The sequence below is a fragment of the Halobacillus sp. A1-3 genome, from assembly GCF_050971765.1.
GTDB lineage: Bacteria > Bacillota > Bacilli > Bacillales > Halobacillaceae > Halobacillus > Halobacillus mangrovi_B.
The window spans coordinates 57,672-165,446 of record NZ_JBPCEO010000011.1; the positions used below are offsets into that span (position 1 = coordinate 57,672).

The following is a 107,775-nucleotide window of genomic DNA, read 5'->3' on the forward strand; positions in this document are numbered from 1 at the left end:
ACATCATCCGACGTATAAGCTAATACAGTAAACCCTTCTTCTAAAAGTTGTTCGCAGGCTTTCATTGTTTCGAATGGATCTGGGAGTAAGGTTTGATCGCATCCAATGACTTCAACCTTAATCATGTCACAAATATCGGAGGCTTGAGCTAGTCTTGCTATCCGCACTGCCTCATCTGCCGTTTTTGCTCCTGCCGTATTGGGAAGCAAGGAATAGTTCTCAAAATCAAGGTTTTCAAGCATGCTTGGCTCATCAGCATTTGAAAGGTCCATTCGTCTTACAGCAAACGTCAAAATCTCTGTTTCTGATGCTTTCACTGCATCCCTTTGGATATCGAAGCTTGGGTATTTTCCCGTCCCTAACATCAAACGTGAATGAAATTCTTTATCTGCAATTTTTAACATGGATTATCCTCCTCCTACAAAATGAACAATTTCTACCTTGTCTCCATCCGCAAGCCTTGTGTTCTCATAGCTGTCTTTTTTTAAGACCTCCCGGTTGTGCTCGACAATGGAAAACCTTTTTCTAATGTTAAAACGCTCAAGCAAATCGGCGACTGACGTTTCGTTCTCGGACAAATCTACCGTTCTTCCATTTACAATAACGTTCATAACGTGATCCTCCTTTCATGAGTTGCAAATCGCTCAGGCGATAGCATTTCTTTACTAGGGTAGGGAACTTCGTTTTCTACTATTAAATCTCTGAGCATCTGTCCAGTTACTGGAGCAAGCAAGATTCCATTGCGGTAATGCCCTGTAGCAAAATAGAAACCTGGAAGATTCGGATGTTCACCTATGATCGGCGAGCCATCTACGGAACCAGGTCTGATGCCTGACCAGCATCCTAGAAAAGGTTCATTTTGAAGATCAGGGAGAACAGAAAATACTTCATTCATTAAGCTGGCTAATCCACCGCCGGTTGTTGTGGTGCTACTGTCTCCGGAAATCGAAGTGGCTCCTATGAGGTAACGACCATCCAGTTTAGGCACAAGGTAAAAATTACGGAAGAACAATGTTTCTTTGAAATACTGCCTGGCAGGAAACAAAGAAAAACATTCTCCTTTCGTAGGGACCATCGGATTTTCGAGCCCAGTCGATTCAAACCAGCGTCCGCTGTCAGCTCCTGAAGCCACAACTATTCTCTCAGCTATAAGAGTTCCTGTTTCCAGCTGTACTTGATAACCTTCCTTCACCTTTTCTATCCCAAGTACAGTATTGTTTTCTATTAATCTACCTCCATAGAAAAAAGCAGCTCTCTTGAACGCCTCACAACTTTTAGCAGGCTCAACATGACCATCTTCTCTCATTAACAGTGCCCCGCGACTATTGATAAGAGAGGGAATACGATCCTTTACTTCATTGGCCGTTATCCACTCTAAGTCAGGGAATTCTTCCTTTTTTGCAGCTAGTTCTTTTTCATGTTCTGAGTCAACAGCAATTTCTAGCATTCCATATTCAGAAAGACCAATATCAATTGATGTGAGGTTTCGCAGCTCTTTCGATAATTCCTTATATAAATTCCGACTTGACTCGCAAAGTTTATGAAATTCACTTGCCTTTTTATTTTCCGTATGAACACCGAGCATACCCGCCGCAGCTCTTGTCGCTTTACTTCCACTGGATGACTTTTCAACGACTAATGTTGATACGCCACTTTTATTCAAATAATAGGATATCGAATGACCAATAATTCCTCCCCCGATGATGAGAGTATCAACGTGATCGATCATAAATAAAAGCCTCCTTTTTATATTTTTTCACAGCTTGAAGTGGGTCTTTTTCACCGAAGATACCTGACATCACTGCTGCACCTGATGCGCCGGCCTCCGCTAACTCTTTCATCTGGTGGCTATGAATGCCCCCAATCGCTATGACAGGAATTCTAAGTGAAGAAGTCATCCTTTGAAGCAGTTCCAGTCCTCGTGGAGCCACACCTTTTTTACTATTGGTGGAATAGATATGTCCAAATATTACGTAATCAGCCCCTTCCTTCTCAGCTTGATGAGCAGACTCCAGAGAATGAACGGAAACCCCGACAGTTTCATGTGGAAAATTACTCCTAACTTCTCTGAGCGAATAGCCTTTTTCCGGCAAGTGAAGGTTTCGAATCCCTGTGTCTTTCATGAAAGAATAATGCCTATGAACATACAGCTTTTCTTTTGGAAGCCCACTCTCTATCAAACGATTCACGAGAGAGAGGTAGTCTGGCAGCGCTCTTTGTTTTTCTCTCAGAATGATTCCATCTACATATGGTGAGATAAGCAGAATCGTAGATAACAGTTGAATATCTCCCATTTTTCCATCGGTTACGGTTATTAGTTGCAACTCCAACACTTCCTTTATTTTTGAGCACAAAAAATGCCACTCTCCCGGAGGAAAGTGGCATTACTTATAGAATACACGTTACGTGTCTAAAGCCTATCTTCGTCACTTTCCTCCGCTGGTTTAAACCAGTTCAGGTTCAAAGAGTCTCAAAGTTCTACTTTGATCTCAGCCCTTAACAAGGGCACCCCTAGTGAATGAACTATTCAGTTGGCGTTTGACTTTACTCTACAATAATTTTAATATTTCGTCCACACAATTTCTGGAAATGTTTAGAATTAGGACCAATAGACTACAATTTATCCAGTATCGCGATGATATAAGAAGACCACCTCAAATATTCCAAATTATGGATGACCTGAGGTGGTAATTAATGGGTCTAATCTGTTTGTTTATTTGGTAAAAATCGCATTTGAGAACAGGCGGAATAAGTAATCAGTATGGTCTCGGAACCCTGCTTCAAGTCCGATTAATGTTACGTCTTGATCTTTTTCATTTACGATTACAGGCTTACCTTGTGCACCCTCACGGTTTTCCCAGTGTCCAGCCACAAAGAAATCATCCGTGTTGAATGAGGCGTGAACATTTACCGATTCAACGTCTGTATACCATACGGGTTGATAGACAAACCCATAATCAGTGGACTCATATCCAGAGGTTAGTGGAGACGAACTATAGTCAACTCTTACGATTCCATTGCTGTTAGAATAGCCTTCATTTACGGTCACATCTGTTAAGCCAAGCTGTTTCGTTGCTTCAGAGGCACCAGTTCCTACAGCAATATATTTGCCGCCTTCTTCTACAAAGGACTGGATGTTTTGTTTAAATGCTTTATATTCGTTCTCATCTTCAAGTCCAAATTCATCGTTTGCAGGGATATTGTTATATGAAATCATGCGGGACGTTCCGCTGAAAAAGAAAACGTCTGTATCCCGGAGCCCTTCTGCTGCAAGCTGCTGTGGTGTTATCTCTTCAACATCAAACCCTAACCGTTGTAAAGCCGCCAAGGTACCTGCGTGCGATTGTGATTTGTAGATGCCACCATCTTTGAGGATGGTCACTTTTTGAGCATTCAGCGATTCACCGTTCGCCACATCCTCTGTCTTCACAGTAATGCCCGATTTCTCGACCAGTTTTCTTAATTCAGGTGTTTCCTTCGCATTCACGTAAAAATTCTCTTTTTCCTTTTTTACATCAAAACCATGATTTATGAGTGTATTGACGAGATTGACGGCTTTCACAGAAGAGTTTGGAATTACATAAGGGCCATCACCGACCAATTCACCGTCCGCAGTTACTTTTTTCACATCGTGTACTTTCACGTTAAACGAGCTTTTGGCATCGACTTTGACCGCTTCAAATCCCCATAGCTCAGGTAAGTTCCATGCGGAGATGTCGTACATAGCCGGTGTAATATCAGTAATATCTTCACCATCCCATAGCATCGTGTTCGCAAGCCCTGCTTTTGCCTGACTCATATCCACGATATAAGTTCCAGCAGGATAGTTCACCCCATCATAAGTGAATTCTTTTTTAGACTCAGAGACTTGAATATCATTGAACTCAAGGTGTTCTACCGCTTTTTCCGTTGCTGTTGGATCTTCTTTATCTGCAGGTAGAATATAGGCTTTAGGAAAGAAACCTTCTGTATGATACGGATGGTCAAATTGAATGCCTCGTTTAAATACCTCAATCTGATCTTTGATCATTTCTTCTTTGTTTTGGTTAGAAAATTCAAGTGCTCCCATTACAGCATCATAATGCCATTTCACGCCATCCCAATCATTGGTTGGCGCTTCAAGCGTATAACCGTAAGCACCGTGGTACATCGCATACATCGGCGTAAAAATTGGCGGGTAATCATCCCAGCCAGCTGTATCATCACGCTGAGGGATATAAGTACCTTCCATGGATTGATAGTCCACATTTGACGTATTGTCGTACTCACTGCGGTGATCAACAATATTTCCTTCCATGGCCTCCGCTTGGTCCATCGCCCATTTCGAAAATAGATCATATTCATAGTTAGGATTATGCGGGGGTGTACATGGTTCAATTAAGCCGGGGTTGTCAGGTCCCCCAAAAGATTTGATATAACCATGTAGGTCAAGGAACACCATTGGATTCCATTCTTTAATTAATTCAACTGTATGCTTCGTCTCCACTTGGGATTGTGTAATAAAATCACGGTTTAAATCAAAGCCATTGCTGTTAAACCGGGTTGCATCGATGCGGCCGTCAGGATTGGCCACCACATTGAAAATTAAGATATGATTTTCAAGTAATTCTTTTGTTTTCTCATCTTCTGCTGTCGCGAATCTTTCAATCAGTTGTAGCGCAGCGTCAGAGCCTACAAATTCTGTACCATGGATCGATGCGTTTATCATTACAGGAACTTTGAAATCCGGATGTTTCTCGATAAATTTCTCAGCCTTTTCAGGGTTCTTAAACATTTTCTTTCTTAATGATTTTTGATAGCCATACTTCCCTTTTTCTGTGGGATCAGAAATCGTAACCACATAAAGATCGTTTCCTGCAGAAGATTTCGCAGGTGTTTCCACTGTGATTCGGTTACTTCTTTCATCAATCTCTCTAAGCTTGTCATCCACTTTCGAATACTTCACAAAATCATAGTTTTCACTATTAAATAGACTCCCATCTTCCTCCTCCAACGTTTCATTTACATTTACGTTATGCCATTTCGGCGAGTCTGCTGAAGCCGTTATGGGCACAGCAAACATCCCAAGGGCAGCGACCCCAGCAATAAGTTGCTTCTTCATTATGTACCTCCTATATTCTATTAGACTTAATTACTAGTTTATACCAATTGTTACAATTGTTGTATACTTAGATCATCCTGATTTACGTCAGTTCTTATGTACCAGGAGTTCCGTCATTCACTTTAGATTATAGACTTTAATAAAAGTAAAAAAATCAGAACATTAAGCCTGTAAGTACCACAAATTAAATAAGAAAGCGCGATTGCCAATTCAGGCAATCGCGCTTTCTTATTTAATTTAATACACTGTCAATTTTTGCTTTTATTCTACTATAGCTTACTGGATGACAAAATTTATTAATCGTTGAAAGAGAAATAGTCTTTTGTTCTGTAAAATGTTCATTAAGATAAGAAGTTGGAACAACATAAAAGTCCCAGCGGTTCACATCAAGAAGATCGTAATTCGATTTATCTTGATCTGTATAAACGCAAAAAACATAACAATCCGAATTTCGTTTCGATTCAGAGCTCATTATTCCTGTGGCAGTATCCCATGCTCTTGCTTTGGGTATGTTAAAAACAATTTTAGACGGTTGCCTTTGCTTCCATGATTGAATATAAGCAGATGACTTAACCTCTATAAGATTGTCATTATATACAAAGTCAGCCTTATCCCATTCAATTCGAGGCTTACTTGTTAATCCTAAGGCATATCCAACCAAAAACTCAGCTAAAATACCTCGATTTGTATTACTTAATAAATCTGAATATGCCCAGCGCCAAAATTCCTCCACTGTAGTTTCCGTGCCCTTTATTTGTACTCCTTTAGATATCTTCGAATTCAAACTATCACTCCCATTTTTATTCCGTTTAATTTTGATTAGCTGTTCCTAAACACTACCTACTAAAGCTATTGTTTTAATATGTAAATAACCTTTTTCACTAGTTCAAAACAGGGAGACCGCTTACTAGCAGCCCCCCTGTTTTGAACTTAAAACTTCTTCCAATTCACTTGTTTCGCTTTTTTGTAACGGTCCTCAACAGCGTTCCAGTTGACCACATTCCACCAGTTATCCACGTATTTCCCTCTATCATTCTCATACTGCAAATAGTACGCATGCTCCCAAACATCGAGCGGCAGCAATGGAATCACATCCCATTGACTTAAGTTTTGATGCTTCTCTGCCTGTAAAGTTTCCAGACGGTGAGATCGAGGAGCCCATACCAATATCGTCCAGCCAACACCTTCAACTTTTTTCGCTGCCGCAGAAAAATGTTCTTTAAACTTTGGAAAACTCCCAAAGCTTCTTTCGATCTCTTTTAAAAGTTCCCCCTTAGGTTTTCCTCCTCCCTTAGAACTCATGATTTCCCAGAAAATCGTATGCAAATAATGACCTGCTCCATTGAATGCAGCTTCTCTTTCCCAATGCTTAATCAGGTCATAATTATTATTTCTTCTTGCTCTCTGCATTTCTTTTTCTGCTTGATTTAAGCCATCCACGTAACTTTTATGGTGTTTGTCATGATGCAGTCGCATAATTTTCCTGCTTATATATGGCTCCAATGCTTCGTATGCGTAAGGAAGCGGAGGTAAGGTATGCCCTCCTATCGGTACTGGCTCATCTTGTCTTTCGCTATCAGAACTTCCATTTACTTTTGCTGCAAGTCTCTCTAATTCATACGCTTTTTCCAGATCAAATGAAGCAGTATCCCGGTTCCACTCTTCAATTTGGGCTAACAAACCATTTAGTTCCTTTTGGTAGGTATCGTCTTCAGAATCTTGCCTGGATGCATCACCCTTCGCCAAGTCGTTTGCCCATACTTCCATGTCACGAAGATACTTTACCAGCGCCTGATTATCGCTCAATCTGGTCCCTCCTTTAATCCACTGTATAACTATATGCAGTTACCATGATGATTAAGAAGGAAGAGGTCCACCTTCTTATCATATAAAAAAGATCTCCGTTTGAACGGAGATCAGTTGTGAGTTTTATTATTTAGAAGTACTCGTCTTGTTCATAAACTTAAGCAAATCCGTTAGCAGTGTACTAAACGTCGATAAGTGCTCCTGCACCCGTCCAGGATATTCTTCCTCAATAAACTCTAGCGTATCATTCTCAGTATGCCATATACCTCCATGCTCCACTGTTTGTTGATAGCCGTCCAGATCACCTATCTCCCAATTCGTGGCTTCTAAATAACCATAAGGAATGCCTTTCGCTTTGAATGGAGCATGGTCACTCCAATCTCCTGTCGTACCAGCTGGATAATGAGGATTCAAACCTGGGTTAGTTTCAACATCTAATCTCTTCTTATCGGCAATAGCTAACGCTTGGTCGCGAATGAATCCATCCTCTCCTGCATTTCCATACACATACATTTGATCTCCAACAGCCAGGCTGTCTAAGTTAATCATGCCTATCGTGTTTTCAATCTCTTGTTCTGACATATGATTCGCATAGTATTTAGAACCTTGTAACCCTACTTCTTCTGCACCAAATGCAATAAATACAATGGAATATGGGGTCTTTATATTATTCAATACTTCCGCCGTTTCTAGAAGGACCCCTACGCCTGAGGCATTATCGTCTACTCCGAGTCCGGCCGAAACGGAATCATAGTGAGCCCCTACAATAATCTGTTTACTAGATTTGCCTTCTTTGTAAGCAACTACATTGGATGAAGATTTTGTAGAGTTATAATCAAATTCTTGAACTTCTGTTTCCAAACCGATTCGTTCAAACTGGCCCACGATATACTCGGCTGCTTCTCTCTCATTTTCTGACCCGGCGATTCTTGAGCCAATGTCATAAGCTAAATACTCCATATGCTTATAAGCCATGGCTCCGTCTTTATGAGCAAGTGAAGGATGATATGTAACAGGGTTCGCGGAAGCACTCCCGATGATTGTAACCATTCCAAACATTAGCAAGAATAGCATAATTGAAATTTTTTTCATTCTTTTTTCCCCTTTCAAAATTTGGTTTTATTTGTAATATTTTAATAGATTATGTAAGTAAAAGGAACGGATTCGACAAAATGCATAAAAATAAGTGGAAAATAGAGAGAGAAATAGCCTCTAATTGACTTGAGAGGCATTTAATCTTTACTAAAAGATTTTAGAAAAAATGTTTCACTCATACATTAAATGGAAATATGTACCGTGAAAATTATTTTAGGAGGGAGCACCATATGGATATTCGAGAATTGCTAGACGAGAAAAGAGCCGTATTTGAGTTGGAAAATGGTATTCAGCGTAACACCCAGGAAGTATTTGACCTCATCAAAGATCTCACCAACCAACTGTGTTCTGGCCAGCAAGACGCCATCCTCAACATGGAAGGGAACACCATCTCAGTCGCTGCCTACAATAGTATGCTAGGAGTAACAAAATTAGAGGACGTGTCCATCCTGCGCGATCCTGAGCTAATCAAAGAATCAGGAGTAGAAGCTTTGAAAGAAACGACAAACTGGAAGAAAGTTGCGCTCCAAGAAGAAAGGAACAAATATATCACTGGACTTATTGTCTTCCAATCTAAGCATGAATCACTTGGAATCGAACAAGAAATCGGTCGTCTTTACGTAAACAAGGACAAAACAGTCACGTTTAAAGGACTAGTCGGCGGCAATCGGATCGAAATTATCGAGTCGAATGAAATCGATTCCCGCTTACCAGAGATCCTGCAATCTACTATGGAAGATGCATTCTTTGAAGGTTGCACGTACTGGGAATAAAAACTACCTTCTAAACAGCAAATCATCGACTCCGTTGGTACACTAGATAAAAAGAAATAGAGCCCCTTTTCCAATAGGATGAGGGGCTTCTTTTATGATTAATTTTATTCTCTTTTTTTCCAAAAAACCAAGATAAAATTTAATTCCATAGTTACATTCCTATAACCTGAGGGTAAAATCCTTTATACCAGGTTTAATTGTAAAAAAAGGAGATGGATGATTATGGCTGACAATAATAAATTAAGAGGAAAAGTAGCCTTAGTGACTGGAGGCGGCTCAGGGATGGGTAAAGCATCAGCCATTCAGCTTGCTACAGAAGGAGCAAAGGTTGCAGTTATAGATATTAAAGAAGAAGACGCCCAGGAAACCAGGAAAGAAATCGAGGCTATTGGCGGAGAGTCATTTATTCTAAAAGCTGACGTCTCAAAAGAGAGTGATATCCAGCATTCATACAAGCAGATCATTGACCACTTCGGAAGATTAGATATCATTTTTGCTAATGCCGGCATTAATGGAAAGATCACACCAATAGAAGATATGGCTGTAGAAGATTGGGACAACACATTGGAAACAAATTTAAGAAGTACTTTTTTGACTGTTAAACATGCGATTCCTTATATGAAAGAAGAAGGTGGAAGCATCATTATCACTAGCTCCGTTAACGGAAACCGCGACTTCTCCAACTTCGGCTTTACGGCCTACAGTTCATCAAAAGCCGGTCAGATGGCTTTTGGTAAAATGGCTGCTTTAGAATTAGCACGCTACCAGATCCGAGTAAATATTATCTGTCCTGGTGCCATTCAAACAAATATCGATAAAAACACCCATCCAGAGGAAGAAACGCTTAAAAAAATTAAAATTCCTGTAGAGTATCCCGAGGGGAACCAGCCTTTGCAAAACCGTCCAGGACATCCAGAAGAAGTGGCTGACCTTATTGTATTCCTGGCTTCTGATTCTTCAAGGCACATTACAGGAACCGAATTGTACATTGATGGAGCCGGCTCTTTGCTTTAAACAAACCTAAAGCCCCTTTCCTATTGGAAAAGGGCTTTATTATTTACCTTCTTTGTTTAAATGCAAAGATGACTGTAAGGATAAGCAGCATTGCTGCCAAAGTATAAGAAGCGTACACAACTAGTGGTACATCAGCATCCTGATTTTTAACCCCTATTCCAACAAACGCCCACACAAACACGAGCGGGTACACCCAATCCTTCTGAGTATTCATAAAAGTAAGGGCCAGCAAGGTTGCAACGATTAAGAGCAGCAATGTCCAGATTGAATCGGAAATCCCGAATCCATCCCAGCCAATGTAGGTTAAATAGTAGCTGATGTTTGCAATCGTAGCGACGCTGATCCAGCCGAGATAAACGGAAAATGGCAGAATATCGAAAAATGAAGCATCTGCGACTTTCAATGTTACATATAGACGAATAAGAGTGAGGAGCAAGAGAAGCATTACAATGACTGAAAGACCAAAGAATTCATAATGCCACATGAAGATCCAAAGGCTGTTCAAGATAGAGCTTAAAACAAACAGCCCGCTGGTTTTTTGATAAACAGGCAGATTCCTGCGGCTTGCAGGGAATTGACGAATGATCCACAAACCTAAAAGAATATAAATGAATCCCCAAATACTAAATACATACCCAGCTGGTGTGAACAGTACGTTCAGCCTGTTTGAAATCTCACCGGTGGTCTGGCCATTTAAGGGTAACGCGTTAGCGAGTCCATTCACAGTTATCACGAGAAGATAAGCGATCAGGTTCATGATGAATTTGCCCATTCAAACCCTTCCCTTCAATTAAGGCTATGATACATAGTATTCCTTCTTCCCCTTGAATAAAACGTCATTCTATACCTTTGAGCAGAGCACATAAATAACCCTCTCCATTGTTTTGGTTAAAATAGGAGAGGGCCTGAATCTTTTAAGAGCTCCAGGAATTATATTCTAAACGATACAGAGAGAGGGGTTTCCCTTAAGGACTTTTGTCACTTCTTTAGTTACTAATATGGAGGTTCTTATCTGAGATTCTTTTGTGAGTCCTGCAATGTGCGGAGTAATAACCACATTCGAATACGAGAGTAAAGGGTGATCACGAATTACGGGTTCCGATTCAAGTACATCGAGATAAGCTCCCGCTATGTGTTGCTTATATAAAGCCTCTACTAAATCCGATTCATTGATGATACCTCCGCGTGAGGTATTAATAATATAAGCATTTGATTTCATAGCTTTAAACTCCTCTAAACCCATCAAATTTTTCGTTGATGGGTTTAATGGGACATGCACAGAGACAAAATCAGATAATTCCAGCATTTCCTCAAGTGTTGATTTTGCTTCCACCCCTGTTTCTGCAATCACATGATCATAATCCGTAATGAATGGATCATACCCTACTACATTCATTCCGAATGCATGAGCTCTTTTAGCTACTCTATGAGCAATTTCTCCTAGTCCTACAAGGCCTATTGTTTTTCCATATACCTCCCCTCCTGTATGCATTGTTCTATCCCATCTTCCTTTATGTACATCCCCATCTGCATCACTTATGGATCGATTCGAGCTGAGGACAGCGTTCATCACATATTCAGCGACGGAAGTGGCATTAGCATTTTTGGCATATACAACTTGCACACCTTTTTGCTTGGCAGCTTCTACCTTAATATTGTCGAGCCCAACACCAAGACGACCAATGACTTTTAGTTTGGAACTGGCTTGTAAAAGTTCTTCGTCAACCTGGGTTTGATTACGTATAATTAAAGCGTCCACGTCTTTTACCTTTTCCAAGAGTTTGCCTCGATCTTGTGCCAGCTGTTCGTCATATTCTACTTCATAACCTTGCCGTTCTAGTTCGTCCACTCCTTCTTGCCAAATGACTTCACTTATTAATATCTTCATATCTTCCTCCCCTTTACTCTTAGTATGACTTCCTTACCTATTCTCAATTTCTTTCATTAAAACATCTTTCCTTAAAAGTTAAAATAAAGAGAAAGAATCACTAGAACTATGTAGAAAGGCACCTCTTAAAGATATAGGTACCTTTACGGACTCTAATTTTTACTGATTTTAGTGGCCCCTACCGCCTTTTCGGCATCCAAATAACCTGCTCCTTGAATATTTGCCGGCAGCCCCATATCAACCGCTCCACTGATTAGCTTTTGCTTAACTTGATCGGGTGTATATTCCGGGTGCGCTTGAAGAATTAAAGCAGCGACACCAGCACAGATCGGCGTAGCCATCGAAGTACCAGATAAACTAAAGTAATTGTTTTCTACGCGGTTAGCTTTTGTGGTTTTATCGAGGAAAGATCCTGGGGACCTCAAAGAAATAACATTCACTCCTGGAGTAACTAAATCCGGTTTAACCACCCCTCCACATGCTGGTCCTCGGCTTGAAAATGAGGCGATCTCTTCATCGCTTCGATCAACCGTATCGCGATCATCCAGTGCGCCGACAGTCACAACCTTTGGACTGATTCCAGGTGTAGCAATCGTTCGTTCATCAGGCCCTGAATTACCTGCTGCTACACACACAAAAATCCCGCTATCCCATGCTTGCTCAACAATTTGCACTAGAGGGTCATTGCAGTCCGATTCATCTGCCGCTCCACCTAAAGACAAAGAGATTACGTCAATATGATGTTCTTCTTTGTGATCCATACACCATTGAATTCCTGCCATAATCGTAGATATAGACCCTGAGCCTGCTTTGTTCAATACTTTTACTCCAATCACACCTGCTTCTGGAGCCGGGCCGCGATATTGAAAGTCGGAGGAAAATCCGTTTCCAGCGGCGTCGCCAGCACAGTGGGTGCCATGTCCATTATCGTCATAAGGTTCTTCACGGTCATTAACGACATCCTTAAAAGCAATGATTCGATTATTTGGCTGCGTAAAATCCTCATGCGGATACAGTCCAGTATCAACAACAGCAATATTTACGCCTTTTCCAGTCAGCCCAAGCTTATTCAATTCACGAGCACGAACGGATGGAGAAGCAACATCTAACAGGGCTGTCACTTCACGATCATAATAGATCTTTCTTATGTGACATTCATTTGTTAGTAACTTTTCGATTCCAGATGCCGTTAGCATCCCAGAACAGCACCCTGCCGCCGGGAATTGATGTTGAACCTTGCATTTCCTTTCCTTATCAAGCAAAGATTCGACCTTATTCAAGCCGGAATAAATCTCTTCACCTTTAAATTCGATAATGACTGGAAACTTTTTATTTTTCACCAAAAACTTTTCCAATGAACTGTGCAAGAAACAAGGGGTCCGACGCATTGGTTTGTATAAATGGACTAGCCTTGTCCGCAGTTCTTTATCCAGCCTATCACTATGCTCTTTCGTAAGCTGGATCATAGAGAATCCTAACATTCTATCACCTCTTAATTTGTAATAGTCTATTCTATGAATAGAGGTTTAAGAGATGTCGGCGCTTGTGCGACAAGGTAGAAGAATAGGCTTTATAGAGCAGCAAACATAGTAAAAAACCTCTCACTTGCTTAATAGGCAGGTGAGAGGTTTTAGCAGTCTATTTTATTAATCGCTTCCCGTAATCTGCAAATCATCCCTCATGATCGTTAACGCTGAAAACGGCGTAACAGCCTGACCAGGGGCGACTTCCATAGAAACGATATCTCCACTGATACCAACCGATACTTCAATCTCTTTTTTATCTTGGGTCTCAATTAAAAGCAGCGTCTCCCATTCATACACATAAGCCGAGGGTTGTACGTACACTTCTTTAATGCTTCCGTAACAAGGACTGTAAATGGTTTGAAAAACTTCCTTCATCCTTTTTTCTCCTCCTTGATTATGGTTACAACATAACAACTATTGACTGGATCTAGAGAGCTCTCTTCTAAAAATAAGCTCCAATAGCTCCATGCTTGTTTATTAGTTTTATGCTGCCTCATTTTTTAATAGACCTGCTTTTCCCAATCTTTACACTCAACCTATAAAACGCTGGGACTCATGCTTGCTTCACACTTGCTAATACTTTCGTTATCTTCTCGATCGCCCAATCAAGATCCTCTTCACTAATTACTAGCGGAGGAGCAAAACGAATGACAGTTTCGTGGGTTTCTTTGCAAAGCAGTCCCTCATCTTTCAGCTTTTCACAATAAGGGCGGGCCGGTTCATTCAATTCGACTCCTACGAACAATCCTTTTCCTCGTACTTCCTTAATCTCCGGATTATCAATTTCTTTTAACCGATCTTGAAAATACTGCCCGAGTTTCAATGATCGCTCTGCTAATTTTTCCTCTTCAATGACTTCTAATGAAGCAATGGAGACAGCGCACGCTAATGGATTTCCGCCAAATGTCGAACCATGAGAACCTGGGGTGAACACACCCAGTACATCTTCGTTGGCAGCAACACAAGAAATTGGCATCACACCTCCACCTAATGCTTTACCAAGGATATACATATCAGGCAATACATCCTCCCAATCGCAGGCAAACATTTTTCCAGATCGTCCAAGACCTGACTGAATCTCATCGGCTACAAAAAGAACATTCTCTTTCTTACACACATCGTAAGCTTTCTTTAAGAATCCTTCCGGCGGAATGACGATCCCTGCTTCTCCCTGAATTGGCTCGAGCAAGAACCCTGCTGTATTTGGTGTGATGGCTTGTTTTAAAGCTTCCAGATCTCCATAAGGAATCAATTTAATCCCAGGCAATCCCGGCCCGAAGTTGCGTTTGTTCTCTTCATCCGATGAGAGGGACACCGCCGCCATCGTTCTCCCGTGAAAATTCCCTTCACATGCGATGATTTCCGCTTTCCCCTCTGGGATACCCTTTTTGTCATAGGCCCAGCGTCTAATAGTCTTTATCGCTGTTTCGACCGCTTCCGCTCCGGTATTCATTGGAAGTACCCTATCTTTTCCGGTCAATTCAGAAACCTTTTTATAAAAAGGAGCCAGCTGGTCATTGTGGAAGGCACGTGATGTTAACGTCACCCGGTCCGCCTGATTTTTTAAAGCTTCAATAAGCTTCGGGTGTCTATGTCCCTGATTGACTGCCGAGTAGGCACTAAGCATATCCATATATCGATTGCCCTCAGGATCCTTGACCCAGACGCCCTCTGCCTCTGAGATGACAATCGGGAGCGGATGGTAATTTTTCGCTCCATATCTTTCGGTCTGATCCATAATGCTTTTGGAATTCACAGTGGTGGTGTTCATCTATATTCCTCCTAGTCATAGAGCGGGGCTGCTAAACCCACTCCTGTTCTTCACCTTTCTATATTGCAAATTCCGTGCCAACTTTTTAAATATTGGTATGGAGGGATTCCTTTTTAAAAAGAGCTGATAACTGCAAAATAAATTGTCACTCCTCACCACAAATGTGCCAAATAATTTTGCGTCATTACTATTTCTTCTATAAAATAAAGATACTTACGTTGAACGGGGTGGATCTTGTGAAGAAAACTGAGGATATTCAGACACTCATCAAACGGAACGAACTTTATGAAAGGATCCTGAATGAATTAGACCTGGGAATTCATGTGATTGATGAGAACGGAAAAACGATCATCTATAACAAAAAAATGATGGAGATCGAGTCGATGACAGGTGAAGAAGTACTCGACAAAGACTTGCTGGAGGTCTTTCAATTCGAAAAAAACCAACGGAGCACTCTCGTCCAGGCTTTAAGGAAAGGGCAAACGTCTAAGAACATCAAGCAAACCTATTTCAATAATAAAGGAAAAGAAATTACGACCATTAATGACTCGTATCCAATTTTGGAAAATGGAAAAGTAACAGGTGCTATTGAAATCACAAAAGACGTCACAAGGCTTGAGCAAGTCATTAAAGAGAACGTGTTGAAAAAGAAGAACACGAAGTTTACGTTTGATCAGATCATTGGGAAGAGTGCGCTGATTGAGACTGTTATAGAAGAAGCGAAAAAAGCGACACGCACATCCTCATCTGTGCTGATCGTCGGTGAAACAGGAACAGGGAAAGAATTGTTTGCACAAAGCATTCATAATGGAAGCTCACGGTCATCATCCCCGTTTATTTCTCAAAACTGTGCCGCGATTCCAGACAGCTTAATGGAAAGCTTATTATTTGGTACAAAAAAAGGCGCCTTTACAGGTGCTATCGACAGACCAGGGTTGTTTGAACAGGCTGAGGGCGGTACATTATTACTCGATGAAATTAACTCTTTAGACCCAGCACTTCAAGCGAAACTTCTACGAGTCATCCAGGAACGAACCATTCGCAGGGTTGGGGATACGAAGGATAAAAAAGTGGACGTGCGTATCATTGCGACGATTAACGAGGACCCGATAGACGCTGTTGCCGAGCAGCATTTAAGAAAAGATTTGTATTACCGTCTAAGCGTTGTCACGTTATTTATTCCTCCCCTCCGTGATCGCATGGAGGATCTCTTTTCTCTAGCTCAAAGCTTTATCGCGAAGTATAATGATCTATTCCAGATGAATGTAAAAACCATCCACGAGGACGCGATTCATCTGCTTCATCAACATACGTGGCCAGGAAACGTGAGAGAGCTGGAACATACGATAGAGGGAACAATGAATCTGATTACCACTGAAGAAGTGATTGCGATCGACAGCCTTCCTGCTCGACTCCGAAAGATGTATCCAGATCATAAGCCACTGCAAAAGCAGAAGCCGGTCGAAAACAGTGCAGCACGAACATTAAAAGAAAAAATGAAAGAAACAGAAATGCTATATATCCAGCAAACCCTTAAAGAGAACAATCACAACATATCCCATACTGCAAAAATTCTTGGCATCAGCAGGCAGAGTCTGCAATATAGACTACGAAAATATGGGATATGAAAATTAATGGCCCCGTTCTTTATTTAATGAACGGGGCCAATCTATGTATCCTTATATTTTAATTGTTGCCTTTGCTCATGAATCCCATAATACCCCGTCCAATATCAGCGATGGCTCTTCTTCCTGCTTCCTCATCGTTTAACTCACTTAGTAAAACGGCTGCATATACCGTCTCATCTTTATATTTAAAAATCCCCACATCATGTTGTACTCCTGGCAGCATACCAGGTTTATTTGCGGTCAATACATCTTCATCCTTATTGTAAGCAGGGAGACCTGATGTAAACTGCTGCTCCCTCAGGATGTTATAAATGCTCTGACGGGATCTTTCACTCAAAAATTTTCCATGCTCCATTTCTGAAAGGAATTCCACCATATCCCATGCAGAGGTCGTATTGTCTACCCCTGAATCCCGTGCTTCAAAATCCATAAAGTAGCGGTTCAGTCGAGTATTCGTGCATCCCAACTGCTCGCATAGATGATTGACATTGGAAAAACCAAATCTAGTGACCAATAGGTTTGAAGCCGTATTATCAGACACAACAATCATCAGTTTCATTAGATCCAAAATTGATAAAGATAGGTTGTTCTCAAGAAGCTTAAGAACTCCATCTCCTCCTGTCTTTAGATCAGAGGCAAGCTGCACTTTCTCCCTCAAGTCAAGATCTCCATTTTCCGCTTGTCTAAATGCCTCCATAATAATCGGAATCTTGATTGTACTTGCTGCTGACGTTCGTTCAGAACCGTTAATAGCTATACCAGCTTTCTTATTCTTAATTACAACGCTCGCTCTCCCCTCTACACTTGACAGTATGTGTTCGACTTCCCTTTTTAAAGCGTCCATCCCAGCCGCCCCTTTCTTTTCTTATTTCTATTATAAAGGACTTCAGGAACACTGAAGTCCGCTTACCCTATAACTTTTGTTGCAAGGCTAGAGTAATCCAATTATCTAGTGCACATAATACTAAGAACGCATAAAGGGTGTGAATGAGATGAAGGAAACCAACTATCCCCTTGTTGATAACCTGGTAAAAATGATTGAGGGGAACGACAAGGTGACAGTGAAATCTGTCACGGTACAGAACAAGCCTATCTACATCATTTATATCAAAACAATTGCGGACGTTGACCACATTCGGGAATTCATTATAAAGCCTCTGATCGACATGAAATCGAAGTCCAAACAATCGATCGTGGAAAATCTTCCATTAAATGATTTGGCGAAGATTGAGCAATCAGATCAAATCATGAAAAAAATCTTTAATGGCTTCACCTTAATCATAGAAGATGCTGATATTTACGCGGTGAACACGTCTAAGTTCTCCCTCCGTTCTGTTCAAGAACCTGTCACGGAGGTTACTTTGCGAGGGGCACGAGATGGTTTCATTGAGTCCTTGGAAAAAAACACCTCTCTGCTTCGTATGCATTTGCGTACGAATGACCTCACCTTTCAGGAATTTACCATTGGGCAAAAAGCATTCACTAATGTATCGGTTGCCTATTTAAAGGGTGCCGCTAACCCTGAGCTTTTAAAAGAAGTGGTTAAACGCGTCGGTAAAATCGATACAGATTACTTACCCGATGGTGGCATAGTCGAACAGCTAATCGAGAAGAACAGCAATTCTCTTTTTCCTGAAGTGCATGAAACAGAGCGTCCGACAAAAGTATCAAATGCGTTGATTGAAGGCCGTGTCGCCATTTTTATAGATGGCTCCCCTTCCGTGCTCATTGCACCTGCGACCTTGAATTCGTTGTTCCATTCTACTGATGACTACAACTTTAAATGGATTCCGGCCTCTTTCATTCGATTACTTCGTTATTTTGCAGCCTTCGTCTCTGTTATGCTACCCGCTATGTATATAGCTCTGATTTCATACCATCAGGGATTGATTCCTACCGATTTGGCTTTCTCTATTGCTAAAACTCGAGAGGGTGTGCCAATTCCGTCATTTATGGAAGCAATCTTAATGGAAATAACCATCGAAGTTCTCCGTGAAGCAGGCGTCCGTCTGCCAAAACCAATCGGTCCTGCCGTTAGTATCGTCGGTGCGATTGTTCTAGGAGAAGCAGCTGTAACGGCAGGAATCGTCAGTCCATTAATGGTCATTGTCGTCGCTTTCGCAGCGATCTGTTCCTTTACAGTCGCCGATTATGGATTGAGCCTGGCTCTAAGGACGATCCGCTTCTTCATGTTACTTTCTGCAGCATTTCTAGGTATTTTCGGGCTTCTTCTAGCATTATTTATCGTCAGCATTCATTTAATTCGTCTGAAGAGCTTTTCTATTCCCTATTTAGAACCTTTTGCGCCATACTTCCATAAACGCTGGAAGGATTCACTCATTCGATACAAGTTTAGTAAGAGAGGTGGTCAAAGTGAGTGATCTTAAACAACTAGCTGGATTACAATTTATAGTCGTATACGTTTCAATAATGATTGGCGTTGGGATCATCCTTATGCCACGCTCACTCGCAGAAGCAGTTAATGCCCCAAACTTGTGGCTCAGTATCGTTTGGGGCTTTCTTTTGATTGGCCTCTGTTCGATGATTATTGTCCAGCTGGTAAGTCGATATCCCGGCAAAACATTCTTCGAGATGTCAACCATCATTACAGGTAAATACATCGGATTTTTATTGAATCTATGTTATATCGTTTATACGCTTATCGTTTCCGCTTATATTCTTAGAGTCACAGGAGGAATTGTAAAAAGTAATTTACTTGATACCACTCCTCTCTCAGTAGTAATCGGTACTTTCATAATTGTCAGTACGTATTTGATTACGAACGGAGCAGGTGATATCGTACGCTTTTTCCAGCTTTATTTCCCTGTAATGATAGTAACGTTCGTCGCCCTGTGCTTATTAAGTTTGAAGGATGTTGACATTAATAATATACGCCCTGTGGTTGGCGAAGGTATCATGCCTACTTTTCAAGGAATTAGGGTTACCTTTTTCTCTTTTCTAGGCTTTGAATTCCTGTTAATCTTTTCGAAATTGTTAGGCAAAAGAAGCGCCAATAAACTCAGGGCTGGTATATGGATAAGTCTTGCTTTAACTGCGATCATATACATTGGATTTCACCTGCTTTCCTTAGGCATTCTTGGTCTCGAAGAGTTAAAACAGATTACCTTTCCGACGGTGGAAATGGCGAAAAGTATTGAATTCCAGGGATTCTTTTTCGAGAGATTTGAAATCCTTTTCCTGGTCGGATGGCTCATTACCGCCATCACCTCATTTTCAGCGTATTATTATGCAATGTGGACAGGGGTAAGACAAACGTTTCACACTAAGTCAAAGTTTTTCGTCTGGTTAGTTGCCGTGCTGATTTTTGCTACAGCGATATTCCCCCCTGGCTTGACAGAAGTTTTTCAATATTCGAGGATAGTCAATTTCTCTTCAATAATTGCAATCGTCTTATTTCCAACAATCCTATTGCTAGTATCTTTGAGCAGGAGACAGTCTTATGCGAAATAAACTTATTCTAGGTGCATTTTTATTACTATTGTTGACTGGATGTTGGGACAGCAAGGAAATAGAAGATATCGGAGTGATTATAGGTCTTGGAGTTGACACTGCCGAAGAAGTAAACGAGATTACGATGACTAATCAATACGTCGACCCAGGAAAAATCCCTAGTATCCAAGGAGGAGCCCCAGGAGGAAAGCCATTTCAAAACCTAACCGTATCTGGGACAACTCTCTTAGAAATCATTCGTGATAACGCATTTGAAAGCAATCGACCACCCAATTACACACACTTAAAGTCGATTATGTTATCTTCAAGGCTTCTAGACAGAGAAAGAGCAGATGAAGTCATTGACCTCCTCATCAGGGATCATGAATTTAGGCGAACGACCCCAGTTTTTATTACTAAAGATCGAGTTGAAGACGTAATGGCTGTAGAACCGACCAAAGAACTTTTTCCAGCGATTCAAATAAAAGATCTCGGAGAAAATGCATTTAAGAATCTGTATGTCCCAGAAAACTTAAAAATTGGTGAAATGTCTAAGTTTATTTCTGAAGAAAAAAGCTTCCTCATCCCAGGAATGAAGATTAGTGAGAACCTAATTAAATCTGACGGTGCTGCAATCATCTCCAAGGAGAACTTTCAAATTGCCGGCTGGCTAGAAAAAGAGGATATGGCGGGAGTCCGTTACATTATCAATGATGTGAGAGGCGGGTACATCAATTTGACCAAAAAGGAGATTCAAGACGGGCCCCTCTCCCTTGAAGTTAAAGAGGCTTCCACAGCTTACGATCCCATCATAAAAGGGGAAAACATAACAATGGAATTCAACATCAAAGTGAACGTATCACTTGCAGAAGACTGGGGAAATAGTCGTAATCATTTCAAAAAAGGCTGGAAAAAAGAAGTAGAGAAAGCCACAAATGCAAAAATCGAACATGCGGTAAAAATTGTTCTTACCAAAGCCCAGGAAGAATACAAAACAGACTTCCTCAACCTATCCAACTGGGTCAGAATCCACCAGCCGGAGTACTGGAAGAAGAATGAGAAACGCTGGGACGAAGTCTTTCCTGAGATGCAGACAAAAATTAACGTTAAAACTAAAATCACAGACTTTGGCACTCAGAACTTAAAATAAAGTTTCAGAAATTATTAAAGACTACTTCTTTTTATAAGAAAGTAGTCTTTTTCTAATTGATGACCTAAAGAGGGGCTTTGTTTATCTCGCTATGCAAATCCATTTACAAAATATGTAGTGTAAAAACCTTAACTCAGCTCTGATCCAATATCGTTATTTTCCGATTTCCACTAATTACGCTTCTTAAGCGTCGATCTTCTTTTCTTGCTCTCCAAATAATATGTGAGAAGTTTTCAGGGGTAAAATGGTATTGATCTATCAAATATTGTTCGAACTCTTCATGATCCACCTGGTTATTATGCTCCTTTGCATAGGTAATCAAAATCTGAGTCAATTCTTTATAACTCATTCTTTTTGACTTATCAGCAGAAAAAGCTTCTGGATCGGTTGGAAGCACATATTCATTTCTCAACGCTTTCGAAGATTGGTTAGCCGTTTCCTCTATAACAATGTCTGTAGGGATTTCGGGATTTAGTTTTTCCGTCTCCGTTAATGTTGTTATGATGGTGGAGGGATCAATGTTCTCTCTTTTCTCATCTATACGCTCCAGGCGACTTATCAGTTCATGCTGTTCCTCTGTTAGCTGCTTAATCATTTCACGAAGATGCTTTTTCTCCTCTTGTATATCCTCTAATCGCATACCTATCGCGTTTCGTAAAGTGAACATAGAAGGAGAGCCTCCTTTAATAGTAATCGTTATAAAATATCATAGCACATAAAAAAGGAGAGGAATTGGAAAACGTGCCAGTTATTTAAAATTGATAAAAAAGTTGTTGGTATTCTTGGACAAGACCTAGTAAACAGGACTTAACCTTCCTTAAAGATCATATAGGAAGTTAGGCAATTTTTCATTAAAAAAAGCGCCCTTAAAAAGAAACGCTTTTTAGATTACTCATAATGATCAGTGTCCCTATCACTTTCTTCAGGGAGCTTCTTGCTGGCATCAGGAATGCTCTGTGGATCATAATTGATCACATCAGAAGAATAAACCATTACACTCATCTGTCCACCAGTAACTTTTGAGCGAATTAATAACGGTTGATTGTATTGATTTTTAAACGTAAAATCAGGCCCATACCAACTTACTGTAGCATCCCGTCCTGGTGGAACATAAGGCACCTGTTTACTGTGAGAATAGCGTTCCACAATTTTCACGCCGGCATTATCAACAGAGTTAAACAACGTAGAAGAAACCTGACAAATTCCTCCGCCAATTCCTTCAGTCACTTCCCCCTTCACAATTACTGGAGCATTTTTATATCCTTTTTCCTTTGTCCTTTTACCAACGACCTTATTAAAAGAAAAGACTTCGCCAGGGAAAACGACATGACTATCAATAGCTTCTGAAGCAAGTTGGATATTATGGGACCGTTCTTTATTGTTCGAATTAAAGTATGTCACATAATGGCCAATCTGCTGAGTGCGGATATTTGCAATCAGTTCACTATCTACTTTAGGAGTGATAGTAAGTTTTGGAACGTCCATGTCACCCTTCTTCTGCCCAAAGAGATAACGATAAAATTTCTCTTTGAACTTCTTATGATGTACTTTGTATCCATTTTCTCCAGGTATAATTTCACCTGACTCGCCTATTTTTGCATTTACAGGTTCCTTACTGATTTCCTGATCCAAATGTTCAATGAGTTCCTCAGTTTTAGGTTGATCCATAAAGGGCTTACCGATGAATTCCAACATAAAGTCTTTACGATTAACCTTAATGATTTCTTCACCATCATTGGTTATGGATAATTGTCCTGGTTGGATAAGTGGTTGAGCTAAGAGTATACCTATAGATAAAATGATCATTTTCATAACGGACTCCTCCTACAGGTAGTATGAGTAGAAGGCACATGAATCATGTGAAAACTTTTATGGGACAAAGTGCCAGGCTATTAAAGCAGAAGTAAAAGAAAAAGATGACCTCATTCTATTCTGAGATCATCTTGACTCTTGTAAATATTACATTTTTTAACTGTCAGTGCTTAAATCCTTAATCAAACAACTCACTTACCGAATGTTCTGTTTGAACTCTTAATAGCGCATCCGCCAATAGTGGTGCTACAGACAGTGAAGTTATCTTTTCAATTTGCTTTTCTTCAGGTAAGAAAATAGAATTTGTGATCACTAATTCTTTAATCGGTGAATTATTTATTTTACTTACAGCAGGGTCAGATAAAACCGCATGAGTACCACAGGCATAAATATCATTCACTCCATTTTCTAAGAGGGCCTCGGCTGCTTGTGTAACCGTTCCCGCTGTGTCTATCATGTCATCAACAATAATGGCATTTTTCCCTTCAATCTCTCCAACCACGTTCATGACCTCAGCCACATTCGGTTCTGGTCTTCGTTTATCAACAAAAGCAATCGGTGCATCTAAGATGTTCGCCATTCTTCTCGCACGTCTTAAACCACTTGTATCTGGAGCGACAACAACCACGTCTTGGATGTCTTTTTTGTTATAATAATCAGCCAAAATAGGCACCCCAAGCAGTTGATCAACAGGTACATTAAAGAACCCTTGGATTTGTGGTGCATGAAGATCTAAGCTGATGACTCTGGAGATTCCTGCCTTTTCCAATATGTTTGCAATTAATTTCGCAGTAATCGGTTCACGTGCACGAGCCTTTCGATCCTGGCGAGCGTAACCATAATAAGGAATTACGACATTGATTGTTTTAGCTGATGCTCTCTTCATCGCATCAATCATAATCAATAGCTCCATCAAGTGTTCATTTACTGGCTGAGAGGTGGATTGGATTAAGTAAACATCACGCCCCCGAACACTTTCCTCAATATTAATTTGGACTTCTCCGTCGCTAAAGCGAATAACTGAGCTTTTTCCTAAAGGTACCTCTAAGATCTCAGAGATTTCTTGGGCTAGAGGCTCATTTGAATTTAGAGTGAATAACTTCATTTCAGATTTTGAACTCATATCGATCTCTCCTATTTCAAATTGGTGTGTATGTACCCTAACTTCCAGATTAATTTACATTATTATAACATAAGGTCTGCTTGTATTTTTAAAGGATGTCCTATATAAAAAGACAATTTACCTTAGTGGCAAATTGTCCTTTTACTTGTATAGTCTTATTTCCTTAAAGTGAATGGATTGCATCCTGAACAGGTTTGTTTCCACCCACAACTTGAAACTCTTTTCCGATCGTTGTCTGATCTTCTAAGCTAGCCAAGATGACACGAGCTACGTCTTCTCGGGGTATTTCTCCTCTTTCTACTGTGGATGCTGCTTCTACTTGAGCCGTTCCATCCTCATTGTTCAATCGACCCGGATGAATAATCGTATAGTCCAGATCCGTATCTCTTAACCAAACATCCGCATAATGCTTTGCAACAACATAAGGGGCAAAAGAATCAGGTGCTGATTGGATTGCTTCACGGGTCGTATCAAATGAACTAATCATCACATACCGCTTTACCCCTGCAGCTTTTGCTGCTTCTATTGTTTTTATAGCGCCATCCAAATCAATCATCATCGTTTTATCAGGGCCGGTGTGAGGTCCAGAACCTGCGGTGAATACGATCGCATCCACACCCTCGGCTGCTTTGGCAATTGTGTCGATATCATCTTCCAAATCCACCACTACTGTTTCTGCACCTAAGTCTTTAAAAAAGGAAGCTTGCTCCTCTTTACGGATCATTGCCTTAGCTTCTACATTTTCGCTCTCTTGTATAAAAGTAACAAGGTGTTTTCCAATTTGACCGTTTGCTCCAACAACTAGAACTTTCAACTTCTACACCCTTTCTTTTGAGTAAGCTACATATTTCTATTTGCAAATTTACTATACCCTTTATCACAGTAACTTTAACAAATCGCTAACTAAAAGGTGCACCTTTATACCTCAAATGGTTTAAAAGAATTAACTAACCACCAGTTTATTTTGCACTTCAACTATTGACTCCTTCAGTTTGAGAAGTAATTGATCAATTTGTTCCTCATTTATGATTAACGGTGGAGCGAAACAAATAATGTCAATCCCTTCATACGTAACCGCTCTACAAATTACTCCACGCTCATGTAAAGCTTCAATAACTCTTGGGGCAACCTTCCAGTCTGAAGGGAATTTTTCATTCGTTTCTGAGTTTTTCACGAGCTCGACTGCACCTAAAAGCCCTACAGAACGTACATCACCAACAATGTTAATTTCATCTTTAAGTTTTCTAAAGCCTTCTAGGAGTTTCTTGCCCATTCGATGAGAATGCTCAACAAGACCTTCAGATTCAATAATATCGAGGTTCTTCAAGGCAACCGCTGCAGCTGTTGGATGTCCGCTGTAGGTAAACCCATGAAATAATGTTCCTTTGGATTTCATTTTCATTACCTCATGAATCGCATCGGATACGATCACACCTCCAAGTGGGGCATACCCACTCGTTACGCCTTTGGCAAATGTAATCATGTCGGGAACCGTGTTCCAATTTTCAATGCCAAACATTTTCCCTGTCCTGCCGAACCCTGTAATCACTTCATCCGCTACAAATAAAATTCCGTATTCATCACATAAGTTTCTTATTTCTTTAAAGTAATCCTCAGGAGGTATTAATACCCCTCCAGCCCCTTGAACAGGCTCAGCCATGAAAGCTCCTACCGTTTCTGGACCTTCTGCTTCTATTTTTTCACGTAATGCAGTGATCGCACTTTTCGTATTGCTTCTATAAGTAGACGCCGCATGAGAGAAGCCCTCGACGGTTGTCCCTGCCATATCCCAGAATTCCGGAATACCTGTAGCGCTTGTAGACGCCGCTGCTACCCCATGGTAAGAGCGCTTTAAAGCAATGATCTTTCTCCGGTTTGGCTGGCCTTGGATTCGCCAGTAATGATGGACGAGCTTAATCGCTGTATCATTCGATTCCGATCCGCCTGAAGTAAAGAACACCGCATTTAGCCGGTCCGGTGCTAAGGAAGCGATTTTCTCAGCCAGTTTTATGCCTGGCTTGTGACTAAACGTAGAAAAAGCGGAGCTGAATGCTAATGTTTTCATTTGTTCAGCAGCTGCATTTGCTAATTCTTCTCTGCCATGACCGATGTGGACATTCCATAAGGAAGACATGGCATCCATGTACGTTTTTCCATTTATGTCCTTAAGATAAATCCCTTCCCCACTCTCCATAATTACCTTTGGCCCCTTCTCCTGCTGCTGCTGAATTGAAGAGGTTGGATGTATAAAGTGTTTTTTATCTAACTCGCTCCATTCATTCATTTGATATCCTCCGTTCCCTTTCACTTTCTCTTCTACTTATTTTCCTGACATCGTATATCCTCTATTGTTCCACCCCACACCAGTTGATCAATGTTTCAGCAATAATGGCAGCCGTATCAAAGATGTGGTTTAGATCAATGTATTCATTTGGATAATGAGCCATGTTCGTCTCCCCTGGGCCAAAGACTACGACTGGGATATCTGCCAGCTGGGTCAGGAGTCCGCCATCGGTTCCCCAGGGCGAAGCTTCGATTTGGGGTGATTCCCCTTTGTAATTTTCATAAGCCTTACGAATGGTTCTCATAAAATCGTGACCTTCGTCAATTTCTCCTGGGAGCCAGCGAGCACCAAACCACTCCACTCTGACAGGGGCCTTCGCAAACCAGTCATCTATTTCATTTAGATTAGCTAGATGATCTTCAAATTCTTTTTTAGCTCTTTCAATTTCTTCGCCAGGGGCAATGCCCATCCGCCCTTCAATAACTACTTGATCGGGAACAGATGATGGCCAATTCCCTCCTTCAATCCTTCCAATATTAATAGGGATGGGAATTGGATTGTTCTTATACAAAGGATCCGTTATTCGCTCATTCCGTTTCTTTTCCAAGGAAAGAATTTGTTCATGCACAACATTTGATTTTGCAATGGCACTAACTCCTTTATAACGGGTCCCGCCGTGTGCAGACTTTCCATGAATAAACACTCTAAACCAAATCGAACCTTGCTGTTTAGGAAACATACGCATATTCGTCGGCTCAGGAATTAACGCTGCATCTGCCCGGTAACCTCGTTCAATAGCCGCTAACGTACCAGAACCGCCGCTTTCTTCTTCTACAACACTTTGGTATAGGACGTCACCTTTTAATTGAATGCCACTTGCTTTAACTGCTTCAATGGCGACAAGGGAAGCGAGGTTGCCTCCTTTCATATCGGTAGCGCCGCGTCCAAACAAATGATTATCTTTTACAGTTCCTGAAAAAGGGTCATCCTCCCATTGTTCTAAATCCCCTTCCGGTACAACATCAACATGACCATTCAGGATAATCGACCTTCCGTTTCCCGATCCCTTTAGTGTACCTACAACATTTTCACTTCCTTCAAAATCATTACGAGAGGCGCAGAAGGCTTCATGTTTGGATAACTTATCATAATCTAGTTCCCATTTGTCTACATGAAGTCCTAGCTTTTCTAAACGAATCGCAATCAAATTTTGAATCCCTTGTTCATTTCCGGCTGTGCTTGGCTGCTTCACCATCTCCTGTAACAGCTCTGTATAATCGTTGCGATAGCTTTTAATGTAATGACGGACTGCTTCTATATGTCCCATCCAAATCCCCTCCCTTACTTTTATTTTAAAAAAGAAAAGACGACGTTTTCGCCCATTTCCACGAAAACGCCAGTTAACAAGTTAGTTTTTCCCCTCTTTATATCTGTGAATCTCCTATCAAATATTCTTGGGCTCATACGCTCAATGGTCCTTATTTTCATCTAATTTTGTTAGGGACCATCAACTCAAACCTGTTTGACCTAAACGGTTTTCTTTAATTCCTCAAACATTACATGACTTTCTTGTTTTGTAAGCAGCGTCACTACTAAAAGGGTAATGATTGAAACAGGCAACCCAATAAATACAGGGTGAAGACCAAATGGGTGACCGGCAATCTGCCAAAAGACAGAGATCGCTAAACCGGTCCACATAGAAGCGATTCCTGCTGTTTTGGTCACTCGATTCCAAAATAGTCCAAACAATACAGGCGCTAAAAGCCCTGAAACTAACATCGCACTTCCTGTAATCCAAAGCGTCACCAACTGAGGAATATAAAGGGCTAAAAGTGCTGAAATAATCGATACGATCACAACGGAACCACGACTGTAAGTTAGCATTTTCTGATCACTAACGTTTCTCACTCTTGGTTTAATGATGTCATTGACGATCGAAGAAGCTGCCGCTAAAAAGAAAGAGTCAGCACATGAAATGACCGTCGCTAAAAGAGCGATGAGCATCACTATGACCATTGGAAATGGTAAGACAGCACCAATCACTTCGTAATAAACCAGAGCAGGATCAATCTCCGTCATTTGTAATCCAAATCTACTCAGAACTCCAATGACAATAATAATCGCAGCAGTCAAAAACCCTAGAACAATCGCACTCCAAAAGCCTGTTTTAGCCGTTTTAAGGTCTTTCGCAGCCCAGAAACGCTGCCATAGATCCTGTCTAACAAACTGGTAGCCGCCAATAGTGAGCAAATAAACGAAGAACTCACCAGGACTGATATTAAATATACTCAGCATGTTTTCGCCACCTGTAGTTTGAGCTCGGTCCGCGATTGCACCCCAGTCTCCGGACATAGATAGAACAACAACAAACAAGATAAAAATCCCGACTGTCTGGATAGTTCCATGGATCGCATCCTGTAGAAGAACGGATTTTAGACCGCCAAAATACGTTTTCAATGTCAGCAGGGCCCATCCAATTAGTATGCCTGTAGTGATGCTGATTCCGGCTGTTAGATTTAGGATTGTGGCAATGGCTACGAATTGCATTCCCGTAATTGCACAGTAGGCAACCAGAATACTAATGACGGTCGGAACTCTTGCTCCTTCCCCATATCGCATAGCGGTAAAGTCTCCAAGGGTGACCATGTTATATTTTTCACCCAGTAATCTAATTCGCTTTAGTAAAAATATAGCAATCACAATCGAGGTCAAAGTAAAACCAATGGCAAGCCATTGTTGACCCATACCCGAACGATAACCATTCGTCATATATCCTAGTAAAATGGATCCTCCAATTGCTGTTCCTACGAAGGTTAGAATGAGAGGCATCAGCTTACTTGAACGCCCCGCAACGTTATAATCCTCGTAGGTTTTAACACTTCGGTTCATATATAAGGATAGACCGAACAAGAAAACAAAATAGACGGCTACAATAGAAATCAATATGAGCTGCTGCTGGTCACTAAACATGATTTTTCCCTCCCGTATATTCGTAATGATGTGAATCGGAGTCACTGTAAATTAATTCTCCGTCTAAGAATGTTTGTAAGACTTTCATGTCTCCTAATTTTTCAACCTCTATATCGAGAGGGTTGTCGGATAAAATCATTACATCTGCTTTTGCCCCTGCTTTAATGATTCCTAGGGACTCTTCTTCAAACGAGCTGTAAGCTGCCTCTGTCGTATAAGCTTTCAACGCCTCCCAAATTGATATCCTCTGGTTCTCACCAAGGACTTGTCCACTCGCTGTTTGTCTCGTTACCGCACCGTAAATGCCTAGCCAAGGGTTAGCATCATTTACTGGGAGGTCCGAATTTCCAGGTGCAACAATTCCAAACTCCTTAAATGATCGATGAGGAAAACTGTTTTCCATCCGTTCTTTTCCTAACTTATTACAATAATTGTCGCCGATATGGTAAAGAAAACCGACAGAAGAGGCAGCCAACAAATTTAACTCTTTCATGTGTTGGAGATGATCAACCGTCGGAAGTACGCAATGCTCAATTCTGTTTCGTATCGAAGTAACATCTGTCGATTCACTAATTTTTAAGAACGCATTGATCGCTGTATCAATGGCTCTGTCCCCGATCGCGTGAATCGCAATGCGCAGACCCGACTGGATTCCTTTTTCCATTAATGGGTAGATTTCATTAACATCGTTATAAAGAATTCCCGTCTCCTCTGTTCCTGCATAAGGGTGTGAAACAGCCGCGGTTCTTCCACCGACACTGCCATCCAGCATGAACTTTAACCCCTGAATTTTTAGCATGTCGTTACCAAAACCACTTCTAAGACCTACCGTTAATACTTCATCATATGTACCATCAAAACCATTTTGGTCAATTGCCCACATCCATGGCCTGACTCTAACCTTTAATTCTTCTTTTTCTTGCAACAACTGGTATAGCTGTAAATCATTTGTTTGGGTAGACATATCATGAACCGTGGTAATTCCCCATGTGGCAAACTGCTTTTGAGCAAGTTTCATGCCTTTAACCATGTCCTCTATGTCATATTTAGGAATAGCTAGTAACCCTTGAGCTTTTTCCTGCATAAGTCCTGTGAGCATTCCGCTTGTATCTTTTTCAATATTGCCTCCTTTAGGGTTGGAAGTATCTTCAGAGATTCCACTCAACTCTAAAGCTTTTGAATTTGCAACAGCCATATGCGCACAGGTGCGCTTTAAGACGACAGGATGATGTGGAGCAATTTCGTCAAGTTCCCATCGTGTCGGATTACGCTTCTCAGCTAATTTACTGTCATCCCATCCCCAGCCAATAATCCATTGTCCTTCAGGCGTATGAGATACTTTCTGGCTTATCTTTTGTAGTAGCACCTTGATCGAAGGTGTCGTATCAGGCTTGCAATCTACTTCCAGTAACGATAATCCATAGATGGAGGGATGGATATGACTTTCAATAAAACTAGGCATGAGCGTTTTTTGATCTAAGTCAATAATCTTAGTGTGGCTATCTTCCCAAGTTAAAGCTTTGTCTTCCTCGCCTGCATACAAGATCGTTCCATCTTTCACAACTACAGCTTGTGCTTTCGGAAAATGATCATCCATCGTCAGGACATTACCGTTGATAAAAATCGAATCTGCCCCTGGCACACTTATCTCCTCCTTCATCTGTTCATGTAGTCCTTTTGGTAGTGCTTAATTTTATGTAAGTTCCGCTACTGAAAAGCAGGCTGAAGCAACACGCTTCGTATAAGCGGAAGTATTAATGGATGTGACCTAATTCTCCCTAAATCCAGGCAAACGAGTGGCTCTATTGATAATAAAAAAACCAGAAATATGCACAGCATAAGCTGCGAAAGCACACTCATCCTGTTCATATAACTGGTTTCCTATCTAGTGAATTGCTCTACCTTTTCACAGTAGAGTCAAGTAGATTTGACAGTTATTTGACAAATTTTTAATTGTTGCAATTATTCTATCAATAATCGCAACAGTGGTCAATTAATATTCGGAAAATTCTAATTATACATGCAATAAAAAAATCAAATAGCAGCCTTTCAGCACCTATGCTTATTTTAAAAAACATGCTACTTGAAAATCGTTTAAAAGTTGCAATCAAGATACAAGCTCATTGGAATTCACTTTTTGTTTATTTTACATATTTTCATACTAATACGGTTGACTTTTTATGGCTCAATCTATATATTTTGCATTAAGGAAACTTTTTCGGTGGATAACAATTGTCAACTTTTTCGATTACGGCCCATATAGTAAAAAAGGAAATTTTTTTACCCAAAAAGTTGCGCAAAGGAAAATTAAGTGATCTTTGCAAATAATGATGAAACTATGCCAAAGAAATGAATGCGACCTAATTTCATATACGGAACATTTATATCAAAGGAGGATAAATCATGAATCATACGGCAATCTCCATTAAAGACCTGCATGTTTCCTATTATGGAAATGAAGCAGTAAAAGGAGTTAGTTTATCTGTCAAACCCGGTAACCTGGTTGGAATTATTGGTCCAAACGGAGCCGGAAAATCAACGTTTTTAAAAGCGATGCTGAATCTTATTCCGAGGGATAAAGGTGAGGTCAAAGTACTCGGTAAAACCGTTAAAGAAGTACGGAAAAAGATCGCCTATGTTCCACAGCGAAATGATATTGACTGGGATTTTCCTATTACAGTATTAGATGCTGTTCTACTAGGTACTTACCCCAGCCTAAAGCTGTTTAGGAGACCTAAGAAAAAGGATAAAGAATGGGCAATGGAATGCCTGAAGCGCGTCGGCATGGAAGACTTCAGCAAAAGACAAATCGGTGAACTGTCAGGCGGACAGCAACAGCGTGTCTTTCTCGCCCGTGCCCTGGCGCAGAAAGCTGAATTATTTTTCCTTGATGAACCTTTTGTCGGCGTAGATGTTTCCAGTGAAGAAACGATTGTCAAAATCTTAAAAGAACTCTGTTGGCAAGGAAAAACGGTCATCGTTGTCCACCATGACCTAAGTAAAGCCAACGATTACTTTAATCAACTCATATTGTTGAACAAAGAGTTGATCAGCTACGGTGCGGTCAGTGAAGTGTTCCAGACCGATATCATAGAAAGAGCTTATCAGGGACAGTTTGCGTTTATGAAAGAGATGGGAGTGTAGATTATGGCTTTTGTTGAAGCGGTTATGCAGTATGGATTTTTACAAAAGGCGTTATTAACCTCCGTGATGGTAGGGATTATCTGTGGAGTCATCGGCTGCTTTATTATTCTCAGAGGAATGGCGCTTATGGGAGATGCCATTTCTCATGCAGTATTACCAGGAGTAGCCATTTCTTATATGTTTGGTATCAATTTCTTCTTTGGAGCTGTCTTCAGTGGTGTCCTGACAGCTATTGCGATAGGGTTCGTCAGTCAAAATAGCCGTATCAAACACGATACATCCATTGGGATTATGTTCACAGCAGCTTTCGCAGCGGGGATAATCATCATAACGATGCTGAAAAGCAGTACGGACTTATACCATATTCTGTTTGGTAACGTGCTGGCTGTCCGCTCATCAGATATGTGGATTACTCTGGGAATCGGACTTTTTGTGCTAGCAGCGGTCTACCTCTTTTATAAAGAACTCCTGGTTACATCGTTTGATGAAACAATGGGTGCAGCATACGGCTTGCCTGTCCGGTTGATTCATTATTTCCTTATGACTTTGCTGACAATGGTTACCGTCGCCTCCCTGCAAACCGTTGGAATTGTATTGGTTGTAGCGATGTTAATCACCCCAGCAGCTGCTGCCTACCTTTTAACCGACCGTTTATGGGTAATGATATTTCTTGCCGCAGGGATCGGAGTCATTTCCTCTGTTGTCGGCCTATACTTTAGCTTCACTTACAACCTGGCTTCAGGGGCAACGATTGTTATTTCAGCCACTGCCATATTCGTTCTCATCTTCCTATTCTCTCCGAAGCATGGATTGCTATGGAAAATGTTGAAAGTCAGAAAGAAAAGAGCTTCACTTATTTAACTTTAAATACATTTTAATTTCAGGAGGAAAATCAAATGAAGAAATTCTTACTTTTAGCCACAACTCTTTTCACACTTATGATGTTAGCTGCATGCGGTGGTCAGGAAGCTAACGGAAATTCTCAAGAAGATGATGGAAAAGTTCAAGTCGTAACCACCTACTCTATTGTCTACGACATCGTTAAAAATGTAGGGGGAGATTTAGTTGACATTCATAGCTTGGCACCAATCGGATCAAACCCGCATGAGTATGACCCACTACCGGAAGATGTACAGAAAACAACCGATGCGGACGCTGTTTTCTATAACGGCTTAAACTTGGAAGCAGGAAACTCATGGTTTGACAATCTGATGGAGACGGCTGGAAAAGACGGTGATGACGCACCTGTTTTCCTTATGAGTGAAGGAGTCGAGGCAATGTATTTAACAACAGAAGGTAACGAAGGAGAAGAAGACCCCCACGCCTGGCTGGATATCCGTAACGGCATTAAATATGCGGAAAACGCAAGAGATGGACTGATCAAAGCAGACCCAGAAAACAAAGAAGTTTATGAAAAAAATGCCGAGAAGTATATTGCGAAACTTCAAGAATTGCATGACAAAGCTGTAAAACAATTCAAAGAAATTCCTGAAGAAGAACGTGTACTTGTGACGAGTGAAGGAGCATTCAAATATTTCAGCGACGCTTATGGATTCCAGGCCGAATACATCTGGGAAATTAACCAGGAAAACCAGGGGACTCCAAATCAAATCACCAGAATTGTAGATATCATCAATGAGAAAGAACTCACAGGTTTATTCTTGGAAACGAGTATTGACGCTCGAAGCATGGAAGCTGTCTCTGCAGAAACAGATGTCCCTATTAGAGGCAAAGTGTTTACAGATTCTCTAGCGGAGCCGGGTGAAGACGGAGATACCTACATTGATATGATGGAATGGAACATTAAGACGATTAAAGAAGGATTGAGTCAGTAATCAAAAAGCTGCCAAAACCAGTGAGAACTGGTTTTGACAGCTTCTTTTTATATGGTTTAACTGAATTCGCCTTCTTTAAATTGTTGCTTTTATCGCATAACTTGCTTCATTCCAGGGAACCAACTGTGCCTCAAACCCGCTTTCTCTCATTACCTTGAGCATTTCTTGAGAAGATACACGGTGATGAATAGGCGGCCCTGATTCCGTCTCTACTGCTTCCCAGTCCACTACCATAAGCTTTCCTCCTGGGTACAGAATCCGTTTTATTTCATTCAGCGCTTGCGTTAAACTGCCCACCTCATGGAGAACAAAAGCGGCTATGACTTTACTTACAGACTTATTTTCTAAGCTTATTTTCTCTAGATCACTTACTACATAGCGAATATTACCGAGCTGCTCCTGCTCTACACGCTGCTTTAATAATTCAAGCATCTTTGGTTCAAGATCAACAGCATAAACGTTCTGTTTTGTCCGTTTCGCCAGGGGGAGTGTGAAAAATCCATTTCCTGCTCCTAAATCTGCTATCACATCTTCTTTATTAACACCCAGTTGATCAATAATCTTCTCAGGCTGTAGATTCTCTATTCTTTCCTCACTTAACAGACGGTCTGCTTTACTTGGATTGAATTTTTTCTCTGACATTTTTTATCCAAGCGGTGATGCAATCAGACTGGCAACGATCATAACGACGGCTGGGATAAACAGTACTTGTCCTGTTAAAACTTTTCCCGTTGTTGCTCCTATGGAGGAAATAAACGTGATCGCAAGAGAGGAAGCAATCGTCATCCGTGTCGGGATCTTTAGAACGAGCAGCATAATGGGTACAAGAATAAAGGCTCCAGCAGCCCCTACAATTCCTGCTCCAACGCCTACTAAGAAAGCGGAACCAGCGGCGATCCATTTGTTGAAGGTCACTTCCTCAAATGCTACGTCGTCGATATCTTTCTTCGGGATAAACATCATGATCGCAGCTGTTATGGCGAGAATTCCATAAACCAGGTTGACTGCTTCATATGTCATCAGCCTCGATCCATAGCCACCAATAAAACTTCCGATCAAAATAGTGATACCCATATAAAGAATCAGCTTCTTGTTTAAATAACCGCCCTTTCGATAAGCCCACACACCACCGATGGTTGCAAATAGCACTTGAACCGCACTGATGCCGGCAACTTCATGGGCAGTAAAAGCGGATAGACCAAGCATTGAGGGGATGTACAGAAGCATCGGATATTTAATGATCGATCCTCCAATCCCGACCATCCCTGATATAAAAGAACCGACAAAACCGATGAGAAAGATGATGATGAAAAAGTAAATAGTATAATCCATACGTTTCACCTACTCAAATAAATGAGGACCCGTACTCCGGGTCCTTTTTGTTATCCTTTTTTAATCCAGAACTTCAAAACATCGTCTTCTTCTGTATTTTTAAGAAGTTCATGACTGCCAGAGTTTACCCAGGAAGAAATGTCACTTTTGGCTCCTTTGTCTGTTGCATGAACTTCTAATACTTCCCCTGAATTCATTTGCTCTATCGTTTTTTTCGTTTTAACAATCGGCATTGGGCATGCGAGACCTTTAGCATCTAACACTTTATTGGATTCCATAATGTTTCTCCTCCTTTTATTTAACCGTGGACGGCACAGCGATTTGGCCCTGTTTCCATTTCTCTCTGTTTTTCATCCTCAGGGTTTTCTTTGCCCATGTTGGTTTTACGGATCCGTTCATACTCATTTGGCTGTGGCGGTAGGTTATCTGTAACCATTTTTCTGAACTTCTCTTCATCTTCCACTTGAAGACCAGCATTTTTCTCGTAAAGATCGCCGAGGCGAGCAGAAACTTGTCCACCTTTACCGAGTTCTTTTGCAAACGAATAATGAGCAGGCAGAACTACTAAATCATCAGATAGATCTTTGTAACGCTGATAAAGCGTCTCACGGAGATCTCCTACCCAATCTTCTGCTTTTCCAGCTAAATCGGGACGACCAATGGACTCAACAAAAAGAATGTCCCCTGTAAGAAGATATTGATCATCAATGATCAGGGATGTGCTCCCAATCGTATGGCCCGGAGAGTAGATAGGCTGTACTTTTACAGTCGTCTCGCCAACAACAATGTCATTACCTTCTTCAAGAGGCGAGTAATCAAAGGTAACTTCCTCTGCATCTTTCGGTGGAAGATAATACGTTCCATTGACTTTATCTGCAAGTTTTTTTCCACCAGAAATATGATCGGCATGCAAGTGAGTATCAATCAAGTATTTAATCTTCACGCCTTTTTCCTTCGCAAAGTTTTCATAAATGTCGATCATGCGATTTGTATCAACGATCGCTGCTTCTCCATTCGATTCAATGAAATAGGAAAGACAGCCTTTGCCTAAACGTACAAATTGATAAAGACTTCCTCCTCCATTCAAATCCGCCACTTTTGTGGGTTCTAAATGTTCACTCCAGGCTTGCATCCCGCCTTCTAGCGAATGAACATCTGTATATCCGGCTTTATCGAGTTCTTCTGCAACCATCTGTGAAGAGTTGCCTTTAGCACAGACGACGATGACTTCTTTATCTTTCTGCAAATTCTTATCTACGGCTTGAACGTCATCCAGTAAATTAAAGTATGGTTCATTAATTACGTCTACTTTTCCGCCTTCAATTTTCCATTCGTCAAATTCGTCCGTATTACGAACATCGAGAATCAATGTTTCTTCATGATTGACCACTTTCTTTGCGAGTTCTTCTGTTGTCATAGTTTGAACAGTCATAGTTAACCTCCTTCGCTTTAGAATGTTAAGGAAATATTGGCATCTTTCGCATAATCAATATAGGAAGCCGCGCCACCGACTTCAATTCCTTCGACAAAATCATCTTTTTCCAAACTCATGACATCCATCGTCATTTGGCAGGCAATCAGCTTAATATCCAATTCTTGCGCAATTCCCACTAGTTCTTCAATGGAAGGTACATTTGCTTTTTCAAATCCTTCCTGAAAATGCTCCTTCCCTTCTGGAAGTGGCAAGTTTTTGTGTCCTTCCTTGTGGATCAGGTTCAATCCTTCAAATGTGAAGAAAATTCCCACCTCTGCATCAGACGCTGCCGCTGCTGTTGCCACATTAAAAACTTTGTACGCATCAAATAGATTTCCGTTCGCTGCAATAATTGCTACTTTCGTATTTGTCATTGTCTATTCCTCCTATAAATGGTTTTTTTCTGTCGATCCTTGCCATTCAGCCATACCTGGGACGACATTCTTCACATTTTTATATCCTTTATACGCCAACTTCTGAGCTGCCAGGTCGCTACGGCTCCCTGTACGGCAGATGACGTGGATCTCATCCTCTTGATTTAACTCGTCAAAACGTTCTTCTAATTCGCCTAGCGGAATATTGACTGCCCCTGGAATATGACCGAACGCATACTCGGCAGGTTCACGGACATCCAAAATCGAAACATTCTTCTCGCCGTCTACTTTTCTACGAAGATCTTCAAGGTTTAGGATATCCTCATGCTTCTTCTCTTCTGAGGATTCTGCCTCACTGGCTTTTCTGATATAGTGTTTCAACACATCTCTATCTTCGGTCGTGCCAAGGTATTGATGCCCTGTACTTTCACACCATGCTTTGATATCAGCTGTAGATCCTTTGTCTGTTGCCTGCACTTCAATCACATGACCTGGGTCAAGGTTCTTAATTGCCTTTTTGGTTCTGACAATCGGCATCGGACATGCCAGACCTTTCGCATCCAGAGTTTCATTCGCCGTTACACTCATCCTGTACCCTCCTTTATTTCTTCAGATCACCTTTCCAGTCCAGCATACCGCCTACCATGTTTCTCACATCATATCCTTGCTCTTCCAAAAACTCGCTTGCTTTACCGCTTCTGCCCCCAGAACGGCAAACCATAATGTGTTCTTTGGAAGAATCAATTTCATCCAGATGGTTCGGCAGTTCACCTAATGGAATGTGACGGGCACCTGGAATCATTCCTTCAGCCACTTCCTCGTCTTCCCGAACATCGATGATGCTTACAGGCACTTTGCTTTTCATTCTTTTAGAGACTTCTTCAGGCTTGATTTCCTTCATTTTCTTACCTCCTAAGATAACCATTTTTCATTATCCCCAACTGGTTTCAGTTTATTTCTATTACATATAGAGGTTATTTAACTTTTTTCAATTATAAAGCGTTCATTTTTAAACGATTACGGGTACCGGTACTAAAATTGTTATAAAAAATAGGCTTCTTTAAATGGAGTTTAAAAATGCCTTGGTTTTCGTATTCCCATTACAATTTTAGTTAAACCAATAATTACCTTTTTAAATAAAGTAAACCATAAGATCCCCTTTTAAAATGAAATGATCCCTATGTACGTTAAATCTCAGGCTTGTCATAAATCGGTCATAAAAAAAGAGAGTTAACATTACTCTCCAACACAGCTATTATTAGAATGTACATGCAGTTTATTATTGAGAACCGAAAATAGCCAAGTCCTGATAGTCTAAAGCAAACATATAGCCGTTCCACTTTAATCTATTTTGAATATAGCCTAAAGAATCAGCATGGTATTTTCCAGCTATTTGTTGATAAACCAATAACTCATATAATTTATTTGCATCAAAGTCTACTGGATATAAGCCGCTTATTGGGTCTACCCACCCGTTGATAGGTGTGATCAGTTTCCCATCGGTATTGTAAATTTCGTTTAAATAATCAGGCACTCGGAGAGATAGGTCGATTATATATTTTGTATTATTCAGTTTGCTTAAAACTTCAACTTTGTAATAATCTTTATAAGTAACTTTATATTGATACCTCTTGTTATATACATCAGAGTCGAACAACAGAAGCGGTGTGTTATGAACGAAAGAATAAATATAATTATACGTCGTGCCGCCACTTCCGCCAGAAGGAATGGTAAGTAAAATATCCCTTACTCCGTCTTCTGTAAAATCTCCCAAGAACACCATCGGGTCATATCCCATATTTTCTTTCAGGGGAATACTGATATATCTTCCTGTCGCTCCATCCTGAACAACAAGGGTCATATTTTGAATAATGGAAACATCGGATTGTTTGAAGCCCGTCACATACACATGATCCGGGATATGGTCCCCATTTACATCTCCCCTTGCAAAAGCGACCACTCCTGAATTTCTCATGGTTGGATTAGCATAGACATTCATTATAAAAGGCTCCCTGCATAAATTTGATTGATGCGTTACCTTATGCGATACATGATACACCTGTTCACTCCAGTTAATGATTATCGCTGTATTAAGACCTCCTAGATGAATCTTCTTCTTATTTTCGACCCTTCATAATCATACAGGCACCCGGAACTCTCTATTTTTATAGTATAAATGAGAAGGAGTGTCTGCTATGACATGGCAACAGAAAATTCAATACTTTATCGGGCAGCCTGTTGGAGTATCATTCGTAAATGGTCAAGGGACTTCAGGCATATTATGTGGGGTCTCTGATGGAAAACTTCTTGTGATCGAATATCTCTATCAAGCACAATTCGCATTGAAACAGTACGATATTTATTCGATCCAGGATGTTCACGGTTTTCCACTTTGTCCTAACCAATAGCCGCCCTAATTGATACCAATCTCTTTGAAAGGATGCATAGAAGGAGTAGGGCTTTGACCATTAAGTGGATATGAAAATGGGCTGTTTCCCCGGCTCATTTTCAGGAGATATTTAAGAAGATAGATAAAAGAAGGGGTTGTAGTGAGGTTGTATGGTTAGAGCCGTAGTTCTTATGCGGTTAAAGAGTTATAGTTTTATGAGGTTTGCTGAAGTGACTAGTCCCTCCGCTGCCCACTAATACCTCGCCATGTTTTGGAAAAATCACTAGCCTTCTTGAGCCATCATTGAGTAAAAGTTCCACTTCCGCACGGTCAGCTAAGGCAACATATATTACATAGCCAGTTGGAGAAAGAGTTGTTTTCCAATTATCATCAAATTCTGCCCTTGCTACACGGTTTGAGTAGGACTGATTGATCAGTCTTTTGTCGTGAGATTTTTTCATTTTTGTTTTACCTCCTTTTGCTAAAAGTGAATGGTTCACTATATAGTATTTACCATTAAAAAATCCGTATGGACAACGATACATACGGAAATAACGCGGGTGTTCGTTTAGGTAACCCTCCCTATATAGCAAGTCATCTGAAAAGAACATCCTCTGAAAATCCTCTTTCTCCACAAAAATAAAACAGCCGCCACACTTTAATGAAAGCGTGACGGCGCGGATATTAGCTAAAGTATCTCCTTAGTTTTTTCAGGGTCTGTTCAGGTTCTGAAGCCCATTCATGAAAGGCGACGTGACCATCTGGACGAATGAGGAGGGTACTTCCTTTTTTCATACCGAGTTTCTTCTCCAGGTGTCTGTGCACATCGTAAATAATGGGAAGTTCATCTCCATTGGTCAGAACCGTGCCTCCTTTTGCAACAAGGAAGATCTTCAAAAGATCAGGATAGTTTTCTTTCGCCATTTTTGATAGAGTGTAGGCGTGATTAATAAGGGCCTCGTCCTGGGTATCGATATAGATGAAGCAAAGGAGCCCATGCCTTCGGATCAATGGATACACACTTTTGTCGTTGGTTCCATCAAAGAATAAGAGATGGTCAGGGACACGCTCTCCCGCTTGAAGGGCTTCTTTCGATAGAGAAGAATCCTTTAACTCCTTGTTACGGGACGTATCTTCATATTCGTTATAGATATGAGATAGGTGGTGCGCGATTTTCTTTTGAACCCAATCTTGGGTTAACGCCGCCTTCCCTGTCCAGTTCCGAACTTTTCCTTGAGCACCTTGTAAATCAATGACTTTAAGCATCCGGGCGGTTTCTTTGAGTACATCCATGCCGATTGGTGAACGTTCATGATGATAACTGTCCAAAAAGGCGTCATCCGCATACCCCTTAAGCACCACATCCAGCTTCCATCCAAGGTTCGCCGCATCTTCCAGTCCAAGGTTCATCCCCTGTCCACCTAAAGGGTTGTGGATGTGAGCTGCATCCCCAATGAAAAATACTCTGCCTTTCCGATAATTGGGCACCTGTCTATGGGCGGTGCCAAAGTAGGAGAGCCATTTAGGGTTTTCGACTTGATAAGGCTCCGATAAAATCGTGTCCAGACTCTCCTGTAATTCATCTAACGTCAGGTCATCTTTGTGAGGAAGGCCCTGCTTGCCACGATTAAGCCCCACGACCCGGTAACTGCCGTCTTTATATGGGAAAAAGGCGACGGCACCCCGATCGTTCAGATGCATGTTAATATAAATCTCGTTTAGTGAAGGTACGTCAACATCACCTAAGAAGAATGTATAGCCTTCATCCTCTCCTTCAAAGGCCACGTCCAAATCCTGACGAACCTTACTATGTGCACCATCGCAAGCTAACAAGTATTTGGCAAAATACTTCTTCAGTTCCCCTTGATGCATAGCATTGACATACACACCTTTGTCGCCTTCCAGTACTTCCACAACTTCATGCTCCCGGCTAACCTTCCCGCCTAAAGTAGATAAATGCTCCTCTAATATTTCTTCCGTTTCGCTCTGAGGAATGATAAGGAGGTATGGATATCTACTTTCAATATGATACAACTCTACCAGCGAGGGATTTTCTCCACCTAAATGCAGCTTGGAACCTGGCCCAGGGTAGCCTCGTTTCAAAAACGATTGATGAACGCCCAGGAGTTCAAACATTTCAAGTGCTCTTGCCTGGATTCCAAGGGCTTTCGAAAGCTCGGAAGGTCCCGCTCTTTTCTCTAAACAGAGGAAATCTACACCTCTTTTCTGTAACTCATTGGCTGCCATAAGCCCTGCTGGTCCTGCTCCAATGATCAGTACATCGGTTTCAATTACGGAAGTCATTTGAAGTGCTCCTTTCATTCGCTTGATCGCTTCATATAATTTAGCGGTTACGCACGATTGCCATTACTGAAACGTCTCCGATAAGAAACCACTGACCGCATGCAGGAACCAGGGTCAGTAGGTTGGTTATTCGCTTTAATCGGTCTTTTTAACCGTAAGAATTATTCCATGCGCTTAAAATAGATAGAAAAATTGTAAATCTATCATAATACGATACCCGTAATTGCTCTTCTCATGCTCCCATGGACATATTCAAAAAGTAGATTTTTATATAAAGTCTCCTTCAGAATTGAACCCTACTCTTTCTTCAAAGATATTCACTCTACTAAAAGACAGGGTTCAACAATAATTTTACAGAATTTTCAAAATTTATAGTTGACGGTATTCTTCATTTACCTTTATATTTAAATTGGTAAAGTATTCAAGTGTTTATAAACCCTTCAACAATAGCTTCTTTTTCATTTTAAGTACACTCCTCAGATCTTCACATAAATGACACATCAAGGTTTTACTACTAAGATCCATTTGTCCTGTTGAAAGTTTTGTAGAGTACAGTAAATCTATCTTTTCAAGGAGGAATTGGAATGACCGTTAGAAAACCGACGATTGAACAATTAATGGAGATTGCAGAGAGTTTTAACATGAATATGACGACAGAGGATTTAAAGACTTACCAACAGTTAATGGACGGCCCAATTCAATCTTACAATCGGTTAAGTCAATTAGTTGAACCAACCCTCCCCGTTGAATATCCTCGAACACCAGGGTATCGACCATCCCCCGAAGAAAATGAATACAATGCCTGGTACTGGAAAACATCTATCAAGGGAAGTTCTTCCGGAAAATTAGCAGGCAAAAAAATAGTTTTAAAAGATAATATCAGTCTTTCAGGAGTACCCATGATGAACGGGTCATCCATGTTGGAAGGATTTGTGCCAGACGAAGATGCGACCATTGTAACCAGAATATTGGATGAGGGTGGTGAAATTGTTGGTAAGGCGGTCTGTGAGGACTTTTGTCTTTCAGGTGGAAGTCACACCTCAGCCACTGGGCCAGTATTAAACCCGCATGATCCCAGACGCTCAACAGGCGGATCCTCTAGTGGAAGTGCTGCACTCGTTGCTGCGGGAGAAGTAGACATGGCCATTGGAGGTGATCAAGGAGGTTCGATTCGAATGCCGAGCTCATGGTGTGGGGTATATGGATTAAAGCCTACGTTCGGACTCGTCCCTTACACGGGAATTTTCCCAATCGAACAAACCATTGATCACACTGGTCCCATCGCAAGAAGTGTTGAAGACGTCGCCCTAATGCTTGAAGTCATTGCAGGACCGGACAACCTTGATCCAAGGCAATCAGGTCTGGAAGCAAAACCATACTCTGAAGCCCTGACAGGGAATGCCCAGGGTCTTAAGATCGGAATCATAAGCGAAGGTTTTAATTGGAAAGGACTTTCTGAAGAAGATGTAGATCTGTTCGTTAACCAAGCCGCTCAATCCTTAGCAGATGCAGGGGCAACTGTAGAAGAAGTCTCTATCCCTATGCATCGTGACGGAATTCATATTTGGAATGTCGTGGGCACAGAAGGATTAACGTCCAGCATGGTCAAAGAAAACGGAATGGGCACCAATTGGAAGGGGCATTATAGCACAAGGCTTTTAGATGCTTATGGAAAAGCGAAGAAGACAAAAGCCGATGAATTCTCAGAAACAGTAAAAATGACGGTTTTACTCGGAGAGTATATGCAAAACCACTATAACGGGAAGTATTACGCGATCGCCCAAAACCTTGTTAGAAAATTAAAAGCCGCCTATGATGACGCACTGGAAACGTATGATATCCTTGTGCTGCCAACTACTCCAATGAAACCGACAGAAATTCCTTCACCGAATGCGCAAAAGGACGAAGTTATTATGCGTGCCCTTGAGATGATCCCGAACACCGCGCCATTTAATTTAACAGGACACCCGGCCATGAACGTCCCATGTGGAAAATCGAAAGGGCTGCCTGTCGGAATGATGCTTGTCGGCCGAATAGGAGAAGATGAGACTGTATTGCAAGCCGCCCATGCCTACCAAGCTACTCATGAGCGGATTTCAGTTACATCATAACGGCAAAATGCAAAGGAGTTAGAGCTGAACTTTTTCATTCAGCTCTAACTCCTTGTTACATAAGAAAACTTTACTTTTCACCTTTATAGAGACAATCTTCCAGACAACTGATACATGGCTTCATCTATTCGAAACTCTTGTGAAAAAACCTCATCTAAATCATAGTACACTGGCTGGTTATTCTTCATCCCTACCAATTTCCCTACTTCATCATTGATTAGTAAATCTACCGCATAGGCGCCTAACCGACTGGCTAAAACTCTATCTCTTGCGGTAGGAGATCCTCCACGCTGTGTATGGCCAAGCACAGTGACACGCGATTCGATCCCTGCCTCTTCTTTCAATTTGGCATTGAGATCGATTCCAGCCACACTTCCTTCTGCTACGATAATAATGCTGTATCTTCTCTCGGCCCCATTCCCACTCTTTACCTGATCTAAAATACTCTCTACATCCTCTTTCTTTTCGGGAATGACTATACTTTCAGCCCCACCAGCTATACCAGAGTATAGAGCTAAGTTCCCTGTATCCTTCCCGGCAACTTCAATAATCGATGTTTTTTCATGCGATGAAGCTGTATCACGAATGCGGTCAATGTAATCAATAACCGTATTTAAAGCTGTATCAAAACCTATCGTTTCCTCTACCCCCGGGATATCATTGTCAATTGTTGCAGGAATGCCGATACACGGAAAGCCTCTACTGGCTAGAGATTGGGTTACACTTAACGCCTCTTTACCCCCAACGACAACGAGAGCGTCTATTTCTAACTTTTTCAGATTTTCAATGGCCTTATTTTGGCCATCCTCCGTAGAAATTTCTCCAGTTATGTAAGATTGTAGTACAGTTCCTCCTCGCTGCAGGATAGAACCTACAGACACCGCATCCAATCTCTCAATAGATTCGTTTAATAATCCCTGGAATCCATACTTAACCCCAACCATCTCTATGTCATAATATAAACCTGATCTTACAACAGCACGTATAGCTGCATTCATTCCTGGAGCATCTTCTCCGCTTGTTAAGACACCAATTCTATTCATTGCATTCACTCTCTTTCCTTTACCACATCGTTGATAGCTATTCTATACTTTATTAGTTTCTGCAACAAGAGCGTGAATTGGAGGACAAAGGTAGAAATCGATAGAAACTTTGCAAACGAAGCTAAGCATTTACTTAATTCTTGTAAGTGAGAATGTTAAATAACAGTATGTTTTTAGATGTCCTTGAAAAAATTGCGCATTAAAATAATTTGTTAAAAAAATAAATCTATCTGCTTTCAATGAGGACGTAGGAAGTCTTTTACGAACGATTGAACCTGCAAAATAGTGGATCAAGCAGAGCGAGTACTTAAATTAAACCGCCCCCCACCTCTGTTGTAACTGTTGAATCTCTTTTTTATGGGACACTACTTCTTTTGGAGTTTCTAAAATAAATGGAATATTTTCTATAAGGCGTGATTCCATTACCTGAGAGAATTGTTCTTCCTTAATATACCCAGCATCAAAAATATTCGCGTGGCGATCTTTTCCACTACCTGTGTCGTATTTAGAATTGTTGAGATGGAAAACGACTAAGTGTTCAAAGTAATCTAGTTCTACCCCTTTTTCTAATAATTGCTTCCAATTATCACCGTTCCATAGTCCGCTTGCAAATGCATGGCACGTATCAAAGCAGTAACCGATCTTTTCTGGGTAGTCACATAATTTCCGGAGTTGGACGAGTTCTTCCAAAGCTGTCCCCATCGTTCCCGGCTTTCCCGCCATATTTTCCAGCAGGATCTTACATTCCCCCTCCCACTGACAGAGCACATGGTTCAGTACCTCTAACATTAATCGATAACTGGCAAGTGGATCATCCCTGAATATGTTTTTTCCAAAATGGACAACTACTCCCAGGGACCCACAGGCTTCAGCTATTTCTAAATCACTCAATAGAGAGACAATCACCTGTTCTTTTTTCTTATTATCAGCAGGAGTTAACGTGGTAGGGTATGGCGTATGGGCTACAGATACGATCTCCTTTTCCGTACAGAATTCTTTGCACATTTTCGCGTCCTCTTTATCAAACGATTTGACCGATAAACTTCTTGGATTCTTCGGAAAGTATTGAAACGCAGCAGCGTTAAAAGATGCTGCTTGTTTTGCCGCCCCTAAATAGCCGTTCTTAATCGAAACATGACTGCCAAAAATCATTTAAATCCTCCGTCCTCGTAGTTAGAAGGTAAGATTTTGTTAGTTTATCCAACCTGTATAAAGTCATTACTTGTAGAAGTATTAAATGCCTCCTATAGAGCTCTTCCTTAAGAAACTTATGAGGTGCAGGATATTATGGAAGCATTTTTAGAGCCTTTTTTCATACAATTTCTTTAGAGGTGATGATCCATGCCAAGAGTACAATATACGGACAAAGATGTAGCTTTAATGGCAAGAATGATGAGGGCTGAAGCAGAAGGAGAAGGAAGATTAGGGATGCTCATGGTTGGTAACGTAATTGTAAATCGGCGAAAAGCAGATTGTTTAGATTTTAAAGGTTTAAAATCAATACGGGATGTTATTTTTCAAGTGCAAGGAGGCAACTTTTCTTTTGAAGCAGTCCAAAAAGGGAACGTTTTTTATAACCGAGCAAGAAGTTTTGAAAAAAGATTAGCCAAACAAAATTTAAACTATTGGCGACAACATCCGTCCAAGTATGCACTTTGGTATTTTAACCCGTATGGTCAATGTCCATCTACATGGTACGGTCAGCCATTCACAGGACAATTTAAACAACATTGTTACTACGAACCAGAGGCTGGTACGTGTCCAGGGGCGTATAGATGGTAAAGAAAATAGATCCGAACAGTTGGAGTAGAAAAAACAGATCCCAAGACATAAAGAAGATCGCCCATTCTTATGTCATGAGATCTGTTTTTTTAGATGAAGCTATTTTCTCTACCTACTGTCTTATCCCCTATATTTTATCGTTAACCCTTTTAAGAAATTTCTAGTGTATTGATCCCCGAATTGTTTGTAATTTTTGTGCCCTTCTTTTCTCAATAACGCGCTTACTTCCCCTTTAGTTATCTTAACGCCAGCTTCATCTAGAATATCGATAATATCCTCACTCGTTAACTTCAAGGCAATTTTCACTTTTTTCAGCATGACGTTATTCACGCTGGATTGGTTCTTAATCGAACGGTCTGGTTTATTCGGCTGGCCGGGTTTCGGTGGTTGTGGGCCTCGTTTAAACGTAATGAAGCCATTTAGAAAGGACTCTAATGTGCTATTTGTGCATTTCAAATGTTCTTCTTCACTTTCTTCTTCGTCAAAGTCATCGGATCTGGTAAGTAGCTTTGACAGTTCTTCCCTTGTTAGATCAACGCCGCCAAGTTTGAAAATTTCGATCATATCTTGATCTTTAATATCTAATGCGTATCTTAATCGAATTAATATATCATTATTATCCATGTAAAAACCTCCAATAATAGCATCAAATGGATTCAATTAGAACCTTTAGTAGTATGCTGCTGTTTTTCTGTAGTATTAAAATCAAATTTAATCTTATAATCTTGATCGAGCATTAACGCTGTACTAAACGTTTTCTTTCCTTTAAACCCTTTTAATACCTTCGTACGCTTCTTCTCGCATAACGTTTTAATCATATTCTTTGTCAATGTTTTTCCAGCTAACCGCTTCGGAAAAGTTACCTTACATCCTTCTTTATAATTCGAGCACCCATAAAACTTGTACCGATCCATGATCACTCCTGTCGAACAGGCCGGACATTTGGCAATCGGATCATTCCAGCTTTTCTTCTCTCCCTTACTGCGAACTTGAACTTTTTGAATGGATTCGGGCATTTCCAGGATCAGCTTATCAATAAACTGGCGGGTCTGCTTGATAAACATCTGCTTAGATCCTTCACCACTGCCTATTTTCCTTAAATATGCTTCCCATTTTGCCGTCATGGATGGGCTCGATAAAAGCGTACCTTCAATAGCTTCACACAGCATTATGCCTTTGTCTGTAATCGATACAATATTTTTCTTTACTTCTATATAATTTTGAGCTTTAATGGTTTCAATAATACTTGAACGGGTGGCTTCCGTTCCAAGTCCTTCAACTTCTTTCAGGATCTCCACATCTTCCTCATCATCCACCAGTTTCCCACACGTTTTCATCATGTTGATGAGCTGACCTTCCGTGTACGGCTTCGGCGGCTGTGTCATGCTTTCTTTAATATGAAGCTTTGCACCAACCTCTTCCTCATTTTGGACTTCTGGCAGTAAGGCTTCTTTGTCCTGCTTAGCTTTAGAAGACTTTGGAAACAACTCTTTCCAGCCTCGATCTACCTCTCGTTTCCCCGTAGACTTAAACGGTAAATCCTTGACATGGGTATAAATCGTCGTTTCTTCATACTCGTAGTCCCGATGAAACATGGCAAGCGCCGTAGCGAGCACTTCTCTATAAATATTTTGTTCATCCCGGCCCAGCCCATTTAATTTCTTCTCACTTGGAACTGATTTTGTCGGTATGATCGCATAGTGTTCCTGGACTTTACTACTATCCACATATCGCTTTTTTGGTTTTAAGGATACAGGTGAAAAAGAAACGTTCATCGCTTCCTGGTACTTGTTTAGGTTCTTCACTAAGTAGGCAAACTCATTTTCTGTTATAAAATTACAGTCTGTTCTGGGATAAGAAACCAGCCGCTTTTCATAGAGTTTTTGCATTGTCTTTAAGACTTGAGAAGGCGTGTACTTCCAACGTCGGTTCGCTACACTCTGCAGGGTAGACAACGAATGAAGCTTCGGTGACTTCATGTACTTCTTCTTTTTATCTATCTTTTGAACAAGCCCCGTTAAGGGTTCGTTTTGCTTCAGTCCATGTTTATCCATTAACGCTTGTACTTTCGCTTTGTCTTTCTCTTTAATCTTCGCAAGTCCCTTATAGGCACCCTTTTCCGCTTGGAACTGTCCTTCAATCTGATAAAAGGGCTCTGAGACGAAGTTTTTAATTTCTTTGTGACGCTGGTAGATTAAATACACAGTAGGTGACTGCACCCGTCCAATTGACAAGTGATTGTTGAACCCTTTTTTCTGCAAATGCAGCGTAAACAAACGGCTCGCATTAATTCCTACCATCCAATCACTGATTTGACGTGCTTTCGCTTCATCGAACATGCGGAGATCCTTATCGTTATTCTGTAAGCTCTTAAATCCTTTACGCACTTCATCTTTCTCGAGAGAATTGATCCATAACCGTTGAATAGGTTTTCCTTTTACACCAGTTAAACGGAGGATGCTGTAAAAGATATTTGAGCCTTCACGATCGACATCGGCCGCATTCACGATAACGTCAGCTTGCTGGAACAGCTTCTTTACCGCCTGAAACTGCTCCCACTTCCCTTTAGAAACTTTCTCGTGGAAACGATCCGGAACAATAGGCAATTGATCAAGCTTCCAGCGCTTCCACTCCGGTTTATAGTCATGTGGTTCTTTTAATTCAACTAGATGGCCAACGCCCCATGTAAGGGTCGCACCATCAGGGAAGGTTTCATCTGGCTTTAATTGAATATATGTTTTCGTTTTTTCCTGAATCGTAAAAGCCTCTGCATATGCTTTTGCCTGAGAGGGTTTTTCGGCTAAGATGACCACTCTTGTCATGGTCTCTCCACTCCCTTCAATAGACCCCAAGATTACTATGAGATAGAAAGGAAAGCAAGAGGTATAGGGAGAACTAGATTAGGATTCTTCTCTACCCATTAGAAAAACACCTCCACCTGTCATCCGCAGGATAACAATGAAGGTGTTTCATGATATAATTTATTTCTCTATTTCTAACCGAGGAGCTTTTCATATTCAACCTTATCTGTACTGTTTCCTCCGCACCCACATTGTCGCTGCCCACTTTTCTCCAGCAATAACAGGGGAACCTCCATGAAGGGTTCGTTCATTGACCATAGGATCGGAATAAAAATATTCAAAGTACACGCCCATCCCTTTATGAGGAGAAACTGATAAGTTCATATGAGGAAAATAGGTTTCCCCTCCCTCTTCTACATCATTTAAGTAAAGCACCAGCGTACTGATCCTTGGGTTGTTTATCGCATTGACTTTTGATTTAAAGTAATCGTAATGGGCCTTATATTCTTGACCTTGTTTATAATTCAGGATGTGAAGTCCTTCTCCATGCTCAACGGGTACATTCATAATTTGCGCAAGTCGCTTTTCAATCCTCGTCGTAATGTCATCCTCAGGCAGGAACGTACTGCTGCTCGTACGGATGTCGTTCACTTCATGCCGTGATCCGATTTTTGACCGGTTCAACCGATCTTTGGAAAGACGAATCAACTCCTCACATTCTGCCTCACTTACGACGTTACCTAATATAGCAATCTTAGGATCTTCCATTTTAGCGATAATCGCGATCTCACGGTCTTCGGTAATAATCTTACTTCCCGTGTGGTCGAAAATTGAAGCTTCTTTCACTTGCATGGTCACTTTTTCATCAACCTCTTCTAAATTTTATAAAACGCTTTCAAAAACAACACCCTAGTTTTATAGGTTATGATAGAATCATACCACCTTATTACAATTTATTCTTTAATTTTCATAAAAATACCAGAATTGTTCACAAATAGAGTTTTTCAGTTTTAGTATATAATGAGCCTACCTCTATCCAAGGCAGGCTCTTCACGATATCTATAACTATAACTGCTCTATTACTTTATCTACAAAAGCAGCTCCATCGATTAACTTTTTGCCACCCCCCTGAACAAAGTTAGGTTTGCCTCCTCCTTTTCCTTCGATCAGTGGCATCGTTTGTTTAGCAACCTCATTCATATTTCGGTCCACATCCGCTCCGCGGGCAAGCACAAACTGCAGTTGATCCTCCTGTTCGCTGACTAGGATGAGATAAGCATTGGGCGCATGTTCGATGATAGTTTTGCCCAGTGACTGAAGGATCTTGATTGGCCGACCCTTAAAGACGCGCTGAATCACTTTGTCCACTTCTGTGTTAGAAATGATCTCACGCGCTTCATACTGCAGTAATTCTTCTTCAAGCTCAGAAATCTTCTTATCTTTCTCCTTGCTTGCTTTAATCAAATGATCCACTTCTTCTACAAGCTGCTCTTCCGGCCTCGGGACAATCTGTTTCATTTCGGTCAGAATCTGGTGTTTCTCTCCGAGCTTATTTAGCACCCGATAACCGCACGCAAACTCCAGACGTACCTGTTTTTTACTTTTCGTCCAACCTAGAAACTTTACAGCCATGACTTCACCAGTGGACTCAGGGTGTGTGCCTCCGCATCCGTTGTAATCAATCTCTGGAATGATGACAAGACGAACATTACCTTCAACGGCAAGTGGTTTACGGAGCGTATACTCATTCGCTTCATCCACCGACAGCCACTTCGTTTCAACAGGATAATTGGCTTGGACGACTTGATTAACCCGCTCCTCAGCTTGTTGTAACACTTCTTCGGAGAGTTGGTCTGTATCCAAATCAATCGTTACTGTGTCTTTCCCTAAATGAAAGCTCGTCGTAGGAAGATCGAACAGGTCATCGAATACCGCTGAAATGATGTGTTGTCCACAATGCTGCTGCATATGATCGATGCGTCGCTCTTGATCAATCACACCGTGCACTTCAACAGCACCTTCTTGAAATTCTTTCTTTATATAATGGCGCACTTCGTCTTCGGCTTCTTCGACATCGAACACTTCAATTTCATTTAAAGTTCCGGTGTCATGAGGCTGCCCACCGCCCGTTGGATAAAAAGCGGTCTCTTCCAAAACAACGTAAGAACCACGTTCATCTTGATCTATTTTGATAACCTTAGAATAGAATTCCGTTCGATAAGGGTCTTCATAATACAGCTTTCTCGTCATCGTACGTTCCTCCTCTGTTTTCCTAAGGGTATCGTAACATGTTTCTTTTAGCGGATGGATACCACCTCTCTATGATAGTTATCTAATTATGAAAACTTCCATGATAGAGACATATCCCATTAATATTAACGTGTAATTTGCCTATAAAAAAAGATGACGAGCTAATGCTCGCCATCTTTTAGAAAGAACTCTGTAATTAAGAGACCGTGTAGACTTCATGGGAAGGCAGCTCTAGTAGCGTCAGCTTTCCGCCGAATACGGCTCCTGTATCAATATCCACCTGGTCTTTGTAATAGGCAATATCACGGACCGGTGTATGACCATGGATCACTGTTTTTCCTAATCCTATTCTTTCATTATGCCGAGTCCATAGCATCGTGTCTTCCTCCTGGGCTTCGAGAGGGGTATGGGGATGGAGTCCTGCATGGACAAAAATATAGTCATCCGTTTCATAATAGAGCCGAAGATTCTGTTCCATCCATTCACGGTGATTCTCCATCTCCTCCGATTCTCCTTCATAGGACTTTAGAGTAGTCGAGGCACCATTAATTTCCCAAAGTTCTAAAGCTCTTTGGTCAAACTTGGAACGAATAAACATATCATCATGGTTGCCTTTAATCGCAATGGCTCCATCCTGTTCCACGAGTTCGATGACCTTTGCTACAACGGCTCTTGATTGAGGTCCCCTGTCTATATAATCTCCAAGCAGGATTAACTGATCTTCTTTTGGATTGTACGACGCTTCTTTCAAAACATCTTCAAACTTTTGAATATCTCCATGTATATCTGAAACTACAAGGTAGCGCATTTGTAATTCCTCCTCATCCACTTGTAGTTAATTGACCCACTAGTACTCTATTTCTTTTTTGTTGGTACGTAAAACCTTTTTTGAAAGAACCAAGTGTATGAATGGGGCTCACATTTTATGGCTGCACACAACTTTTTCTTTTTATAGGGGCTAGCAAGACTATAGATCTAAATTATAAAAAAAGCTTTAGAGAGCAGGATTTGAGCTAATTTATGTTCCGTATGTTACTATGTTTGAGGTCAAAACTTTGAACCAGGATTGGAGCATCCATAATGGTACAACTCGCAAAAAGAGGCTATACCTTTTTTATAAGTTTATATGTCATTATGCATTTTATTGTTTCTTTTACAGGCGGAGAAGTGCTTTCAGCAACTCTTTCCTTACTTGGTCTTGCCGCCTTTTTAATAGGGTATTTTTTCTTACCTATAAAACAAGCTGCGATTTCACTTTTGCTTCTTGTAATCGCCTTAATTGTTCACCTTTCTGCAGGGACTTCCCTCATAGAAGGAACCGTATCTGGATTTACGGTGATGAGTGGCCTGATCGCACTCTTACTTATCGTCCCTACAATTAGCTGGGTATTAGAAGAGAAACCATATATTGAATCGGTCATCAACTTTGCGCAAAACCTTCTGAATACAAGCCGCAAGTTTTATTTTGGGATGATGGTGATCACACAAATTATTTCATACTTCCTTTTATTCGGTTCGATTCCGATGGTCTATGGAATGATTAACGACTTTTTAAGTGACCAAAAAGGAGAAGTATGGGAAAACTATAAAGGAACAGCGTTACTTCGCGCGTTCTCCTTAACAACGATGTGGGTCGTCAGCATTCCAAGCTTTATTTTCGCTGTTCAGGCACTTGACGCATCGTTAGGTTTATCAATCTTACAAGGATTTTTCATCTCTTTCGCCGGTATCCTAATATCCGTTCTTTTCTCACGTTATCAAGAAAGGCATTACGGAGTAGATTTAACGGCAGGCATCCAAGAGCAGCTTGCTAAGATCGCAGAACAAAAGAAACAGGATACGAAAGGAAATCGTGAAGCGCTCGAATTCGGCATTTTATTTGTGACGTTATTCGGTTCGATCTTTATTCTCAACGCGATTTGGGGCGACGTGCAGTTATTGCTCATTATCCCCATCGTGATCGTAGCGTGGGTCATCCTTTATTTTATCGTTCGTAAGAGAAGTAGTGCGATACCAGAGAAAGGAAAAATCTATTTAGAAAAAAGTATTCCAAACAAAGCCCAGCAGTTCTCGATTCTATTGGCCGCTGGATTTTTAATCAATGCAGTAAATCTATCGGGCTATGGTGAATATATTATTGATGGTCTCTTCTATGTGACTGACGCTGTACCGTTCTTAAACTTCTTATGGGTCCTTCCATTCGTTGTAATTATATTAGGATTTATCGGGCTTGGTCCATTGACGGTGATCGTACTCGTCTCAGGGATTTTACAAGGCGTGGAACTGCCTTATCCACCTGAGATCGTCGTTCTTGGAATTACATCAGGGAGCGTGATTTCGATCATGTTGTCTCCTCTGATCTTACCTTCGATCATTTTAAGTTCAGTGAACCGGCTCAGTATCATTAAGAACGGATTGTTATTTAACTATAAGTACGCAATTGCGTTTTATATCATGGTACAGATTTATCTTCAATTGTTTGTGGTTTTCTTCTTATAAAATTCCTAAAAGGTGGACCTGTTACAGGTTCACCTTTTTTTAATGAGATTTGATTGATAACAGGTGGCAATTGAGCGATTTTCGTATTGTTTTAATTGGTTCCTTAGGAAATGTGCTCGATTCATTGCGTTTTTCGATTGATATATTGCACAAAATCAGTTTGATGTTGAGATGTTAGTACCACCTAAAGACTCCCTCGAACAAAAATCGACGAAAGACCATGCTTATATCCAAAAAAACTATCTTTTTGTTGTAAGAAAACAAAGATAATGGTATTATACTATTCAGTAATTAGTATGACATAATTAAAAATAATTGATTAATAGTGTGTTACATTTATTCATCAGATCACATTATTAAAGAACAACAAGAGGTAAATGACTTTCTTATACTTATCGAGCTGTTCCATACGGCAGTTCTTGATGATTACTTAAAGATAAGGAGATTGATAGTGACTCAAAAAGAAACGGTCTATGTTGTGTCAGATTCAGTCGGAGAAACAGCTGAACTAATGGTAAAGGCTGTCGCAAGTCAATTTTTTGGTCAGGAAGTAGAAATCAAGCATTTTTCCTACGTAGAGGACCAACAGGATATTAATAACGTCATAACTGTGTCGAAGTATAGTCATTCCATCATTGCCTACACCATCGTCCTTCAAGATTTAAAGCAATATCTTGATCACAGAGCTGAAGAAGAAGGAATTATCGCTGTCGATTTAATGTATCCCCTGATGGATGCGTTCACTCAAAAATTTGATATGCAGCCTAATCGCCAACCGGGACAAATGAGAAAGTTGGATGAGAATTATTTCAAAAGAGTGGAAGCCATTGAGTTTGCTGTGAAGTATGATGACGGACAGGAAGTACGGGGATTAAAACAAGCAGACATTGTACTCATTGGAGTATCTAGAACATCGAAAACCCCTCTTTCTATGTATCTAGCAAATAAGCAGTTTAAGGTGGCCAATGTACCTCTTATCCCAGAGATTCCACCTCCTGAAGAACTTTTTAAAATTCCAAGAAAAAAATGCATTGGATTAATCATCTCACCTGATAAATTAAATGAAATTCGCAGAGAACGATTAAAAAGTCTAGGATTAACAAACTCAGCAAATTATGCCTCATTAGATCGAATCTTTGAAGAATTAACTTGTGCGGAAAACATTATGAAAAAAATCGGCTGTCCAATCATTGATGTCTCGAATAAGGCAATAGAAGAGACAGCCGACGTAATTTTAGCCATGTTTAATAAAAGGGGGAGCTTTGCTTAATGGATAACAAATTTGTATTCCTATTTGATCAATCCGGAAAAGGCAATAAGGAACTTCTTGGTGGAAAAGGCGCTAATTTAGCTGAAATGACCCGTATTGGTTTACCCGTTCCTTACGGTTTTACAATTACGACAGCTGCTTGTAATGCCTATTACAATGCAGGACAGGTCATCTCGCCAGAAGTCGAATCACAAGTATTGGAAGCACTCCAAGCACTTGAAGTGAAAACAGACAAACGATTAGGTGATCCAACTAACCCACTTCTTGTTTCTGTTCGGTCAGGCGCCGTACACTCCATGCCTGGTATGATGGATACAGTTTTGAACCTCGGAATGAATGATGAAACGGTAAAAGGAATGGCAGAGCTTACAAACAATCCTCGATTTGCTTATGATTCCTATCGCAGGTTTATTCAAATGTTCAGTAATGTCGTACTGGATGTAGGTAACTACTTTTTTGAACAACGATTAGAAGATATCCGTGAAGAAAAAGGGTACCACTCCGATACAGAACTAACTGCTGAAGATTGGAAACAGGTAATAGAAGAATTCAAAGCAATTGTTCTCAAACATAAGAAACGAATCTTTCCTCAAGATCCAAAAGAACAGCTTTTCCTTACCATTAATGCCGTGTTTGACTCTTGGAATAATCAGCGGGCTATTTTGTATCGCCGTCTTCACGATATTCCTGGCCACCTGGGAACAGCTGTCAATATTCAAAGCATGGTATTTGGAAATATGGGAGATGATTCTGGTACAGGAGTGGCTTTTACCCGCAACCCATCCACCGGCGAGTCCAAGCTTTATGGAGAATACTTGATTAATGCTCAAGGTGAGGACGTAGTTGCAGGAATCCGCACGCCTCAGCCGATTGCCAGCCTCAAGGAAGAAATGCCAGATGTCTATCAGCAGTTAGTTGATACTTGTCAGCTGTTAGAAAACCATTATAAAGATATGCAGGACATTGAATTTACTGTTGAAGGCGGGAAACTATTTATCCTCCAGACGCGGACAGGCAAACGAACTGCGCAAGCAGCCATTCGAATCGCTGTTGAAATGGTAAAAGAAAAGATTATGGATCAACGAGAAGCCCTTTTACGTGTGGATCCTGATCAGCTCAATCAGCTTCTCCACCACCGGATCGATCCTGAACACAAGAGAGAACAATTGGCCACAGGCTTACCCGCTTCCCCTGGAGCAGCCACAGGTCAAGTTGTCTTTGATGCAGATGAAGCAGAAGAATTATCCAAGGAAGGAAGAAAAGTCATTCTTGTCCGCCCTGAAACAACACCTGATGACATCCATGGAATCGTGGCTTCCCAAGCGACCGTTACGAGCCGCGGAGGTATGACCAGCCATGCCGCTGTTGTTGCTAGAGGTATGGGAAAAGCCTGTATATGCGGCTGTGACGCCATAAAGATTAATTTGGAGTCCAAACAATTTATCTCAGGCTCTACGATTGTGAACCAAGGGGATACCATTACGATTGATGGTTCAACTGGTGAGATATTCCTTGGAGAAATTCCAATGATCGAACCAGAGCTATCTTACGAATTCCAATTGCTACTTCGCTGGGCCGACGAAGAGACTAAATTGGGCGTACGTGCAAATGCTGATAATCCTAACGATGCTGCGAAAGCACTAGAATTTGGAGCAGGCGGCATTGGACTTTGCCGGACAGAGCATATGTTTATGGATGCCTCCCGTATCCCTACCGTTCAAAGTATGATTCTTTCAGAAACGACCGAGGAACGTAAGGAAGCTCTTGATCAACTCTTGCCTATGCAACAAGAGGATTTTGAGCAAATTTTTGAAACGATGCAAGGTCATCCAATTACCGTACGGTTATTAGACCCACCCCTCCATGAATTTTTGCCGGACAAAGAGGAATTACTCATTGATGTGACAAAGCTGCAACTGACAAATCCTGACTCCACCGAGTTACATGAAAAGCAAAACCTATTACGGAAAGTACGGTTATTAGAAGAATCTAATCCGATGTTAGGACATCGAGGCTGCCGCTTAGGAATGATCCACCCTGAAATCTATGAAATGCAAGTCATGGCCATTTTCAATGCGATGTCCAACGTCATGAAAAAAGGAATCCAAGTTAAATCCGAAATCATGATACCTTTGGTCAGTCATGTGAATGAACTAAAAGAGATGCGTCAACTTGTAAAGAATATCGGCAACCAGATGCAGGCTGAAACAGGACAAGAATTCGATTACCTTATCGGTACCATGATTGAAACGCCACGCGCAGCACTAACAGCCGATCAAATTGCCGATGAAGCTGACTTTTTCTCTTTTGGAACGAACGATTTAACTCAAACAACGTTCGGGTTTAGCCGAGACGATGCAGAAGGCAAGTTCCTGCAACATTATGTAGAAAACGATGTACTAAAAAGAAATCCATTTGTTTCGTTAGATCAAGAAGGGGTAGGGAAACTTGTAGAAAGTGGTGTGAAACTAGGAAGGGAAACAAAGCCTACGCTCAAAACAGGAATTTGTGGTGAGCATGGCGGAGAGAAAGAATCAATCCAATTCTGCTTTGATTTAGAAATGGATTATGTAAGCTGCTCCCCTTTCCGCGTACCTTCTGCACGGCTTGCAGCAGCTCAGGCTACCATTCGTCACGAGAAAAGTAGTCCTATAAAAGAGCCACAGTACAATTAATACTGCATAGAGGAAACACTATTCTTTTAGGTATTAGAATTAGTAAGAAGATATGGTAAGGAACTCTTAACGACTTCTAAGTTGTTGAGGGTTCCTTTTTTTGTTCACTAATTATTGATGGTCTATCTGACACCGAAAGGGAAATCCTTTCTGTTAATTCATAGGTGAAGGAAAAAAGTATACAGGTGTCAAGAGAATCTACACAAGGCAAAACTTACTCCCAACCCTCTAGGCATAAGAGAAAAAGATAGAAATTTGGCAGATTTGTTACACAACTGTAAAATCGTGTCGAATTATAATATGCTACGATATTTGTGGGAGAAAAAACTACCAACCAATACATAATTAGGAGGTATTCTTTTGAGGAAGAAATTTGTCAGTGTTGTTTTAGCAAATTTTATGGCTATGGTTCTATTTGTACCGCAAACTCTCGCATCATCAGCTTCGGGCGAGGATGTAATCGATTTTGCAAAAAATTATCTTGGAACTCCATACCAGTGGAGCGGAGAATCACCGGATGGTTTTGATTGTTCAGGATTTACATACTATGTAATGGAGAATTTTGGGGTTGATCTTTCAAGAGGTTCCTATGAGCAATATAAAGAAGGTACATACATATCAGCTTCGAATCTTCAAAAAGGAGACTTAGTGTTCTTCTCAGGTACATACAAAGATGGTATTTCCCATGTAGGGATCTATATCGGTGGTGGGGAAATGATTTCTTCTACCAAGAGCAGTGGAGTGGCCATTGATCCAGTTTTCTCAGGTTATTGGGGAGATAAATATACGGGGGCAAAAAGATTTTTAGATAACAGTTTCTTCAGCGATGTTTCAACTGATTTCTGGGCTTATGATGAGATTAAACATTTAAATGACGAAGGTATCATCAATGGGTTGCCTGACGGAAGCTTTGGACCAAATGACAATGTATCCAGAGCACAAGTTGCTAAAATGGCGATCGAGTCCTTGAACCTTACCCTTTCTTCGTCCGGCCAATTTGACGATGTTCCCTCATCTCACTGGGCATATGAATACATAAATGCAGCGGTTAAAGCTGGTTTGGTAAATGGTTATGGGAATGGTGAATTTAAACCTGATGAAGATATTACCAGAGCTGAAATCGCAGCCATTGTTACTAGAGCTTTCGAATTAAGCGGAAATAGCAGTTCTTATAGCTTTGAAGATATGAACTCTTCTCATTGGGCCTATGACGATGTGTACGCACTGGCTTCCAATTCCATTACTACAGGATACAATGACAACACATTCCGTCCTAACGAAGAAGCAACACGTGCTGAATTCAGCGCTTTCTTGTATCGTGCTTTAGATTAAAATTTTCACATAAATACTAATAACCCAAATAATAGGTGATTAAACCTCTCATTTGGGTTATTTTTTTGAAAAAAATGGGCATTCTATATCTTTTATTCAGATAAGGATTAATCTTTAAGATAAGGGGTTAACGTTTGTAAAGATTCCTCCAGCCTTTTCGCATTCTTGCCATAAATACTCTTGGCTGATTTGGAACCAGTAGCTAAAGCAAAAAGCTCAAAATCTGCTTGGCATTTTTTTATATTCGCCAGCAACATTGGCCTTTCCTGCGACTCTGGAACTTGGATTTTATCATCAAACAAGTCCACAGTAAGGTCTCCATAAGAATCAACCTGGGCGAGGAAGGCATTTTCCAAAGTAACGTTCTTTTTATCTAACTCCGTTTGTAACCACCCGCGATTTTTTCCGATACCTGTCAGCGCTTCATCCAGGATCTCCCCATCCATGATAACGGTCTGTGGCTCTTTTTCATTAATACTGTCTAACCCTAGATCTTTGCGAGTCACCGGGCGGAAATCCTTTTTTAGAAGAGCGCTTAAAGAACCAGTAGGCTCAAGCACGGCATACTCGACTTCAGAAAGATTAAAGATGTCCTTTGCTCTCAATAAATGAAGCAGCTCATCCGTAGAGTACTTTTCCTTTTTCAAATTGTCTTCAAGTATCTTCCCATCTTTAATGACGACTGTTCCTGATCCTTCTACGAAATCACGAACTTGTTTCCGGTACATCGATAAGATTTCAATAAGGAATATGAGTATCGAGAAGACAGCGATGCCGATAATTCCGTTCCAAACAGTCTTATCAAGATTAATGATAACTTCTGATGCGATACTACCAATCGTAATTCCTGATATATACTCAAAAAAGGATATTTCTGATAATTGTTTTTTTCCTAATAGTTTTGTCATTAAAAATAAGACGATTAAAAAAATGATTCCTCGTACGCCAACCTCCAACCAATCCGGCACCTTGATCACTCCCTCAGTTTAAAATCCTTTATACTGTTCTTCCTCTCGCTCCAATTCACCAATCCGTTTCATGAGGTCTTTTTTAATCTCTTCCATGACCATCATTTGTTCATGAAACACCCGTTTGGCCTCTTCATCCCCCGCACTCATAGAGAGGGTGGAAAGACCCGCTTCTATATTTTTCAAAGTAGCAAGACATTGCTTTACGTTAGCACTTACTGTCATAATCCCTGCTCCTTATCCCTTAGGTTTAAAGATGATCGCTGCGATTGTACCGAATATGATCGCTGCCGAGATCCCTGCACTGGTTACTTCGAACATTCCTGTAATAACGCCAACGATGCCATAAGCCTCAGCATCTTTCATTGCGCCGTGAACCAATGCATTTCCGAAACTTGTGATGGGAACAGTAGCTCCTGCTCCAGCAAAAGCAATTAGGGGCTCGTATAACCCAAAGCCATCTAATATTGCTCCTACTACGACTAATATACTTAACGTGTGAGCAGGAGTCAGTTTTAAAACATCAAACATGAGCTGGCCAATGACACATATGATGCCACCCATAACAAAAGCCCAAAAAAAGATCATCCTTTCTCACCTCCATATTCAATGGAAACCGCATGAGCGATACATGGGATTGTTTCACTTTGTTGATAAGTCAACGGGGACAATAGCGCACCAGTAGCTACTACAAGCATTCGTTTGATTTCCCCTTTTTTCATCCTGTTTAATAAGTGACCATACACAACAACAGCTGAACACCCAGAACCGCTTCCGCCCGCTAATACTGGCTGTCCTTCTCGGTATATCATTAGTCCGCAGTCCTGAAACTGGTCTTCTGTAACTTCTAAGTTATGTTTTTTAAACAAATCCAGAGCACACTCTCTGCCAATATGCCCAAGATCCCCTGTGACAATTAAGTCATAATACGACGAATCAATATCTCGTTCTCTTAAATGTGTTTCAATGGTATCTACAGCTGCCGGGGCCATGGCTCCTCCCATATTAAAAGGATCTGTCAAACCCATATCAACAACCTTGCCAATGGTAGCGGAGGTAACAATTGGTCCTTCACCCTCATCCTTTATTAAAGACACCCCTGCGCCGGTAACCGTCCATTGAGCTGTCGGTGGCTTTTGTGAGCCGTACTCGGTCGGATAACGAAACTGCTTTTCCACCGCTGCATTGTGACTCGAAGAACCGGTCATGACACAATTAGCCCCGCCATGATTAACTAAAAAAGCAGCTAAAGCAAGTCCTTCCATCGAAGTGGAACATGCACCGAACAAACCGAGATAAGCTGATCCAATAGTTTTCGCTGCAAAACTTGTCGGAGTAATCTGATTGATCAAATCGCCCCCAAGGAAAAACTGGATATGCTCTTTTGTAATTCCAGCTTTTTCAGCTGCTCTCATAGATGCTTCTTCTAATAACACCTTGTGAGCTTTTTCATACGAGTCTTCTTTTAGCCAAAGATCTTCATGAAGCACATCGAAATCCTCGGCTATTTTACCTTTAGCCTCAAAAGGTCCGCCCACTGTACCTGTAGAGACAATCACTGGATTATTTTGAAATAGCCACGTTCGCATTATAGTCCACCCCACTGGATAAGGATAGTCTTAATCAAAGCAATTACGAAGGCTGCAAAAACCCCAGACATAATAACCGACCCTGCCAACTTGAACATGTTTCCGCCAACACCGAGGATAAAACCTTCCGTACGATATTCGATACATGCAGAGATAACTGAGTTACCAAACCCGGTTACAGGTACGGCTGTTCCCGCTCCTGCAAATTGAGCAATACGGTCATAAAACCCAAACCCAGTTAATAGCATGGTCAAAAAAATCATCACGGCTACGGTTGGGTCTCCAGCTGTCTCTTCTGTAAAATTAAAATTATAAATGAAAAAGGTTTGAATGCATTGTCCAACTAAACAAATGAATCCTCCTACAAAAAATGCTTTTATACAATTGGTGAGTACAGGTCTTTTCACTTCACGCTCGTTCTGAAATTTTTGATATTCTTGCTGGACTGGGGTCAGATTCTTTTTCTGATTATCAGACATAGGATCACCTGCTTTATGGTTTTCTTTTGGACAATTTAATAATACGATCGATTTCCTTTGTCAGTTTTTTCTTACTGATCTCCCCTTTGGCTATCCGCTGTTTCAGCTCTTTTACTTCCAAATTAATTTTTTGATCTAAAGAAAGAGTCACTTTATGACCAGAAAATTGCTTTTTGGCTTCCTCTTTTAATTTCTTTTCAATGTCTTTAATTTGAAATCGATCATTATGCGGAATTTGCACAGCAATTAAAAGCTTTTTCTCATTGTTCACAGCTTTAATGTCCTTTAAGTGGTTTTTCCTTACCATAATTTTTTCGGCTTGGTTGGAAGGCGTTTGATTCATCGCTCCATCCGTACTTGAGAGGGGCAAAGCCTGAGAAGTTTTCTCCTCTTCTTTTGTCTCATTCTCAAACTGGCAGCCTGTAGCAAATACCAAAGTTAAAACCATTAATAGTAAGAGATTTTTCATATTCTTGTCACCACCTTTTTCAAGCGGATCATAATGGAAAAGGTTAGCCCTATTTCGCTAACCTCTCACAATCACCATTATTGTTGTTTGTATTGTGGTTCTTCCTGTTCTATTTGAGCGATACGTGCCTCTAAATTAGTGATTATGGTTTCAGTATCTTTTGCTGATTGCTCATATAATTGTTTGGCTTGCTGATTCTCTGTCCCAAGGGCAAATGTTTCAAAGCTTGCTTGGGCACTTTTTAGTCCAGCTAATGTTGTTTTCACATCATTAATAACGGTCATTTGACTCGCTCCTTATAAAAGTAGTTTAACGAAATATATTTTGGACTTTTATTGAGGAATTATGATTACCTAAATATCCCTTATTTTAAAAAGTTTAAACTAAGACAGTGATCTTTATTTCAGGGGTTGTATAGAGGTGTAATAAAGTGGGGAAATTAATATCTTGGAACGATTTTTAACAAAAAAAAGAGAAGGCACTCTCTCATAAATGTACGCTCTACCAGCAAATACATTTTGAAAGAGGCCTTCTCATAAAAAGCATTATTTTACTGTGCCTGCATCAGCGGGATGTTCTCCATGACGATAGTAATCAGCATCAATTGGATCTAGTGGTTTACGTCCAAGGATAAGGTCTGCTGCCTTTTCTGCTAACATCAATACAGGTGCATGGATGTTGCCGTTTGTTACGTAAGGCATAGCAGATGCATCAACTACTCTTAGGTTTTCAAGTCCGTGAACCTTCATGGTTTCTGGATCTACGACAGCCATAGGGTCTGATTCAGGCCCCATCTTAGCTGTACAAGACGGGTGAAGAGCCGTTTCTGCGTCTTCTCTTACCCAATCCAGTATCTCTTCCTCTGTCTGAACAGTAGGACCAGGTGAAATTTCTCCTGCATTGTACTTTTTCATAGATGGTTGAGACATAATTTCACGCGTGATTTTGATAGCTTCTACCCACTCACGTTTGTCTTGTTCGGTAGATAGATAGTTGTAAACCATGCTCGGATGCTCTTTCGGATCTTTCGACTTAATTTTCAATGATCCGCGTGCATCAGAGTACATCGGTCCGATGTGTACTTGGAACCCGTGATCCGTTGGTGCTTTTTGTCCATCATAACGTACGGCTACCGGAAGGAAGTGGAACATCAAGTTCGGGTAGTCGACGTCTTCGTTTGAACGGACAAAGCCTCCTCCTTCGAAGTGGTTCGTCGCTGCTGGACCTGTACGTCCGAGCATCCACTGCAGGCCGATCCATGGCATTCGACGCTTCTGCAGGTTAGGCTGTTCGGAAACAGGAATCGGGCATGCGTGTTGAACGTAAACTTCAAGGTGATCCTGAAGGTTTTCTCCGACACCTGGAAGATCAACAACCGGATCAATGCCAAGGGAGCGAAGGTGTTTAGCATCCCCTACTCCAGACAGTTGAAGCAGTTGTGGCGTGTTGATTGCCCCACCTGATAGAATGACTTCACCTGCTTCGACTTTGTGTGTCTTCCCGTTTCGGCGATACGTCAGTCCTTTCGCACGCGTACCTTCAAAATCGATGTTTGTAACGAAAGCACGAGTCTTCACCGTCAAGTTCTCACGTTTCATTGCCGGGTGTAGATAAGCACGTGAAGCTGACAATCGCTGGCCCTTATACACATGCTTGTCAAACGGTCCGAATCCTTCTTGACGGAAGCCGTTCACATCAGGGGTTTTGTTATAACCAGCCTCTACAGCTGAGTTAAAGAAGGCTTGGAATAGAGGATTTTTGGCTGGACCGCGTTCCAATTTGATTGGACCGTCATTACCACGAAGATCATCATCTGGTGATGCTAAGGCATTTTCCAGACGCTTAAAATACGGAAGGCAGTGCGCCCAATTCCAGCTTTCCATACCGTCGTCAGATCCCCAGCGCTCATAGTCTTTCGGGTTTCCTCGCTGATAAATCATACCGTTGATAGAGCTGGAACCTCCAAGTACCTTTCCACGTGCATGCGGGATACGACGTCCATTCATATATGGTTCAGGATCAGATTCATATTGCCAATCATAAAGGTTCTTCCCAGAAGGGAACGGTAATGCTGCCGGCATCTGGATCAATAGATCCCAAGAATAGTCACTGCGTCCTGCTTCTAAAACAAGAACACTCTTTTTTCCATCTGCACTTAGGCGGTCGCCAAGTACGGAACCTGCACTTCCGCCACCAACAATTACAATATCATATGCTTCTGTCATATCTGTTCCTCCTTGATGTTAAATTGGTTGGAAGGGATTCGGACAATAGGAAACCATTGCCCATGAACCCTTCTTTATTTATTGATTAATTAGGTTTATTTTTTTGATTTTGCATTTAGTTAAATACTAGATTTATAGTTTAAAACCAGTTTATCGGTTCAGGTTTAAGGTTTTGGAAAATATGCTTTGTTTCCGTATATTCTTCAATTCCCAGTTTGCCTAGTTCTCGTCCAATACCAGACTGTTTAAACCCACCCCACGGCGCATGTGGGAAATAAAGGTTGAATTCATTGATCCAAACTGTACCCATACGCATCTTCGCTGCACAGCGTTCAGCTTTTGCAATGTCATTTGTAAAGACTCCGCCAGCAAGTCCATAGATGGAGTCATTCGCAAGTTTTACAGCCTCTTCTTCTTCACGGAACTTCTCAACCGTGATTACCGGACCAAAACCTTCTTCTTGGACAACGCTCATGTCTGTTGTGCAATTTGTGAAAATCGTTGGCAAATAGAAGAATCCTTTTTGTAATTCCGGATCTTCCGGGCGTTTTCCGCCAACAGCTAATGTAGCCCCTTCTTCAATCCCTGCTTGCACATACTTTTCGACTTTCTCAAGGTGTTCAGCTGAAATGAGTGGACCCATTTGGGTATCTTCGTCAAATCCGCTTCCCAGCTTGAATTTTTTCACCCGCTCAACAAGCGCCTTAACGAAATCATCGTGGATACTTTCTTCTACAATCAGTCTTGTACCAGCGGAACAGATTTGTCCTGCGTGGAAGAAGACTCCATTTAATGCTTGATCGACAGCAAGATCAAAGTCAGCATCCGCAAAGATAACATTCGGGTTTTTACCGCCAAGCTCAAGAGCAAGCTTCTTCACATTCGCGCTAGCCGCTTGCATGATTTTCTTCCCTGTTGCAATACCGCCAGTGAAAGAAATCAGGTCTACATCCGTATTCGTAGACAGTTCGTTACCTACTGTAGCGCCTGCACCAAGAACAAGGTTGGCAACACCAGCAGGCACTCCCGCTTCTTCCATCAGTTCAAATACTTTTATGGTCGTAAGTGGTGTAATCTCACTTGGCTTCATAATTAACGTATTTCCAGTCGCAAGCGCTGGAGCTAGTTTCCAGGACGCTTGAAGCAAAGGATAATTCCAAGGTGTAATTTGTCCACAGACACCAACTGGTTCGTGAACCACTTTACTGATCGAGTTTGGTACTGGAGAATCGATCATCTCTCCGCCATCTTTATCAGCAATTTCGCCATAATAACGAAATACTCCAGCGATATCATCCATGTCTCCACGACTTTCTTCTACTGTCTTACCGGTATCCAATGATTCTAAGTAGGCAAGTTCTTCTTTGTCTCTTTCAATTAATTCGGCAATTTTCCTTACGACAGCCCCTCGCTCCGTTGCTGGGGTAGAAGCCCATTCTCCGTTATCAAATGCTTCTCTTGCCGCAGCAATTGCTGCTTTTGTATCCGATTCGTCACCTTCTGGAACGACCGCGATATTCTCCTGGTTAAATGGATTAATGATATTACGCGTTTTTTCCGATTTCGCGTCCACCCATTTACCATTAATGTATTGTTTAAGGTTTAAGTTCAAATTCATTTGATCAACTCCAATTCTGAAGTGAATTAAGTTTGTTAAGAATTTATTTAACGTTTTTAACACTAACATGTCTTTTTGAGGATGTCAAAGTCATTTCGAGCATAAAATACAAAACATTAAAATCGTGAAAACCCCATAGTATGCTAGTAATAGCTATATAAAATTAAGAAATACAATCACCATATGGAAGAATTTAAAACCTACTATACAAAAAACAGGGTTTGATTGAGGCAAGGTAAAAGAAAGCGTAAAGTAGTGAAGTTGGATTTTTGCTTCTCACCAAAAAGAAGATGGCGAGCAAATGCTCGCCATCTTCTTTTAAAACGGTTAATCTTAGACTGCACACCGATTTGGCCCTACTTCCATTTCTCTCTGTTCCTCTTCTTCCGGGTTATTCTTTCCCATGTTGATCTTTCTGATTTCCTCGTGACTGTTTGGCTGCGGGGGCAGATTATCTGCTACCATATGCTTGAACTTTTCTTCATCCTCCACTTGCAAGCGTTCATTCTTTTGATAAAGGTTTTCCAGCTTGTCCTGTACGGTGCCATTTTCATTGATTTCCTTCATTTCTCCAAAATGAGCTGGAAGGACAATTAAGTCTTTAGATAAGTCTTCAAAACGACCATATAAGGTCTGGTGAAGATCATCTACCCAATCATCCGCTTTGCCTGCAAGATCTGGTCGTCCCACGGACTCAATAAATAAAATGTCTCCCGTCATCAAATATTTGTTGTCTACAATAAAGCTTGTACTGCCAACCGTGTGCCCAGGAGAGTAGAAAGCAGAGATTTCTACAGAACTCCCAACGGTGATTGTCTCCCCGTCGTCTAGATTACTATAGTTGAAGGTCAAACCTTCATCATCCTTAGATGGAAAATAATAATCAGCTTCTGTTTGTTCTGCTAATGTTTTACCACCTGAAATATGATCTGCATGAAGGTGCGTATCTAACACATATTTAATGACTGCATTGTTTTCTTTAGCAAAGTTTTTATAGGTTTCTGTTATCCTCACCGGGTCGATAACAGCCGCTTCTCCATTTGACATGACCATGTAAGAAAGACAACCTTTCCCGATCCGGATAAATTGGTAGAGCTCTCCACCATTGGATAGATCGCCGACCTTCATCGGTTCAAGATGCTCACTCCAGGCTGTCATTCCTCCTTCAAGATAAGTGACATTCTGTACTCCAGCTTCTTCTAAAATCTCTACTCCTTTTTGAGAGGAAATTCCTTTTGCGCACACCACATAAATTGTCTGATTTTCAGGAAGTTGTTTTATTATATCTTCCGTTTCTTTTTCCAGTTGTTTAAATGGGACATTCATACTGTTAACGTTTTCCCCCTGGATCGACCAATCAATGTAGTCTTCTTCTTTGCGAATATCCAATAGGAATACTTCTTCATTTCCGAGAATTTTTTGAGCAAGTTCCTGCGAAGTAATCGGTTTTAATGCCATATTAATCCCTCCATAATAATTCCATATAATTACTGCTAAGATGTAAGCCAGCTACAATATTCGGAAACATATACATCGAGATCTTCTGTAAGTTTTCTTTACGTTTACTTACCTGTGCTTTTTGCCTATGCCATGACATGGCAGAATAACCTTTTCGATGACATCCATACTCTCTAGAGAATTAATTTCCAGTCACATAAAAACGGTACCCGGATACCGTATCTAAAAAACGTGAGAAAGCTTTGATTAAAAAGAAGCACTCTACTTCCAGGAATGACTCCCTGATGGTTTTACGGTTAAGATGACGCTGGATCTTGTACTTGAATAACACATTAAAAGTTATTCACAAAGGCAGTCTATCATTGATTGAGTGCTCCTCTTCTCAGTGTTAGACTATGAATATATTTTAATAGCCTAATAAAAAGGAGCACCAAAAATGGATCCACTTTTTATCTCTGTCACCATTATGGCCCTTAGTGTCGCTGGGTTATTTATCGCGTTTATGGTAATTCTTCTTATCAGGAATAAAAGAAAATAAATGCTTTTATTTATCATAAACATGAATAAGTGTTCATGTGTTCAACCGTTTTAAAGAAAAGGAGCAAATAAAATGCCCCTCAAAAGTATCCGTTACGATTGAGAGGCTTTTAGTAAACTATTTGTTATCATCCACGAATTTACCATGATCAGGAATAGCGATTTCATTGAAATTTCTGTTCAATTTCCTTAGATTTTCCTTGAGTTCATCCCCATTCATCGGTAGTCCATGACCTGTCACCGCCACCTCGGGTTCCAAATCTTCCAATTTGGATACTGAGTTTCAAGCTGTCTGCCAAGAAAGGAGATTCTCTTAATGGTTTACACGTTATATTCACAATACCTAGCAGTTAATTGCTCATTGAAATACACGGTAAATAAACCATCAGGGTTTGCTAAGAATTTACCCAACAAAAGTTATCTCGTGTCTTCATCAAAGTGAACAGTATCTTTTAAATCATTTCCTTCTTCCATTGAATTACTGCTGGCCATCTTTTTCACAAATTCCTTGACGGTTTTAACATTTATGCCGGCCTCCCAGTATTCAGCGATTTCGGGTGTCACTTTCACCAGTACGACATCCGGATTATCGGCAGAAGTGTTTAGCACTTTTTCGACAATCTTATTCCAATATTCTTTCTTCTTTTTTTCATCTTGGACGAATTCAGCAGTGCCGCTAATTGATACATAGGATTTACCTGCGTAGGCAAGGTTAACCGCAGGATTACGGTTGATCTCTTCATACTTTTCTGTATCTTTTTCTGTAATGAACCAGATCTCTTCCCTATCCATTTCTACTTCCTGCGTATGCATCGGCCGGGACATAAGCTTACCCTCCGGGGATATAGTGGTCAGCATTGCCACCTTTTCATCTTTAATCATGTCTTTAATTTTCTTCAGGGTCTTCTGATTTTCTGAGGTTTGGTTAGCCATTTGCGTTTACCTCCTTTTGATTCTCCTTTTTCAAAAGAATATAGCAGTCTAAAATCTATCATCTTTTCTTCTTCCTCTTCCCGGATAGACATTAAATTACACTTTTCACAACCTTTATCCATAAATAGAGTATTTTCATTCATCAACTCTGAGCACTTCTGTCCTTCACTTCTTGTTCGCTATAATAGTACCCTATTCGCTTGCTGTAATTCTTTCATGACTACCTGCGATCGTCTACTCCGACGTATTCAATGTACAACCGTTGTCATTTTCTTGAAAACTTTATGACTATTTTCTTGAACTTCTTTTCTTGTGAAAAAAATCACAATACATCCTTCACTATCCTATATAATAAAAGAGAAACATTACATGTGAAATACTGAACAATATCTTTCTAATTTAAGGAGGTTTCAGAAAAATGAGTGTTATAGCGCAAGTGAAGCGGGATTCAGCATGGGAAGGGTTTACTGAAGGAAGGTGGCAGGGAGAGATCGATGTCCGCGACTTTATTCTCAGAAACTATTCTCTATATGATGGGGATGAATCGTTCTTACAGGGACCGACTGCTGATACTCTCACCTTATGGGACCAAGTTATGAATCTAACGAAACAAGAACGAGAAAATGGGGGGGTATTGGATTTAGATACGAAAATCGTCTCTACCATTACTTCTCATGGACCTGGATATCTTAACAAAGACACAGAAAAGGTTGTTGGTTTTCAAACGGAGGCTCCATTCAAGCGATCCTTACAGCCATTTGGCGGCATTCGCATGGCTGTTATGGCCGCTGAGTCTTATGGTTTCGAAGTGGATGAAGAAGTAGAGAAAACATTCACTGATTATCGCAAAACTCATAATCAGGGAGTTTTTGACGCTTATACTCCTGAAATGAAGCTCGCTCGTAAAGCTGGGATCGTTACTGGTCTACCAGATGCTTATGGCCGTGGACGTATTATAGGAGACTATCGAAGAGTCGCCCTATATGGTGTCGACCACCTCATCGCTGAGAAGAAAAAAGAATTTGATCTGATTGGGAATGGCACCATGACGGAAGACATTATCCGTAATCGAGAGGAAACTTCAGAGCAAATTCGTGCCTTACAAGAACTGAAGCAACTCGGTGCAATCTATGGTTTTGACATTTCTAAGCCTGCCACAACAGCCCAGGAAGCCTTTCAGTGGCTATATTTTGGCTACTTAGCAGCGATTAAGGAGCAAAATGGTGCCGCTATGAGTCTCGGTCGTGTCTCTACCTTTTTAGATATCTATATCGAACGCGACTTAAAAGATGAGATTCTAACAGAGCAAGCAGCACAAGAATTAGTCGATCATTTCGTCATGAAACTACGACTCGTGAAATTTGCCCGTACGCCTGAGTACAATGAACTATTCAGTGGAGATCCTACTTGGGTTACAGAGTCCTTAGCAGGTATGTCTCTAGATGGCCGCCCACTTGTCACAAAGAACTCTTATCGCTTTTTACACACTTTAGAGAACTTAGGGCCAGCGCCTGAACCTAATCTAACTGTTCTATGGTCTGTTAAACTGCCTGAATCCTTCAAAAAATATTGCGCTAAAATGTCCATTACATCAAGTTCGATTCAGTATGAAAATGACGATCTTATGCGTGAAACTTATGGAGATGATTACGGAATTGCTTGTTGTGTATCTGCCATGGCAATAGGGAAACAAATGCAGTTTTTCGGTGCACGTGTCAACCTTGCAAAAGCTCTATTATACGCTATTAATGGTGGAGTCGATGAAAAGTTAAATATTCCAGTAGGTCCAGCTTATGCACCGATTACATCCGAAACCTTGAACTACGAGGAAGTAATGGAGAAATACGATCTTATGCTTGATTGGTTATCTGGTCTTTATGTAAAAACGCTCAATGTGATTCACTACATGCATGACAAATATAGTTATGAACGAATTGAAATGGCTCTACATGATCGCGAGGTCCTTCGGACAATGGCATGTGGAATTGCAGGATTATCTGTTGTAGCCGACTCTCTTAGCGCGATTAAATATGCCAACGTAAAAGTGATCCGAGATGAATACGGAAAAGCTATTGATTTCGAAATAGAAGGTGAATTTCCTAAATATGGAAACAACGATGATCGTGTAGACAACATTGCTGTTGATCTGGTTAAGAGATTTATGAACAAAATCCGTACCCATCATACGTACCGAAATTCCAAGCCAACACAATCCATCCTAACGATTACATCGAACGTAGTTTATGGAAAGAAAACCGGTAATACACCAGATGGACGAAAAGCAGGAGAACCATTTGCGCCAGGTGCAAACCCTCTTCACGGTCGAGACAAAAATGGCTCACTCGCTTCTTTAAACTCTGTTGCAAAACTGCCCTATGAGTATTCACTTGATGGGATTTCAAACACCTTCTCCATCGTGCCAAAAGCGCTTGGCAAGGAGGAAGAATCACGCTCTTTTAACCTTGCAGGCATGCTAGATGGGTACGTCATGAAAGGTGGTCACCATTTAAACGTAAATGTCTTTGACCGTGAAACACTGCTAGAGGCTATGGAACATCCAGAAGAATATCCACAGCTAACGATTAGAGTATCTGGATATGCCGTCAACTTTATCAAACTGACCCGAGAACAACAAATTGATGTGATTAACCGAACATTCCACGAAAGTATGTAAATTCGTTGTAGGAGAAAGGAGGGCAAGGAACATGAAAGGACGTATCCATTCTGTTGAAACTTGCGGAACGGTTGATGGACCAGGATTACGCTATGTCATCTTTTTACAAGGGTGTGTCTTAAGGTGTCAATTCTGTCATAACCCAGATACTTGGAAAATCAATAAAGGTGAGGAAAAGACAGTAAAAGAGCTCGTTGATGACATTAAAGATTATATTCCTTATTTCCAAGCTTCAAATGGTGGGGTGACAGTAAGTGGAGGAGAACCTCTAATTCAAATTGAATTTTTAATAGAGTTGTTCCGCGAGTTGAAAGCGCTAGGAATTCATACGACAATTGATACGTCTGGAGGATGTTATCGACGCTCTCCTCACTTTTTAAAACACTTAGATGAACTTATAGAGGTAACAGACTTGGTCTTACTGGATATCAAACATATCGATAATATAAAACACAAAGAGTTAACAGGATTACCAAATGGGCACATTCTAGATTTTGCTTCCTATTTATCCGATAAACATGTTCCTGTATGGATCCGACATGTTCTAGTCCCAACCATCAGTGACTACGATAAATATTTATATCCTTTAGCCCAATTCATCAAGACCCTTTCAAACGTTGAAAAAATTGAAGTCCTGCCCTATCATCAGCTTGGCGTATACAAGTGGCATAACTTAGGATTAGAATACAAACTCGAACACGTTTCACCACCAACAGAAGAGAGAGTTCAAAATGCCATAAACATACTGACACAGTAACCTGCTGTTTTGTCCCATGTAATAGAAGAGTTAAACCCGTGCCCTCTCCGAAAGGAGATAGCACGGGTTTTCACTTACACGTAGATCGTTTCTATGACTCCATTATCTATTACATTACCTGTGGCTTGCGACTGCTGATTGGTTAATAGAAATAGAGGTGTCTCAAAAGTTTTGTAAACTAATGAGACGCCTCTTCTAGTTCCCACTCCATATAAGTGAATTTCGAATTTTAGATAAAGCTTGATGTTATACGCCTTTATAAGCTTCACGGTAAATCTGAGCTAACTCCGTTACAAGTGGAAGTTTTGGATTCGCAGTTGTACACTGGTCTTCAAATGCACGGTCTGCTAATACATCCAGCTTAGCTTCAAACTCTTTTGCATCTACCCCATTTTCCGCAATGCTCATCGGAATATGAAGCTCTTGTGCCAAACGAATAATGGCTTGGACTAAACTTTCCACACCTTCCTCGGTTGTGCGTGCTGGTAAGCCCAGCATACGGGCAATTTCGGCGTAACGCACATCTGCTTTAAAATGCTCATACTTTGGAAAAGCTGCAAATTTCGTTGGTTTCATTGCATTATATCGAACCACGTGCGGCATGAGAATAGCGTTGGAACGACCGTGAGCAATGTGGAACTCCGCACCTAATTTATGAGCCAAGCTGTGATTAATACCCAAGAATGCATTCGCAAAGGCCATTCCAGCAATGGTAGAAGCATTATGCATTTTCTCACGTGCTTCTTCATCCTTATCCCCATTGCGGTAAGCTCTTGGGAGATACTCAAACACAAGTTGGATCGCTTTCATCGCAAGACCATCTGTATAATCATTTGCCATATTAGACACATAGGCTTCAATCGCATGGGTTAACACGTCCATACCCGTGTCTGCCGTAACAGTTTTCGGTACAGTCATTACAAACTGCGGATCAATGATGGCTACATCTGGTGTTAATTCGTAATCGGCTAATGGATATTTCACATTTTCTTCTTTATCTGTAATGACAGAGAAAGAAGTAACCTCTGAACCCGTACCGGATGTGGTAGGAATCGCGACAAATTGAGCCTTCAATCCCAATGCCGGGTACTTGAATACACGCTTCCGAATATCTAAGAATTTTTGTTTCAATCCGTTGAAATCTGTTTCAGGGCTTTCGTAAAAGAGCCACATTCCTTTGGCAGCATCCATCGCTGATCCACCACCTAAAGCAATGATGACGTCTGGCTGGAATTGTTTCATCATTTCCGCTCCCCGCATCACGGTTTCACTAGATGGGTCCGGCTCCACATCAGAAAATATTTCACAATGCACATAATCAGGACGTTTGCGTAAGTAGTGCAAGATTTTATCCACATATCCTAATTTCACCATTCCCTCATCGGTAACAATAAAGGCTTTTGAAATCTTTGGCATTTTAGCTAAGTACTGAATAGAGTTCTTCTCGAAGTAAATTTTTGGTGGTATCTTAAACCACTGCATGTTATTGGTTCTCGTCGCCATTTTCTTCACGTTGATTAAGTTTACGGCCCCTACATTGGTAGATACGGAGTTCCCACCATATGTTCCGCATCCTAATGTCAGGGAAGGCATGTAAGCATTATAGATATCACCAATAGCCCCTTGAGAAGAAGGAGCATTTACAATTAAACGTCCTGCTTTCATACGTAGACCAAAGGATTCGATCACTTGCTGATCTGTGGAGTGAATAACTGCTGAGTGACCTATCCCTCCAAATTCAAGCATCTCTTCTGCTCTTTTTAAGCCTTCTTCTGTGGAGTTTACTTTATAACAGGCAAGCACTGGACTCAGTTTTTCTCTGGATAGAGGATATTTTGGACCTACACCCTTTAACTCTGCTACTAACATTTTCGTATCTACCGGAACAGTTACTCCTGCCATTTGTGCGATTTCGAAAGCGGGCTTCCCTACAATATCTGCGTTAACCGCATAGGAATTCTCATTGATGACTAGCTTTTCTACTTTTACTCGTTCTTCCGAGTTCAAAAAGTAACACTTGTTATCAATCATTTCTTGTTTGACCTCTTTATAGATTTCTTTATCAATAATGACAGCTTGCTCTGATGCACAAATCATTCCATTATCGAAAGTTTTGGAAAGGATTAAATCGTTTACAGATCGTTTAAGATTTGCAGTCTTTTCAATATAACAAGGAACATTTCCTGGTCCTACTCCAAGAGCAGGTTTCCCGGAGCTATATGCGGATTTCACCATACCCGCTCCTCCTGTGGCTAAAATAAGGGATACACCCTCATGTTTCATGAGTCTTTGAGTTGCTTCTAAAGAAGGAGACTCAATCCACTGCACACAGTTTTCAGGAGCACCAGCTCGAATAGCCGCATCTCTCACCACTCTCGCCGCCTCTTGACTACACTTCTGAGCAGAAGGATGAAACGCAAAGATAATCGGATTGCCCGTCTTAATGGATATAATGGCTTTAAACATGGTCGTAGAAGTTGGGTTGGTAACAGGAGTGACTCCCGCTATGACTCCCACTGGTTCTGCAATCTCAACCATACCCTCTTGGCTAAAATCATTGATCACACCAACGGTTTTATCATATTTAATATTGTGATAAATGTATTCAGTGGCAAATAAATTTTTGATAATTTTATCTTCATACACGCCTCGCTTCGTCTCTTCTACCGCTAATTTAGCAAGTGGCATATGTTGGTCTAAACCAGCAAGAGCCATCTCTTTCACAATAGTATTGATTTGTTGCTGATCCAGCTTTTTCAATTCTGCTAACGCTATTTTCGAATTACCTACCAGCCCATCAACCATTTCCGATACCTTTTCCAACTTCAATTGCTTTTCTGCCACTGCCATTATAATCACTCCTATAATATTGTGAAGTTTTTCACATGATTAGTTATAAGAAAACAATTCCTTCCCTATTCACAAACTGGATTTCGCGGAATTTTAATAAAAGAAACATCTTGGTAAATCCGTGCATTTTGTTTAACAATCACAACATAATTCGTGGTCCAAATATAGGATGGTATTTCCTCGCCATCCTTCATATCCATTGCATGAAACTCATCGCCTATACTTTTTTCAAAAGCATCCAGCGTGTAGGCTTCTGTATCAGTGTTAAAGTCTTTCCATTCGCAAAGAATCATGATTGTCACCCCTTATTTCTCTGATGAATTTATCATACCACTTGATACCGCTTACCATTTGTGAAACATTTCACAAATTTGTGAACAAAAATAGCCGGAAGGTGGTAGTCATTTAACCTGTTTGAGGTTGTGAGCTCTTGATAATAACGTTTCCAAAAATAGTGATAACGCTATGGTTTACACTGCCACCTCCATATAATCCGGCCAAAGAAGACTCAATTGAAGTCCAATAGCAGATCCCGTCACCACACCACCCGGCTGGCTAGAGTATGGGAACAAATTAACTAGCATTAAAATAGCTGCATCCCTATGCTTTTCAAGTGCAATAAAAGAGGGTATGGTTAAAGCATTAAAAAATAAAAAGGAGTTTTGAAGACCAACTATGTCTTATGTTTTATTAATTGTCGGCTTTGGTTTATTAATTAAAGGAGCGGATTTGTTCGTTGATGGATCTTCCAGCATTGCAAGGCTACTCCGTGTCCCACCTATTTTGATAGGGTTAACGATTGTAGCTTTTGGTACAAGCTCTCCTGAGGCCACTGTTAGCATCATTGCAGCTTTACAAGGAAATGCTGAAGTTTCACTGGGAAATGTTGTAGGGAGTAATATCTTTAATATCACCTTAGTGGTAGGTATTGCAGCCTTCCTATATCCACTAATGGTAGAGAGTGAAACTACCAGAAAAGAAATCCCATTTACACTGCTCGCTAGTGGAGCTTTACTCGTACTTATCAGTGATTTAGAATTACAGGGATTAAGTGAAAATTTGCTAACTCGCGGTGACGGCCTCATCTTTTTATTGTTTTTATCTATTTTTATGTACTATGTGATTGAAGTGGGTATGAAAAGTCGAAAAGAGTCTATACATAAACCAGTTCCTTCAAATATTAAATGGGGAAAAAATATTGGTTTAACGTTAGCAGGTTTAGCAGCTATTATTTTTGGCGGGGACCTGGTGGTAGACAGCGGTACAGCAATTGCCTATGATCTTGGGATGAGTAATACATTAGTAGGGTTAACCATCATTGCGATCGGGACATCGCTTCCTGAACTTGTGACTTCCATATCCGCTGCGTTAAAGAAAGAAAGTGGAATTGCCCTGGGAAATGTCGTGGGGAGCAATATTTTTAATATATTATTTGTTCTTGGGGCTTCAGCTGTCATTACGCCTTTACCTGTGAATGGAAAAATATTTACCGATGTGATGATCATGATTGCATTGAGCTTGTTATTGTTCTTATTTTCAAGGACCCATTATAAAATTGGAAAAACAGAGGGTTTCGTCCTTCTGACCATGTATATCATTTATCTTGTTTACATTATTTCGAGAAACTGAGTTTTTTTATTTTTTGTTATTTATCGGATAAATAGGAACTAAAATAATTACCAATAACTCAACTAAAATCCCATCATAAAATAAGTTCCCTCAAAAGTTCAATGAACTCTTGAGGGTTTTTAAGTTAAAGCAAATCTAAAAAAATCCTGTCAAAAACAGTCAAGATTGTATTAATTAGATATTATTATAAACCTTAACTAACAAATACTTACCGCAAACAAAATAAGGGCCAAGTTCTAAAATTCTACCCCTTAACTTTTCCTTGTCTCAAGAATGTCTTAAATCACCTGAGAAGCTATTCCACTTCTGTTAAAAAGCTTTTGTTGGATGTTCCAGCCCTTCTTAAGAAAACATTTGCTTGTGTATCAATGTTTGCTTTAATAAACTCTTCATCCCAGTTATCCTTTACTGCTTGGTATTGGTTATAATGTTGCCTTCTCATGGTATCTCCGAATCCAAAAATATCCACTTCATATTCATCTTGTACCTTTGTAATAGTCGTAAGAATAATGGATTCTATCATTTCTTCAATATCCTTTTCATACTTTTTATACGTTTCGATCTTCTCTAGATTTGCACTACATTGCGTACCATTTAGGAGTGCTTCTGCAACAATTTTAACTTGAAAATTTGGTATTTCCCCGTCGTAATTGACATGTATGGTTGATTTCGAATTTAAGATTCGTATGTCCATATATTTTTGTTCCCCGCATGGAACCGTTAATGTTGTTTGTATTAAATCCTGTGTCCATACATAAGCACGAGTTTCTTCGAGATTAAGATAGCCAATGAGTTTATCTTCATTAAATACACCTACTCCTCCAAGGGTTACTAACGATTCAGGCTCCAGGCTTTTATTGTTTTCTACACTCTTGCCCTGTTTAGGAGAACCGACTATAGTCACTGCCTCAACAACCGGATGACGGCCTTTAGAAGTAAGAGCCGATATAAAATCTGATAATCTTATATTAGGATCTCCTCCCCACTCTTCAAATAAGGCAGACGTCTGATTATGAATCTTTAGAGAAGGAATTTTTTGTATTGGGAAGTTTGTTTTCAGTATATCAGCCGCTGAGATATTTTGTGCAATAAGTATATTAAAGTCATTCCGAAACTGTCCTGATCGTTCTAAGTAATCTAAAAAATCTGATGTTCCCTCACGTGCGATTTCTTCACTAATGACTAATGTTCTTGTGTGAGAATATCTTAGTTCCCTCGTTAATCCAACATTCATTTTATCTAATAATTCAGAGATTGAATTTCCTTCTAAGCTAAAGGTAACGGAGGGGGTATTTCCTTCGGATTTCTGAGAGTTTAGTTGACTTGCATTTGCCACTCCTACCGTTACTTTAAATTTCGCATCCTCTCCTTGTTCAATCGCAATACCAGTGACAAAAGCTACCTCATTCAGTTCCTTTGTATCCCAACAACCGCTTAGTAACCCAACCAATAACGGGGTGAGTAAGAGAAGTTTTATCGTTCTCATGATTCCCCTCCCTTTTTACTGCTAGGTGGAGTTGTAGATTCAGACTTTGAATCCTTTACAGGAGACTCAGTTTTCAAGTAATGCGGCCTTCTTTTATTGGCCCATATGGGGAAACGAAGAAAAACATCTTCATGGTCTTCAACAATAAATGGAGCTATAGGTGCAAGGTAAGGGACACCAAATGAGCGTAAACTTGCGAGATGGGCAACCATGAAAAAGAGGCAAAGCAAAATCCCGTATAACCCGAATACCGCTGCCATGAAAATAAATAAAAATCTTAATAGCCGTGCTGCCACTGTAAAACTTCCAATCGGGGATACAAATGTCGCTAAAGCGGTCAATGCTATTACAATGACAAGAGCGTTGGAGACAAGGCCAGCTTCTACAGCAGCCTGCCCGATAACCAAAGCTCCTACAATGGATATGGTCTGTCCGATAGCCCGTGGCATTCTGATCCCTGCTTCTCTTAAAATTTCAAAAGTGATTTCCATCATTAAAAGTTCTATAACGGCAGGGAAAGGCACTCCTTCCCGTTGAGCCTGTAAACTAAACAGTAAGTCAGTCGGAACGAGTGCATGGTGAAAAGCTGTAAGTGCCACATATAAAGAAGGCAACGTTAATGCAATCAGAAACGAAGCATAGCGAATCAAACGAATGAATGAACTAATAAAGAAGGATTGATAATAATCTTCGGTTGCCTCAAAAAAGTCCCCCAGAACAGTTGGGAGGATTAACACGAAAGGACTCCCATTTACAATAATTACTGCTTTCCCTTCTAATAAATTAGCTGCAGCACTATCCGGTCTTTCTGTATTGCAGATCAACGGAAAAACTGTAAAGCTTTTATCGGTAATATATTCTTCAATATTTCCAGAGTCAAAAATAGCATGGGTTCTAATCTTCTTTAATCGTTTTCTTAGTTCCTCTAAAATCCCTTCATTTATCACTTCATCTATATAGGCGATGGTAAGCGGGGTACGTGTATCCGTTCCAACTGTCATTGATTCAAATTTGAGAGAAGTATTTTGAATTCTTCTGCGAATTAAACTAATATTTGTATCCATCGATTCTGTAAAGCCTTCTTTAGGCCCGCGAATAACGGTTTGGGTACTGGGTTCTTCAATCGGCCGATATTCAATATTCGCCACTTGAAGGGAAAGCGCCTTTGTTTGTCCATCGACAATAACCCCTGCGTATCCAGCCAGAACATCGGCAATTAGTTCATGAAGTGTATCGTGAAAATGGTATCCCACACCCGAAAAAAATTCTTTGCGATAAGCTTCAAATTCCTCTAAATTGGTTATGGAACGGTCTTGTTGAGAAGAGATGGATAACGGCTTCATTATTTTTTCGGTTAGTAAGGAAGAGTCTGTCATACTGCTTAAATAGCAAATGACCCCTTCCTCATTCCCTACGTGAATTTTCTCCATTCGAAAATCGGTTGCATTTCTAAATGCTTTTTCAATATTAGATTGATTTTTTTGTAAATCTTTTGATAATGGGGAAGCTTCTCCACCAAACGCCAACAGTTCACGTTTCGTAGACTTATCTTGGTTGTATGATTTTTGTGATAGTAAGATTTTTTTCAACCATCCCATTATACTTTCTTCCTTTCAGCTCTCACATCTTTAGTTTTCCATAAAACAAAAGGGAAAAGAAATAATGGGATACCGAATTGGAATGGGATATGAATCATCCATGTTACCAAGTCAATCCCCTCTTTCAAATGTTCAGCAAAATTTTCGCTAATGATAATAGACAAAAAAGCAATTACCATTGCCATGGGGTAGATAAATGCACGATAAGGTCTTCCAAAAATTTGTTCTAATCCTTTTAACCCTCCATAAAAAAGAATGCTAATTTTGACCAGGATGCCAAACATCACAACAAAGATGATAATTAAGTCCACACGCTCAATAAAATTCAATAGAGAAATTTCTCCTGCGGCGTTTAACAGCGGGAATTTGGCTCTAATTTTCGTATCTGATCCTAAAGTAGCTATTTGCACAAATGACGAATAGGCTAAAATGAGGCCACTAAACACTAAGGCAAGGACCGTGGTTTTCCCTGCATAACGAGTTTTACTAGCATAGGGGAGAATCATGGTGAAGGCAACCAGTTCACCAAATGGAAAAGTAATCAAGTCAGGAAAGACAGTACTCATAATCGGCCCTAACCCTTCAGGCAATATGGGTAGAACATTTTCAACATGCAGCTCTCTGCTTAAAAAAAGTAAAATGCCAACAACTATGAGCCCCCCCACCAAATAAGGGGCATAAATTTCAGAAAAACGTCCCAAAACTTCTAAACCAAGGTAAAGAATATAGGCGACTAACAGCATAAATGTAATGGATATGACTTCAATCGGGGTGTTTACTAACAGGTCTCCAACAACCAATTCACCAAAATCTCTAAGAACTCTAGCGGACACATAAAAAAAATAGGTGATGTATAATAAAATTAGGATCTTTGAGATAATTTTCCCTAAAGCAATTTCCATTATTTCAAACAAATTTTTCCCTGGTATTTTTGACAATAAAAAAATGTAAAAACACACAGGAATTATCCCTAATAAACAAGCCGTGATTACCGCAATCCAACTATCCTGTTTGGCTTCTCCACCGATACCTACAACAATGGCACTTCCAAACAAAAAAGTACTAACAAGAATAAATAATTGAGTTAATGATATTTTTTCAGCTAATTCTCTTTGCATAAATGGTTTCACCTAACTTTGCTTTTCTGTGCTGTCTTTTTTACTAAGTCGATAATCAAGAAAAAAGGAAGCAACTAGACCAGTTATTAATGCGGAAACCGCAATCATCTCCCTTGTACCACCCTCCAACTTTAAGGAAAAGTGAAGGGATTGGGTAAATGAAAGATCATATAAATGCATATCTAAAATAGTTGATAATATAGTTGACAAAATAAGTATTACAGCAAAAGCTATGGTTACCATAGAACCCTCCAATGTCTCCTAATAAGAGCTTAACTATAATCCTTTCCATAATAGGAATAATTTATAAACAATATTCATGCAGATTCTATGGCAATTTCGATAGTATTTTTGAGCACAAAATAGCCACCCATCTTAACTGGGTGGCTATCTGGGTTATCATTTTTTTATTATTTCAGATATTTGTTTTGAACACATACTCGCTAATTAATAAAGTTCTGAATCTTTGTAGTTATCCTATTGTTGGTTACACCCTACGCACTAACTTGGCAACCGATTCTACATGATACGTCTGTGGAAACATATCCACAGGTTGAATTCCTTTGACATTATATCCGTTCTTGACCAAGTACTCTAAATCTCTCGCCTGCGTTTCCGGGTTACAGGACACATATACAATTCTCTTCGGCTGAAGCTTCACCACGCTTGATAAGAATGCTTCGTCACTTCCGCTTCTCGGTGGATCCATAATTACAACATTGGCTTTCTCCCCACGCGCTGCCATCTCTACCATGAATTCTCCAGCATCACCCTGGTAGAACCGCGCATTTTTCACACCGTTACGCTTTGAGTTCCTGATAGCATCTCGCACCGCATCTTTATTCACCTCTACGCCGATCACCTTTCCAGCTTGCTCACTGGCAACAAGACCAATCGTACCGATCCCGCAGTAAGCATCGATCACGGTTTCCTCTCCAGTCAGCTCGGCCATTTCAATCGCTTTTCCATATAATTTTTCCGTCTGGACAGGATTAATCTGATAAAAGGATTTTGACGAGATTTCGAATTCAAGTCCGCACAACGTGTCTGTGATCGTTCCCTTTCCGAATAGTACTTCTTCCTGATCGCCAAGAACGACGCTCGTGTCCCGCTTGTTCACATTCAGAAGCATTGTCGTAATTTCCGGGTGGGCTTGGCGCATAGTTTTTACAAATTTCTTTTTACCCTTAAACTCGGAAGAGGCTGCGACAAGCACTACCATGATTTCTCCGCTGACTTTTCCAACTTTGATTAACACGTGCCGCAAGAACCCCTGTTTGGTGTCTTCGTTATACGGCTGCATTTTAGAGTTCTTCAAGTAGTCCTTAATGGTCTTTACGATTTCGTCCGCTTTTGGATCATGAATAAGACAGCGATCCATCGGGATAATTTCATGTGTATTCTGAGCATAGAGACCGCCAATGACCTGACGTTTATGATTCAGACCGAATGTCGTATGGCTCTTGTTCCTGTAATCATACGGATGATCCATCGTCAAAATCGGTTCAGGCTTTCCAAACGGCTTCATCAGGGCATCTATCGTTTCCTGCTTGAAACGTGTTTGCGCCTCGTTACTCATATGCTGGAGCTGGCATCCCCCGCACTCGTAGTAATATGGACACGGCGGGTCGACCCGTTCTTCTGCTGAAGAGATCACACGTTTTAACTCCGCATGCACAGAGCGCCCTTTCTGGAATATGTTCACCTCAGCCTTTTCTCCAGGCAACAAAAGAGGTACTTCAAGCTGCTTTCCGTTCCACTGAACAAGGCCTTTTCCTTCACCGTTCAGTCCTGAGCAGGTCACCTCTGCAGTTATAGATTTCTGACTACGTTTATGTCCGTGAGTTTCCTTATGCTTTCCTTTTAATTGATTACGTTGAGACGACTTATGTTTTCCGGAATGTTTGTCAGACCGGTGAATTTTATTTTTGGACTTCTTCGTTCGTTTACTCATAGGCACTTCCTGTCTTTACTTGTTTGTCCTTCATTATAAACCACCCAAAACTTACGGTAAAATAAACGATAATAGAAAGAGTTGTCTGCAAATTGGGCTAGGTCGTCTATTAAAAATAAAGCCTCCCAATAGCTCAAAAAACTATTGGAAAGCTTTCTTTATTTTGACCGAATTTTTTTATGGTATCCAATCAAAATCCCACAGGTGTATGTGTAGAAGAAACCCATTAAATTGAGAACCAGTTAGCATTGATAATAATCTTTCCTTAGAGCTTTCCCTGTCTAAAATGGCGACTACCTTTTTAAATGCTGCAAAAGTTAAGTAAAATGGAACCATCCTCCGTTTGTCAGAGGAAGGCCATGAGAGAATGGTTTACCTTCCTTTTTTAATGGAGAGTATATAGGCATTTCTTATTATCAAACCCTGTTTTGTGGTATTCTGGAAATATAATAGAAGCATTTTGCCACGGAAAAGGAAGGACTCAAAAGGGGCTGACGAAGCATGGAAAACTTCTACTCTTCAACGCTTGAGAATTTGGAAAGAACATTCATGCCGCATACCTCCGAATATCAACGCTACATCGATTTTCACACGATGAGAGAAATGAAACAGGTGATCAATGGGAAACGCCCTGTTTATTTCGATCTGCATATAAAAGAACTTGTAGAAATGAACATGAGATATATTTTGGATGGATTTTGGAACGGCGTTTTTTTCACCGCAGTAATTCCAACTTCCAACACATTCAAGGCTTCAATTGAGGTTTACGGGAAGCCGCCGCAAACGCTGCTTGGCAGGTTTGAAATGGGAAAAGGAAAAAAGGAGTTTGCCCCTACGTTTTTGAAAGAAGAATTCACGAGAAGAAGAGGGCTCAGAGACACCTTGCGTGATTTTTCGAAGGTTCTGTATACGTATCTGGATTCCTACGTGGAGCGAAAGGAAAGAGCCGCGGGTAAAACAACTTCGGAACATCCAGGAGAAGCGATTCTCGAAGGATGGAATTTCCCCTTTCTTGAGAACCATCCTGAACTTCAAAAGGAATGGGCGTCTATAAAGAAACGAACAGTGAAACAGTTCAGACGAATGGAAGAACTAGAAATCGAAGATCAATACGCCCTTGAGACGATGATGGACAAAGACGTTCCTAACTTTATCAAATCGTTTCAGTTATTGTCGGATATCAATAAGAAAAACCGGAAAGATGAACTATTGGAGACGATGTACGATTTGCATAAGTTCATTGAAACACTTGAGCTGAAAGAAGAAGAAAATCATGCCCAGAATTTTTCCAGAAGCAAGGGGATTATTGCATCCAAGTATAACAAGGAAGACGAGAGTATCTTCTCGAGGAAGTAAAAAGAATTTTAGCAACCGAACGTTTTGTTTTTCTCGAAACCAACTAATGACACTTAGGAGGTATGGACATGAGTGAGAATTCTTTCCTTAGAGATAAAGAAGCTGAAATGAACCATCAGGACCTGAGAGAAGCGATGACTCTTATAGAAAAAGAAGATATCGACCGCCTGAACGAAGAGGCCGAAGCTTACGCGAAAAAGTTCGAATCTTCCAGGGAAGCCTCCTTTTCAGAAGTGATGAGAGAGCTCGGCGACCTCGGAGAAAAGGAACAGCGCGTCGCCGGGGAGACAATGGAAACATTAAAGCGCCCAGTAAACGATCTCATGACCAAAGGCAATAACGACATTCCCGAAACGTTGAGTGAACTCGAGGCGATCGTCTCGGACCTTGATCCGAAGCGTACCGAAGGCAACGGAGTACAGAGGTTCTTCTATAAACTAAGCAAAAAGCAGCCAATTGACCGCTACCTGAAGAAGTATGAAACCGTCGACTCCAAGATCGATACCGTTGTTCGCAGTCTCTTGGCAGGTAAAGACCGCCTTGAAGAAGATAGCGTAGAATTGCAGCTTATCAAAGAAAACGCCCAGAAGCGTATTTATGACCTGGACAAGCAAATCTATCTTGGGAAGAAGCTATTTGAGCTTTTGAAAGAAAAAGAATCTACGGGCGAATACGATCTGGCTCTGCTTACAGAAGGAAAAGAGAAGATTATTACACGTACGAGAAACATGACACAGATGAAGAGTGTATTACATCAGAGTATTTCTTCTGTGGATATTATTAAGAAAAATAATGAAAAGCTGAAGGAATCGATTCGTAATGCAGTTACACTTACGAAAAATATTATTACCGTATCCGCTTCGATTCAGCTGGCATTAAATAGTCAGCGGAAAGTAATTGATACGGTGAATGGTGTCAATAAAGCGACTGAGGAAATGCTGCTTTCGAACTCCAGGAATCTAAGGGAAAATGCGGAAGAGACGACACAGATGATGGAGAATCCGGCAATCAGTATGGAAGCTCTTCAAGAATCTTTCGACAACGTATTTGAAGCTCTTAAAACGACAGAGCAGTCGTCCGAACGGATTATCGCTTCGAGTGAACAGTTCATTGAAGAAATGGATACTTTAAACGAAAACGCACGGAAAAAATTATCCCAGACCGGTAGTCATACACAAAGAGCGCTTCGAGACTGAAGCGCTCTTTTGTACGGACGATGGGTGGCGGCACGTGATATTAAAAACCTGACCAAAGCTTATATGGTTGTATGAACTTCAAGGTGATTCCCCAGTTATCGTCTACTTTCCACAGATCTTCGTTTATAACTATCCAGATTATAAGTGGCCGAGAATACTTCATTAATTCTATCGCAGTGATCCTGGAACCCCTTAAGAAAACTCAAGAGTTCATCCATTGTCATCTCGGCAACATCTGTCCGTTCAATTCCTCTCTTGGTATTTGCTAACAGCTCAAGTAACTCTTCCGTAGATTGAAGGCTCTTTCCAGGGTTTAATTGCTCTACAGCACGTAAAGTATGCTCTACGCAGTACATTATGGACCGTGGAAATCGTTCTTCCTCAATAAGAAATGTTATTACTTCATAAGGGTTAAGTGTTAACTTGTGCTCCATAATAAAAGAATCATAGCCGTTGGCTACCTGGAGGGCATGAAGACAGTGATCGAATACCTGTAAATCCGTATTACCTTTGTCAGCCGTCGCCTTCTCACAAATAACCTTTAGGATTCGCGCAGTCGTTTCCGCCCGTTCTATCCACTTTCCTATCTTAATAAAGATATAAGGCTCTCCTCTAAGCATAGAAGATTCGATAATTCCCTGAAAGCTTGTTGACATATCAAGGATGTCGTCTAAGTCACTTTGAATCGCGTTTGAATTTAAAGGCTCATCCATCTGTACCTTCTTCTCTAAATAAGAACGGTTCATCAGCTCCCAAATAGATTCTGGGATAATCGTTCTGGACTCCCTTGCTTTCTCTCTGGCCAATTCCAGTAAATTAAAAAGAGAATTCTCATTTTCCTGGCTACGTACAAAATAGTGAAGCACATTCTCACTATTTAATCTGGAATAGTGTTTAGAATATTCTTTTTTAGAAGCGCAGATTTCAAGAACCACTTCCCAATTGTGGTCCAAAGTATCCTGATCCGAATCTTCCAGCATACGAATCAGCTGGCTGCTTAGGGTCCGGGCGTTATTCCCCGATCTCTCCACATATCTGGACATCCAATATAAAGAACCTGCCACTCTGCTAAGCATAGTCCTTTCCTCCTTCTGCACTTATTACCCAGACATCCTTAATTCCCCCACCCTGAGAAGAGTTCACAACAAGGTTATCTTCCTTTAAAGCCACTCTGGAAAGGCCTCCAGGGAGAACATTAATTTTCTCCCCCTTCATCACAAACATTCTTAAATCTATATGGCGAGGGCGGAATTCCCCTTCCTGAAAAGCCGGAGCCCGTGATAATTCAATTGTAGGCTGGGCAATATATTCATTTGGTGTTTCCTTAATTTTTTGCCGAAATGTCGTTAACTCTTCTTCAGAGGCATTTGGGCCAATCAGCAGATCGTCTCCGCCGGAAGCCCCTACATTTTTGATTACGAGTTTCTCAAGATTCTCTAACACATAATCTCTTTGCTCTGAATCTCTTAAAAAATAGGTGGTGACATTCTTAAGAATCGGCTCTTCATTCAAGTAATAACGAATCATCTCAGGGACGTAAGCATAGATCGCCTTATCATCTGCTGCCCCGATGCCAATTCCATTTAAAATGGTCACATTCCCTTTGCGGTAAGCCCTCATAAGACCGGGTACACCACTTTCAGAATCTGCGCTAAAGGCTTCCGGATCTAGATGATCATCATCAATTCTTCGATAAATAATATCCACGCGCTCCAGCCCGCTGGTAGTTTCCTTATAAACAAAATCATTCTCGACAACAAGGTCACGTCCTTCTACTAATTCAATCCCCAGCTGCTTTGCAAGAAATACGTGGTCATAATAAGCGGAGTTATATATGCCTGTCGTTAATAACACCGCATGAGGCGAAGATAAGGCATTGCGCGGTGCATAGCTGAACAGAGCTTTTTGCAACTCTTTAAACTGGTTTTCCATTGGCCTCACACTATATCGTTCAAACAGTTCTGGATATACTTTTCTAATCACATGACGATTTTGATAAACATACGAAATACCTGATGGGTTGCGCAGATTATCTTCCAATACTCGGTATTCACCATTTTCATCACGAATAAGGTCAATCCCTGCTATAAATATATGATTATTAAGCGGCAGATCAATACCTGAAAACTGCTCTTCATTATAGTAGACACTGTTCTCGATCAGCTCTGTCGGCACGACTTCCTCCTTAATAATCTTCTTTTCACCATAAATATCTTGTAGAAAGTGACTTAACGCCTCGACTCTCTGTTTCAGTCCTTTCTCGATCTCCTTCCATTTCTTTTCCGGAATGATGATAGGAACAAAGTCAAAAGGAAGCGTCCGTTCGGTACCATATTCATCCAGAGTAAAAGTAATGCCCTGCTTTAAAAAGTTAAACTGTGCTCTTTCATGTCTTTTTCGCAATTCTTCTGCAGAAGCCTCTGAAATAATGTCGTGAAAAGCTTTGTAATGGTCTTTAGGGTTTCCTGATTGGTCCAACATTTCGTCGAAAAATGAATCGGCTTGATAATTAATTAACATGGCTGACTCCCTCCCTTTTCACCTTCTACGAAACTTTACCCACATAACAAACTTTACACACAAAAAATGTAAAAAACGCCTATATCCTCCCAGAGAGGATATAGGCTTCATTTCTATTTTACTAGATTATATTTATGAAAATCTTACCTAAAGCAAACGGAGTTTCACTAAGATTATATATCATTCAGTATGTCATCACTCCAACGTTTGTTGAGTAATGATACACTAGTTGCCTTCCAGCACTTTAAAACTAAAACAATGATTTTCATCTATTTCCATAGGCTGTAATTTATATAAGACTAGATTTTTTTATAAAAATTCATAGATTAGACTTCATTTTTATCAATCACTGGATTTTAATGACTTTTATGCTATAAGATTCTACAAAAATGCTTTCCCTTAAATCTTTCCATGCTAATGTTTCTGCTAATAGATCTGCCCCTTGTAAATTTTTATATTTATTGGGCACTTCAAACTGCACAGATTCGCTTGAGTTATTTATAAAAAATAGAATCGTCTCATTCTGATAGGATTTTTTATAGAGTAGTTTCTGCTCCTTATTATCAAAATTTATAAATTGAAACTCGCCTTCACTTCCTATCGCTTTATATTCTTTCCTCAGCTGAATAAGTTGTTTAATAAAAGCGAATAAATCTTGGTCCTGCTTTGCTGGATCCCATTCCATACATTTCCGGCATCCGGGATCCATTCCTCCTGACATTCCAATCTCATCTCCATAATAAATACAAGGCGTTCCTGGAGAAGACAGCAAAAATGCGAATAACAAGCGAACTTTGTCTTTGTTTTCATTGCATATAGAAGCGATTCTTGGGGTGTCATGACTTCCTAACAAGTTGAAGGCTGCTTTCGTAACCGTTTTGGGGTACATCATGAGAGCTTCCGTTGTCTGATACACAAACGTTTCTGTAGAAATCGACCTTTCAGCAAAATATTCGATTGCCGGCCCTGTATAGGGATAGTTCATCACCGCATCGAATTGGTCCCCACCCAGCCATGGAAGGGCATCGTGCCAGATTTCTCCTAGAATATAAAGGTCAGGCTTTATCTTCTTCACTTCATTACGAAACACTCGCCAGAATTCATGAGAAACTTCATTAGAAACATCCAGTCTCCATCCATCAATGTCGAATTCTTTGACCCAATACCTGCCTACCTCAAGAAGATAGTTTCTTACTTCCTGATTAGCTGTATTTAATTTAGGCATCTTGCTTTCATATCCGAATGTGCTATAGTTCGGGCGCGGTTCCGTCTGGAGAGGAAAATCTTGAATAAAAAACCAATCCACATAAGCAGACTTGCTCCCTTTTTCCAAGACATCCTGGAACGGTGGAAAATAGAACCCACAATGATTGAACACCGCATCCAGCATGACCTTTATCCCTCTTGCATGACATTTCTCAACGAGCTCCTTGAATTTTTTCTTATCCCCGAATTGAGGATCAATCATAAAATAATCAACCGTATCATATTTGTGATTCGAATGAGCTTTAAAGATAGGAGTCAGATAAATCCCTGTCACCCCAAGGTCTTCTAAGTGATCAAGGTAATGGATAATCCCTTCAAAATCTCCCCCAAAGAAATTATCTCCAGCGGGTTCGGCTTCTCCCCAACCAAGCGCACCAGGGGGATTGTTATCGGGATTTCCATTAGCAAATCGTTCAGGAAAGATTTGATACCATACTGTATCCTTCACCCACTCAGGAGCTTGAAAAACGTCTTCTTCAAGGAGGTAGGGGAAAGTAAAAAATCCAGGAAAAGAAGACGATTTTTCTGTATAAAAACCTTTCTCTGTGTAATAAATCGTTTCATTGCTATTCTGTAATTCAAATGCGTATTTCAAACGCTTGTGTTCAGGCTCAAGACTCGTGAACCAATAATCATACAACTCCGTACTCCCACATTTCTCCATTGGCGTGGATTCTTGAGGGATCCATACCCAGCCTTCCTCTTTTACTTCCCCATTAAAAGGATCATCCCATATCACAGTTGCTTGCTCTACATCATCTTTTTTCGTGCGCAGACGTAAATGTAATGTGTTTCCATCATATGCATAAGCATAGTTTCCTTTAGGTCGATGATAAATGGCTTCTTTTAACATTTTGCACCTCCATAAATCACTATTGGGTTACTTGCATTCTTATGGATTTTTCCAGTCCTTTTGAAGTGATGGTTACCTGGGTTTCTCCTTGTTTTTTCGGAAGAACTCTACTATTCTGGATGTCCAGTATGTTTGGATCTTCTACATGAAACTCGGCTTCAGCCATATCACACATCAAAAAACCAGATTCATAGGTAATAACAGGGTAGAGTTCGTGCTCCTCTTCGATATGGATCGTCTGCAAAGGCTCTATTTCCATTTCATAAGGGCTCCCTTTTTTTCCAAAAAAATAGATCAATGGAGCATGGACCCGCCGCGACCAATCTCTTTCCGTATGCTCAGCTTCATTATCCTCGTAATACATGAGCTCTGTATTCGGTTCGTAACCAATTTGCTTTAAATGATCCACGACTCTTCTTACCTGACTCACTTGAATGAGCGGAGCTTCTTTTCCACCAATATCAATCCAGATTTTTTTCAGATTCTTTTTCTCTTCAAATTTATGAATTAAACTGGTCTCTTTTTTGGTTACAGGGTTCGTGTAGTAAAAATACGGTGAGAGGACGCCGATCATTTGAAAGACATCTGGATTTCTGAATCCTAGATGGTACGTAATAGCTCCTCCCATGGAAGACCCCATCAAAGCCGTGAACTCTGCTTCCGGTTTTGTACGAAACGAGCGGTCAATAAACGGTTTCACTTCTTTTATTAAGAACTTCTCATAGAACTCCCCTTTCACTTGTAAAGGTTTAGAAAAAGGAACGGTTACTTCATCGTCTCCATCAAAATAGAAATTGTATTCATTCGATCGCTCTGCTTCTCCATTCGGAATACCTACAATAATGATTTCTTCCATGATCCCCTTCTTAATAAGTTGATCAGCTTTTTGATCAACGGCCCATGATTCTCCGTTAAATGCGGGAAAAAAGATATTCTGACCATCATGCATATAGAGAACTGGATAGTGTTTTGATTGATCACCTCCGTAACTTGGAGGTAAGTAGATATAGAGATTTCGTTTATTGTTTAAATAGCTTGAAGTAAAATTTTCAACAGTATGAATCCTAGATTCCAAAAAAACACCCCATTATTTAATTTAATGAATTAATCAATACCTAGTAAAAAAATAGAGTTGAACGCATTCAACTCTATTTCTGACTTAACCAGCATTCTTAAATACTCCGTTCAATAAAGCCAGTCCCCCAGCACCAATGATTTCAATATCCTCTCCTATTTGGGAACCCACTACTTCAACCTGCTGCATCCTTGCAAGGAAAGAGCGTTCATTGATGTGTTTTGAAAGTTGTTTTACGAACGGAAGGTCCGGATGAGCAGCAGATCCACTCACCACTACTTTTTCTACGTGAACCATATTGATAAATGAAGTAAGGACGACAGAAATTTTTTCTCCCATATCTTCAACAGCTTCAAGGATTTTCTTGTCCTTTAAATCTATTTGGTTCAGGAGGTTATGGGTTGTAGGAAAACCTAATTGCTTAGCAAGTACTTCTAGAGAGGCATATTCATTGATACATCCAAGATTTCCGCACCAACACTCTTTTCCTTCAGGCATATATGTCATATGGCCGAACTCTCCGCCTCCGGAAATACCACTACGGTATAATTCATCATTCAGAACCAAGCCTGCTCCTAAACTTCGTCCAATATACAAGCACATAAAATCTGAATTATGCTTACTTTGACCAAACATTTTCTCTGCCAGCGTCATAGAACTGACGTCATTATCCGTGAATACTGGCAATTGCAGATGCTCGCTGAGATAAGAGACGATCGGGATTTCCGGCCAGCCTTCTTGTTCATTTCCGAGAACGATTCCTCTATGAATATCAACGGCTCCGATAACGCCTATGCCAATCCCACTCACTTCATAACTGTTATGCTTTTTTATATACTCGGTTAGTTCTTTAAGAAGGAAATCAAGATACGCTTTTACGGTGAATTCCTCAGAAGGAGAAGTTTTATAGACTTCTTTTACTTTTCCGTTCAAGTTTACAAGTCCTATGGAAACTTCTTTCATTCCTATATGCATACCTATGACCCAGACTGCATCTTCCTTTAAGGTCAACCCCACCGATCTTCTTCCCGCACCCGGTTTCTCACTCGGTAAGTTTCCTTGTTCTTGGATCAACCCTTCTTCTAGCAGCTCCGAAGTAATATACGTGATGGTTCCCCTTGTCAGATTCGTCATCTGTGCGATTTGGTGTCTAGAGATGGACCCGTTTCTCAAAAGTGTTTGGAGTACTAAGGAACGGTTAAATTGTTTTGTCCGCGTTGTATTTTGACCTTTTAATCCCATAATCACATTCCCCTATAAAATAGTATCTATTTCCAATATATCAGACATTCAATAGAAGAACCACGCATAATACAAGGTTTATCCCTTAGTGCCTCCAGCTGTGAGCCCAGATGTAAAATATCGTTGCAAGGATAAAAATAAAATACTAATAGGAATAGCGATCAGTACAGCTCCTGCAGCAAATTGAGTGAACGAATTCCCAAATTGGGCACTTATCATTTGATAGAGTCCAACCGCAAGAGTATATTTTTCTTCTGAACGCAACAAGATTGTCGCTAAGATAAAGTCTGTAAAGGGGGTAATAAAACTGAATAACGCCACAACCGCAAGAATCGGTTTTGCCAGTGGCATAATAATCTGCCAAAAAATTCTCAAGTGTCCTGCCCCATCCATACTCGCTGATTCATCAAGCTCTTTCGGGATCGTATCGAAGTAGCCTTTCGCCAGCCAGGTGTTCATCGGGATTAACCCGCCTACATAAATTAGAATCAGAACCAAATGGGTATTGATGAGGCCTGTCATATTAGCAAGAACATAGATAGCTATCAGTGCCGCAAAGTTCGGAATCATTTGTAAAACGAGAAATAGCACTAGGCCATATTTTCTTCCTATAAAACGGTAGCGAGAGAAAGAATAAGCAGTGATGCCGATTAAAAGGACGGCAAGTACCATGGTCAAAAAGCAGATTTTAAGCGTGTTCAAGTACCATAATAGATAAGGAGTCTCTCCTACATCAAAGAGATCCTTATAGTGGATCAACGTGACTTTTTCAGGAATAATAGACGAACTTGTCAAACTGTCTCCCGGATTCAAGGAGGCACCAATAATCCACAGCACCGGATAAAGAACCGTTGCTCCGGCAAAGAGAATCAATCCATAAGACAAAGCAAGGCGGACTATATTACGTGTTTTGATACTCATATCACATCATATCCTCTTCATTAAACGATTTCGTTCTTCTGAATTGCCATAGAGCAACTCCAATTACGATCAGAGAAAGGACCATAGTGATCGCAGCAGCTTTTCCATACTGAGCAGACGCAATCGTCAGATCATACACCCATGAAATGAGGATATCCGTACCCCCAGCATTTTGCTCTGAAACAGCTGGTCCACCTCCATTAAACAGATAAATGACATTAAAGTTGTTGAAGTTATAGGTGTACTGGGTGATCAAGATTGGCGCTGTGGCGAACAAAATCATCGGCAGTGTGATATTCCTAAATTGATCCCAGGCTGAGGCCCCATCTAAGGATGCCGCTTCATAAAGTTCACCGGGTATCGACTGAATGACCCCTGTTACCATTACGAAGATAAAAGGAAAGCCCAGCCACCACTGGATTCCAATTAGAGCGATTTTTGTCCAGAATGGCTCGGTCAGCCATGGAATGGGGTCAATTCCAAACACTGCCAATAAGCTGGCATTGATAGCACCAAAACTCTCATTAAACATGCCTGCAAATACAAGGATCGAAACGAAAGCCGGAATCGCCCAGGGAAGTATAAAGACGGTTCGAATTAAACCTTTAAACTTAATATCTTTCTGATTGACCACTACAGCCAGTAGAATTCCTATGGCAACCTGACCGGTAGTGGCTGCAAAGGTCCAGATGACGGTCCATGAAAATACGCTTAGAAACGTCTCCCTCCAGATATCGATTTTCACAATATCGATAAAGTTCTGGAAGCCAATCCAATCCACTAAGCTGGCTGGAGGGGAGTGATATAAATCATAATTGGTGAACGACAACAGAATCATAAAGATAATTGGAAAAACTACCACAAACAACAACAGTAGATAACCTGGTGTCAACATTAAATAAGGAAAACCCGTGTCGATTAAATTTTTATACTGCTGTCTCACCGTATTCAGTGAAAGGCCCTGATCTCGCTTTTTTCCGATTTGGTAAGCATCGTAGAAATTAAATCCATAAACGGTTAATCCTAAAAAGCTGACAATCAGCGCAATGACCCCTTGCACTAATAGAAATATAGAGTGGTCTCGAGGAAGTTCAGTTCCCAGGGTAACAATCCCCCACAAACCGATATCCAACAAGTCCCTAAAAGCAATAAAGAATACAGCAGTAATGAATAAGAATATAAACCCTTTTACAAATTGCCGATTGTATAGTTGGCCGAGACCAGGGATAACGGACAAACCCACCGCTACTTTCCGATGCTTCGTTGTTTTTTTATTCGGAGGAGGAGTCTCCCTTCCTTCCTCGTAACCCCTTACCCCCTCTTCTTCCTCTCTTAATGATTGCTTTTCTGCCAACTCACTCATTCATTAGAACTCCTCTCCTCTAGTGGCTGAAAAAATTAGACCGTTAATCCTGGCTATGATTGGCCTTAATATTGGATTTAATCGAATCGACGGCTTCATCCAATGCTTCTTCAGGCTCGGACTTTCCAAGGGTGATCAGTTCAAGGGCTGTCCCCATCGGTCCCCACACTTCTGCCATTTCCGGAATGTTCGGCATAGGTACTCCGCTTTGCGACTGTACAGAAACCGCGTTTGCTTTTTCATTATCTTTAATTATAGGGTCTTCCAAAAGCTCTTTAACCGGTGGAATTTCTCCTGTGGTTTTGAACCTGACCTTTGCGTTTTCATAGTTCGTTAAATGTTCAACAAGCTTTTGTGACCAGTCTGTATGTTTAGAAAAACTGCTCACATGCCATCCCTTCACCCCAATAAAAGTTTTCATTGGATTTTCATTAGGAAGTTTTGGCAACGGCGCGACCCCTATATTCACCCCAGCATCTTCGTAACTTTGAAAAGCCCACGGTCCCGCCATGACAGCAGCTGCTTTCCCTTCTGTAAACAAGCTATCCATCGTTGAACCACCGTTTTCTCCGTAAAGCCCTTTAGGGAACAACCCTTCTTCGTACCATTTTCTAATATAAGCTGCTCCTTCAACAGCTCCTTCGTTATTAAGCCCCAGTTGTGTCGGGTCAAGTGTTCCATTGGTTTCTTCGAAAATATATCCTCCCATGCCTCCAATGACACTGTATCCAAAATAAAGATTGCTCCAGACGGCTAAAAACCCATAGGATTCATCACTTCTTTTCTCTTTGGATAGCTGAAACAGTTCCTCAGAAGTTGCAGGTACTTCTTTCATTAAGTCTTTGTTATAGATGAATACTGCGGTTTCAGTAGCTTTGGGCAGTCCATATATTTCTCCTTTGAAAGTTTGAGAGGCTAAGGAAGATTTTGTAAAGGTATTTAAAACGGAATCTTCGAATTTCAGTGGTTGAAGAATTCCTTCAGTTGCGAGTTGACCAATCTGATCATGAGGAAGAGTAAACACATCCGGTCCTGTCCCCGCTGGACCATCTAATCGGATACGCTCCTTCATTTCTGATGACATCTCAACTTCTTTAACCTCAACAGAGATCCCATGCTCTTCTTCAAAACTTTCAATAGCTGGTTCCAAAGCTTTTGCCTTTCCAATGTCTTCCCATATCGTCAGCTTCTCTGGTTTCTCAGATTCTTCAGATTCAGAAGGATTAGTTGAAGACTCATCTGGTCCGCACCCAACTAGACTAACCAAAACTATGACGAAAAAACCGAACATCACTTTTCTCAATCCACACACCCCTTTTTATTTAATTCAATGAATTAATTATATATACAGTATAGACTAACATTGGAATTTTGCAAACCCTTTCAAATGTGTTTTTGGATTTTTGCAAAGAATTTTTTTAGATAATATTAAACGTATTTAATCCTAAGTCCCAATACTCTTTTGAATCCTTGGTGAATAAACGTATTATTTCATTTCACTGTTTGTGTACTCAGGGTAATCGTTGCAATTACAATCCTGAAACTATGTCCTCTATCTATCCTATGCATTTTAAATGAACTGATTTTGCTTTAACTGAAATAGAAAAAAGCCTCTCAAAAGTTCTGGGAACTAATGAGAGGCTAACTATAATATGAATTTAAGCCTTTTTGAATGACAGAAAGTATGTCAATTCAGGGTTTCCTCGATTCGGAGGAGGATCCGGATAAACCTTCTGTTAATACTTCTAAATTGTGCTGCATTAGAGTAAAATAATCCTCTTCATTTTTAATATCATCTTTTGTCAATACTGATAAATTGTGAAGACGTAGAGCTTCTGCCCCAATTTCTTTTCTAACGACATCAGCAACTTTAGGAGTAACATTTTGTTCGAAAAATACATGATTCAAGTTATGCTGTTTAGCCGTCTCAATAATTGTTTCCAACTCTTTTTGTGAAGGTTCATTGGTAGGGCTTAAGCCAGAAACGGCAATTTGTTCAATGCCGTAGGCTTGTTCCCAGTATCCATAAGCCGCATGAGATACAATTATCTTGTTCTTTGGTGCTTTTTCAAGTTGATCATGGAATTCTTGATCTAAACTTTCAAGATTACTTTTTAATTCTTTAAAGTTTTCATTATATGTTTTTTCTTGCTCAGGATTGAGCTCAATAAGTATATCTTTAACATTCTCAGCTAGTTGGATAGAACGTATAGGATCGAGCCACACGTGTGGATCTTGGTCCCCGTGATTATGTCCAGAACGTTCATCTTCATGATTACTTTCTTCTTCCTCGTGAATTCCTTCTTTTCCTTCGTGTGCATGTTCATCCTCATGAGTGCCTTTTTCTCCTTCATGATTATGGACGTGCTCTTCAAGATTGATCCCTTTTGATGCTTCTAGTATTTTGACATTTTCAGATTGAATAGATTCTGAGATTTGCTTGGCATAGGACTCTAAGCCAGCTCCGTTATAGATGAAAGCATCAGCTTCTGCAAACTCTACCATCTCTTTCGATGTTGGTTCATAAGTATGAGGATCTGATCCAGGGGGCAAAATGGATTCTACCGTAGCTTGATCCCCTGCAATTTGTTTTGCAAAAAACTGAAGAGGATAAACCGTTGTATATATCTTTAATTCATCTCTTGAACCCCCTGATTCTTTGCCTTCTTCACTACTGCTTGACTTTTCTTCTCCACAAGCAGTTACTACTAAAAATAAAGAAAATAGAATAAGAACACCTATGATTTTTTTAAACATCTTTTTCTCCTCCTTTTTCCATAATCATTCTATCGTAATGATTACTGTTTGTAAATAGTAATCATTACTATTATATCTTTTAAGATAAGCCGGTATATTACAACCGGCTTAATGACATTGAGGGCATACTCCAAAAATTTCGAATTTATGATTTACAACCTGATACCCACCCAATTTGTCATGGATGGCATTCATAGGACAGAATTCAATAGCTTTAGTACTTCCGCAAATGGTACAAATAAAATGGTGGTGATGACCACTAGAATTGCAGGCTAATCGAAAATGCTTTTCTCCATGGAGCTCTGTCGCTTCCAATAGATCCTCATCCGTTAAAAGGTACAAATTTCTATATATCGTATCGTAACTTACACTTGGAAAGTCTTTTTGAATCATTTTTAGAATTTCTTTTGCAGCAATAAATTGGTCCTGACTCACAAAAATCTCCAGCAATCGTTCTCGTTGCTTTGTGTGTTTATATCCTTTTTCTTTTAGCTTTTGGATGGCAGTAGTTAAATTCATAATGCTTCACCCTTTATCCAGAGTTGTGTGCTCACCTTTTTATAAGCTATAGTCAAAATTTGAAGACAGCCGACTATAACTTTTATCGACTACTTTAGGATTCTAAAGAATTTTAGTTAAAATAGGGAAGATGTAAGGGTTGGTTGGTTCGGAAATTTGAGTAATTTCTTTTATCTGTATGAATGGGAGTTCGACCCCGTTGTAGTCTTCTACACCTATAACTCCAGTTACTTCCACCCACGTATTTTCACTAAAATTGCTTGCCTGGTTAGACTCACTCAACAGTCCAATGACTCTGGCATCGGCAACACAATGGGTGATAAGAAACCTTGCTACCACTAGCTGATTAGAATCTAAACCTTCCTCCTTGTACACAAAACCTTTGATTTGAATCGTTTTCCCCACGTACTTAGAGTGGTTCGTCTGTATTTCTTGATAATAAGAAGCGTAAATATCCTCGTTCATCTGAATCACATTATCGTTTAAACCATCCATTTTTTGTTCATATTCTTCATCTGTTAAATAGTTGTTATTTGGGATTGGCTCGTTCTCATCAAAAGTTGAATTAGATGATTGATCCACTTGATATGAACTTTCTCCTCTAGGGAGAAGGGAGCCTTTATTTTTGGCAATCGTTGCGTCTAGGGAGGTCAGGTTTAGTCCAAACCCTGTAAATAAAGGAAAAAGGAGAACCAAATAACTCACGCACCTCTTTAAATACGATTGCTTGTGATCGTGGTCCACAGTACAACCAGGAGTGCAGAATGCATGTTCGTCAGTATTTTCATCCCATACTCTCCCTAACTGGACGAAAAATAGGAGGAGGATAACTCCAGAGGCCACCTGACTCATCAGAACATATTTGGGGTTAATTAACTTCAAAATTTCCCCTGTGTAATGCAATTTGACAAGAAAAAAAGCAAAGGCGGCTAATAGGATTAGCTTCAAAAATTGATAAAAATGAAAGCGCACCACCCACTCACCTGCCCACCAAAGATATAATGATCGTACATACAAAAACTATGACAGTAATTGACAGGAGTAATGTGAAAACAAACCTGGATTTAAACACACTCAACAGCATAATGGTATTTTTCAAGTCAATCATAGGTCCATAGATTAAAAAGCCTAAAACAGCGCCGGGAGGAAATAAACTACTAAAGGAAGCTCCGATAAAAGCATCTGCCTCCGAACATAATGATAAAAAGAAAGCCAATCCCATCATGACAACTGTTGACCCCATCAACCCTTCTCCAAACAAAAAGAGTGACTGTGCTTGTACATATGTTTGAACAAAAGCAGCAACAAAAGCACCAATAATTAAGTACTTACCCATGTCAAAAAATTCGTCGATAGAATGTATACACATTCCCTTAAGCTTTTTTACTAACGACTCCTCTGCTTTTGGAAGCCCTTCAGATCCATACAAATCAGAAACAGAGTGTTTAAGCTGGTTTGACTTAAAAAGATGGCTGATTAAGAGCGCTATCAGCAGCGCCGCAACAAATCCTACACCCATCCGTAAACTTGCCATTCTAATATCATTTCCAAACGCCATATACGTCGATAAAATAACAATAGGGTTAATTAATGGTCCTGTAAGAAGAAATCCAATCCCCGCATGCAATGGCACTCCCTTTGCGACTAATCGCCGCAAGATTGGGACTATTCCACATTCACAGGCGGGAAATACAGCTCCTACCAGACACCCCATCATGATGGCCCGATACTTATTATGTGGGATCCATCGCTTTACATGCTCTTCTGTAACAAACATTTGTATACACCCTGCAATAAGAACGCCAATCAGGACAAAAGGAACTGCCTCAATGATTAGACTAAGGAAGATCGTATTAAGCTGTTTGAAGGAATTGGGAAGGATCAGAGAAGTACTCTCTCCAACCCATTGACTATAAGTAACGAAATACGCAACAATGATGAAAGCCAAAACTGCTGTAACATCCAATAATGTGCTGTAAAGTCTAAAAGTCATACGCCCCTCCTATCCAATGCTTTTACTCCCACATTCCTCTATCCTTAAACTTTGGTCTTTCCACTTCCTAAAAATCCACTAATGGTATAAGTGGGTATGGTCATCATTAATATCCTCCTCATATCAATAAGTAGTAATCGTTACCATTTAATTCACTCTATTATTTTTTTAAAAAAATATACCTGATGACTTTGGTTTTTCCAAAAAAGTTCACTCGATTGGAGTACTCCATAATATCTATGATGGTGTAAATGCAGCAAGGACTATGAAATAGGCATCCGTGGACAGTGATGTATAAGATCAAATGAAAAACATAAGCCATAATTATCATGTGTCTATTATATTTGAGGTTTTTTCATATAAATCACTTGAACATGAGATCATGCTTTTTGAAGAGTATAGACCTCTTTAATAATGAAAAGAGTGGACCACATTTGAAATTTTTGCGAAATCTCAATGAAGAGATACTTAAAGACACAAAAAAACCTCTCAATGAACATTGAGAGGTTTGAAGAAATATTGGAATGACAGAAAGTATGTCATTCAAGAGTTACATAAGGCTATAAACCCTTTCACAATAGGGTTTTGGACGTTATTACATCATGCCGTCCATTCACTCGCTCAGTTAAAAAGACTATAACAGACCATGTAGAACTTTGTTATAACTAGGTTTTCCTTAGCAACTAAATGGATTAAACACAATAAGTTTTAATACTTTACGAATAGTATCCAGTCATTGTCCAGTCACAAAACCTCTCCTAGATTCCACATTAATTTACATTAGGCCGTGTATTTTGCTCGATTATATCTGAAATAAAAGAATAAATATTTGGAGGATATTCCGCTATACGATGAACTAAATATAAATACCACTCACTGCCATAGGTTACATAAACTTTCGTCTGGATATTATCCTCATTAAGACTTCTAAGTACGTCAGGACGAACACCATCCAACATCTCTACTTCTACATTCGTCCTGCAAAGGAGCCCTTTTGCTTTTAGATCGATCAAAATGCTTTCATCATGAGTCGCAACAGACAAAGGGTGGTTATTATCTATACACGTGGATACAAATTCTATATATCTTTTATTTAACTCTTCAGATCTCGGAATATATGAACCTTCAGATTCTTGATAAGCGCCCTTTACTAAACGAATTCTACCCGAAGTTTTCAACAGTTCGTTTAAGTCTACAGATGAACGCTCCAAATGAACTTGCAATGTTATTCCAACATTAGTGAATGATTTTGATACCTTTTGATAAAGGGATAAAATTTTGTCCGTTTTTTGGGATTCTTCCATACTTATCATTAATTGAATATGATGCTTTTGTGCTTCTTCTGCTAATTCTTTTAAATTAGTAAAGGCTAATTCATCAGAAAGCATCATTCCTATATGAGAAAGATCAAATGATACTGTAGTCTTCAATTGATTATCCCCGAGCTCTTTTATTAATTCTTTAAATTCGTTTTTGGCAAGAATACATTCTGCTTCGGATGTTGTATTTTCTCCAATGAATTCTATTGATACCTCGTGTCCTTTGTTATATAGATTTATAACACGCTCAATTCCTTCCTCACGTTTTTCTCCAGCCACAAATCGCTTAGCACCTTTTTCGAGAATCGGGAAAAATTCTTTTGAATTTTGAAAATAGGATTTTAGTTCTTGATGTCTAGCTATCGATTTGAGAGCTTTGGAAAATCGTATTTCTTGATTAATCATAAAATAATCACAACCTTACTTTAAATCTTCATTATTCTAATAACGATTTTTTTACTCACTAGAATTGTACTCCTAGTATCTGAGATACTCACAAATAAGAATCCTAGAGGAATTTATTTAAAGCTAAATCATTTACCAGCCTGGATAAAGGTATCCCTGTATTGCCCAGGTGTTAATCCAATAAATTCCATGAAAAATTTACTGAAATGACTTTGATCTACGAAACCAGTTTCTATCGCCACATCAAGTGGTTTTGCACCTTGTTCCAATCTCTTCTTTGCTTCATTAATACGTACCGTTTGTAAGTAACGATAGGGGGTAATCCCACGCATACGAGTGAACGAACGCAACAAAGAATATTTGTTCATATTAGCGATCTTTGCTAAAGCATCTAAATTTATTTGTTCTGCATAGTGTACATCAAGGTAATGACAGATCCTTTCAACCTCTTGTTTAGTTACTATTATTTCTCTGTCTTCGATGGCTAGAGAATATTCTTCTATGAGTTGTTGAGTAAGAAAACAGAAGGTCTCTTCTTTCTCGAAATCTGATGTTTCATTCATAATCATCTCGTGAAGACTACGCAACAAATGTGCTTGTTCACAACTATAGGCAACAGGAGAAGCAAAGGTAGGAAGATAACCTTTCCCTGTAACTTTTCGCATAATATCAGGCTTGATATTTAAGCAACGATAGTCTAGTGTATCGTTGTCAATTGCTTCACAGGCATGATTGTCCAGCGGATTAAAAAATATAAAATCACCGGCACCTATTTCATATTCTTTATTTTTACAATATAACCGTCTTTGTCCACTCTCTATAAACCCAATCACGTAATACTCGTGGAAGTGATTGGGGAATTTTTGCATGATTCCTTCAAAACGATAAGCTTCTATTTGTAAATCGTTATCAAAACGTACCGTTCTTTTTTCTTGTCCCATTTGAGCAATCTCCTTTTAAATTTGATTATCAGTCTATCACATTGGGGGAAAGCTCTCTTGTAAGATATTGACCAGTAAAGGAAAAGTAATAAACTTCTATACCTTTATTCTTATTGATTTTGTCATAACCCAACGACCTTGTTCCTATTTTTCATCGAACCTTTTATAAAAAATGACAATACAAAGGCTACTATCGCCAGGGTTGAAGCAAACCAGAATGCATTATTATATCCTTGCAACAAAGCAGACTGTTGTACCTGATCGATAGAATGTTCATAGTTATTAGCCCCTCTTGCATACCCAGTTGATGAAACAGTCAAAACGGTAATTAAAAATGCAGTTCCTATGGATCCAGAAACTTGTTGAAAAGTATTCGCCATTGCCGATCCATGAGCACTCCATTTTGTAGGAAGTTGATTTAGTCCATTGGTCATCACAGGCATCATGGCTAAAGATAAGCCAAACATTCGAAGTGCATAAATTAAGCACAAGTACAAGAATGAGGTTTCCATAGTTAAACTCGTGAATAAAAATGAAGTGACAACCACGATGAGTAACCCTGGTATTGCAAGTCTTCTTGCTCCCCATCTATCAAAAAGGGTGCCTGTAACTGGTGACATAACCCCCATTACGATTGCTCCCGGTAAAAGCATTAACCCTGACTCCAGTGGGGTAAAACCTCTCAAGTTTTGCATATATAGAGGAAGTAGGGTTTCAGCACCAATCATCGAAACGATTACGATCATTGTTATGGCTAGAGAAAGGGTAAAAGTCTTGTAATGAAATACCCTGAACTGGAGTAAAGGCTGTTTTAGGTGCAACTGTCTCCTGATAAACCAAACTAAAATAATGAAACCTGCAATAATACACCCTAAGACGATCCAGCTAGACCAACCTTTTTCACCCGCACTGCTAAAACCGTAAAGCAAGCCTCCAAAGCCTAGTGATGACAGTAGTATAGATACTATATCAATCTTAGGTTTCGTAATGGTTGTTACATTTTTCACATATTTAAAGGCTAGTAATATAACTATTGCTACTATGGGGAGTACTACATAAAATAGTGGGCGCCAAGAATAGTACTCAAGTAAGAAACCAGACAGAGTCGGGCCAATTGCAGGCCCAAAAGATATTACAATTCCGGCCCACCCCATCATCCTCCCTCGTCGATCTTTTGGAATAACCACTAAGATAACTGTCATCATTAATGGAAGCATTATCCCTGAACCAGCAGCCTGAATGACTCTTCCAACTAAAAGAAGAGGAAACGAATAGGAAAATGCAGCAAGCAAAGTTCCTATTCCGAATAATCCGAGTGCTGTCAGAAACAATTTTCTGCTAGTAAATCGCTCAATTAAAAATGCTGTTACAGGAATCATGACACCATTCGTGAGCAAAAACACAGTAGTTAACCATTGAACCTTGTTCTCACTAATATCAAACTCCATCATTATTGTAGGTAAAGCTGTAGACAATAGTGTTTCATTTAAAATCCCCATGAATGCACCAAGAAGCATCACTGTAAACATGGGGGCAAATTTGAAGCTTTTATCCAAATTTCCTCCTCCTATCTTTGAAGAAATGAGTCAATATATCGTGCAGCGTCTCTAGCCCCATTTTCTAATTGAATGTTATTACCTAATGCGTATACATTCGATTTAATTCCTTCACTTTGCATCCCTCGTATACCTTCCGCAAGATTTTCTACTGTAAGTTTTTTTCTTGGCACTGGGGATGGTCCCACACCCAACTCTTCTGTTCTTTTACCCCATGCGTATTGATCATTTCCATGAGGGATGACAAAGCTTGGTACCCCAGCGCGGAAAGCAGCAGCTGTTGTGCCTGCACCACCGTGGTGGACAACCCCTGATAGTTTAGGAAAAAGCCATGAGTGAGGGACACTTTTTATAAAATACATATCTTCCACCTCTTCGATGCCTTCCATAGAGTTCCAGCCTGTTGCTAATATCCCTCTTTGACCTGCTTTCCTCAAAGCCTCTATAACTAGTTCCGTGGTTTCTACAGCATTGTCATCATAAATACTCCCAAAGCCAACATAGACCGGTGGCGGCCCCTCCGAAAGAAAGTTTTGCAGATCCTCCGGTGGCTCCCAAGTACTTAGATTCTCCTCCAGGAACCAATATCCAAACCATCGGGTATATTTTTTAGGCTCTTGAAACACATAGCGACTTACTGAAGATATTGCTATATGATTTTTTGTTAGTCTTCTGCCAAAAGGGTTGGGGAATGATTTAGGTATGGTATCAAACTGTTTTTTCCAATACTCTCGAATTGGTGGTTTTACTGTCATCCAAAATCCTTTTTCAAAAAGTTTATGAGTCAAGTAATTAAATTTTTTACCTAATTTCATTTGATAAAATATCAGAGCTGGATATTCCTTTGTGGCTCCCATAGGGAAAGGGGATGCCAAAATGGTGGGGACGCCTTTAAGCTCTCCTACAAACTGTCCAATAGCAGCACCTGGATGATAAATTATGGCTTCAGCATCCTCACACGCCTCATACAAGTCTTCCTGCATTCCCATTTGCTTATCTTTGATATAAGGCTTCATTTTACGGAAGCTAGTAAAAAACTGGATTGGATTATCCGACTTAATAGAACTTTTAGCCATTTCCTTAGATATTTCTGAAATGTCTCCTTTTATGGGATGAAATTTCAGCTCATGCCTCTCAACTAATTGTTGATAGTTTTCAAACCCTGCCAGTTTGACTTCATGCCCTAAGCCTTTTAGTTCCTTGCCTAAAGCAATAAATGGTTGGGTATCTCCTCTTGTGCCGGTCGTTAAAATAGAAATTCTCATTTTTCAGCCTCCATTAATTTAGTTAGTCTAACTAACTAATTGATGTAAGATGATAACATTAATCATCTTCCTTATTTCTTTTATAAAATCCCTGAATTAATTTATTGAGTGTGGATGAAAACTGTTCTTCCTCTTCTTTTGTTAAGGATTGACTAATGAAAGAAACGTATTCTTCTAACGCCTGTTGTTCTAGTTGAATAAACATCTCGCTAGTCGGTGTCAATGTAACATGGTAGATACGCTTATCTATGTTAGATTGATTTTTTTTGGCGTAACCAAGGTTGACCAGTTTATTTACACCGGCTGTAGCTGAGGCTTTCGTAATATTTAATTCAGCGGCAATCTCACTTAATGTAGGATTTCCTAATTTCCCTATAACTTCAATATATTGAATCTGATTTACGCTTAAATTTTTTACACCTGCTGTTTCAATGGTATCTGCTACTAGCCTTTTAAAGGAAGTATCCAGAGTGGTGATAAATTCCCTTAGTACCTTTTCCAAGTTGCTTCACCCCTGACTGTTAAATTAATTAGTTTGCCTAACTAATATATAACATTGTTTTAAAAAAGTCAATGCTCAATGGTATAGGCTGGTTTATACTCCTAGCAAGATATCTTATAATTCTTCTCCATGCGCCGTGGAGCTATACATAGCTTAGTAATTCTCTTTAATAAACAGGTCTTACTAAAAATCTAATTTAAGTGGGGTTTCTTATTATGGTTTCTTTGGATAGAAGTTTTATAAATGGAAAGCCTCTCAAGGGTTTATAAACTCTTGAGAGGCTTATAGGATTAATTAAAGAATTTAAAACCAGCGATAAAACACTGTAATTGTGCTCCATTGCTATGGTGAGGTTTTTGGGCTATTACATCATGCCGA

97 protein-coding genes and 1 riboswitch (1 of these 98 cut by a window edge) are annotated in these 107,775 nt (G+C 40.3%); of the genes, 21 read left to right on the top strand and 76 right to left on the bottom strand.

The genetic code is table 11. From position 1 onward, the window contains the following. From ACRYKC_RS17755 to ACRYKC_RS17790, 8 genes are all read right to left on the bottom strand, one after another. Positions 1 to 404, bottom strand: the 5' portion of a protein-coding gene (locus ACRYKC_RS17755) for a thiazole synthase (protein ID WP_433808779.1). Its footprint begins 361 nt before the window's first position; the window shows 404 of its 765 coding nt (coding positions 1–404); its start codon is at positions 402 to 404; its stop codon lies beyond the left edge, outside the window. A 3-nt stretch (positions 405 to 407) separates the two neighbouring features. Beyond that, the gene (gene thiS, locus ACRYKC_RS17760) at positions 408 to 611 is read right to left on the bottom strand and encodes a sulfur carrier protein ThiS (RefSeq protein WP_433808781.1); all 204 of its coding nucleotides are present in this window, start codon (positions 609 to 611) and stop codon (positions 408 to 410) included. Then, positions 608 to 1,729 carry a glycine oxidase ThiO gene (gene thiO, locus ACRYKC_RS17765; protein ID WP_433808783.1) on the bottom strand — a complete coding sequence of 374 codons (1,122 nt, stop codon included), beginning with the start codon at positions 1,727 to 1,729 and terminating at the stop codon, positions 608 to 610. Before thiO ends, thiS begins: the two co-directional genes overlap by 4 nt. Then, positions 1,713 to 2,324, bottom strand: a complete 612-nt coding sequence (locus tag ACRYKC_RS17770) for a thiamine phosphate synthase (RefSeq protein ID WP_433808785.1) — start codon at positions 2,322 to 2,324, stop codon at positions 1,713 to 1,715. Before ACRYKC_RS17770 ends, thiO begins: the two co-directional genes overlap by 17 nt. Before the next feature lie 90 nt (positions 2,325 to 2,414). Next, a riboswitch (TPP riboswitch) is annotated at positions 2,415 to 2,523 on the bottom strand. 190 nt (positions 2,524 to 2,713) lie between these two features. Further along, positions 2,714 to 5,101, bottom strand: coding sequence for a M14 family zinc carboxypeptidase (locus tag ACRYKC_RS17775; protein WP_433808787.1), 2,388 nt, complete (start codon positions 5,099 to 5,101; stop codon positions 2,714 to 2,716). A 232-nt stretch (positions 5,102 to 5,333) separates the two neighbouring features. After that, positions 5,334 to 5,885 carry a hypothetical protein gene (locus ACRYKC_RS17780; protein ID WP_433808789.1) on the bottom strand — a complete coding sequence of 184 codons (552 nt, stop codon included), beginning with the start codon at positions 5,883 to 5,885 and terminating at the stop codon, positions 5,334 to 5,336. A gap of 146 nt (positions 5,886 to 6,031) precedes the next feature. Beyond that, positions 6,032 to 6,907, bottom strand: a complete 876-nt coding sequence (locus ACRYKC_RS17785) for a superoxide dismutase (protein ID WP_433808791.1) — start codon at positions 6,905 to 6,907, stop codon at positions 6,032 to 6,034. A 126-nt stretch (positions 6,908 to 7,033) separates the two neighbouring features. Further along, the gene (locus ACRYKC_RS17790; protein ID WP_433808793.1) at positions 7,034 to 7,999 is read right to left on the bottom strand and encodes a M20/M25/M40 family metallo-hydrolase; all 966 of its coding nucleotides are present in this window, start codon (positions 7,997 to 7,999) and stop codon (positions 7,034 to 7,036) included. Between the two features lie 233 nt (positions 8,000 to 8,232). Between ACRYKC_RS17790 and ACRYKC_RS17795 the strand changes: the two genes are divergently transcribed. Together ACRYKC_RS17795 and ACRYKC_RS17800 are read left to right on the top strand one after the other, a co-directional pair. Beyond that, positions 8,233 to 8,775 (top strand): hypothetical protein, encoded by a 543-nt coding sequence (locus ACRYKC_RS17795; protein ID WP_433808795.1) that lies wholly within the window; start codon positions 8,233 to 8,235, stop codon positions 8,773 to 8,775. A gap of 222 nt (positions 8,776 to 8,997) precedes the next feature. After that, on the top strand, positions 8,998 to 9,789 hold the full coding sequence (locus ACRYKC_RS17800; RefSeq protein WP_433808797.1) for an SDR family oxidoreductase: 792 nt from the start codon (positions 8,998 to 9,000) through the stop codon (positions 9,787 to 9,789). A 43-nt stretch (positions 9,790 to 9,832) separates the two neighbouring features. Here ACRYKC_RS17800 and ACRYKC_RS17805 read toward each other — a convergent pair whose 3' ends face one another. From ACRYKC_RS17805 to ACRYKC_RS17825, 5 genes are all read right to left on the bottom strand, one after another. Further along, the gene (locus ACRYKC_RS17805; protein ID WP_433808799.1) at positions 9,833 to 10,561 is read right to left on the bottom strand and encodes a TspO/MBR family protein; all 729 of its coding nucleotides are present in this window, start codon (positions 10,559 to 10,561) and stop codon (positions 9,833 to 9,835) included. Between the two features lie 165 nt (positions 10,562 to 10,726). Further along, the gene (locus ACRYKC_RS17810) at positions 10,727 to 11,677 is read right to left on the bottom strand and encodes a hydroxyacid dehydrogenase (protein ID WP_433808801.1); all 951 of its coding nucleotides are present in this window, start codon (positions 11,675 to 11,677) and stop codon (positions 10,727 to 10,729) included. Positions 11,678 to 11,829: 152 nt separating this feature from the next. Beyond that, the gene (locus tag ACRYKC_RS17815) at positions 11,830 to 13,158 is read right to left on the bottom strand and encodes a S8 family peptidase (protein WP_433808803.1); all 1,329 of its coding nucleotides are present in this window, start codon (positions 13,156 to 13,158) and stop codon (positions 11,830 to 11,832) included. Between the two features lie 165 nt (positions 13,159 to 13,323). After that, positions 13,324 to 13,578, bottom strand: a complete 255-nt coding sequence (locus ACRYKC_RS17820; protein ID WP_433808805.1) for a biotin/lipoyl attachment domain-containing protein — start codon at positions 13,576 to 13,578, stop codon at positions 13,324 to 13,326. A 178-nt stretch (positions 13,579 to 13,756) separates the two neighbouring features. Next, complete coding sequence (locus ACRYKC_RS17825) at positions 13,757 to 14,974, bottom strand: ornithine--oxo-acid transaminase (RefSeq protein ID WP_433808807.1); 1,218 nt, start codon at positions 14,972 to 14,974, stop codon at positions 13,757 to 13,759. Positions 14,975 to 15,210: 236 nt separating this feature from the next. Between ACRYKC_RS17825 and ACRYKC_RS17830 the strand changes: the two genes are divergently transcribed. Continuing rightward, complete coding sequence (locus ACRYKC_RS17830; RefSeq protein WP_433808809.1) at positions 15,211 to 16,602, top strand: sigma-54 interaction domain-containing protein; 1,392 nt, start codon at positions 15,211 to 15,213, stop codon at positions 16,600 to 16,602. A 58-nt stretch (positions 16,603 to 16,660) separates the two neighbouring features. Here ACRYKC_RS17830 and ACRYKC_RS17835 read toward each other — a convergent pair whose 3' ends face one another. After that, the gene (locus ACRYKC_RS17835; protein ID WP_433808811.1) at positions 16,661 to 17,446 is read right to left on the bottom strand and encodes a serine hydrolase; all 786 of its coding nucleotides are present in this window, start codon (positions 17,444 to 17,446) and stop codon (positions 16,661 to 16,663) included. Between the two features lie 148 nt (positions 17,447 to 17,594). Between ACRYKC_RS17835 and ACRYKC_RS17840 the strand changes: the two genes are divergently transcribed. Genes ACRYKC_RS17840 through ACRYKC_RS17850 form a run of 3 tightly spaced genes read left to right on the top strand, consistent with a single transcriptional unit; the run spans position 17,595 to position 21,202 of the window. Next, positions 17,595 to 18,983, top strand: coding sequence for a spore germination protein (locus tag ACRYKC_RS17840; protein ID WP_433808813.1), 1,389 nt, complete (start codon positions 17,595 to 17,597; stop codon positions 18,981 to 18,983). Further along, positions 18,976 to 20,073 carry a GerAB/ArcD/ProY family transporter gene (locus ACRYKC_RS17845; protein ID WP_433808815.1) on the top strand — a complete coding sequence of 366 codons (1,098 nt, stop codon included), beginning with the start codon at positions 18,976 to 18,978 and terminating at the stop codon, positions 20,071 to 20,073. Before ACRYKC_RS17840 ends, ACRYKC_RS17845 begins: the two co-directional genes overlap by 8 nt. Next, positions 20,063 to 21,202 (top strand): Ger(x)C family spore germination protein, encoded by a 1,140-nt coding sequence (locus ACRYKC_RS17850; protein WP_433808817.1) that lies wholly within the window; start codon positions 20,063 to 20,065, stop codon positions 21,200 to 21,202. Before ACRYKC_RS17845 ends, ACRYKC_RS17850 begins: the two co-directional genes overlap by 11 nt. A 133-nt stretch (positions 21,203 to 21,335) precedes the next feature. Here the strand turns inward: ACRYKC_RS17850 and ACRYKC_RS17855 are convergent, their stop codons facing one another. From ACRYKC_RS17855 to ACRYKC_RS17890, 8 genes are all read right to left on the bottom strand, one after another. Continuing rightward, the gene (locus tag ACRYKC_RS17855) at positions 21,336 to 21,869 is read right to left on the bottom strand and encodes a hypothetical protein (protein WP_433808819.1); all 534 of its coding nucleotides are present in this window, start codon (positions 21,867 to 21,869) and stop codon (positions 21,336 to 21,338) included. A gap of 221 nt (positions 21,870 to 22,090) precedes the next feature. Further along, a complete protein-coding gene (locus tag ACRYKC_RS17860; protein WP_433808821.1) occupies positions 22,091 to 23,014 on the bottom strand; it encodes a VanW family protein in 924 nt (307 codons plus the stop codon). Positions 23,015 to 23,192: 178 nt separating this feature from the next. Next, a complete protein-coding gene (locus ACRYKC_RS17865; protein ID WP_433808823.1) occupies positions 23,193 to 24,137 on the bottom strand; it encodes a ribose-phosphate diphosphokinase in 945 nt (314 codons plus the stop codon). Positions 24,138 to 24,300: 163 nt separating this feature from the next. Beyond that, the gene (locus tag ACRYKC_RS17870; RefSeq protein ID WP_433808825.1) at positions 24,301 to 24,951 is read right to left on the bottom strand and encodes an SDR family oxidoreductase; all 651 of its coding nucleotides are present in this window, start codon (positions 24,949 to 24,951) and stop codon (positions 24,301 to 24,303) included. A gap of 129 nt (positions 24,952 to 25,080) precedes the next feature. Beyond that, a complete protein-coding gene (locus ACRYKC_RS17875; RefSeq protein ID WP_433808827.1) occupies positions 25,081 to 26,421 on the bottom strand; it encodes an aminotransferase family protein in 1,341 nt (446 codons plus the stop codon). A 61-nt stretch (positions 26,422 to 26,482) separates the two neighbouring features. Further along, the gene (locus tag ACRYKC_RS17880; RefSeq protein WP_433808829.1) at positions 26,483 to 27,748 is read right to left on the bottom strand and encodes a peptidase; all 1,266 of its coding nucleotides are present in this window, start codon (positions 27,746 to 27,748) and stop codon (positions 26,483 to 26,485) included. Positions 27,749 to 27,948: 200 nt separating this feature from the next. After that, positions 27,949 to 29,391 (bottom strand): sodium:solute symporter family protein, encoded by a 1,443-nt coding sequence (locus ACRYKC_RS17885; protein WP_433808831.1) that lies wholly within the window; start codon positions 29,389 to 29,391, stop codon positions 27,949 to 27,951. After that, the gene (locus ACRYKC_RS17890; RefSeq protein ID WP_433808833.1) at positions 29,384 to 31,033 is read right to left on the bottom strand and encodes an amidohydrolase; all 1,650 of its coding nucleotides are present in this window, start codon (positions 31,031 to 31,033) and stop codon (positions 29,384 to 29,386) included. The genes ACRYKC_RS17885 and ACRYKC_RS17890 overlap by 8 nt, the downstream gene beginning before the upstream one ends. A gap of 761 nt (positions 31,034 to 31,794) precedes the next feature. Here ACRYKC_RS17890 and ACRYKC_RS17895 point away from each other — a divergent pair. The 3 genes from ACRYKC_RS17895 to ACRYKC_RS17905 are packed head-to-tail and all read left to right on the top strand — an operon-like array spanning position 31,795 to position 34,370. Next, positions 31,795 to 32,535 (top strand): metal ABC transporter ATP-binding protein, encoded by a 741-nt coding sequence (locus ACRYKC_RS17895; RefSeq protein WP_433808835.1) that lies wholly within the window; start codon positions 31,795 to 31,797, stop codon positions 32,533 to 32,535. Positions 32,536 to 32,538: 3 nt separating this feature from the next. Then, entirely contained in the window at positions 32,539 to 33,396 is an 858-nt protein-coding gene (locus tag ACRYKC_RS17900; RefSeq protein ID WP_433808837.1) for a metal ABC transporter permease, read from the top strand. A 35-nt stretch (positions 33,397 to 33,431) separates the two neighbouring features. Beyond that, entirely contained in the window at positions 33,432 to 34,370 is a 939-nt protein-coding gene (locus ACRYKC_RS17905) for a metal ABC transporter solute-binding protein, Zn/Mn family (RefSeq protein ID WP_433808839.1), read from the top strand. A 75-nt stretch (positions 34,371 to 34,445) separates the two neighbouring features. Here ACRYKC_RS17905 and ACRYKC_RS17910 read toward each other — a convergent pair whose 3' ends face one another. From ACRYKC_RS17910 to ACRYKC_RS17945, 8 genes are all read right to left on the bottom strand, one after another. Further along, entirely contained in the window at positions 34,446 to 35,012 is a 567-nt protein-coding gene (locus tag ACRYKC_RS17910) for a class I SAM-dependent methyltransferase (RefSeq protein ID WP_433808841.1), read from the bottom strand. A 3-nt stretch (positions 35,013 to 35,015) separates the two neighbouring features. After that, positions 35,016 to 35,702 (bottom strand): sulfite exporter TauE/SafE family protein, encoded by a 687-nt coding sequence (locus tag ACRYKC_RS17915; RefSeq protein WP_433808843.1) that lies wholly within the window; start codon positions 35,700 to 35,702, stop codon positions 35,016 to 35,018. Between the two features lie 50 nt (positions 35,703 to 35,752). Beyond that, complete coding sequence (locus tag ACRYKC_RS17920) at positions 35,753 to 35,980, bottom strand: sulfurtransferase TusA family protein (protein WP_433808845.1); 228 nt, start codon at positions 35,978 to 35,980, stop codon at positions 35,753 to 35,755. A 20-nt stretch (positions 35,981 to 36,000) separates the two neighbouring features. Continuing rightward, positions 36,001 to 37,134 carry an MBL fold metallo-hydrolase gene (locus tag ACRYKC_RS17925; RefSeq protein ID WP_433808847.1) on the bottom strand — a complete coding sequence of 378 codons (1,134 nt, stop codon included), beginning with the start codon at positions 37,132 to 37,134 and terminating at the stop codon, positions 36,001 to 36,003. Positions 37,135 to 37,151: 17 nt separating this feature from the next. After that, complete coding sequence (locus ACRYKC_RS17930) at positions 37,152 to 37,550, bottom strand: DsrE/DsrF/DrsH-like family protein (protein WP_433808849.1); 399 nt, start codon at positions 37,548 to 37,550, stop codon at positions 37,152 to 37,154. Between the two features lie 12 nt (positions 37,551 to 37,562). Next, positions 37,563 to 38,138, bottom strand: a complete 576-nt coding sequence (locus ACRYKC_RS17935) for a sulfurtransferase TusA family protein (protein WP_433808851.1) — start codon at positions 38,136 to 38,138, stop codon at positions 37,563 to 37,565. Positions 38,139 to 38,151: 13 nt separating this feature from the next. Beyond that, positions 38,152 to 38,451 carry a rhodanese-like domain-containing protein gene (locus tag ACRYKC_RS17940; RefSeq protein ID WP_433808853.1) on the bottom strand — a complete coding sequence of 100 codons (300 nt, stop codon included), beginning with the start codon at positions 38,449 to 38,451 and terminating at the stop codon, positions 38,152 to 38,154. Between the two features lie 378 nt (positions 38,452 to 38,829). Further along, positions 38,830 to 39,549, bottom strand: a complete 720-nt coding sequence (locus ACRYKC_RS17945) for a VCBS repeat-containing protein (RefSeq protein WP_433808855.1) — start codon at positions 39,547 to 39,549, stop codon at positions 38,830 to 38,832. A 196-nt stretch (positions 39,550 to 39,745) separates the two neighbouring features. Here ACRYKC_RS17945 and ACRYKC_RS17950 point away from each other — a divergent pair, with 196 nt between their 5' ends. Further along, entirely contained in the window at positions 39,746 to 39,958 is a 213-nt protein-coding gene (locus tag ACRYKC_RS17950; RefSeq protein ID WP_433808857.1) for a hypothetical protein, read from the top strand. A 178-nt stretch (positions 39,959 to 40,136) separates the two neighbouring features. Here ACRYKC_RS17950 and ACRYKC_RS17955 read toward each other — a convergent pair whose 3' ends face one another. Beyond that, positions 40,137 to 40,400 carry a hypothetical protein gene (locus tag ACRYKC_RS17955; RefSeq protein ID WP_433808859.1) on the bottom strand — a complete coding sequence of 88 codons (264 nt, stop codon included), beginning with the start codon at positions 40,398 to 40,400 and terminating at the stop codon, positions 40,137 to 40,139. 223 nt (positions 40,401 to 40,623) lie between these two features. After that, positions 40,624 to 42,243, bottom strand: a complete 1,620-nt coding sequence (locus tag ACRYKC_RS17960; protein ID WP_433808861.1) for an FAD-dependent monooxygenase — start codon at positions 42,241 to 42,243, stop codon at positions 40,624 to 40,626. 584 nt (positions 42,244 to 42,827) lie between these two features. On the opposite strand from ACRYKC_RS17960, the gene ACRYKC_RS17965 reads away from it, so the two are divergent. After that, a complete protein-coding gene (locus ACRYKC_RS17965) occupies positions 42,828 to 44,354 on the top strand; it encodes an amidase (protein WP_433808863.1) in 1,527 nt (508 codons plus the stop codon). 83 nt (positions 44,355 to 44,437) lie between these two features. Here the strand turns inward: ACRYKC_RS17965 and ACRYKC_RS17970 are convergent, their stop codons facing one another. Both ACRYKC_RS17970 and ACRYKC_RS17975 read right to left on the bottom strand, forming a co-directional pair. Beyond that, on the bottom strand, positions 44,438 to 45,397 hold the full coding sequence (locus tag ACRYKC_RS17970; RefSeq protein WP_433808865.1) for an ATP-dependent 6-phosphofructokinase: 960 nt from the start codon (positions 45,395 to 45,397) through the stop codon (positions 44,438 to 44,440). A gap of 312 nt (positions 45,398 to 45,709) precedes the next feature. Next, a complete protein-coding gene (locus tag ACRYKC_RS17975) occupies positions 45,710 to 46,549 on the bottom strand; it encodes a deoxyribonuclease IV (protein WP_433808867.1) in 840 nt (279 codons plus the stop codon). Between the two features lie 189 nt (positions 46,550 to 46,738). On the opposite strand from ACRYKC_RS17975, the gene ACRYKC_RS17980 reads away from it, so the two are divergent. Further along, positions 46,739 to 47,179 carry a cell wall hydrolase gene (locus ACRYKC_RS17980; RefSeq protein WP_433808869.1) on the top strand — a complete coding sequence of 147 codons (441 nt, stop codon included), beginning with the start codon at positions 46,739 to 46,741 and terminating at the stop codon, positions 47,177 to 47,179. A 120-nt stretch (positions 47,180 to 47,299) separates the two neighbouring features. Here ACRYKC_RS17980 and ACRYKC_RS17985 read toward each other — a convergent pair whose 3' ends face one another. The 5 genes from ACRYKC_RS17985 to ACRYKC_RS18005 form a co-directional block, all read right to left on the bottom strand. After that, a complete protein-coding gene (locus tag ACRYKC_RS17985) occupies positions 47,300 to 47,803 on the bottom strand; it encodes a YehS family protein (RefSeq protein ID WP_433808871.1) in 504 nt (167 codons plus the stop codon). Positions 47,804 to 47,835: 32 nt separating this feature from the next. Further along, a complete protein-coding gene (locus tag ACRYKC_RS17990; protein WP_433808873.1) occupies positions 47,836 to 50,001 on the bottom strand; it encodes a type IA DNA topoisomerase in 2,166 nt (721 codons plus the stop codon). A 201-nt stretch (positions 50,002 to 50,202) separates the two neighbouring features. Continuing rightward, on the bottom strand, positions 50,203 to 50,832 hold the full coding sequence (locus ACRYKC_RS17995; RefSeq protein WP_433808875.1) for a 2OG-Fe(II) oxygenase: 630 nt from the start codon (positions 50,830 to 50,832) through the stop codon (positions 50,203 to 50,205). A 213-nt stretch (positions 50,833 to 51,045) separates the two neighbouring features. Then, positions 51,046 to 52,230, bottom strand: a complete 1,185-nt coding sequence (locus ACRYKC_RS18000; RefSeq protein ID WP_433808877.1) for an alanyl-tRNA editing protein — start codon at positions 52,228 to 52,230, stop codon at positions 51,046 to 51,048. Between the two features lie 196 nt (positions 52,231 to 52,426). Further along, positions 52,427 to 53,038, bottom strand: coding sequence for a metallophosphoesterase family protein (locus ACRYKC_RS18005; RefSeq protein ID WP_433808879.1), 612 nt, complete (start codon positions 53,036 to 53,038; stop codon positions 52,427 to 52,429). A 326-nt stretch (positions 53,039 to 53,364) separates the two neighbouring features. Here ACRYKC_RS18005 and ACRYKC_RS18010 point away from each other — a divergent pair, with 326 nt between their 5' ends. The 4 genes from ACRYKC_RS18010 to ACRYKC_RS18025 all read left to right on the top strand — a co-directional run bounded on the left by ACRYKC_RS18010 (position 53,365) and on the right by ACRYKC_RS18025 (position 60,006). After that, positions 53,365 to 54,729 carry a hypothetical protein gene (locus ACRYKC_RS18010; protein ID WP_433808881.1) on the top strand — a complete coding sequence of 455 codons (1,365 nt, stop codon included), beginning with the start codon at positions 53,365 to 53,367 and terminating at the stop codon, positions 54,727 to 54,729. Positions 54,730 to 55,180: 451 nt separating this feature from the next. Beyond that, the gene (locus ACRYKC_RS18015; protein ID WP_433808883.1) at positions 55,181 to 55,999 is read left to right on the top strand and encodes a pyruvate, water dikinase regulatory protein; all 819 of its coding nucleotides are present in this window, start codon (positions 55,181 to 55,183) and stop codon (positions 55,997 to 55,999) included. After that, entirely contained in the window at positions 55,999 to 58,674 is a 2,676-nt protein-coding gene (gene ppdK / locus ACRYKC_RS18020; RefSeq protein WP_433808885.1) for a pyruvate, phosphate dikinase, read from the top strand. The genes ACRYKC_RS18015 and ppdK overlap by 1 nt, the downstream gene beginning before the upstream one ends. A gap of 360 nt (positions 58,675 to 59,034) precedes the next feature. After that, positions 59,035 to 60,006, top strand: a complete 972-nt coding sequence (locus ACRYKC_RS18025) for a C40 family peptidase (RefSeq protein ID WP_433808887.1) — start codon at positions 59,035 to 59,037, stop codon at positions 60,004 to 60,006. 107 nt (positions 60,007 to 60,113) lie between these two features. Here ACRYKC_RS18025 and ACRYKC_RS18030 read toward each other — a convergent pair whose 3' ends face one another. From ACRYKC_RS18030 to ACRYKC_RS18090, 13 genes are all read right to left on the bottom strand, one after another. Next, a complete protein-coding gene (locus ACRYKC_RS18030; RefSeq protein ID WP_433808889.1) occupies positions 60,114 to 60,974 on the bottom strand; it encodes a DUF421 domain-containing protein in 861 nt (286 codons plus the stop codon). 18 nt (positions 60,975 to 60,992) lie between these two features. After that, complete coding sequence (locus ACRYKC_RS18035) at positions 60,993 to 61,199, bottom strand: DUF1657 domain-containing protein (protein ID WP_433808891.1); 207 nt, start codon at positions 61,197 to 61,199, stop codon at positions 60,993 to 60,995. 12 nt (positions 61,200 to 61,211) lie between these two features. Then, positions 61,212 to 61,562, bottom strand: a complete 351-nt coding sequence (gene spoVAE / locus ACRYKC_RS18040; RefSeq protein ID WP_433808893.1) for a stage V sporulation protein AE — start codon at positions 61,560 to 61,562, stop codon at positions 61,212 to 61,214. Next, the gene (gene spoVAD / locus ACRYKC_RS18045; protein ID WP_433808895.1) at positions 61,559 to 62,563 is read right to left on the bottom strand and encodes a stage V sporulation protein AD; all 1,005 of its coding nucleotides are present in this window, start codon (positions 62,561 to 62,563) and stop codon (positions 61,559 to 61,561) included. Before spoVAD ends, spoVAE begins: the two co-directional genes overlap by 4 nt. Further along, positions 62,563 to 63,042 carry a stage V sporulation protein AC gene (gene spoVAC, locus ACRYKC_RS18050; RefSeq protein ID WP_433808897.1) on the bottom strand — a complete coding sequence of 160 codons (480 nt, stop codon included), beginning with the start codon at positions 63,040 to 63,042 and terminating at the stop codon, positions 62,563 to 62,565. Before spoVAC ends, spoVAD begins: the two co-directional genes overlap by 1 nt. A gap of 13 nt (positions 63,043 to 63,055) precedes the next feature. Next, entirely contained in the window at positions 63,056 to 63,511 is a 456-nt protein-coding gene (locus ACRYKC_RS18055; protein ID WP_433808901.1) for a hypothetical protein, read from the bottom strand. A 77-nt stretch (positions 63,512 to 63,588) separates the two neighbouring features. Further along, a complete protein-coding gene (locus ACRYKC_RS18060; protein ID WP_433808903.1) occupies positions 63,589 to 63,795 on the bottom strand; it encodes a DUF1657 domain-containing protein in 207 nt (68 codons plus the stop codon). A 261-nt stretch (positions 63,796 to 64,056) separates the two neighbouring features. Continuing rightward, positions 64,057 to 65,736, bottom strand: a complete 1,680-nt coding sequence (gene betA, locus ACRYKC_RS18065) for a choline dehydrogenase (RefSeq protein ID WP_433808905.1) — start codon at positions 65,734 to 65,736, stop codon at positions 64,057 to 64,059. 139 nt (positions 65,737 to 65,875) lie between these two features. Then, the gene (gene betB / locus ACRYKC_RS18070) at positions 65,876 to 67,354 is read right to left on the bottom strand and encodes a betaine-aldehyde dehydrogenase (RefSeq protein WP_433808907.1); all 1,479 of its coding nucleotides are present in this window, start codon (positions 67,352 to 67,354) and stop codon (positions 65,876 to 65,878) included. 333 nt (positions 67,355 to 67,687) lie between these two features. Then, positions 67,688 to 68,812 (bottom strand): MBL fold metallo-hydrolase, encoded by a 1,125-nt coding sequence (locus tag ACRYKC_RS18075; RefSeq protein ID WP_433808909.1) that lies wholly within the window; start codon positions 68,810 to 68,812, stop codon positions 67,688 to 67,690. A 655-nt stretch (positions 68,813 to 69,467) separates the two neighbouring features. Beyond that, positions 69,468 to 69,617, bottom strand: coding sequence for a hypothetical protein (locus ACRYKC_RS18080; protein ID WP_433808911.1), 150 nt, complete (start codon positions 69,615 to 69,617; stop codon positions 69,468 to 69,470). Between the two features lie 149 nt (positions 69,618 to 69,766). After that, positions 69,767 to 70,282, bottom strand: coding sequence for a pyridoxamine 5'-phosphate oxidase family protein (locus ACRYKC_RS18085; RefSeq protein ID WP_433808913.1), 516 nt, complete (start codon positions 70,280 to 70,282; stop codon positions 69,767 to 69,769). Continuing rightward, positions 70,246 to 70,425 (bottom strand): hypothetical protein, encoded by a 180-nt coding sequence (locus ACRYKC_RS18090; protein WP_433808915.1) that lies wholly within the window; start codon positions 70,423 to 70,425, stop codon positions 70,246 to 70,248. Before ACRYKC_RS18090 ends, ACRYKC_RS18085 begins: the two co-directional genes overlap by 37 nt. 275 nt (positions 70,426 to 70,700) lie before the next feature. Between ACRYKC_RS18090 and pflB the strand changes: the two genes are divergently transcribed. After that, entirely contained in the window at positions 70,701 to 72,956 is a 2,256-nt protein-coding gene (gene pflB, locus ACRYKC_RS18095; RefSeq protein WP_433808917.1) for a formate C-acetyltransferase, read from the top strand. Positions 72,957 to 72,987: 31 nt separating this feature from the next. Continuing rightward, on the top strand, positions 72,988 to 73,713 hold the full coding sequence (gene pflA, locus ACRYKC_RS18100; protein ID WP_433808919.1) for a pyruvate formate-lyase-activating protein: 726 nt from the start codon (positions 72,988 to 72,990) through the stop codon (positions 73,711 to 73,713). Between the two features lie 246 nt (positions 73,714 to 73,959). Here pflA and adhE read toward each other — a convergent pair whose 3' ends face one another. Both adhE and ACRYKC_RS18110 read right to left on the bottom strand, forming a co-directional pair. Further along, entirely contained in the window at positions 73,960 to 76,563 is a 2,604-nt protein-coding gene (gene adhE / locus ACRYKC_RS18105) for a bifunctional acetaldehyde-CoA/alcohol dehydrogenase (RefSeq protein WP_433808921.1), read from the bottom strand. Between the two features lie 65 nt (positions 76,564 to 76,628). Further along, the gene (locus ACRYKC_RS18110) at positions 76,629 to 76,856 is read right to left on the bottom strand and encodes a hypothetical protein (RefSeq protein ID WP_433808923.1); all 228 of its coding nucleotides are present in this window, start codon (positions 76,854 to 76,856) and stop codon (positions 76,629 to 76,631) included. 382 nt (positions 76,857 to 77,238) lie between these two features. On the opposite strand from ACRYKC_RS18110, the gene ACRYKC_RS18115 reads away from it, so the two are divergent. Then, positions 77,239 to 78,192, top strand: coding sequence for a calcium/sodium antiporter (locus ACRYKC_RS18115; RefSeq protein ID WP_433808925.1), 954 nt, complete (start codon positions 77,239 to 77,241; stop codon positions 78,190 to 78,192). Positions 78,193 to 78,487: 295 nt separating this feature from the next. On the opposite strand, the gene ACRYKC_RS18120 is transcribed toward ACRYKC_RS18115, so the two are convergent. The 5 genes from ACRYKC_RS18120 to rlmD all read right to left on the bottom strand — a co-directional run bounded on the left by ACRYKC_RS18120 (position 78,488) and on the right by rlmD (position 84,348). Beyond that, positions 78,488 to 79,678, bottom strand: a complete 1,191-nt coding sequence (locus ACRYKC_RS18120) for a Ger(x)C family spore germination protein (protein ID WP_433808927.1) — start codon at positions 79,676 to 79,678, stop codon at positions 78,488 to 78,490. After that, positions 79,675 to 81,276: a spore germination protein gene (locus ACRYKC_RS18125; RefSeq protein WP_433808929.1), complete on the bottom strand. Its 1,602-nt coding sequence runs from the start codon at positions 81,274 to 81,276 to the stop codon at positions 79,675 to 79,677. The genes ACRYKC_RS18120 and ACRYKC_RS18125 overlap by 4 nt, the downstream gene beginning before the upstream one ends. Further along, positions 81,276 to 82,394 carry a GerAB/ArcD/ProY family transporter gene (locus ACRYKC_RS18130; RefSeq protein ID WP_433808931.1) on the bottom strand — a complete coding sequence of 373 codons (1,119 nt, stop codon included), beginning with the start codon at positions 82,392 to 82,394 and terminating at the stop codon, positions 81,276 to 81,278. Before ACRYKC_RS18130 ends, ACRYKC_RS18125 begins: the two co-directional genes overlap by 1 nt. Before the next feature lie 12 nt (positions 82,395 to 82,406). Beyond that, a complete protein-coding gene (locus ACRYKC_RS18135; RefSeq protein ID WP_433808933.1) occupies positions 82,407 to 82,637 on the bottom strand; it encodes a hypothetical protein in 231 nt (76 codons plus the stop codon). A gap of 244 nt (positions 82,638 to 82,881) precedes the next feature. After that, positions 82,882 to 84,348, bottom strand: coding sequence for a 23S rRNA (uracil(1939)-C(5))-methyltransferase RlmD (gene rlmD, locus ACRYKC_RS18140; protein WP_433808935.1), 1,467 nt, complete (start codon positions 84,346 to 84,348; stop codon positions 82,882 to 82,884). 501 nt (positions 84,349 to 84,849) lie between these two features. Between rlmD and ACRYKC_RS18145 the strand changes: the two genes are divergently transcribed. Together ACRYKC_RS18145 and ACRYKC_RS18150 are read left to right on the top strand one after the other, a co-directional pair. Next, positions 84,850 to 85,704, top strand: coding sequence for a hypothetical protein (locus ACRYKC_RS18145; RefSeq protein ID WP_433808937.1), 855 nt, complete (start codon positions 84,850 to 84,852; stop codon positions 85,702 to 85,704). Between the two features lie 68 nt (positions 85,705 to 85,772). Next, complete coding sequence (locus tag ACRYKC_RS18150) at positions 85,773 to 86,900, top strand: toxic anion resistance protein (protein WP_433808938.1); 1,128 nt, start codon at positions 85,773 to 85,775, stop codon at positions 86,898 to 86,900. A 95-nt stretch (positions 86,901 to 86,995) separates the two neighbouring features. Here the strand turns inward: ACRYKC_RS18150 and ACRYKC_RS18155 are convergent, their stop codons facing one another. The 17 genes from ACRYKC_RS18155 to ACRYKC_RS18235 all read right to left on the bottom strand — a co-directional run bounded on the left by ACRYKC_RS18155 (position 86,996) and on the right by ACRYKC_RS18235 (position 107,397). Further along, a complete protein-coding gene (locus ACRYKC_RS18155) occupies positions 86,996 to 87,976 on the bottom strand; it encodes an alpha-E domain-containing protein (protein WP_433808940.1) in 981 nt (326 codons plus the stop codon). After that, on the bottom strand, positions 87,969 to 89,420 hold the full coding sequence (locus ACRYKC_RS18160) for a circularly permuted type 2 ATP-grasp protein (RefSeq protein ID WP_433808942.1): 1,452 nt from the start codon (positions 89,418 to 89,420) through the stop codon (positions 87,969 to 87,971). Before ACRYKC_RS18160 ends, ACRYKC_RS18155 begins: the two co-directional genes overlap by 8 nt. A gap of 346 nt (positions 89,421 to 89,766) precedes the next feature. Then, positions 89,767 to 91,539 carry a glycoside hydrolase family 13 protein gene (locus ACRYKC_RS18165; protein WP_433808944.1) on the bottom strand — a complete coding sequence of 591 codons (1,773 nt, stop codon included), beginning with the start codon at positions 91,537 to 91,539 and terminating at the stop codon, positions 89,767 to 89,769. Positions 91,540 to 91,558: 19 nt separating this feature from the next. Next, complete coding sequence (locus tag ACRYKC_RS18170) at positions 91,559 to 92,614, bottom strand: alpha/beta hydrolase (RefSeq protein ID WP_433808946.1); 1,056 nt, start codon at positions 92,612 to 92,614, stop codon at positions 91,559 to 91,561. An 84-nt stretch (positions 92,615 to 92,698) separates the two neighbouring features. Next, a complete protein-coding gene (locus tag ACRYKC_RS18175; RefSeq protein WP_433808948.1) occupies positions 92,699 to 93,856 on the bottom strand; it encodes an ROK family transcriptional regulator in 1,158 nt (385 codons plus the stop codon). Between the two features lie 78 nt (positions 93,857 to 93,934). Then, positions 93,935 to 94,777 carry a sugar ABC transporter permease gene (locus ACRYKC_RS18180; protein ID WP_433808950.1) on the bottom strand — a complete coding sequence of 281 codons (843 nt, stop codon included), beginning with the start codon at positions 94,775 to 94,777 and terminating at the stop codon, positions 93,935 to 93,937. A gap of 1 nt (position 94,778) precedes the next feature. Then, a complete protein-coding gene (locus tag ACRYKC_RS18185; RefSeq protein ID WP_433808952.1) occupies positions 94,779 to 96,140 on the bottom strand; it encodes a carbohydrate ABC transporter permease in 1,362 nt (453 codons plus the stop codon). Positions 96,141 to 96,183: 43 nt separating this feature from the next. Continuing rightward, positions 96,184 to 97,431 (bottom strand): extracellular solute-binding protein, encoded by a 1,248-nt coding sequence (locus ACRYKC_RS18190; protein WP_433808974.1) that lies wholly within the window; start codon positions 97,429 to 97,431, stop codon positions 96,184 to 96,186. A gap of 401 nt (positions 97,432 to 97,832) precedes the next feature. Further along, positions 97,833 to 98,897: a metal ABC transporter solute-binding protein, Zn/Mn family gene (locus tag ACRYKC_RS18195; RefSeq protein ID WP_433808954.1), complete on the bottom strand. Its 1,065-nt coding sequence runs from the start codon at positions 98,895 to 98,897 to the stop codon at positions 97,833 to 97,835. Between the two features lie 108 nt (positions 98,898 to 99,005). Next, positions 99,006 to 99,416: a Fur family transcriptional regulator gene (locus ACRYKC_RS18200; protein WP_433808956.1), complete on the bottom strand. Its 411-nt coding sequence runs from the start codon at positions 99,414 to 99,416 to the stop codon at positions 99,006 to 99,008. Positions 99,417 to 99,518: 102 nt separating this feature from the next. After that, the gene (locus tag ACRYKC_RS18205; RefSeq protein WP_433808958.1) at positions 99,519 to 100,391 is read right to left on the bottom strand and encodes a TIGR03943 family putative permease subunit; all 873 of its coding nucleotides are present in this window, start codon (positions 100,389 to 100,391) and stop codon (positions 99,519 to 99,521) included. Between the two features lie 4 nt (positions 100,392 to 100,395). Further along, on the bottom strand, positions 100,396 to 101,409 hold the full coding sequence (locus ACRYKC_RS18210) for a permease (RefSeq protein ID WP_433808960.1): 1,014 nt from the start codon (positions 101,407 to 101,409) through the stop codon (positions 100,396 to 100,398). 770 nt (positions 101,410 to 102,179) lie between these two features. Beyond that, positions 102,180 to 103,133, bottom strand: a complete 954-nt coding sequence (locus ACRYKC_RS18215) for a proline dehydrogenase family protein (RefSeq protein WP_433808962.1) — start codon at positions 103,131 to 103,133, stop codon at positions 102,180 to 102,182. Between the two features lie 128 nt (positions 103,134 to 103,261). Then, on the bottom strand, positions 103,262 to 104,074 hold the full coding sequence (locus tag ACRYKC_RS18220; RefSeq protein ID WP_433808964.1) for a helix-turn-helix domain-containing protein: 813 nt from the start codon (positions 104,072 to 104,074) through the stop codon (positions 103,262 to 103,264). A gap of 122 nt (positions 104,075 to 104,196) precedes the next feature. After that, positions 104,197 to 105,603, bottom strand: a complete 1,407-nt coding sequence (locus tag ACRYKC_RS18225) for an MDR family MFS transporter (protein ID WP_433808976.1) — start codon at positions 105,601 to 105,603, stop codon at positions 104,197 to 104,199. A 38-nt stretch (positions 105,604 to 105,641) separates the two neighbouring features. Then, positions 105,642 to 106,895, bottom strand: a complete 1,254-nt coding sequence (locus ACRYKC_RS18230; RefSeq protein WP_433808966.1) for a glycosyltransferase — start codon at positions 106,893 to 106,895, stop codon at positions 105,642 to 105,644. A gap of 58 nt (positions 106,896 to 106,953) precedes the next feature. After that, positions 106,954 to 107,397, bottom strand: a complete 444-nt coding sequence (locus ACRYKC_RS18235; protein ID WP_433808968.1) for a MarR family winged helix-turn-helix transcriptional regulator — start codon at positions 107,395 to 107,397, stop codon at positions 106,954 to 106,956. Positions 107,398 to 107,775 lie beyond the last annotated feature (378 nt).

Coding starts and splice junctions, on each gene's coding strand:
- ACRYKC_RS17855 (WP_433808819.1), bottom strand. CDS start 21,869: ATGTTCACTTTACGAAACGCGATAGGTATGCGATTAGAGGATATACAA.
- ACRYKC_RS17820 (WP_433808805.1), bottom strand. CDS start 13,578: ATGAAGGAAGTTTTTCAAACCATTTACAGTCCTTGTTACGGAAGCATT.
- ACRYKC_RS18220 (WP_433808964.1), bottom strand. CDS start 104,074: ATGGGACAAGAAAAAAGAACGGTACGTTTTGATAACGATTTACAAATA.
- ACRYKC_RS17775 (WP_433808787.1), bottom strand. CDS start 5,101: ATGAAGAAGCAACTTATTGCTGGGGTCGCTGCCCTTGGGATGTTTGCT.
- ACRYKC_RS18165 (WP_433808944.1), bottom strand. CDS start 91,539: ATGTTAAAAGAAGCCATTTATCATCGACCTAAAGGAAACTATGCTTAT.
- ACRYKC_RS17905 (WP_433808839.1), top strand. CDS start 33,432: ATGAAGAAATTCTTACTTTTAGCCACAACTCTTTTCACACTTATGATG.
- ppdK (WP_433808885.1), top strand. CDS start 55,999: ATGGATAACAAATTTGTATTCCTATTTGATCAATCCGGAAAAGGCAAT.
- betA (WP_433808905.1), bottom strand. CDS start 65,736: ATGACAGAAGCATATGATATTGTAATTGTTGGTGGCGGAAGTGCAGGT.
- ACRYKC_RS17990 (WP_433808873.1), bottom strand. CDS start 50,001: ATGACAAGAGTGGTCATCTTAGCCGAAAAACCCTCTCAGGCAAAAGCA.
- ACRYKC_RS18160 (WP_433808942.1), bottom strand. CDS start 89,420: ATGTTAATTAATTATCAAGCCGATTCATTTTTCGACGAAATGTTGGAC.
- ACRYKC_RS17795 (WP_433808795.1), top strand. CDS start 8,233: ATGGATATTCGAGAATTGCTAGACGAGAAAAGAGCCGTATTTGAGTTG.
- ACRYKC_RS17895 (WP_433808835.1), top strand. CDS start 31,795: ATGAATCATACGGCAATCTCCATTAAAGACCTGCATGTTTCCTATTAT.
- ACRYKC_RS18135 (WP_433808933.1), bottom strand. CDS start 82,637: ATGGTAACCATAGCTTTTGCTGTAATACTTATTTTGTCAACTATATTA.
- ACRYKC_RS17885 (WP_433808831.1), bottom strand. CDS start 29,391: ATGTTTAGTGACCAGCAGCAGCTCATATTGATTTCTATTGTAGCCGTC.
- ACRYKC_RS18175 (WP_433808948.1), bottom strand. CDS start 93,856: ATGGGATTAAAAGGTCAAAATACAACGCGGACAAAACAATTTAACCGT.
- ACRYKC_RS18055 (WP_433808901.1), bottom strand. CDS start 63,511: ATGAAAAATCTCTTACTATTAATGGTTTTAACTTTGGTATTTGCTACA.
- ACRYKC_RS18200 (WP_433808956.1), bottom strand. CDS start 99,416: ATGAATTTAACTACTGCCATCCAAAAGCTAAAAGAAAAAGGATATAAA.
- pflB (WP_433808917.1), top strand. CDS start 70,701: ATGAGTGTTATAGCGCAAGTGAAGCGGGATTCAGCATGGGAAGGGTTT.
- ACRYKC_RS17790 (WP_433808793.1), bottom strand. CDS start 7,999: ATGAAAAAAATTTCAATTATGCTATTCTTGCTAATGTTTGGAATGGTT.
- ACRYKC_RS17865 (WP_433808823.1), bottom strand. CDS start 24,137: ATGAGTTCAAAATCTGAAATGAAGTTATTCACTCTAAATTCAAATGAG.
- ACRYKC_RS18075 (WP_433808909.1), bottom strand. CDS start 68,812: ATGGCATTAAAACCGATTACTTCGCAGGAACTTGCTCAAAAAATTCTC.
- ACRYKC_RS18215 (WP_433808962.1), bottom strand. CDS start 103,133: ATGATTAATCAAGAAATACGATTTTCCAAAGCTCTCAAATCGATAGCT.
- ACRYKC_RS18000 (WP_433808877.1), bottom strand. CDS start 52,230: ATGACGAGAAAGCTGTATTATGAAGACCCTTATCGAACGGAATTCTAT.
- ACRYKC_RS17850 (WP_433808817.1), top strand. CDS start 20,063: ATGCGAAATAAACTTATTCTAGGTGCATTTTTATTACTATTGTTGACT.
- ACRYKC_RS18120 (WP_433808927.1), bottom strand. CDS start 79,678: ATGAGAACGATAAAACTTCTCTTACTCACCCCGTTATTGGTTGGGTTA.
- ACRYKC_RS18225 (WP_433808976.1), bottom strand. CDS start 105,603: ATGTTTACAGTGATGCTTCTTGGTGCATTCATGGGGATTTTAAATGAA.
- ACRYKC_RS17875 (WP_433808827.1), bottom strand. CDS start 26,421: ATGAATGAATGGAGCGAGTTAGATAAAAAACACTTTATACATCCAACC.
- betB (WP_433808907.1), bottom strand. CDS start 67,354: ATGAATTTGAACTTAAACCTTAAACAATACATTAATGGTAAATGGGTG.
- ACRYKC_RS17810 (WP_433808801.1), bottom strand. CDS start 11,677: ATGAAGATATTAATAAGTGAAGTCATTTGGCAAGAAGGAGTGGACGAA.
- ACRYKC_RS18190 (WP_433808974.1), bottom strand. CDS start 97,431: ATGTTCGGTTTTTTCGTCATAGTTTTGGTTAGTCTAGTTGGGTGCGGA.
- ACRYKC_RS18060 (WP_433808903.1), bottom strand. CDS start 63,795: ATGACCGTTATTAATGATGTGAAAACAACATTAGCTGGACTAAAAAGT.
- ACRYKC_RS18115 (WP_433808925.1), top strand. CDS start 77,239: ATGTCTTATGTTTTATTAATTGTCGGCTTTGGTTTATTAATTAAAGGA.
- ACRYKC_RS18005 (WP_433808879.1), bottom strand. CDS start 53,038: ATGCGCTACCTTGTAGTTTCAGATATACATGGAGATATTCAAAAGTTT.
- ACRYKC_RS18195 (WP_433808954.1), bottom strand. CDS start 98,897: ATGTTTAAAAAAATCATAGGTGTTCTTATTCTATTTTCTTTATTTTTA.
- ACRYKC_RS18185 (WP_433808952.1), bottom strand. CDS start 96,140: ATGAGTGAGTTGGCAGAAAAGCAATCATTAAGAGAGGAAGAAGAGGGG.
- ACRYKC_RS17860 (WP_433808821.1), bottom strand. CDS start 23,014: ATGAAAATGATCATTTTATCTATAGGTATACTCTTAGCTCAACCACTT.
- ACRYKC_RS17800 (WP_433808797.1), top strand. CDS start 8,998: ATGGCTGACAATAATAAATTAAGAGGAAAAGTAGCCTTAGTGACTGGA.
- ACRYKC_RS17835 (WP_433808811.1), bottom strand. CDS start 17,446: ATGGACGCTTTAAAAAGGGAAGTCGAACACATACTGTCAAGTGTAGAG.
- ACRYKC_RS17965 (WP_433808863.1), top strand. CDS start 42,828: ATGACCGTTAGAAAACCGACGATTGAACAATTAATGGAGATTGCAGAG.
- spoVAE (WP_433808893.1), bottom strand. CDS start 61,562: ATGATCTTTTTTTGGGCTTTTGTTATGGGTGGCATCATATGTGTCATT.
- rlmD (WP_433808935.1), bottom strand. CDS start 84,348: ATGAGTAAACGAACGAAGAAGTCCAAAAATAAAATTCACCGGTCTGAC.
- ACRYKC_RS17840 (WP_433808813.1), top strand. CDS start 17,595: ATGAAGGAAACCAACTATCCCCTTGTTGATAACCTGGTAAAAATGATT.
- ACRYKC_RS17950 (WP_433808857.1), top strand. CDS start 39,746: ATGACATGGCAACAGAAAATTCAATACTTTATCGGGCAGCCTGTTGGA.
- ACRYKC_RS17920 (WP_433808845.1), bottom strand. CDS start 35,980: ATGGAATCCAATAAAGTGTTAGATGCTAAAGGTCTCGCATGCCCAATG.
- ACRYKC_RS17975 (WP_433808867.1), bottom strand. CDS start 46,549: ATGATTTTTGGCAGTCATGTTTCGATTAAGAACGGCTATTTAGGGGCG.
- ACRYKC_RS18130 (WP_433808931.1), bottom strand. CDS start 82,394: ATGCAAAGAGAATTAGCTGAAAAAATATCATTAACTCAATTATTTATT.
- ACRYKC_RS17825 (WP_433808807.1), bottom strand. CDS start 14,974: ATGAACACCACCACTGTGAATTCCAAAAGCATTATGGATCAGACCGAA.
- ACRYKC_RS17935 (WP_433808851.1), bottom strand. CDS start 38,138: ATGAGTGTAACGGCGAATGAAACTCTGGATGCGAAAGGTCTGGCATGT.
- ACRYKC_RS17980 (WP_433808869.1), top strand. CDS start 46,739: ATGCCAAGAGTACAATATACGGACAAAGATGTAGCTTTAATGGCAAGA.
- thiO (WP_433808783.1), bottom strand. CDS start 1,729: ATGATCGATCACGTTGATACTCTCATCATCGGGGGAGGAATTATTGGT.
- ACRYKC_RS18155 (WP_433808940.1), bottom strand. CDS start 87,976: ATGCTTAGCAGAGTGGCAGGTTCTTTATATTGGATGTCCAGATATGTG.
- ACRYKC_RS17945 (WP_433808855.1), bottom strand. CDS start 39,549: ATGAATGTCTATGCTAATCCAACCATGAGAAATTCAGGAGTGGTCGCT.
- ACRYKC_RS18150 (WP_433808938.1), top strand. CDS start 85,773: ATGAGTGAGAATTCTTTCCTTAGAGATAAAGAAGCTGAAATGAACCAT.
- ACRYKC_RS17940 (WP_433808853.1), bottom strand. CDS start 38,451: ATGAAGGAAATCAAGCCTGAAGAAGTCTCTAAAAGAATGAAAAGCAAA.
- ACRYKC_RS17995 (WP_433808875.1), bottom strand. CDS start 50,832: ATGCAAGTGAAAGAAGCTTCAATTTTCGACCACACGGGAAGTAAGATT.
- ACRYKC_RS17930 (WP_433808849.1), bottom strand. CDS start 37,550: ATGACAAATACGAAAGTAGCAATTATTGCAGCGAACGGAAATCTATTT.
- ACRYKC_RS17900 (WP_433808837.1), top strand. CDS start 32,539: ATGGCTTTTGTTGAAGCGGTTATGCAGTATGGATTTTTACAAAAGGCG.
- ACRYKC_RS18035 (WP_433808891.1), bottom strand. CDS start 61,199: ATGACAGTAAGTGCTAACGTAAAGCAATGTCTTGCTACTTTGAAAAAT.
- ACRYKC_RS18145 (WP_433808937.1), top strand. CDS start 84,850: ATGGAAAACTTCTACTCTTCAACGCTTGAGAATTTGGAAAGAACATTC.
- ACRYKC_RS18230 (WP_433808966.1), bottom strand. CDS start 106,895: ATGAGAATTTCTATTTTAACGACCGGCACAAGAGGAGATACCCAACCA.
- pflA (WP_433808919.1), top strand. CDS start 72,988: ATGAAAGGACGTATCCATTCTGTTGAAACTTGCGGAACGGTTGATGGA.
- ACRYKC_RS17805 (WP_433808799.1), bottom strand. CDS start 10,561: ATGGGCAAATTCATCATGAACCTGATCGCTTATCTTCTCGTGATAACT.
- ACRYKC_RS18010 (WP_433808881.1), top strand. CDS start 53,365: ATGCATTTTATTGTTTCTTTTACAGGCGGAGAAGTGCTTTCAGCAACT.
- ACRYKC_RS17985 (WP_433808871.1), bottom strand. CDS start 47,803: ATGGATAATAATGATATATTAATTCGATTAAGATACGCATTAGATATT.
- spoVAD (WP_433808895.1), bottom strand. CDS start 62,563: ATGCGAACGTGGCTATTTCAAAATAATCCAGTGATTGTCTCTACAGGT.
- thiS (WP_433808781.1), bottom strand. CDS start 611: ATGAACGTTATTGTAAATGGAAGAACGGTAGATTTGTCCGAGAACGAA.
- ACRYKC_RS17880 (WP_433808829.1), bottom strand. CDS start 27,748: ATGGGACATATAGAAGCAGTCCGTCATTACATTAAAAGCTATCGCAAC.
- ACRYKC_RS18110 (WP_433808923.1), bottom strand. CDS start 76,856: ATGATTCTTTGCGAATGGAAAGACTTTAACACTGATACAGAAGCCTAC.
- ACRYKC_RS18125 (WP_433808929.1), bottom strand. CDS start 81,276: ATGGGATGGTTGAAAAAAATCTTACTATCACAAAAATCATACAACCAA.
- ACRYKC_RS17910 (WP_433808841.1), bottom strand. CDS start 35,012: ATGTCAGAGAAAAAATTCAATCCAAGTAAAGCAGACCGTCTGTTAAGT.
- ACRYKC_RS18180 (WP_433808950.1), bottom strand. CDS start 94,777: ATGAGTATCAAAACACGTAATATAGTCCGCCTTGCTTTGTCTTATGGA.
- adhE (WP_433808921.1), bottom strand. CDS start 76,563: ATGGCAGTGGCAGAAAAGCAATTGAAGTTGGAAAAGGTATCGGAAATG.
- ACRYKC_RS17925 (WP_433808847.1), bottom strand. CDS start 37,134: ATGACTGTTCAAACTATGACAACAGAAGAACTCGCAAAGAAAGTGGTC.
- ACRYKC_RS17955 (WP_433808859.1), bottom strand. CDS start 40,400: ATGAAAAAATCTCACGACAAAAGACTGATCAATCAGTCCTACTCAAAC.
- ACRYKC_RS17960 (WP_433808861.1), bottom strand. CDS start 42,243: ATGACTTCCGTAATTGAAACCGATGTACTGATCATTGGAGCAGGACCA.
- spoVAC (WP_433808897.1), bottom strand. CDS start 63,042: ATGTCTGATAATCAGAAAAAGAATCTGACCCCAGTCCAGCAAGAATAT.
- ACRYKC_RS17970 (WP_433808865.1), bottom strand. CDS start 45,397: ATGAATAGAATTGGTGTCTTAACAAGCGGAGAAGATGCTCCAGGAATG.
- ACRYKC_RS18085 (WP_433808913.1), bottom strand. CDS start 70,282: ATGGCTAACCAAACCTCAGAAAATCAGAAGACCCTGAAGAAAATTAAA.
- ACRYKC_RS17915 (WP_433808843.1), bottom strand. CDS start 35,702: ATGGATTATACTATTTACTTTTTCATCATCATCTTTCTCATCGGTTTT.
- ACRYKC_RS18210 (WP_433808960.1), bottom strand. CDS start 101,409: ATGACTTTTAGACTTTACAGCACATTATTGGATGTTACAGCAGTTTTG.
- ACRYKC_RS17815 (WP_433808803.1), bottom strand. CDS start 13,158: ATGTTAGGATTCTCTATGATCCAGCTTACGAAAGAGCATAGTGATAGG.
- ACRYKC_RS18090 (WP_433808915.1), bottom strand. CDS start 70,425: ATGAATGAAAATACTCTATTTATGGATAAAGGTTGTGAAAAGTGTAAT.